This is a genomic window from Erwinia tracheiphila (assembly GCF_021365465.1).
Taxonomy (GTDB): domain Bacteria; phylum Pseudomonadota; class Gammaproteobacteria; order Enterobacterales; family Enterobacteriaceae; genus Erwinia; species Erwinia tracheiphila.
In genome coordinates this window covers 3,627,988-3,743,330 of record NZ_CP089932.1, presented here as the reverse complement: position 1 = coordinate 3,743,330, position 115,343 = coordinate 3,627,988, and the positions used below count along the sequence as shown (strand labels likewise).

At 50.4% G+C, this 115,343-nt stretch carries 107 protein-coding genes, 1 other RNA gene and 14 pseudogenes (1 of these 122 running past the window's edge); 79 read left to right on the top strand and 43 right to left on the bottom strand.

All coding sequences use genetic code 11. The features are described from left to right. Positions 1-645 precede the first annotated feature (645 nt). The 3 genes from LU633_RS19485 (at position 646) to LU633_RS19475 (ending at position 3,216) form a co-directional block, all read left to right on the top strand. Positions 646-786: a hypothetical protein gene (locus LU633_RS19485; protein WP_161796965.1), complete on the top strand. Its 141-nt coding sequence runs from the start codon at positions 646-648 to the stop codon at positions 784-786. Between the two features lie 8 nt (positions 787-794). Next, on the top strand, positions 795-2,009 hold the full coding sequence (locus LU633_RS19480; RefSeq protein ID WP_046371879.1) for an IS91 family transposase: 1,215 nt from the start codon (positions 795-797) through the stop codon (positions 2,007-2,009). A gap of 166 nt (positions 2,010-2,175) precedes the next feature. Further along, entirely contained in the window at positions 2,176-3,216 is a 1,041-nt protein-coding gene (locus tag LU633_RS19475; protein ID WP_046371791.1) for an IS481 family transposase, read from the top strand. Positions 3,217-3,665: 449 nt separating this feature from the next. Here the strand turns inward: LU633_RS19475 and LU633_RS19470 are convergent, their stop codons facing one another. Beyond that, a complete protein-coding gene (locus LU633_RS19470; RefSeq protein WP_157275252.1) occupies positions 3,666-4,859 on the bottom strand; it encodes a hypothetical protein in 1,194 nt (397 codons plus the stop codon). A gap of 1,365 nt (positions 4,860-6,224) precedes the next feature. On the opposite strand from LU633_RS19470, the gene LU633_RS19465 reads away from it, so the two are divergent. The 4 genes and pseudogenes from LU633_RS19465 to LU633_RS19450 form a co-directional block, all read left to right on the top strand. After that, complete coding sequence (locus LU633_RS19465; protein WP_016192024.1) at positions 6,225-6,707, top strand: transglycosylase SLT domain-containing protein; 483 nt, start codon at positions 6,225-6,227, stop codon at positions 6,705-6,707. 877 nt (positions 6,708-7,584) lie between these two features. Continuing rightward, positions 7,585-9,051: a catalase KatB gene (gene katB, locus LU633_RS19460; protein ID WP_198292540.1), complete on the top strand. Its 1,467-nt coding sequence runs from the start codon at positions 7,585-7,587 to the stop codon at positions 9,049-9,051. Positions 9,052-9,112: 61 nt separating this feature from the next. Beyond that, positions 9,113-9,652 carry an ankyrin repeat domain-containing protein gene (locus tag LU633_RS19455; RefSeq protein WP_016192021.1) on the top strand — a complete coding sequence of 180 codons (540 nt, stop codon included), beginning with the start codon at positions 9,113-9,115 and terminating at the stop codon, positions 9,650-9,652. 498 nt (positions 9,653-10,150) lie between these two features. Further along, positions 10,151-10,666: pseudogene (locus LU633_RS19450) on the top strand (2-isopropylmalate synthase); the annotation flags it as partial. A gap of 345 nt (positions 10,667-11,011) precedes the next feature. Here the strand turns inward: LU633_RS19450 and LU633_RS19445 are convergent. The 3 genes from LU633_RS19445 to LU633_RS19435 form a co-directional block, all read right to left on the bottom strand. Next, the gene (locus LU633_RS19445) at positions 11,012-11,755 is read right to left on the bottom strand and encodes an oligogalacturonate-specific porin KdgM family protein (RefSeq protein WP_016192019.1); all 744 of its coding nucleotides are present in this window, start codon (positions 11,753-11,755) and stop codon (positions 11,012-11,014) included. Between the two features lie 217 nt (positions 11,756-11,972). Beyond that, positions 11,973-13,691 carry a polysaccharide lyase family protein gene (locus LU633_RS19440; RefSeq protein ID WP_232426893.1) on the bottom strand — a complete coding sequence of 573 codons (1,719 nt, stop codon included), beginning with the start codon at positions 13,689-13,691 and terminating at the stop codon, positions 11,973-11,975. A gap of 560 nt (positions 13,692-14,251) precedes the next feature. Continuing rightward, a complete protein-coding gene (locus LU633_RS19435; RefSeq protein ID WP_016192017.1) occupies positions 14,252-14,374 on the bottom strand; it encodes an ATP-binding protein in 123 nt (40 codons plus the stop codon). 71 nt (positions 14,375-14,445) lie between these two features. Between LU633_RS19435 and LU633_RS19430 the strand changes: the two genes are divergently transcribed. After that, the gene (locus LU633_RS19430) at positions 14,446-15,768 is read left to right on the top strand and encodes an IS4 family transposase (RefSeq protein ID WP_046371900.1); all 1,323 of its coding nucleotides are present in this window, start codon (positions 14,446-14,448) and stop codon (positions 15,766-15,768) included. A 6-nt stretch (positions 15,769-15,774) separates the two neighbouring features. Here LU633_RS19430 and LU633_RS19425 read toward each other — a convergent pair. Continuing rightward, a pseudogene (locus LU633_RS19425) lies at positions 15,775-16,868 on the bottom strand (IS3 family transposase). Positions 16,869-17,275: 407 nt separating this feature from the next. On the opposite strand from LU633_RS19425, the pseudogene LU633_RS19420 reads away from it, so the two are divergent. The 4 genes and pseudogenes from LU633_RS19420 (at position 17,276) to LU633_RS19405 (ending at position 21,482) form a co-directional block, all read left to right on the top strand. Next, positions 17,276-18,030 (top strand): annotated as a pseudogene (locus LU633_RS19420) (ATP-binding domain-containing protein). Further along, the gene (locus tag LU633_RS19415; protein ID WP_232426892.1) at positions 18,006-19,643 is read left to right on the top strand and encodes a TraI domain-containing protein; all 1,638 of its coding nucleotides are present in this window, start codon (positions 18,006-18,008) and stop codon (positions 19,641-19,643) included. The pseudogene LU633_RS19420 and the gene LU633_RS19415 overlap by 25 nt, the downstream one beginning before the upstream one ends. A 48-nt stretch (positions 19,644-19,691) precedes the next feature. Continuing rightward, a pseudogene (locus LU633_RS19410) lies at positions 19,692-20,701 on the top strand (tyrosine-type recombinase/integrase). Between the two features lie 577 nt (positions 20,702-21,278). Further along, entirely contained in the window at positions 21,279-21,482 is a 204-nt protein-coding gene (locus LU633_RS19405) for a helix-turn-helix transcriptional regulator (RefSeq protein ID WP_016192014.1), read from the top strand. A 149-nt stretch (positions 21,483-21,631) separates the two neighbouring features. Here the strand turns inward: LU633_RS19405 and LU633_RS19400 are convergent, their stop codons facing one another. Beyond that, positions 21,632-21,880, bottom strand: a complete 249-nt coding sequence (locus tag LU633_RS19400) for a hypothetical protein (RefSeq protein WP_016192013.1) — start codon at positions 21,878-21,880, stop codon at positions 21,632-21,634. Next, positions 21,877-22,569 carry a replication initiation protein gene (locus LU633_RS19395; RefSeq protein ID WP_016192012.1) on the bottom strand — a complete coding sequence of 231 codons (693 nt, stop codon included), beginning with the start codon at positions 22,567-22,569 and terminating at the stop codon, positions 21,877-21,879. Before LU633_RS19395 ends, LU633_RS19400 begins: the two co-directional genes overlap by 4 nt. Positions 22,570-23,078: 509 nt before the next feature. Between LU633_RS19395 and LU633_RS19390 the strand changes: the two genes are divergently transcribed. The 12 genes and pseudogenes from LU633_RS19390 to LU633_RS19330 all read left to right on the top strand — a co-directional run bounded on the left by LU633_RS19390 (position 23,079) and on the right by LU633_RS19330 (position 31,590). Then, positions 23,079-23,597 carry a DUF2778 domain-containing protein gene (locus LU633_RS19390; RefSeq protein ID WP_016192010.1) on the top strand — a complete coding sequence of 173 codons (519 nt, stop codon included), beginning with the start codon at positions 23,079-23,081 and terminating at the stop codon, positions 23,595-23,597. A gap of 241 nt (positions 23,598-23,838) precedes the next feature. Beyond that, positions 23,839-24,330, top strand: coding sequence for an Hcp family type VI secretion system effector (locus tag LU633_RS19385; RefSeq protein ID WP_016192008.1), 492 nt, complete (start codon positions 23,839-23,841; stop codon positions 24,328-24,330). Between the two features lie 345 nt (positions 24,331-24,675). Continuing rightward, entirely contained in the window at positions 24,676-24,825 is a 150-nt protein-coding gene (locus LU633_RS19380) for a hypothetical protein (RefSeq protein ID WP_016192007.1), read from the top strand. Between the two features lie 142 nt (positions 24,826-24,967). After that, positions 24,968-25,243, top strand: a complete 276-nt coding sequence (locus LU633_RS19375) for a hypothetical protein (protein WP_016192006.1) — start codon at positions 24,968-24,970, stop codon at positions 25,241-25,243. A gap of 498 nt (positions 25,244-25,741) precedes the next feature. Beyond that, positions 25,742-26,005 (top strand): hypothetical protein, encoded by a 264-nt coding sequence (locus tag LU633_RS19370; RefSeq protein WP_046372289.1) that lies wholly within the window; start codon positions 25,742-25,744, stop codon positions 26,003-26,005. A gap of 31 nt (positions 26,006-26,036) precedes the next feature. Then, positions 26,037-26,734 (top strand): IS1 family transposase gene (locus tag LU633_RS19360; protein ID WP_233481979.1). Its coding sequence is split into 2 segments (ribosomal slippage): positions 26,037-26,286 and positions 26,286-26,734, totalling 699 coding nucleotides; the frame shifts between segments, so codons are not numbered across the junction. A 307-nt stretch (positions 26,735-27,041) separates the two neighbouring features. Continuing rightward, a pseudogene (locus LU633_RS19355) lies at positions 27,042-27,345 on the top strand (integrative conjugative element protein, RAQPRD family). After that, positions 27,336-27,581 carry a TIGR03758 family integrating conjugative element protein gene (locus tag LU633_RS19350; protein WP_040465725.1) on the top strand — a complete coding sequence of 82 codons (246 nt, stop codon included), beginning with the start codon at positions 27,336-27,338 and terminating at the stop codon, positions 27,579-27,581. Before LU633_RS19355 ends, LU633_RS19350 begins: the two are co-directional and overlap by 10 nt. A 144-nt stretch (positions 27,582-27,725) precedes the next feature. Beyond that, positions 27,726-27,986 carry a DUF7446 family protein gene (locus LU633_RS19345; RefSeq protein ID WP_152664198.1) on the top strand — a complete coding sequence of 87 codons (261 nt, stop codon included), beginning with the start codon at positions 27,726-27,728 and terminating at the stop codon, positions 27,984-27,986. Then, positions 27,973-28,377, top strand: a complete 405-nt coding sequence (locus tag LU633_RS19340) for a TIGR03751 family conjugal transfer lipoprotein (protein ID WP_016192002.1) — start codon at positions 27,973-27,975, stop codon at positions 28,375-28,377. Before LU633_RS19345 ends, LU633_RS19340 begins: the two co-directional genes overlap by 14 nt. Then, positions 28,377-31,189: pseudogene (locus LU633_RS19335) on the top strand (conjugative transfer ATPase). Before LU633_RS19340 ends, LU633_RS19335 begins: the two are co-directional and overlap by 1 nt. Then, complete coding sequence (locus LU633_RS19330) at positions 31,186-31,590, top strand: hypothetical protein (protein ID WP_016192058.1); 405 nt, start codon at positions 31,186-31,188, stop codon at positions 31,588-31,590. Before LU633_RS19335 ends, LU633_RS19330 begins: the two are co-directional and overlap by 4 nt. An 84-nt stretch (positions 31,591-31,674) precedes the next feature. Here LU633_RS19330 and LU633_RS19325 read toward each other — a convergent pair whose 3' ends face one another. Continuing rightward, entirely contained in the window at positions 31,675-32,094 is a 420-nt protein-coding gene (locus tag LU633_RS19325; RefSeq protein ID WP_046372037.1) for a hypothetical protein, read from the bottom strand. A gap of 15 nt (positions 32,095-32,109) precedes the next feature. After that, a complete protein-coding gene (locus LU633_RS19320) occupies positions 32,110-32,784 on the bottom strand; it encodes a hypothetical protein (protein WP_233481939.1) in 675 nt (224 codons plus the stop codon). Between the two features lie 110 nt (positions 32,785-32,894). Here LU633_RS19320 and LU633_RS19315 point away from each other — a divergent pair, with 110 nt between their 5' ends. The 8 genes and pseudogenes from LU633_RS19315 (at position 32,895) to LU633_RS19280 (ending at position 40,296) form a co-directional block, all read left to right on the top strand. Beyond that, on the top strand, positions 32,895-33,935 hold the full coding sequence (locus LU633_RS19315; protein ID WP_046372036.1) for an IS481 family transposase: 1,041 nt from the start codon (positions 32,895-32,897) through the stop codon (positions 33,933-33,935). A 337-nt stretch (positions 33,936-34,272) separates the two neighbouring features. Next, positions 34,273-35,124: pseudogene (locus LU633_RS19310) on the top strand (ATP-binding protein); the annotation flags it as partial. Continuing rightward, positions 35,096-35,716 (top strand): hypothetical protein, encoded by a 621-nt coding sequence (locus LU633_RS19305; RefSeq protein ID WP_046372035.1) that lies wholly within the window; start codon positions 35,096-35,098, stop codon positions 35,714-35,716. The pseudogene LU633_RS19310 and the gene LU633_RS19305, both read left to right, overlap by 29 nt. A 170-nt stretch (positions 35,717-35,886) precedes the next feature. After that, positions 35,887-36,291: a TIGR03757 family integrating conjugative element protein gene (locus LU633_RS19300; RefSeq protein WP_016192760.1), complete on the top strand. Its 405-nt coding sequence runs from the start codon at positions 35,887-35,889 to the stop codon at positions 36,289-36,291. Then, complete coding sequence (locus LU633_RS19295) at positions 36,288-37,259, top strand: TIGR03756 family integrating conjugative element protein (protein WP_016192759.1); 972 nt, start codon at positions 36,288-36,290, stop codon at positions 37,257-37,259. Before LU633_RS19300 ends, LU633_RS19295 begins: the two co-directional genes overlap by 4 nt. 11 nt (positions 37,260-37,270) lie before the next feature. Beyond that, positions 37,271-38,689: an integrating conjugative element protein gene (locus tag LU633_RS19290; protein WP_016192758.1), complete on the top strand. Its 1,419-nt coding sequence runs from the start codon at positions 37,271-37,273 to the stop codon at positions 38,687-38,689. 1 nt (position 38,690) lies between these two features. After that, a complete protein-coding gene (locus LU633_RS19285; protein WP_016192757.1) occupies positions 38,691-39,026 on the top strand; it encodes a hypothetical protein in 336 nt (111 codons plus the stop codon). A gap of 10 nt (positions 39,027-39,036) precedes the next feature. Then, on the top strand, positions 39,037-40,296 hold the full coding sequence (locus LU633_RS19280) for a conjugal transfer protein TraG N-terminal domain-containing protein (protein ID WP_046372034.1): 1,260 nt from the start codon (positions 39,037-39,039) through the stop codon (positions 40,294-40,296). A 37-nt stretch (positions 40,297-40,333) separates the two neighbouring features. Here the strand turns inward: LU633_RS19280 and LU633_RS19275 are convergent, their stop codons facing one another. Further along, positions 40,334-40,621 (bottom strand): hypothetical protein, encoded by a 288-nt coding sequence (locus LU633_RS19275; protein WP_016193230.1) that lies wholly within the window; start codon positions 40,619-40,621, stop codon positions 40,334-40,336. 244 nt (positions 40,622-40,865) lie between these two features. Here LU633_RS19275 and LU633_RS19270 point away from each other — a divergent pair, with 244 nt between their 5' ends. The 4 genes and pseudogenes from LU633_RS19270 (at position 40,866) to LU633_RS19255 (ending at position 45,715) form a co-directional block, all read left to right on the top strand. After that, positions 40,866-42,038: a hypothetical protein gene (locus tag LU633_RS19270; RefSeq protein ID WP_232426941.1), complete on the top strand. Its 1,173-nt coding sequence runs from the start codon at positions 40,866-40,868 to the stop codon at positions 42,036-42,038. A gap of 984 nt (positions 42,039-43,022) precedes the next feature. Continuing rightward, positions 43,023-43,933, top strand: a pseudogene (locus LU633_RS19265) (integrase domain-containing protein). Positions 43,934-44,241: 308 nt separating this feature from the next. Next, positions 44,242-44,802 carry a hypothetical protein gene (locus LU633_RS19260; protein WP_016193233.1) on the top strand — a complete coding sequence of 187 codons (561 nt, stop codon included), beginning with the start codon at positions 44,242-44,244 and terminating at the stop codon, positions 44,800-44,802. A 604-nt stretch (positions 44,803-45,406) separates the two neighbouring features. After that, positions 45,407-45,715, top strand: coding sequence for a hypothetical protein (locus LU633_RS19255; protein WP_016193234.1), 309 nt, complete (start codon positions 45,407-45,409; stop codon positions 45,713-45,715). A gap of 110 nt (positions 45,716-45,825) precedes the next feature. On the opposite strand, the gene LU633_RS19250 is transcribed toward LU633_RS19255, so the two are convergent. Both LU633_RS19250 and LU633_RS19245 read right to left on the bottom strand, forming a co-directional pair. Then, on the bottom strand, positions 45,826-46,845 hold the full coding sequence (locus LU633_RS19250; RefSeq protein ID WP_046371854.1) for a phage integrase: 1,020 nt from the start codon (positions 46,843-46,845) through the stop codon (positions 45,826-45,828). 84 nt (positions 46,846-46,929) lie between these two features. Then, positions 46,930-47,211 (bottom strand): helix-turn-helix transcriptional regulator, encoded by a 282-nt coding sequence (locus LU633_RS19245; protein ID WP_046372033.1) that lies wholly within the window; start codon positions 47,209-47,211, stop codon positions 46,930-46,932. A gap of 105 nt (positions 47,212-47,316) precedes the next feature. On the opposite strand from LU633_RS19245, the gene LU633_RS19240 reads away from it, so the two are divergent. The 18 genes and pseudogenes from LU633_RS19240 to LU633_RS19155 all read left to right on the top strand — a co-directional run bounded on the left by LU633_RS19240 (position 47,317) and on the right by LU633_RS19155 (position 57,852). Then, positions 47,317-47,748: a hypothetical protein gene (locus LU633_RS19240; protein ID WP_233481908.1), complete on the top strand. Its 432-nt coding sequence runs from the start codon at positions 47,317-47,319 to the stop codon at positions 47,746-47,748. Positions 47,749-47,979: 231 nt separating this feature from the next. Continuing rightward, positions 47,980-48,162, top strand: a complete 183-nt coding sequence (locus LU633_RS19235) for a hypothetical protein (RefSeq protein ID WP_016193246.1) — start codon at positions 47,980-47,982, stop codon at positions 48,160-48,162. Beyond that, positions 48,131-48,370 (top strand): hypothetical protein, encoded by a 240-nt coding sequence (locus LU633_RS19230; protein WP_016193245.1) that lies wholly within the window; start codon positions 48,131-48,133, stop codon positions 48,368-48,370. Before LU633_RS19235 ends, LU633_RS19230 begins: the two co-directional genes overlap by 32 nt. Before the next feature lie 337 nt (positions 48,371-48,707). Next, positions 48,708-48,944, top strand: coding sequence for a hypothetical protein (locus LU633_RS19225; RefSeq protein WP_040465953.1), 237 nt, complete (start codon positions 48,708-48,710; stop codon positions 48,942-48,944). 169 nt (positions 48,945-49,113) lie between these two features. After that, positions 49,114-49,506, top strand: coding sequence for a hypothetical protein (locus LU633_RS19220; protein WP_040465952.1), 393 nt, complete (start codon positions 49,114-49,116; stop codon positions 49,504-49,506). 81 nt (positions 49,507-49,587) lie between these two features. Further along, complete coding sequence (locus tag LU633_RS19215; RefSeq protein WP_233479716.1) at positions 49,588-50,148, top strand: 3'-5' exonuclease; 561 nt, start codon at positions 49,588-49,590, stop codon at positions 50,146-50,148. Beyond that, positions 50,145-50,987: a DNA adenine methylase gene (locus LU633_RS19210; protein ID WP_016193243.1), complete on the top strand. Its 843-nt coding sequence runs from the start codon at positions 50,145-50,147 to the stop codon at positions 50,985-50,987. Before LU633_RS19215 ends, LU633_RS19210 begins: the two co-directional genes overlap by 4 nt. Further along, on the top strand, positions 50,984-51,190 hold the full coding sequence (locus LU633_RS19205; RefSeq protein ID WP_016193242.1) for a hypothetical protein: 207 nt from the start codon (positions 50,984-50,986) through the stop codon (positions 51,188-51,190). The genes LU633_RS19210 and LU633_RS19205 overlap by 4 nt, the downstream gene beginning before the upstream one ends. Further along, positions 51,187-51,474 (top strand): annotated as a pseudogene (locus LU633_RS19200) (hypothetical protein); the annotation flags it as partial. The gene LU633_RS19205 and the pseudogene LU633_RS19200, both read left to right, overlap by 4 nt. Before the next feature lie 47 nt (positions 51,475-51,521). Next, positions 51,522-51,764 (top strand): derepression protein, encoded by a 243-nt coding sequence (locus LU633_RS19195; protein ID WP_016193223.1) that lies wholly within the window; start codon positions 51,522-51,524, stop codon positions 51,762-51,764. 72 nt (positions 51,765-51,836) lie between these two features. After that, complete coding sequence (locus LU633_RS19190) at positions 51,837-52,220, top strand: hypothetical protein (RefSeq protein WP_046371981.1); 384 nt, start codon at positions 51,837-51,839, stop codon at positions 52,218-52,220. Further along, entirely contained in the window at positions 52,220-54,715 is a 2,496-nt protein-coding gene (locus LU633_RS19185) for a replication endonuclease (RefSeq protein WP_052734703.1), read from the top strand. The genes LU633_RS19190 and LU633_RS19185 overlap by 1 nt, the downstream gene beginning before the upstream one ends. After that, on the top strand, positions 54,681-54,947 hold the full coding sequence (locus tag LU633_RS19180; RefSeq protein WP_046371850.1) for a hypothetical protein: 267 nt from the start codon (positions 54,681-54,683) through the stop codon (positions 54,945-54,947). The genes LU633_RS19185 and LU633_RS19180 overlap by 35 nt, the downstream gene beginning before the upstream one ends. 19 nt (positions 54,948-54,966) lie before the next feature. Continuing rightward, on the top strand, positions 54,967-55,326 hold the full coding sequence (locus tag LU633_RS19175) for a type II toxin-antitoxin system HicB family antitoxin (protein ID WP_046371849.1): 360 nt from the start codon (positions 54,967-54,969) through the stop codon (positions 55,324-55,326). Between the two features lie 249 nt (positions 55,327-55,575). Then, complete coding sequence (locus tag LU633_RS19170; protein ID WP_046371847.1) at positions 55,576-56,271, top strand: DNA methylase; 696 nt, start codon at positions 55,576-55,578, stop codon at positions 56,269-56,271. 66 nt (positions 56,272-56,337) lie between these two features. Further along, entirely contained in the window at positions 56,338-56,559 is a 222-nt protein-coding gene (locus LU633_RS19165; protein ID WP_006117881.1) for a type II toxin-antitoxin system Phd/YefM family antitoxin, read from the top strand. Next, a complete protein-coding gene (locus LU633_RS19160) occupies positions 56,556-56,939 on the top strand; it encodes a type II toxin-antitoxin system death-on-curing family toxin (protein ID WP_046371846.1) in 384 nt (127 codons plus the stop codon). The genes LU633_RS19165 and LU633_RS19160 overlap by 4 nt, the downstream gene beginning before the upstream one ends. A 409-nt stretch (positions 56,940-57,348) precedes the next feature. Continuing rightward, positions 57,349-57,852, top strand: coding sequence for a hypothetical protein (locus tag LU633_RS19155; protein WP_016193219.1), 504 nt, complete (start codon positions 57,349-57,351; stop codon positions 57,850-57,852). Between the two features lie 70 nt (positions 57,853-57,922). Here the strand turns inward: LU633_RS19155 and LU633_RS19150 are convergent, their stop codons facing one another. From LU633_RS19150 to LU633_RS19135, 4 genes and pseudogenes are all read right to left on the bottom strand, one after another. Continuing rightward, positions 57,923-58,981: a phage portal protein gene (locus tag LU633_RS19150; protein WP_046371980.1), complete on the bottom strand. Its 1,059-nt coding sequence runs from the start codon at positions 58,979-58,981 to the stop codon at positions 57,923-57,925. Then, positions 58,981-60,372 (bottom strand): annotated as a pseudogene (locus LU633_RS19145) (terminase large subunit domain-containing protein); the annotation flags it as partial. The pseudogene LU633_RS19145 and the gene LU633_RS19150, both read right to left, overlap by 1 nt. Positions 60,373-60,523: 151 nt before the next feature. Further along, the gene (locus tag LU633_RS19140; RefSeq protein WP_046371879.1) at positions 60,524-61,738 is read right to left on the bottom strand and encodes an IS91 family transposase; all 1,215 of its coding nucleotides are present in this window, start codon (positions 61,736-61,738) and stop codon (positions 60,524-60,526) included. Positions 61,739-61,746: 8 nt separating this feature from the next. Continuing rightward, positions 61,747-61,887, bottom strand: a complete 141-nt coding sequence (locus LU633_RS19135) for a hypothetical protein (RefSeq protein ID WP_161796965.1) — start codon at positions 61,885-61,887, stop codon at positions 61,747-61,749. A 385-nt stretch (positions 61,888-62,272) separates the two neighbouring features. Between LU633_RS19135 and LU633_RS19130 the strand changes: the two genes are divergently transcribed. Together LU633_RS19130 and LU633_RS19125 are read left to right on the top strand one after the other, a co-directional pair. Next, a complete protein-coding gene (locus LU633_RS19130) occupies positions 62,273-62,434 on the top strand; it encodes an MbeD family mobilization/exclusion protein (RefSeq protein WP_071598870.1) in 162 nt (53 codons plus the stop codon). Between the two features lie 220 nt (positions 62,435-62,654). Continuing rightward, a complete protein-coding gene (locus LU633_RS19125) occupies positions 62,655-62,894 on the top strand; it encodes a hypothetical protein (RefSeq protein WP_016190309.1) in 240 nt (79 codons plus the stop codon). Here the strand turns inward: LU633_RS19125 and LU633_RS19120 are convergent, their stop codons facing one another. The 3 genes and pseudogenes from LU633_RS19120 to LU633_RS19105 form a co-directional block, all read right to left on the bottom strand. After that, on the bottom strand, positions 62,895-63,554 hold the full coding sequence (locus LU633_RS19120; protein WP_016190308.1) for a hypothetical protein: 660 nt from the start codon (positions 63,552-63,554) through the stop codon (positions 62,895-62,897). Between the two features lie 802 nt (positions 63,555-64,356). Beyond that, positions 64,357-65,581 (bottom strand): annotated as a pseudogene (locus tag LU633_RS19110) (IS91 family transposase). A gap of 858 nt (positions 65,582-66,439) precedes the next feature. Continuing rightward, positions 66,440-67,143 (bottom strand): annotated as a pseudogene (locus LU633_RS19105) (IS6 family transposase). 696 nt (positions 67,144-67,839) lie between these two features. Between LU633_RS19105 and LU633_RS19100 the strand changes: the two are divergent. Beyond that, entirely contained in the window at positions 67,840-69,984 is a 2,145-nt protein-coding gene (locus tag LU633_RS19100; RefSeq protein WP_016190307.1) for an ornithine decarboxylase, read from the top strand. 34 nt (positions 69,985-70,018) lie between these two features. On the opposite strand, the gene LU633_RS19095 is transcribed toward LU633_RS19100, so the two are convergent. Then, positions 70,019-70,630, bottom strand: a complete 612-nt coding sequence (locus LU633_RS19095) for a TetR/AcrR family transcriptional regulator (RefSeq protein WP_046371979.1) — start codon at positions 70,628-70,630, stop codon at positions 70,019-70,021. A gap of 285 nt (positions 70,631-70,915) precedes the next feature. Between LU633_RS19095 and LU633_RS19090 the strand changes: the two genes are divergently transcribed. After that, positions 70,916-72,136, top strand: coding sequence for a Tm-1-like ATP-binding domain-containing protein (locus tag LU633_RS19090; protein WP_016190305.1), 1,221 nt, complete (start codon positions 70,916-70,918; stop codon positions 72,134-72,136). 2 nt (positions 72,137-72,138) lie between these two features. Beyond that, positions 72,139-72,966 carry a phosphoenolpyruvate hydrolase family protein gene (locus tag LU633_RS19085; RefSeq protein ID WP_016190304.1) on the top strand — a complete coding sequence of 276 codons (828 nt, stop codon included), beginning with the start codon at positions 72,139-72,141 and terminating at the stop codon, positions 72,964-72,966. Positions 72,967-73,033: 67 nt separating this feature from the next. Here the strand turns inward: LU633_RS19085 and mltC are convergent, their stop codons facing one another. The 3 genes from mltC to mutY are packed head-to-tail and all read right to left on the bottom strand — an operon-like array spanning position 73,034 to position 75,529. Beyond that, positions 73,034-74,113 carry a membrane-bound lytic murein transglycosylase MltC gene (gene mltC, locus LU633_RS19080; RefSeq protein ID WP_016190303.1) on the bottom strand — a complete coding sequence of 360 codons (1,080 nt, stop codon included), beginning with the start codon at positions 74,111-74,113 and terminating at the stop codon, positions 73,034-73,036. Positions 74,114-74,164: 51 nt separating this feature from the next. Further along, on the bottom strand, positions 74,165-74,437 hold the full coding sequence (locus tag LU633_RS19075) for an oxidative damage protection protein (protein WP_016190302.1): 273 nt from the start codon (positions 74,435-74,437) through the stop codon (positions 74,165-74,167). 12 nt (positions 74,438-74,449) lie between these two features. Continuing rightward, positions 74,450-75,529, bottom strand: coding sequence for an A/G-specific adenine glycosylase (gene mutY, locus LU633_RS19070; protein ID WP_016190301.1), 1,080 nt, complete (start codon positions 75,527-75,529; stop codon positions 74,450-74,452). Positions 75,530-75,680: 151 nt separating this feature from the next. Between mutY and trmB the strand changes: the two genes are divergently transcribed. The 3 genes from trmB to LU633_RS19055 all read left to right on the top strand — a co-directional run bounded on the left by trmB (position 75,681) and on the right by LU633_RS19055 (position 77,511). Further along, positions 75,681-76,400 carry a tRNA (guanosine(46)-N7)-methyltransferase TrmB gene (gene trmB, locus LU633_RS19065; RefSeq protein WP_016190300.1) on the top strand — a complete coding sequence of 240 codons (720 nt, stop codon included), beginning with the start codon at positions 75,681-75,683 and terminating at the stop codon, positions 76,398-76,400. Beyond that, on the top strand, positions 76,400-76,726 hold the full coding sequence (locus tag LU633_RS19060; protein ID WP_016190299.1) for a YggL family protein: 327 nt from the start codon (positions 76,400-76,402) through the stop codon (positions 76,724-76,726). Before trmB ends, LU633_RS19060 begins: the two co-directional genes overlap by 1 nt. Before the next feature lie 65 nt (positions 76,727-76,791). Next, on the top strand, positions 76,792-77,511 hold the full coding sequence (locus LU633_RS19055) for a YggN family protein (protein WP_016190298.1): 720 nt from the start codon (positions 76,792-76,794) through the stop codon (positions 77,509-77,511). 60 nt (positions 77,512-77,571) lie between these two features. On the opposite strand, the pseudogene LU633_RS19050 reads toward LU633_RS19055, so the two are convergent. The 5 genes and pseudogenes from LU633_RS19050 to LU633_RS19030 all read right to left on the bottom strand — a co-directional run bounded on the left by LU633_RS19050 (position 77,572) and on the right by LU633_RS19030 (position 81,805). Continuing rightward, positions 77,572-78,611 (bottom strand): annotated as a pseudogene (locus LU633_RS19050) (helix-turn-helix domain-containing protein). Between the two features lie 146 nt (positions 78,612-78,757). Continuing rightward, entirely contained in the window at positions 78,758-79,918 is a 1,161-nt protein-coding gene (hemW, locus tag LU633_RS19045) for a radical SAM family heme chaperone HemW (protein WP_016190295.1), read from the bottom strand. Next, positions 79,911-80,507: an XTP/dITP diphosphatase gene (locus LU633_RS19040; RefSeq protein WP_016190294.1), complete on the bottom strand. Its 597-nt coding sequence runs from the start codon at positions 80,505-80,507 to the stop codon at positions 79,911-79,913. Before LU633_RS19040 ends, hemW begins: the two co-directional genes overlap by 8 nt. A 30-nt stretch (positions 80,508-80,537) precedes the next feature. Further along, positions 80,538-81,089 (bottom strand): YggT family protein, encoded by a 552-nt coding sequence (locus LU633_RS19035; RefSeq protein WP_016190293.1) that lies wholly within the window; start codon positions 81,087-81,089, stop codon positions 80,538-80,540. A gap of 8 nt (positions 81,090-81,097) precedes the next feature. Beyond that, positions 81,098-81,805: a YggS family pyridoxal phosphate-dependent enzyme gene (locus LU633_RS19030; RefSeq protein WP_016190292.1), complete on the bottom strand. Its 708-nt coding sequence runs from the start codon at positions 81,803-81,805 to the stop codon at positions 81,098-81,100. Positions 81,806-81,819: 14 nt separating this feature from the next. Here LU633_RS19030 and LU633_RS19025 point away from each other — a divergent pair, with 14 nt between their 5' ends. Beyond that, positions 81,820-82,815, top strand: a complete 996-nt coding sequence (locus LU633_RS19025) for a type IV pilus twitching motility protein PilT (RefSeq protein WP_016190291.1) — start codon at positions 81,820-81,822, stop codon at positions 82,813-82,815. Positions 82,816-82,826: 11 nt separating this feature from the next. Here LU633_RS19025 and ruvX read toward each other — a convergent pair whose 3' ends face one another. The 8 genes from ruvX to metK form a co-directional block, all read right to left on the bottom strand. Further along, positions 82,827-83,249, bottom strand: coding sequence for a Holliday junction resolvase RuvX (gene ruvX, locus LU633_RS19020; RefSeq protein ID WP_016190290.1), 423 nt, complete (start codon positions 83,247-83,249; stop codon positions 82,827-82,829). Further along, complete coding sequence (locus LU633_RS19015) at positions 83,249-83,812, bottom strand: YqgE/AlgH family protein (protein ID WP_016190289.1); 564 nt, start codon at positions 83,810-83,812, stop codon at positions 83,249-83,251. Before LU633_RS19015 ends, ruvX begins: the two co-directional genes overlap by 1 nt. A gap of 93 nt (positions 83,813-83,905) precedes the next feature. After that, positions 83,906-84,850 carry a glutathione synthase gene (gene gshB / locus LU633_RS19010; RefSeq protein WP_016190288.1) on the bottom strand — a complete coding sequence of 315 codons (945 nt, stop codon included), beginning with the start codon at positions 84,848-84,850 and terminating at the stop codon, positions 83,906-83,908. Positions 84,851-84,933: 83 nt separating this feature from the next. After that, positions 84,934-85,665, bottom strand: a complete 732-nt coding sequence (gene rsmE / locus LU633_RS19005; protein ID WP_016190287.1) for a 16S rRNA (uracil(1498)-N(3))-methyltransferase — start codon at positions 85,663-85,665, stop codon at positions 84,934-84,936. 74 nt (positions 85,666-85,739) lie between these two features. Beyond that, positions 85,740-86,453, bottom strand: a complete 714-nt coding sequence (endA, locus tag LU633_RS19000) for a deoxyribonuclease I (protein ID WP_016190286.1) — start codon at positions 86,451-86,453, stop codon at positions 85,740-85,742. A 105-nt stretch (positions 86,454-86,558) separates the two neighbouring features. Next, entirely contained in the window at positions 86,559-87,083 is a 525-nt protein-coding gene (locus tag LU633_RS18995) for a SprT family zinc-dependent metalloprotease (protein ID WP_040465323.1), read from the bottom strand. A 69-nt stretch (positions 87,084-87,152) separates the two neighbouring features. Beyond that, the gene (locus LU633_RS18990) at positions 87,153-88,550 is read right to left on the bottom strand and encodes a sugar porter family MFS transporter (protein WP_016190284.1); all 1,398 of its coding nucleotides are present in this window, start codon (positions 88,548-88,550) and stop codon (positions 87,153-87,155) included. A gap of 415 nt (positions 88,551-88,965) precedes the next feature. Beyond that, a complete protein-coding gene (gene metK / locus LU633_RS18985) occupies positions 88,966-90,117 on the bottom strand; it encodes a methionine adenosyltransferase (RefSeq protein WP_016190283.1) in 1,152 nt (383 codons plus the stop codon). 710 nt (positions 90,118-90,827) lie between these two features. On the opposite strand from metK, the gene speA reads away from it, so the two are divergent. The 3 genes from speA (at position 90,828) to LU633_RS18970 (ending at position 95,437) form a co-directional block, all read left to right on the top strand. Then, positions 90,828-92,804 carry a biosynthetic arginine decarboxylase gene (gene speA, locus LU633_RS18980; RefSeq protein WP_016190282.1) on the top strand — a complete coding sequence of 659 codons (1,977 nt, stop codon included), beginning with the start codon at positions 90,828-90,830 and terminating at the stop codon, positions 92,802-92,804. A gap of 166 nt (positions 92,805-92,970) precedes the next feature. Next, a complete protein-coding gene (speB, locus tag LU633_RS18975; protein WP_016190281.1) occupies positions 92,971-93,906 on the top strand; it encodes an agmatinase in 936 nt (311 codons plus the stop codon). Positions 93,907-94,396: 490 nt separating this feature from the next. Beyond that, positions 94,397-95,437, top strand: a complete 1,041-nt coding sequence (locus tag LU633_RS18970; protein ID WP_046371791.1) for an IS481 family transposase — start codon at positions 94,397-94,399, stop codon at positions 95,435-95,437. A gap of 34 nt (positions 95,438-95,471) precedes the next feature. On the opposite strand, the gene LU633_RS18965 is transcribed toward LU633_RS18970, so the two are convergent. Beyond that, positions 95,472-96,815 (bottom strand): IS4 family transposase, encoded by a 1,344-nt coding sequence (locus tag LU633_RS18965; RefSeq protein ID WP_046371940.1) that lies wholly within the window; start codon positions 96,813-96,815, stop codon positions 95,472-95,474. Between the two features lie 825 nt (positions 96,816-97,640). On the opposite strand from LU633_RS18965, the gene tkt reads away from it, so the two are divergent. After that, the gene (gene tkt / locus LU633_RS18960; protein WP_016190279.1) at positions 97,641-99,632 is read left to right on the top strand and encodes a transketolase; all 1,992 of its coding nucleotides are present in this window, start codon (positions 97,641-97,643) and stop codon (positions 99,630-99,632) included. Between the two features lie 519 nt (positions 99,633-100,151). On the opposite strand, the gene LU633_RS18955 is transcribed toward tkt, so the two are convergent. Then, entirely contained in the window at positions 100,152-100,694 is a 543-nt protein-coding gene (locus tag LU633_RS18955; RefSeq protein WP_157275217.1) for a bactofilin family protein, read from the bottom strand. After that, positions 100,687-100,860, bottom strand: coding sequence for a hypothetical protein (locus tag LU633_RS18950; RefSeq protein WP_157275216.1), 174 nt, complete (start codon positions 100,858-100,860; stop codon positions 100,687-100,689). Before LU633_RS18950 ends, LU633_RS18955 begins: the two co-directional genes overlap by 8 nt. 460 nt (positions 100,861-101,320) lie before the next feature. On the opposite strand from LU633_RS18950, the gene epd reads away from it, so the two are divergent. The 8 genes and pseudogenes from epd (at position 101,321) to LU633_RS18910 (ending at position 109,081) form a co-directional block, all read left to right on the top strand. After that, the gene (gene epd, locus LU633_RS18945) at positions 101,321-102,367 is read left to right on the top strand and encodes an erythrose-4-phosphate dehydrogenase (protein ID WP_016190277.1); all 1,047 of its coding nucleotides are present in this window, start codon (positions 101,321-101,323) and stop codon (positions 102,365-102,367) included. A gap of 22 nt (positions 102,368-102,389) precedes the next feature. After that, entirely contained in the window at positions 102,390-103,550 is a 1,161-nt protein-coding gene (pgk, locus tag LU633_RS18940) for a phosphoglycerate kinase (protein WP_016190276.1), read from the top strand. A gap of 87 nt (positions 103,551-103,637) precedes the next feature. Next, positions 103,638-104,717 (top strand): class II fructose-bisphosphate aldolase, encoded by a 1,080-nt coding sequence (fbaA, locus tag LU633_RS18935; protein WP_016190275.1) that lies wholly within the window; start codon positions 103,638-103,640, stop codon positions 104,715-104,717. Positions 104,718-105,025: 308 nt separating this feature from the next. Next, positions 105,026-105,910, top strand: coding sequence for a small-conductance mechanosensitive channel MscS (mscS, locus tag LU633_RS18930; protein ID WP_016190274.1), 885 nt, complete (start codon positions 105,026-105,028; stop codon positions 105,908-105,910). A gap of 171 nt (positions 105,911-106,081) precedes the next feature. Then, positions 106,082-106,512: pseudogene (tnpA, locus tag LU633_RS18925) on the top strand (IS200/IS605 family transposase). Between the two features lie 191 nt (positions 106,513-106,703). Next, positions 106,704-107,333, top strand: a complete 630-nt coding sequence (locus LU633_RS18920; protein ID WP_016190272.1) for a LysE family transporter — start codon at positions 106,704-106,706, stop codon at positions 107,331-107,333. A gap of 25 nt (positions 107,334-107,358) precedes the next feature. Continuing rightward, positions 107,359-107,964: an MFS transporter gene (locus LU633_RS18915; RefSeq protein ID WP_051124335.1), complete on the top strand. Its 606-nt coding sequence runs from the start codon at positions 107,359-107,361 to the stop codon at positions 107,962-107,964. 391 nt (positions 107,965-108,355) lie between these two features. Then, on the top strand, positions 108,356-109,081 hold the full coding sequence (locus tag LU633_RS18910) for an oxidative stress defense protein (RefSeq protein ID WP_016190270.1): 726 nt from the start codon (positions 108,356-108,358) through the stop codon (positions 109,079-109,081). Between the two features lie 6 nt (positions 109,082-109,087). On the opposite strand, the gene LU633_RS18905 is transcribed toward LU633_RS18910, so the two are convergent. Continuing rightward, on the bottom strand, positions 109,088-109,984 hold the full coding sequence (locus LU633_RS18905) for a LysR family transcriptional regulator ArgP (protein WP_016190269.1): 897 nt from the start codon (positions 109,982-109,984) through the stop codon (positions 109,088-109,090). 195 nt (positions 109,985-110,179) lie between these two features. Here LU633_RS18905 and rpiA point away from each other — a divergent pair, with 195 nt between their 5' ends. After that, positions 110,180-110,839, top strand: coding sequence for a ribose-5-phosphate isomerase RpiA (gene rpiA / locus LU633_RS18900; protein WP_016190268.1), 660 nt, complete (start codon positions 110,180-110,182; stop codon positions 110,837-110,839). A 280-nt stretch (positions 110,840-111,119) separates the two neighbouring features. Then, a complete protein-coding gene (serA, locus tag LU633_RS18895) occupies positions 111,120-112,355 on the top strand; it encodes a phosphoglycerate dehydrogenase (RefSeq protein ID WP_016190267.1) in 1,236 nt (411 codons plus the stop codon). A 209-nt stretch (positions 112,356-112,564) separates the two neighbouring features. On the opposite strand, the gene LU633_RS18890 is transcribed toward serA, so the two are convergent. The 3 genes from LU633_RS18890 to zapA form a co-directional block, all read right to left on the bottom strand. After that, the gene (locus LU633_RS18890) at positions 112,565-113,152 is read right to left on the bottom strand and encodes a 5-formyltetrahydrofolate cyclo-ligase (RefSeq protein ID WP_016190266.1); all 588 of its coding nucleotides are present in this window, start codon (positions 113,150-113,152) and stop codon (positions 112,565-112,567) included. 71 nt (positions 113,153-113,223) lie between these two features. After that, positions 113,224-113,407: non-coding RNA, 6S RNA (gene ssrS, locus LU633_RS18885), on the bottom strand. Positions 113,408-113,447: 40 nt separating this feature from the next. Continuing rightward, on the bottom strand, positions 113,448-113,777 hold the full coding sequence (gene zapA, locus LU633_RS18880) for a cell division protein ZapA (RefSeq protein ID WP_016190264.1): 330 nt from the start codon (positions 113,775-113,777) through the stop codon (positions 113,448-113,450). 169 nt (positions 113,778-113,946) lie between these two features. On the opposite strand from zapA, the gene LU633_RS18875 reads away from it, so the two are divergent. Together LU633_RS18875 and pepP are read left to right on the top strand one after the other, a co-directional pair. After that, positions 113,947-114,525 (top strand): YecA/YgfB family protein, encoded by a 579-nt coding sequence (locus LU633_RS18875; protein ID WP_016190263.1) that lies wholly within the window; start codon positions 113,947-113,949, stop codon positions 114,523-114,525. A 30-nt stretch (positions 114,526-114,555) separates the two neighbouring features. Further along, a protein-coding gene (pepP, locus tag LU633_RS18870; protein ID WP_016190262.1) for a Xaa-Pro aminopeptidase crosses the window boundary here: on the top strand, positions 114,556-115,343 show its 5' portion. 529 nt of this gene lie beyond the right edge of the window; only the first 788 of its 1,317 coding nucleotides appear in the window; the start codon lies at positions 114,556-114,558; the stop codon falls past the right edge of the window.

Below are 115,343 nucleotides of genomic sequence, written 5' to 3'. Positions count from 1 at the left end.
CTTTAACTGTCTTTGGAGGATTTCCCAGACGTGGAATTGCGCAATGGATCCCATATAGACAATCGATGACCTGACCCGATATCGAAAACGCTGGCCACAGTGACTTTTTTGGGAGGGAACTGATTCTTCTCGGTATTGATTACCCTGTCTTATATCCGTGCAGCCTTAAGTCTGCGGCACAATCCGTTCATCGTTACGACTGCACTCAGCCTGCGAAATCGGGATGAGATCATGACCTGGTCCGATATCGATATGAACATAGCGCCCTTACAGGGCGAGCGTCACGGCTCTGCCGTTCCGAGGGTGTTCATGACCGGCTCACAGCTTTATACTCTGCGGTATGTTAATTTCTCAGGAAATCATTCACATTGCCCGTAGCAAAGCCCCCAGAAAGCGTAAACCCACGCCCTCGTCCCGACGCGCTATACCCGGATATCCTAAGCGTTTTCTGGTGTCCATTCCACCCCGGAGCGATTATGACGACCCCGACGAGTTTTTTACGACACTCCGCAGGATGCCATTCGTCACTGTGTCCACCTGGGGCCACAGTTTTTCCTCGATACACACTTCGACCCGCCTCTCGTCTGCATCATCCGCGGCTTTGAGCCGCCTGACTCACCCGACGGCGATGTCGTCCTTGAGTCCATGCCAGCCGATGTGTTTATTATCGCCACAGAATCCGGCATGCTGCCGGTGACCTTCGCTCCCTGGGATAAACACACCGACAACTGGGCCGATGACTGTGACGACTGGCACTATAATACCGGTGCCACTGCAGAGCGATAATCCGCCGCATGTATATCCCGCGCCCGGCAAAACTGCTGTTCACCACTGATGACGCCTGGAACCGGTATATGGATAAACACGGGGACACCCTCAGCCCCTGGACCGTACTCTGCGTCGAGCGCATGCTCGCCTGCGGCACTGCTGCCATGGGGGTGAAGCGATACTGCTGCGCCTCCCCGGACTGCACCCACACCCGCTTCTTCTGCCAGACCTGTAAATCAAAAGGCTGCAGCTCCTGCGGACATAAGGCCACGGAGCAGTGGATTACAGAGCAACAGCAAATTCTGCCCGACTGCGACTGGCAGCATATCACCTTCACCATGCCCCATCTGCTGTGGCCCTTTTTCAACAATAACTGGCCTCTGCTCAATGCCCTGTTCCGCGCAGCCACCCGCGCCATGCTCCGCTGGGCCAGAAAACAGGGTGTGGAAGTCGGTATCTTCTGCGCCCTGCACACCTACGGTCGCCAGCTCAACCAGCATCCCCACATTCATCTCTCCGTCACCCGCGGCGGGCTTGATATTAAACACGGCGTATGGCGCGACCTCTTCTTTAAAAAGCATGCCGTGGAGGAAATCTGGCGCGGAGCCGTCATCCGGCTGCTGCGCCACAGCTATGACCTGATTAACCCCGGCAGGCTGCCGGGGCTGGGGCATATCCACGACAAAAAACAGTGGCTGCGCTATCTGCAGGCGCAGTACGGGCGCCGCTGGAAGGTCCACTTCGCGAAGAAGACCCGGGGGGCCTGGCGGAGCGTCAAATATCTGGGCCGGTACCTGAAACGGCCCCCCGTGTCGGCGGCGAAGCTGAGGCACTACAGCGGCGGCGCGGTGGTGCACCACTATTACGACCACCGTACGCAGCAGTACCGGCAGCAGACGCTGACGCAGGAAGATATGATCGGACGTTATATCAGCCATATCCCGGCGAAGCATTTTAAGATGGTGCGTTATTACGGTTTTTTATCAAACCGTAAACGGGGTAGCCTGCTGCCGAAGGTGTATGAAGCCCTGGAGATGGAAGCGCGGAAAAAACCGGAGAAGCCCGGCTTCGCCGCGCTGATGAAAGAATTTCTGCGCACGGATCCGTACAAATGCATTCTGTGCGGCAACCGACTGCGCTTCAGCAGTGCGCAGGCCGGGAGGCACGCGTCGGAGTTGGTGGCAGAAAGACTGCATAACATCGACCGGAAACGATGGCTTCTGGCACAGACTGCGGGATAAGTGCGTCTGAAAAACAGCTTTCAGGTTAAAAACGCGCCGCAAATGCCATTTTATGACCATAACGTGTATTAGTCGCGACTTGATCTGACACTGGACCTTGAAAGGTTGAGAGTTACCGGTTTTGATATGGGTGTCTAATCCTTAAACAAAACGCGAGGTAACTCTCATGATTCATACTAACAATCCCATCATCAAACACAAAGCCGGCCTGCTCAATCTCGCCGAAGAACTCGGTAACGTATCAAAAGCCTGCAAGATCATGGGCGTGTCACGCGACACGTTTTACCGTTATCAGGAACTGGCTGCTGAAGGCGGCATCGATGCGCTGATTAACCAGAACCGCCGCGTCCCCAACCTGAAGAACCGCGCCGACGAAGCCACTGAACGCGCTGTTGTTGAATATGCCGTTGAGTTCCCGGCCCACGGGCAACACCGGACCAGTAATGAGCTGCGTAAAAAAGGCGTGTTTATCTCCGGTAGCGGCGTGCGCTCCATCTGGCAACGGCACGACCTGGAGAACTTCCGTAAACGCCTGAAGGCACTTGAGGAAAAGGTCGCCAGAGAAGGCATCGTGCTTACCGACGCTCAAATCGCAGCGCTGGAGAAGAAGGCCCACGATGACGAGGCCAGCGGAGAAATCGAAACTGCTCACCCGGGTTATCTCGGGTCGCAGGACACCTTCTACGTGGGCAATCTGAAAGGTGTGGGTCGTATCTACCAGCAGACGTTCGTGGATACGTACTCGAAAGTGGCACACTGCAAGCTGTATACGAGTAAAACGCCGATCACCGCCGCAGACCTGCTCAATGATCGCGTACTGCCGTTCTACGAGGCTCAGGGACTGCCGATGCTGAGGATCCTGACCGACAGGGGAACGGAGTACTGTGGTAAGGTGGAGCAGCATGATTACCAGCTGTATCTGGCCATCAACGATATCGACCATACAAAAACGAAGGCGATGTCTCCGCAGACGAACGGCATCTGCGAGCGCTTCCATAAAACTATTTTGCAGGATTTTTATCAGGTTACGTTCCGTAAGAAGTTATACGAAGACCTGGAGAGCCTGCAAACGGATCTGGACAACGGGTTGTGGCATTACAATAATGAGCGAACTCATCAGGGAAAAATGTGCTGCGGGCGTACGCCAATGGCCACGTTACTTGATGGTAAACGAGTCTGGGCAGAAAAAAATCTGAACCAGATGTAATCTGACAGACACCTGTATAAATAACCGGTAACTGTCAGATCAGGTCTGAGCTAGTACACATAACGTTCCCGATGGCACATCATTACTGCATTACAGACACTGCTGCTCATGGTCAGGAAATTTTTAAAACGATGATTCAGTTTCCTAACCATGGACAATTACATGCCTTCTCGTGGTCTTATCCACGCGTTATTTCTTCCGGGGAATCAGCAATTCTGCTCATGCTGTCCTTAACTCGATATAACCTGATAATAGCGCTGGAAGATTTTGAGAAAAAACGAACGATAGCTGTCTGAAAACTGACAGCACAATATTGTCAACCTGAGGTTAAGGTGAAGCAATATTCAAAATGTTTTTCAAATGAAGGCGCTGCCTTGTGCTTCCTGTTTCGCGCCTCCTGAACCAACTAACAGGCCACTACGGCATGGTAAGCTGAATTATCTGGATTGCTAAACCTCTGTGACAAGGTTGTTCCGTTCATGTCGCTGATTCTCATCCTCTTCTATTCTCCTGAAAGAGAGCAAAGCTATTTCATTCAGACAGTCATTAGCTGTATGTCCTGCTTCTGCAGGTAGAAAACTTTGGCTGACCGCGTGATTAATCTCTGCCTGGGAGGATAATATATTTCGAATAATATCTGGTTTGCTTCCCCCATGTGCTAGTGTCAATGCCTTAATTAAGGCATGTGGTATAGAAAATACTTTATTTTTAAAATTGTAAGTTATCATCTCAGCATGACGAACACATGCATTTGCCTGAATGTTGACACCCTGATGTTGACTATCTTTTAATATTTCAAGATCAGGAAAGTATGTGCTATTATAATCAGCATAGCCAAAAGACAGTCCCATCCAAAGCACGCTTTCCCGGCTGTTGTCTTGGTTTGTCAATCTGGATATTACCTCTGGTAAGCAAAACGTGCCAATCAGTCCCGCAGTTACTATTTTAATCAGATCCGGGTTGGCAGCGAAATTCACACCAACTAACGAAAGACCCTGGGCCGCAGAAATTTTAAAATCAGAACAAGCATCCTTGATAATATTTCTGACCCCTGTCATTTTATCCGTAATGCCTATCTCAAAACCTACTGTCCCCTGGAAACCGGAGTCACCATATGGAAAATCGACTTCAACCCTACCAAGCATCTGTCTCAAATACCCCAGTTCCCGTTTATTCCAGTCAACATTTAAACCTTGTTGATTAGCACACAGTGCATACCCTTTAACGTTCCCTCCACCTAATTCAGATATTGCATGCCCTATCTCAACATAAAGTGGATATAATTCAATGTGATCGGAGGAAATAACAGCTGTTGGCGTAAATTTGTAATAAAATCCGCCAGATTTGTTATACAACTGAGGACCAGCCTGGAGAATAATGTGATTAGGCCCCCAGTCCCTGATAAATTTAGCAACGCCAGCTAATTTATTTTTAAAGCTATTAACAAGGCTTTTATCAGCAACATCCTCATTGAGTACAGAGGATGCATCATTACTGGAGAAAAAAGATAAATCGCGGTCATTTGCATTTCCAACTGATAAAATATTATTTATTAAATTATTTTCCGAGCCTGCTCTGCTCAAAGAGCCAACATCAATAGGTGGCTTGGAAATTTTATTACCTATCGAACTAATATCATTCATATAATTTTCACCTGATATAAATTTAAAACAAGCGGCCAATATAGTCCGTATCTGCGATATAAAAATTGGCAGCTTTTTCCTATTGTGGCGCAGTTCAAAAAAATTGATTCCAATTAGTATACTTAAGATAATACATGCAATGAAACCGTATGTTTCGATAAACACTCTGGATAAAAAAAGGTTCCTTCTTATTAAGGCATTGTTAGTTAAGATACTATTTCAAGAATGTTGAAATTTACCGATTCCTTATCCACGTGGTGCCTCTACTGAATGAAATCTTCCATCAAAATTAGCCTTTACTAAAACCGTCTGAAGGTAAATGGACGACATCTCATATTTCTACTGCACAACAATCACCAATTAGCCAAACTCAATATTTCCTGCTGACAGCGGGGCATACTATAACAGCCGCTCTCTGACTTTTTGTCATCCAGTTAGCAAAAGCGTTGGATCTGAGGAGGTAACTATCAATAAAAGCAGCACGAATATCGCACCCTGACGGTAGCTAAAGCCAGTAGTTCAGCAAAGACAGGAGCATCCTCAGGCAGCCCTTAAGTACTTAAATAAGTCCGTTAAACATGATGCCCTAGTTGTGAAAACAAAACAAATGTAATAGTGAAATTTAAATCATTTTGTCGGGTAAGCAAATTTAACTCTTCTCTTCTGACTGACGATAATTTTCTTTTATCTCGTGAGGCGTTGCCTGTGAAGAAACAACAGAAATCTTTTATCCAGTCGGGTCTTACCATCACTTAACCTGCGCATGCATAAAAAATCATTCTTCCAGTAGTAAAAGCATAGCACGATACCCTTCAGCATCGGAAATAGAACCCGCGCTGTTATTGTGTTCGCCTGAGAGAAAAACCGATCCGACTAATACCATGCATTGCATAATAAGGCTTATTCTGTCCATTTTACTTATAGCGACGTCTGAAATAAACAATTCAATATTATATGAGGCAACTTTAATTATGTTCCAAAACAACCGCTTTGGTTTTATTTGCCTGTGTATTTCTCTCAACGTTACATGCAATTAACTTCATTTATTATTTCACTCAAAAAAACAACATACAAAAAATCAACAACCCAAGCCCAATAAATAGCATTTTATTAAGATGTTTTATTTATGATGCCAGAGAACTACCAAACTTAAAACGAATATCATTGCATTTATTAATGTGTGTAAATACACTGCAGTTTGAACATAAAACAACTTGTAAACCAATACTTCAGCATGATCTCCTTTAAAAAAAGGTAAGTTATTAATCGACAGCCGTTCGAAGTCAGTATTTATCACATCAAGTTAAATAGTTTCGGGTTTTTAATTGAAAGATTAAAAAAGAAATAAATGAAGGCATTTCAGAAATGAAAAGAATTTTTATTATTTTATCATTTATGTTAACCTTTCCCGTTTTTGCAAAAGATTGTTACGAAATGGCGGGAAGAAAATATAATATTGACCCCGATTTGTTGCGTGCCATCTCCTTCAGGGAATCATCCTGGCGGCCACAGGCGATGAATGTTATCAGTGATGAGAAATATGCTGTAGGGTTGATGCAAATTCATTCACAGAACTTTCCTCATCTGGCTAAATTTGGCATTACCCCTGACGATCTCTCTCGCGATCCTTGTCTGAATATCTTCACCGGCACCTATTTTCTGGGGCTGGCTTTCAAACGCTGGGGATATTCATGGCGTGCCGTGGGTGCTTACAATGCCGGATTCCGTGAAACAGAAACACAGGAAAAAAGACGTGTAAAATACGCACTGGAAGTGAGTTCAATCTATGAAAATTTAAAAAGAAACCAAAAACCATCCCCCGCACCATCAATTACAGCGCAACGTTAATTAAAAATATTTACTCTGCATGTTTCAGGCTTCTCATGTGACGCGAAAATTACCTGCTAAACTTCACTAAACCTGAAATATTAGCTAGTAAATAGCGGTTTACTTTTACAGGACAAGGTTTGCTCTTCGTGCCAGCCGTCACGCTGTCTGCTTCGTCCCACCTGATAATCCGTACCGGGTTATTCTGTACATAAACGCAAGGCACAGCGTCTTTGATGATCAGGCAGGCTTAAGCATCCGGTAAGGAACAGGCCTCCACAGATTAACCTTTCGTCCTGTCACAACATCCCCGCGCACGCCACTGAAGTCCGCACCCGCATAAAAGAAGGCTTGTCCCTGCTGGCCGTTTATCACCACTGCATACCGTTACCTTTTCGCACAAAAAGTAACGTTTTGCCTATTGATTCAATAGCTGATACTGGCTCACCGATAAAGGTAATTCCATGTAATATGTGCGCGATTTCAGGCAAATAGCCTGAATCACCCATCGCAGAAAAAGTCAGAGCGGCACCCATCAGCAGTGTAAAAATGGGGAATAAAAAGCCCCGATAAGCATAAATGGTCGAAAGATCATTCACAGCAAAACAATAAGTGCCCTGAACGTGCCCGGTCCTTCCACATCCTGCGCTATGCAGCGATGCGCTTTGCTTTTTTTAGCAGAGGTGCTCGTTTGACGGCAGATAGCCCACTGATGGGCAGCTTTCCTTAGCACCTGCCTGTGTGTCGTAAAAAAGGCTGCTGACAAAAGCAACTCTGCGGAAATGCACTTTACCTGATAACCGATGAGGATAGCATTATGATCAATGACCCTATCGCTGGCGGCTTTAACAACCGAAAAAAACTGCTGATCGTTTTAACCTCGCTGGCCATCAGTCAGATGGCGATGGCAGAAACCTTAACCCGTGATAATGGTGCACCTGTAGGCGACAACCAGAATTCGCAGACCGCTGGTGCTAACGGCCCGGTGCTGTTGCAGGATGTGCAGCTGCTGCAAAAGCTTCAACGTTTCGACCGCGAACGCATTCCTGAGCGTGTAGTGCATGCACGCGGTACCGGTGCACATGGTGAATTCACCGCAACAGCAGATATTTCCGATCTGACCACCGCAAAGGTATTTAGCGTCGGCAGCAAAACCCCGGTGTTTGTCCGTTTTTCCAGCGTGGTACACGGTAACCATTCGCCGGAAACGCTGCGCGATCCACGTGGATTTGCCACCAGATTCTACACCACTGAAGGTAACTGGGACCTGGTTGGCAACAACTTCCCCACTTTCTTCATTCGTGATGCCATCAAGTTCCCGGACATGGTCCATGCCTTCAAACCGGACCCCCGAACTAATCTCGACAATGATTCACGCCGCTTTGACTTCTTTTCCCACCTCCCGGAATCAACCCGCACTCTGACCCTGCTCTACTCCAACGAAGGTACACCGGCCTCCTACCGCAACATGGATGGTAATAGCGTGCACGCATACAAATTTGTTAACAGCAAGGGTGAAGTGCATTACGTCAAGTTCCACTGGAAGACACTGCAAGGCATCAAAAACCTCGATCCAAAGCAGGTTGAGCAGGTGCAGGGCAAAGACTACAGTCACATGACGCATGACCTGGTGACGGCGATCAATCGTGGTGACTACCCGAAATGGGATCTCTACATTCAGGTTCTGAAGCCGGAGGATTTGAAAAAGTTTGATTTTGATCCACTGGATGCCACCAAAATCTGGCCTGGCGTGCCTGAGCGTAAAATCGGTCAGATGGTGTTGAATAAAAACCCGGATAACGTTTTCCAGGAAACCGAACAGGTGGCGATGGCGCCTTCCAATCTGGTACCGGGTATTGAACCCTCAGAAGATAAGCTGCTGCAGGGACGGCTGTTTGCCTATGCAGATACGCAACTCTACCGTATCGGGGCTAATGGCCTGAGTCTGCCGATTAACCGACCGCACAGCCCGGTAAACAACGGTAACCAGGACGGCAGCCTCAACAGTGGTAACACTCAGGACAAAGGGGTGAATTATCAGCCGAGCCGTCTCTGGCCGCGTGAGGAAATGGCTTCCGCTCGCTACAGTCACACCCCGCTGGAAGGCACCACACAGCAAAGTAAGATCCAGCGCGAGCAAAACTTTAAACAAACTGGCGAGCTTTACCGTTCTTACAGTAAAAAAGATCAGGACGATCTAATCAATAGCCTGGGAACCTCGCTGGTCGATACCGATACGGAAAGCAAAAACATCATGCTCTCCTATTTTTACAAGGCCGATAAGGACTACGGCACGCGCCTGACCACCGTGGCAAAAGGGGACCTGGCCACAGTAAAAAAACTGGCGGATAAACTTTCCGACTGATGTAACAGTACGCGCCCGCACCACGGTACGGGCTGCCTGGCATACTGATGAGGAAAAGGCGATGAAAGCGCTTTATTTACTGCTTTACCTGCTGGCCGCACCGGTGCTGGCCGCCGAGTCACCGAACCACGCTGACGAGCAACAGGTCAAACAACAGCTGAATAATTACCTTTGGGGTGCGGCGCGGTCGGGCGATACTGCCATGCTCGAAAGTTTTATTACCGCAAAATACAATCTCAACGTGCAGGATGAACGCGGCTATACCGCCGTTATCCTCGCCGCTTACCATGGTCATCTTGCGGCCTTGGAAAAACTGCTCAGTGCCGGAGCCGACCCCTGTCTGCGTGACAAACACGGCAACACCGCGCTAATGGGTGCCATTTTTAAAGGCGAAGTGAAAATTGCCGGTCGGCTGATCGCCGCCAAATGCAACCCGGACATGCGCAATAATGCCGGGCAAACGGCGGCAATGTATGCCGCGTTATTCCAGCGACAGGCGCTGCTGGAACAGCTGAAGGCGAAAGGTGCCGATATGCAGGCAACTGACGTTAACGGTAATAATATCACATCGCTTACGCGCGGAGAAATTAACGGTCATTAGGCCACAACGACATTTTCACATGCTGCTATATCCAGCGGCATAGCTAATACCCTCGCCTTTCTGTGCACCGGGCCTGACCCGGTGTGCTTTTTCCTAAAGATGCAGCAAGCTGTTTTTCGACACCCTTAAACCCATGCGACACAGAATTGAGCGTCTCCGCTGCATTATTACAGGCTATGTTCAACACGGGCCAGGATCGAAGCATTAACTGCAGCAAAATAACAGCGCAAATGAGTTAATACAGAGGCACGTTAGCCTGTGCAGTAAATACTTTATCGTCATGGTCGACACGGGCTACGTATCTTTTGACCGGGATATAATGCACAGCAGCATATAAATAAAATGAAATTTTAGCAGACGTTATCATAATGTAACGACCAGTCGCCGGGTACAAAATGCCCCTGAACTAAACATGATGGTGCAGCCGCCAGAGCGACAGTCATAAGCTATCAAACAGATTCACCTTTATTACCGTATAAACTTTTCATCCTGAAGGCTGAATCCCTGCGCGGCGCACATCGCGCAACCCTGCATTTATATAATGCAACGGCGCCCTTTTTCAGGAACGTCGTATTCCGGCAAACCCGTGATGAAATCATTCAGCTTGCCGTCAGTGCTACACAACACATCCGACGTTTATGTGACGAAACGCCAGAAACTGACTGGACATTCCAGTATTCGCCGGAAACATTTCGCTTCACCGAACCAGATTTTGCTCCGCAAATCTGTGAGGCTGTAGCCGAAGCTTGGCGGCCCAATGCGTTTCGCCCGATGATTATTAACCTGCCCGCCACAGTGGAGGTTAGCACGCCAAATATTTATGTCGATCAGATTGAATACTTCTGCCGCTATTTTTCGCGGCGCAAGCAGGTTTGTATCAGCGTTCATCCTCACAACGACCGCGGTACAGGCATTGCCTGTGCCGAACTGGCATTGCTGGCGGGCACAGAGCGTGTTGAAGGTTGCCTGTTTGGCAACGGAGAACGTACCAGCAACGCCGATCTGATTACGCTGAAAGGAATAAAAACACGCATCCGCGCGGCTATTTTTAACGCAACAGACAACAGGTGAATATCCTCATGGCGCAAACACGTCGACGGCGGGGCAAAAGGCTTTTAATAAATCACAAGCCGGCTTCAAAGAAGGCAGTTTCAGTATCACCCCACAGGAAAGTGCTACAAACCCAAACAGAAGTCTCTGCTTGCGCTGGCAGATACCCCCTCAAGTACAGCGCGTCAAAACCGAAACCGGTGAATATCTATGCCCACAGGAGCTGGTTTTAATTTAACAGTAAAAATATCGGCCCGTCAGGGCCGATATTTACCAAAAGTAAACACATCAACAAAAAGGCCTGATTAACTAATGAAACGTGTAAGCAAGGCCCGCGCGCAAGCGAAGCTGCCGTTCGCTTGACTTTGATGAGCGATTAATATCACCGAAGCTGATATAGGGGCTCCACTCTTTTTTATCACCCAGAGCATAATTAAACTGTAGCTCCTGCTCGTAATTATATCGTGTATTGGCAAAAAGCATTTCATCGCCTCGCATAACGATGATTTTGTAGGTCGTGGTGAGATCGTCGACTCTGAAACGCAGATAACCATCCACCCGATTTACCGTACGGTGTTTATTGGTGCTACAGTTGGCACACCCGCTCAGATCATGAGCATAATCAGTCAGTTCCAGACGATACAACCCCCCCACAGACCACCTGTTATTTATTTTATACCAGGGTGATACACCGAATTTCCACTCCGTACGGGTCGAATTAAATTCAGGTTGAATGATAGGTGACACCGTCCAGTTGCCAATAATGATTTTTTTACCAAGCGTCATTTCAACCGCATTTAATACCGTGTCATTATAATACTTATTCTTGACATTTTTTCCGCCGGTTTTAAATTTAGTTTCTGCCGCAAAAAAATAATTTGCCGGAAGTTGTGTGCTTAATGTAAGCTTATCGTAATGCGTCATATCACGAGTACGATACTCATGCCGATAATCCATACTGACTTTACGTGATGTATTTCCATCCGCCAGTGCGGGTCCGACAGTAATAACAGGCAAAATAACCCTGACAAAAGCCGAGGCAAGTTTTTTCATATAAAGTCCCTTTTAATGATGTCATCTTCAGCAACAGTCACCGTGGCAGTATGCCTGACGGGATGATGTTGCTAAATCGCTTTATTCCCATAAAGATAATGACATGGTACATAATGCTGCCGCCATTTATCGCAATAACAGCACGTTTTTTCCATTACGCAACCGCGCTTTCTCAACATAGACGCAAGGCAAAGGTTATTTTCTGTTGCGTGATATGTTATTCCGTAAAGGTAATAATATCGTACATCAGGCTGCCGCCGTTTAGCTTCAATGACAGCGTATTCTTTCCGTTACGTAACTGCTCTTTTTCGACAGATATAGTCGCCAGATGGTACTGACCATTGCGCAGTGCACTTCGATATACTGCTTTATCATTCTCGTAAGTCAGCGTTTTTAATTCTGCACCATTTATTTTTACGGTTAACGAAGGCGAACCGCGACCTTTTACCATGCCGCTATTACTGGCGGCGGCCAGGGCAATATTAAGGTGATAAACGGCTTTCTCTGGTGTCAGGTTGAAATTAATATCCCAGTTGCCGGGTTTGGTTTGTGCATAATACCATTCCTGACTGAAATCACTGTGTCCGACATTAAAAACCAGATTCGCCGGAACCTCATGCTGCCAGCGATAATTACGCTGCTCATTACCAAATCTGAATTCTTTTGCCTGTCTATCAGACTGCCCGATTGCCCATATAACTTTTGCTGCGGGCGGCAGGCTGATTTGATCCAGCCACTGCTTTTCGCCAGAAACCGTCATTTTTTTTTCAACCAGTAAGCCGGGCTGCGTGCCGGAATTGGCATAAACAATAAGCTGATAATCGCCGGGAATAACGTGCTCAAACTGGAAATTTCCCTGCTCATCGGAAACCGCAGAAAAGAGATAGCCGCGTGTTTGTAAGTCAAATTGCTCATCAATTGAGGAAGAGAGCACCAACGTAACAGGCTTGTCCGTTTTAACACGACCGCTAACCTGCGTGCGTTCAACAGGATATTGCGCATCATTGAGCCAGCGATAAGGCCAGCTGGCCTTTTCACTATCGGACTGCTGCCGGGCATCCGCCAGCATGTGCGCTTTATCGCCTTCATTCACGTAGAGTAACCACGGGCCATAGAATTTTTTCCATCCCGGCGGGGCGTGCATATCTGGCGTGCCTAAATGTGCACCGGTCAGGTAATTTAAAATAATGGCATCCTGATGCACCATCAGATCCTGCTTGAGTGTATCACCGGAAAAATATTCACCACTGGCATGTATCAGCCATACTCCGCTATTTTTTCCGTAAACGCCCCAGAACGGCGTGGTGCGTTGATAACCGGCAAAATCATATTTTGTCCAGACACTTCCGTCTGGGAGCCGCCAGGTTTCATCCTGAATGGCCGGCATAGCCTCCAGCTCGTGGTAGAGATAAGGTTTACCGTCACGCTCACCATTAAAAATATGGTCCAGATAGCCGGGGTTAAAGCGATAAACATTACGTAACTCACTGACTTTTATATTTTTATCCCCGGTATTTTCTGCAATAACATAGCTATAGATGCCACTGACGCCTTTACGCATAATAAGATGGTACTCCAGCCGCAGCAGGCTGCCGGGATGATTAAACCAGGCAATATGGGCAATATCATCATTTCGCGCGATCACCTCCAGACGTTCTGGAATAAAATCTTTAACGCCATCAGAGTGAAAATCGAGATAACCGCTGCGATTTTTGCTGGGATCGCGTGCCGCACCGGACAGAGAACTCACCAGATTATGACCATTTTTCGTCATCGTATGCATGCTGGCATCATCGTTGAACTCGACGCGCAGTAAACCATTATCCAGCACTGCCCGCATTCCCGATATGTCCAGTTTTACCGGGGGAGAAATAACACCATAGCTGCAGGTTGAAAACAGCATTAAGGCAGCCAGACTGAAACGAACTAACATCATTAAATTCCTTTTAATAAGTAAATATAAAAAGTGAAAAAGTCATTATTCCACCTGATAAATTTAAAATTAGTTTTATGCCTTAACCTGAACCTTTACTTTAATGCCAATATTTACTTGCACCTGGCAATAAAATAAAAAAAATAGCGATCCTTGTCGTATATTGAAACAATAGCTTTCCTTTTGGATAATAAATTGCAGTTGCAACTTATTTGTAAAAAATAAAACAGCACGAGGTCAGGCTACTGGAGAACCTGAGAAAACAATCATCATTCAGCCGACAACAGGTGTAATAGATATCATCCCGGCAATTGCAACAAAGGGAACAACCGCAATAGCGAGAAAACACTCAATTAACAATTAAAGCGTATAGATATTAACAGATGCAATAAAACACATCATATTAAAGCACTAAATAATTTTATAAACGCAACAATAACACATAATAAAAATACCATTCTTACCATTTCTCTGTTCAAAAGCTGCGTATTCCGATGATTCCGGTCAGTGATTCCGACGATTTCGATCGCGCTTCCCGCGCTGGTTATTTCTTCCTTTAGTTTTTAACCCGTCTGATCGGTTTGCGCCAGGTTACGCATTGATTCGCCCCTGAGCTCAACGCGATGTCCGTTGTGCAGTAGCCGGTCCATCAGGGCATCGGCTACCGTCGGGTTAATGCCGATCATTTAAGGATCGGTTGACCGATCCGGTTTATGCGGTAAAAAGGGTTCTATGTTCATCATGGAACCCTTTTTAAATGGAACTTTCCCAGGCCCTCGGCATCATCAATGCCGCCACTCCTGAGCGCGCCCGTAGTCTCGCCGACCTTATTCCTCCCGAGCTTATTCAGCAGGCGCTCACCCTGACCGATACCGTTACTTTGCGTAAACGTAAACTTTCCCTCGAATCCATGATTTGGCTTGTCGTTGGGATGTCCATTTTTTGCGATCGTCCGATGACCGAAATCGTCAATCTGATGGATATTACTGACCGGACCGGAGCTCCTTTTACCGCACGCAGCGCTGTCATTCAGCGCCGTAAGACTCTGGGTGAAAATGCAGTGCGGGAGCTTTTTGATATCACACAGCAGCACTGGAATCAGCAGGCTGCACATCCAAAATGGCACGGTCTGAATCTGTTTGCTGTCGACGGCGTGGTCTGGCGTACCGCCGATACGCCGGAAAACAGAGCCGTCTTCAGTAAACACAGCAGCCAGTACGGCGAAGGCGGCTATCCTCAGGTGCGAATGGTTTGTCTGATGGAGCTGAGCAGCCATCTGATCGCCGCCAGTGCATTCGACAGTGAAAAAGTCAGTGAAATGCGGCTGGCTGAGCACCTGACGGAGAAAACCCCGAATAACAGTATCACCCTGTTCGATAAGGGATTTTATTCGATGGGTCTGCTTCATCACTGGCAGACAGCAGGAGAACACCGTCACTGGTTGTTGCCGTTGAAAAAACACGTACAGTATCAGGTGGTTCGCCGTTTGGGGCGTGGAGATGAACTGATATGCCTGAAAACCAGTCCACGAGCCAGGAAGCAATGGCCAGGGGTCCCGGAAGAAATGGTGGCAAGACTGCTGACCCGCAGGGTAGACGGTAAAGAGAGGCAGGTGCTGACGTCACTGACAGACCCGAATCGCTATCCGGGTAAAGATATCAGCGAGCTATATCGCCACCGCTGGGAAACAGAACTGGGCTACCGGGAAGCAAAGCAGGGTATGCTGGACAGCCGGTGGACATTACGCAGTCGCCTGCCGGAGCTGGTGAGACAGGAGCTATGGGGGGTACTGCTGGCTTATAACCTGGTGCGATATCAGATGGTGCAGATGGCGTTCCATCTGAAAGGAGATTACCTGCCTTACCAGCTGAGCTTCAGTGGAGCGATAAGCGAAATAATCCGGATGCTGATAACCCTGCCCTGGGCTTCGCCGGGAAAAATGCCGGGAGAACTGAGAACCCTGTATGAACAGGCGAAATGGCTTGTGTTACCGGGTAGAAGAGAGCGAAGTTACCCGAGAGAGTTGAGGGTAAAGAGCAGGAAATATCCGGATAAAAAGGTTGCTGGTCACCTTAAGTGACCAGCATTAAGGTCTGAGCTGGCTGTAATATCCTGTTATGTAATTCGTTATCGCTGTGCTGGCTTCGCTAAAATTAGCGTATCCATTATTCAGTATCCACTCCGTTTTCAGGCTCCTGAAGAATCACTCCACTGGACTGTTATCACAACAATTCCCCCGGCGAATCAGGCTTTGTTTTATTGGGTATCGCCACAGTAACGGACTGAATTTCCTGCTGGTATAGTGGCTATCCTGATCTGAGTGATACAGCAAATTAGTGGGGGTTCCTCGCGCTTCCCGGGCCATGGACAGCGCTTTTGCTGCCAGCGCAGAGTCCGGGAAAAATGACATCGCCCAGCCAACCGGTTTACGGGAAAACAAATCAGGCACAACGGCTAAATAAGCCCGGCGTTTCCCTGCCCGGATAAACGTTACGTCGCCCCACCACACCTGATTAGGCTCTGTTACAGCAAACTGCCGCTCCAGATAATTGGGGAGCTCAACGTGTTCCCTGGATGCCTTCTTATATTGGTGACCTGGTTGCTGGCAACTGATGAGATGGCGCTCTTTCATCAGTGTTGTTGCCCGCCAGCGGCTCAGTTTTACGCCTTTGGTGGTAACCATCGCGGCAATATTTCGTGCGCCTGCGAAACCATTACTCCCGCGACAGCTTTCACCTATAAGGCTGAGTCGCGTCACCCGTGCAGAGTCAGGTTTCTCTGGCTGCCGCCAGTATTTATAACTGCTGCGATGAACCCCAAACACATTGCACACAACGGCAACAGGAAACCGCACTCTGAGTTTCTCAATTAATGAGAACTGTTCAGGGAGTCTGACATCAGGAGCGCGGTAGCCTTTTTTAATATATCTCTTTCCATTTCAATGCGTTGAAGTCTTTTCTTAAGTTCGCGTATTTCAATTTTCTCAGGTGTCATGGGTGAAGCTGTAGGGGATTTTCCCGCTCGTTCTTCTTTCAACTGCCGAACCCACTTATCCATCGTGGATTTACCGACATTCATTGCCGTGGCAGCAGCAGCGGCGGTGTCGTTCTGATCAAGAACAAGCCGGGCAGCTTCGCGGCGAAATCCGGGGCTAAAATTGCGTCTGTTACGTCCGGTCATAATGTCACCTGTTTTTAACTATGAGGCGATGATATCACCTCTGTTCAGGTGGACAGGTTTAGTGTGCCACTACTAGTGGTGATATGCGATATCTATTGAGAGGAGAGAGAGAAACAAATCACTACTCATGGATACAAAGTTTACTCGAAACATGAGCAGACTTTGATGGTGTTAGATTTCTTTAAAAAGCTGCGGGAATTTATTATTTGCGTCGCGGCTTTTTCTTAAGTTTTGTGCTTTTTATTGTGGAACCTCTATCTGCAACGAAATAAGGTAGTATCATTACACCATAGCGCTCCTGCCTGAGGGGTTTTTTTTATTTCTGAAAATGGATATCTGGTTTTTTCTCGCCGCAAGCGCCCCCGGGTGACAGTGTGAGTGTTCAACTGTCATTCCCGGAGAACCCAATGAGCTGGAAAACCACACCAGAACAAAACGCCATCATCGAATGGCAGGGCAATCAGCTTGTGGTCAATGCGTTTGCCGGCACTGGTAAAACCACCACACTGGTGCAATTCGCTCAGGTAAACCCGGACAGCAAAATGTTGTACCTTGCCTACAACAGAGCCATCCGCGATGAAGCCGAACAAAAGTTTCCCTTTAATGTTGAGTGCAAAACCTCCCACCAACTGGCCTGGTCGCATTTCGGCCGACATTTCAGGCATCGGTTGACGGCAAATCTGCGTATTACCGATGTGGCCCGGAAGCTAAACACCCGGCACTGGCCGCTGGCGCGCCTGAACGGATGCAGTCTCCCCGTCTCCGTCAGGATTACCGGGACTTTGAGGAGTATTGCGCCATTGCGAAGGCGACGCTGGATGTGGAGATGAATCAGGCCATCCGGTTGCTTGATGAGTATTTCCCGCTGCCGCAAAAGCTGGCCATCATGCGCCGTCAGGTTGTGACGCATGAAAAAGATGCGCATGTCACCGTTTCCACAGCGCACCGCAGTAAGGGACTGGAGTGGGACGTTGTCGTACTGAATGAGGATTTTTGTGATATCACCGATCCGCTGCTCTCTGCCGAAGAGCGACAGGACGAAACAAATCTGCTGTATGTGGCCGTGACCCGCGCCCGTAAGACCCTGGTGTTGAATGAGTTGATGCAGTGTCTGAAGGCTGGTGAAGGGGCAGAAAGATGGCGTACAACCTGCAACGGATGATGTTGAGAACGATGGGGAGACGCGGTTATCCCATGCTGAATAAAATCAAAACGTTATTATCGCGTACGCCAGCTGTCACAGAGCCCTCCGGCAAACACCCTGTTTCGGCGCCGATGGGGTATTTCTCTCCGGTTAAGGCTGAAGAACTGACCATCAGCGCAATACGCCAGGATGCCCTGCAGAAAATCCGGGAAAATAACGCGCTGTCGGGCGAAGTATATCAGCGACTTTATCTGGCTCCAGTGCACCTCCTGCTTGAACGAACCCAGAATGTACCAGCGGCACCTGACGGTCGGTGGGCTTATGCAGGGGGATTTGGTGATTTAAGCCTGCGTTTTACCGCTTATGCTGTCAGGCTTGCCCGGGGGTATATGTTTCCGCCCGGTGCGATGCCGGAAGAACAGGCAGCGCAGGGCGTTATCTGGCAGGCCGTTATTTTCTGGGCTGCGTTGTGTTATCACCTGCCGTTACTGGCCAGTATTGAAGGCGAAACCACCGGCGGCGTCAACTGGCAACCGGGCATATCTGTGCCGGATGCGCCTTATCGCTTCCGGTTTCGTTCTTCTCCCCCGAACGCGCATGATGCTTCTGCTCTGGCGGCGCTGGCCGCCGGTCAGCTGATGCCCACTGACGCGATAAACTGGCTTTCAGGTACCTCCGCAGCGCTGTTTAGTCTTGCCTGCGCATTCTGCAATGGTTTTCCAGATATGTCCCTTATCAGGACGTTGCTCGACCAGGCGGCAGAGAAGGTTGACTCGCCAGTACTCCGGAAGGAGACAGGTGAATGGTCTGTGTCCATTGCACCGCCAGATTCGGTGACGCCGCAGGAAGGCGTGTTGTCTGTTCAGACGGACGATAATTTATCCTTTTTTCCGGTGGAACTGGTCGCTTCGGAGCTGATGACATCACTCAACGATACTGGTGGTGGGGACAGACAGCCACCGCTGAACGGGGTAAGTACAGTGGAGTCGCCGGAAGAGCAGGATAACGGCAGCCCGGGCCAGGGGGATGCCGTTATCCTGCTCAGTCTTTTTTCCGCAGTGGCGGGTGCTGAGGTCAAGGATGACGCCGATGTGAATACGCCTGCCACGGTAGCGCCGGATGAAATGGTGCCCGTCGGGCAAGACGTTCCTGATGAGCCTGTTGAGATGGAAGATGTCCTCCGGCATAACGATATCGGTGCTGACTGTCTGTTGCCTGGTACAGAGGGAGTGCTGGGCTACCCGGTTAATGCCGGTGCTGATGCCCGACTGTCGGGCGAGACGTTTCTCGCCTGGCTGTCTGACGGTATGGTATCCGGCAGGATCACCGTCAATCAGCATGATTCACGGGTACATACTGTTGCCGGTTTTATTTACCTTCTGGTACCGGATATTTTCTTTCTTTTTCTGAAAGATACCGGAAGTGACAGTCACAGGGAGCAGATTCAGACGTCGTTTGAAAAACTCCAGTTACATCGCGTTCGCAAAGGGGAGCGTTTTACCCGGGCGAAACTATACTGCTCAGAAAATAAACAGGGGCGGTTCAGCAGGGTTAATGGTTATCTTATCAAAGTTGCCCGCCTGAAAGGCGTGAGACCTCCGGAGGACAGCAAACTCCTTTTCTTTCCATAATGAAGATACACACAGGGATCTGTTCTGGTTTTTTGGGAGAAGAATAAGATGCGTAATGAAATAACCTGGGATGAACTGCTTGAAGAATACTTTTTTGCTCACCAGCTGAGACCCGCTACCGAATGGAGTTACAACAAGGTGGTCAGAGGGTTCAGGCGTTATTCTGGCGATACCCTGCCAGCGTAAATTACGCACCGTCAGGTGCTGGAGTGGCGGCGTTATCTGCTTCAGGAGAAACAACAATCTGCTCAGACATGGAACAACAAAATTGCACATCTGCGGGCGCTGTATAATTACGGGATGGAACATGAAATCCTTCCCCCGGGGAAAAATCCCTTCAATAAAAGCAATGTTCAGCGGGATACCAGGAAGAAAAAAACGCTGACACGATCACAGCTGATTCGTGTTTATCTGGTCATGCGGCAATTTGAAGAAGCTGAACGGGCAGGGCGCGGTATCAGGGGGGGCGTAATGCGCTCTGGCCGGTGTGGTACTGGCTGACGGTTCTGGATGCGTTCAGGTATACGGGAATGCGGTTAAATCAGCTGCTGCATATCCGGCTGGGTGATATCAATCTCTGCGAGGGATATCTGGATCTCTGCCTGGAGGGCAGTAAGACACACCGTGAATGGCGGGTTCCGATTGTCAGTGCGTTGAAGCCCCGGCTGCATAACCTGATGGAAAAATCAACAGCGCTGGGTGCGGGGAATGAAGATTATCTGTTTGATGTGAACAGAATTTACCTTAACCGTCATGTGGCATGGGATGCAGCTAAGGTCCATCAGAAGATCCGAACATTTTTCCGGTGTCTGTCGAAAGAGTGTGGTTTTACCGTGTCGCCACACCGTTTTCGCTATACGCTGGCGACGGAACTGATGAAATCACCTGAACGAAATCTTCAGCTGGTAAAGGACCTTTTGGGGCACCGGAGCGTCAGTACAATGATGGAGTATGTGGAGCTGAAGATGGATATCGTTGGAAAAACACTCGAAGCTGAACTGTCACTTCACACCGATGTTACAGGTGAAAGAAATTTACACCTGTTGACACAAGCATAGTTGACTGGGATGATTAACGGTGATCGAGAAAGGGGAACCTGCGCCACAGGTTCCCCATCTTGAGGGACAAGTTCTGGATATCAACCAGTGCAAACGCTCTTGAAAACACCGGAGGACATTCCGTATGACCGGACCCTGCATTTTCCGCCCGTTAAGGATCTCATCTCTTAACCAGCGTGCTTTGATGCAAATTAGTGGTGCCGGACTCGGAATCGAACATCATTTTATTCCTATGTTTTAAATGAATAAAAATAACAATATTTCTGTTTTACCAACAAATGGCAATGCAAGTCAATTTAAATCAATAGTTTACTGTAGTGAACGCCAGTGAACATTACTGAACATCAAATCGCATGAGACGTAAAGCTCATGGTCAACATCTTCACATTCGCTACTGTCGGGAAAATAGCACTTTTTGCTAAATATTATAACCAATTGTTTTTAATTAACTTAGTTGTGATTTTAGATGCTACTACCTCAAATATCATGAGAAATCCAGAGATTTTTCGTAAATGTGGTTGATCGGCATAAGCGATATTCGAATAATACATTCCATCAAACGACGATGGAGAAATATATGACGCAGAAGAAAAAACTAATCCGCATTTCTGAAGTAATCGACCGGACTGGCTATGGCCGGACGTGGATTTATAATCTGATTAAAAAAAATAGTTTCCCAATGCCCGTTAGAACCGGTGAAAGAACTATCGCTTTTGTAGAAAGTGAAATCGATGCTTGGATTGATGAAAAAATATTTTCCTCACGTAATCAGGCCGCTTAAACTCTATTATCAGCCATTTACATATAATCTGACGAGATTATTACCCTCTTAAGTATAAAACGTCTCAAAATCTCATACAGAGCGTTTTAGGATTATATATGAAAAACTTACATAATGAAAAATGACAGAAGCCACCAACGTGGCTTTTGTTATTGTTGTAATGATAAATATCTCCTGTAATATGCGACAGCACTGTTTTGTGTTGTGTCCATTTTTTCCGCAACTTCTTTCCATTTCAAACCCGAAGATCTCAAGTTAAAAGCAAGTTTTCTTTTTTCTGCAGCCTCCCTTTCATATTCTTCACGACTAATACCGTAATATTTAATTACTGCCGAACGTGATACTCCCGCCTGTTTTGCTAAGTCTTTAGCTTTTATTTTCTTTCCATTAATAATCATAGTAATATTTCCAGTGCTTTTTCTAATTTAGTTTTTGTGTTCCTCGATTTTTTCGCTCTTGCGGATTGAATCGCGGAAAATATTTCGTGAGAAAAATTTCGCCATGTCCATTTGCAAATACTTTGGCAAACTTGCTTAACTTCATTGTGTGGCAAAGGGTTAACCTGATTACAATGATTGTTCAACATGATAGCCGTTGAAAGCATCTCGTGATAAAAATCATGGTATGTTTTATTCGCTTTGTATTTCAAAACATCTTTGTATGCTATTTTTCTCAGATCTTCAAATAAATTAACATTACGGCCTAATCCATATAACTGATCTATTTTTGAGATTTTTATCTTAACAATATCAGGAACAAAATCAGCTAAATAGCTTAAGTCATATGCTGTGGCATCTGTCCACGTTGTACGCCATTCGTTAGTATTTAATGGGTTCTTCATTAAAATATCAGCATAGGCTTTGTCAGCATTTAACCTTTCTGTAAAACCATACTGAACAATTGATGCCAGCTTTAACGGTTTTATTCTTGCCGAGTCAGTTTTCAGAACTGGACTTTTTAAGGCATAGAGCAAATGCATATGACCATTTTTTGTATTCTTTATTATCGTGTTAGGCTTCGGTAAACCTACAAGATCCCAGACGATTGCGCCATTATCATGGTCTATGTCAAAAACAAAACCATTCACAAACGATCTGTTATTAAACCCTATATATTATTTTTAATAATGCCCTTTCCTTTGGGTTTCTATACACACCATCATTGAATTCATCGCAGCATAATGCGTATTTTTGTATTTGACTTTTATATTTTTCCATATTATATATATTATCTTCAAACAGCATTTTTACCTTCCTTTAGTGCTCCTTTTTGTAATTGTTTGGCGACTATCAAAACAGGAGCTTTATTTTTATATTTATGCCCATTAATAAATCAATAATACATTTAAAGTTTTTGTCAAGTGACTAAAAGCCATATCAGATATTATGTGTTTATTTGGCTTATAAAAACTCTAAGTGAAACTCCATTATATATTTACAGTAGTTAGCTAAGGAGATGGGAATATCATGTGGAAAGGAAATATAAAAACACTGAACCAAAAATGCTTTAAATTAAAAAATGGCTATTTACCCTTGATCGCTCAATAAATCATCTATAGCATAAACATGCATAAAGTGTAAGGACATGAGACTATTTATGGCATTACAAGGGAAGATGATTTTGAACGGCGCTGATTATGCACCGTTCAATCTGTATGGTGTTGGTGTGTTTATGGCTTTTTCTGGTAATGGTATTTACCGGAACAAGGGGGCCAGTGGTGCCATTAAAGGTGATGGCCCATTACCACCGGGTAAATACTGGATTGTTGAGCGTGGTTCTGGAGGATTCTTCTCAAAAAGAAAAGCGGAAATTCAGGACACATGGAACAAAATTCGTCATGGAGCAGCCTTTGGGCGTGATGAATGGTTCGCTTTGTACAAGGATGATTGGGGTATTGATGATGGCACTTGGATAGATGGTGTTTACCGTGGATTATTTAGACTTCATCCGGGAACTGTATCCGAAGGATGTATAACTATTGCTCACAACTCAGATTATGCACTAATTAGAAATGCACTTCTTAATACTGCTCCGATGCAGGTGCCTTGTATGCGTTCCCTTATGGCTAGGGGTTGGGTTGAGGTAGTAGCCAATGGCTCAAACACTTGCCCGTAGGCTCGCAAAAACAATATTTTTTTAATTATTATGTTTGCCGTGGCTCGGATTCTTAGTGATCCTGAGATCTATATTAATCACACCCTTGCAAGTAGATTAGCCCTGCTTATTAGTGGCGATGTAAATGCAGAGTCGATTTATGATGCTTATTTCTATATTGATGTTGCCTCTGTATTAATTATCACTACAGGGATATACATTGTAGTAATGAAACTGATCAATAAAATAAGGAAAAAATAATATGCCGATCCCTCCGTATATGTGGCTTAAAGATGACGGCGGCGCAGATATTAAAGGATCTGTAGATGTTCAAGACCGTGAAGGAAGTGTGGAGATTATAGGATTAAGTCATGGTATTAATTTACCAGTAGATAATGCGAATGGTAAGATTACCGGAACTCGTCAGCATTCATCGATGATGATTGAAAAGGAAGTTGATAGTTCTACCCCCTATCTTTATAAAGCCGCTGCTACAGGTCAAACACTGAAAAGTGCAGAAATCAAGTTCTACCATATTAGTGATGCAGGGCAAGAGGTTTGTTATTATACCGTGCTAATGGAAAATGTAAAAATCACGGGTGTTAACTGCGGTGTGCCTAATGTTAAATTAGCTGGCAATGATAAAATGAATCACATTGAAAGCGTCAGTTTACAGTATGAAAAAATAACTTGGCGAATTGTGGATGGCAACATCCAATATGCTGATGCTTGGAATGAACGAACAACAGGCTAAGAAAATATAGCCAACAACAATAGCAGCAGGATCCTTTCTTTCCTGCTGCTATATAGATAAATGATTATTCATAAAGTATAACTTCTTTCCCTTCCCATCCCTCCTCGTTCAATTGATAAAAATGATCGATTATAACTATTCGATAGCTTTTAACTATCAATAATAAGGAATCGATCGGTTTTATAATTGTTTTGACCGATCGATATTTTATTTATGATGGTTTTAATCTATCGTGTGGTTTTTTTTGATCGGTACAAACGATATGACGCCCCTGAAAAATAAATGAATTCTAGCAGGTGATTACAGGCCAAAATCTGGCCTGCCTATGACCTGTGAGGAAAAGGTATGCGTAAATTTATGGTAGCAGTAGGTCTAACAGCCCTGCTGTCAGGGTGTGGTGATGATGGGGTTTATGGCAACTACGTCAACCAACAGTACGGCATCAAGCTTGATATTCAAAAAGACTCGATCAAGTTCAAAGGTATGAACGTATAGCGTAAAAAGCTGGGATGAGAGTAAGAAACCCGTCTACATTGCCAAGACACAGGTAGAGGGGGTTGGGCCGTGGACTTTTAAAATAGAAAAAGTCAAAGGCGGTGTCGTTTATCTTGGCGCAGTATTTAAAAAGGACTGAGAAATGGGAAACAATATTATTCAGTGCCCTTTTTGCCTAAAAGAAAGCCAAAGGGGTGTTCATGTATGCACCGGATGTCAGGCATCTGTGCTATATGGAACATATCCCGGCTGGTATTCGGCGGTGATCGTTCTGTTAGCTTTTGGTCTGTCAGCGCTGATTGGAATGTCTACAGGTATGGCAGGAGCTACTATTAGCTTACCAATAATAGCTATTGTCGGTTTTGTCGCGGGTAAGGCAATTTTCTCAGACAACATTATCTTCAAAAGAAGAATGTAAAACAATCCTGTCTTTTAGGGTGATGGCTCCCTACGTGAACCATCACCCATAACAAGTTTATTTATTCATTGCGTCATCAAGTAATAAATCGGAACCCACTGGCATAAAAGCTACCAGCGGGACCCCACGATATATTACTTGACGATTTGATCTCCGCTGCGATATTTACGCAGAGCTACTATAAAGACAATATATTATTTACCTTATCTTTTATTTGCATTTTATTCGGCATGCAGTGTATTTATTTATGTAGCCGCTATTGACTAGTTTTTTAGATCGGTTATCTATTTAAATATAAGTGTAGTTCAGCTTTTTTTTTGATTTTCGGAAACTGAGGCAAGGTGTAATAGCGTATCCGCTATTTTACCCAATCCTATCGGATTGCCTTGTCTCGTTTCACTCGCAAGGTTGAAAAAGACCTACCCTTCCGCCTAATCACCCTATCAAGGGTTGGCGGTAAACCATACAGTTTAATATTATATTATAGGAGTGTTTAAAATGAATGATGACTTAGGTTTTATAAATAACATAGATGGTAAAATTTTATTAGAGCATTATCAATATTTAACTAATGCTATATTGGGTGATGAGGATACAAAAAAAGAATTTCTGAAATATGAACATTATGACTTGGATTACTTAAGGTATTATCTTGAAGCAAGTATCTATTTTTTAGGTGAAGCAAGAGATGAAGCAAATAGAGATGTTGAAATAAAAGATTTAAACGAAGCCGTGGAGATGGTCGTGACGCAGACTTGCTGATCACGTATGCTTTGCGCTTTGGATGTAACATATGGCTAAAGTTGATGTCGTCTGCCCTCAGTGCAATGAAACTCATGCTGTACGATGTAACGGACATTCAGCATCCGGTGCCCAACGTTACATCTGCAAGCATTGTTCAAAGACCTTTCAGCTCAATTTTAGCTACTCCGGTGCCAAACCAGACACACACCAGACCATTGTTAATATGGTCATGAATGGTTACGGATGTCGCGATACCGCACGGGCTCTCGGTATCAGCCTCAATACGGTTCTGCGGCACGTAAAAAAATTTCGCCAAAGCAGGTAGCTGAGAATATCGACCCCGAAACGGAGGTTGTTATCTGCTGTGAAGCCGGTGAACAATGGTCTTACGTGCGGTGTAAAAGCAATCCCCGGTGGTTGTTCTATGCTTATGACCGTATCCGCAAACGTGCTCTGGCCCACGTCTTCGGCCCGAGAAATGCCCCGACCCTGCGACGATTGCTGGCCCTGTTAAGCAAATTTAACCTTGCCTTTTATATGACAGATGCGTGGCCGGTTTATAAAGTTCTGTTAAGTGCAACAGGCCACGTGGTGAGCAAGAAATATACCCAACGGACAGAACGACATAATCTTAATCTTCGCACACATATCAAACGACTGACCCGCAGAACAATTTGCTTTTCGAAGTCAGAGGAAATGCACGATAAGATCATCGGTTGGTATCTTACTCTTCATCATTATCAATAAATCTGCGTCACGACCGGTAATTGAATATAAGAATTAGATTTAGGCTATCCATTGAATAGTAGCAGGTTAGTGGAGACATTTTCTTGGAGCATTACATGACATCATTAGTCTAATGCGTCCCAAGAATTCGGGCGTACACTTCTGACACTAAACTGGATAACCGTTTAATTTTGGCTGTATATGCCAACCGCGCCTGATTTACCCATAATACCCGTTTATCTTCATTCCCCCATAAACAATTTCCTGCTGTAACCCCCGGCGCTTTGCGTCACTCTGCCGACCACCAGTTATCCGGGAGAGCCGCAGAATGCGTCATAGTAAATCCCTTATTGCCCTGCTGATGGCCGCGCTGCCAGTTATGCAGTGTCACGCATCGGAAAAAGACGAGCTGGCGCTGGTGATGTGTCAGCTCGATCAGGTCCAGGCGGGGCTCGATCGCGCCCGCGTGGTGGCGAACCAGAATCAGGATGCCCGCTTTTATTTCGACTATCAGCAGGCCACGCATGATATCGCCGCCATGAGGCAGGGTATCGCTACCTATATGGGCGCAGCCAGCTGCACCTTCGTCCGTCTCCGGGCGTTACCGTGCCGAGGAACCGGCATGGCGATGAATGATTCTCAGGTCTCCGGATGGAGTGCAGGCACCGGCAGCGGTCTGACCCCCGCGCAGCTCAATATCCTGATCCTGGGCACCCTGGCCGTAATAATGCTGCTGTTCAGTGCCTGGGCGCTGGTCCACGCCTATCGCGGCCTGCCCACGAAGGCCGTCACGTTCCGGCAGTTCAACGAACTGCTTATCCGCCTCATTGTGCTCTGGCTTCTGACCCTCTTTCTCTTTTTCCACTGATAAGGATACCGCTATGAAACCCTTTTTTCTCAGGCTCCGGCACGCCGTCTGCCAGTACCCAAAACGCCTGCTGCTGACCGGATTGCTGTTCGCCGGACAGGCACTGGCCGGCAGCGGCACAGGCATGGACTGATGAGGACCCCAATGCACAACGATAACCCTGAATACCGCGTCGCTTACACGTCAATCAGTGGCAGACTTTATGCCGGTTTCGTCCGGCGGGATAACGGCAAATGGCAGGGCCAGCCGCATGACGTCACCGACCAGGCGATGCTGGCGGTCGGTCTCAGGCTGTCACGCGAGGGCAATGATATCCTCTTTCCGTTCCCGGACGACCGCTGGCTCAGAATTTCTGCGTTTTATTGTGACGCTGAAGGTGCGGAGGTGTCGGATGAACAGGTATAAACTGCTGGCTACGCTGCTGCTGGCGGTGACGCTCGCCGGGTGCAGCACCTCCAAAGATGAAATGCTGCCGCCGGGCGACAGCAGCATGCTGGATATGTGGAATGACGGCGCGTCGGTCACGCACACCACCACGGAGAGCCGGGCCACGCTGCGCAGGCCCGTTTCCGACGGTGAACGGGTGATTTCGCAGCAGACCCGTGAGAGCTACAGCCGCACCCAGGAAAATGAAATTCAGCAGACTTTTCCCCGGCTGCCTAATCCGGACATGGTGATGTATGTCTATCCGCATCTGGCAGATGGCAGCACCCCGGTGCCCGGCTACAGCACCGTGTTTCCCTTTTACAGCCAGGTGCAGTACGCGCTCCCCGGTGAACGCACGGAGGATCTGTGATGACGTTTTCACTGTTTCGACGCCGCTCACGCTCACAGGATCCGCATCAGCACGGTGACGGGCCGTTTTCGGTGAACGGGCATGAGCCGCTTACCCGTGAAGGGAAGGTGACCCGCGCCGATGAAGCGCGGCTGTACGACACCGCACCCTCAATCATCGATCATATCCCCTGGGGCGAGTATCTGCCGGAACACCAGTGCATTCTGCTGGATGACGGCGTGTCGGTGGGGGCGGTGTATGAAATCACCCCGGTCGGCCGAAGGCCGTCCCGCTTCCAGGCTGGATGAAATCCGCGACGTCATGGAGAATGCCCTCCAGGACAGCCTGCCGGAGCTGGATTCCCACCAGTGGGTGGTTTTTTTGTCAGGATGAGTCCGATCTGACCGCGTACATGGACCGGGTGCGCGGCTACGTTAAACCCCGTGCGCAGGGGACTGCGTTTACCCGCGCCTGGCTAGACGAGCAGGCGCGTCATCTGAAAAACGTCGCCGTTGAGCAGGGACTGTTTCTGGATGATGTCGTCACCGGTGCCCCGTGGCGCGGACAGAACCGCTGCACCCGGATGCTGATTTACCGCTGGGTGGAGACGCCGTACCGTGACCCTCTGGCCCCGGAGGTGCTGCTGAAGCAGGTCTGCGATCGGCTGACCTCGGCGATGAGCGGGGCCGGTATCCGCAGTGAGCGGCAGAACGGTGAACAGATCCACAGCTGGCTGCTGCGCTGGTTTAATCCCTCGCCGACGTGGGTGGATAAAGCGACCCTCTACCGCTGCGCCCGGCACAGCGACGACGCGCCCGGCGAGCTGCCGCTGCTGAATGATTTCAGCGAAAGTCTGTGGTTTACCCGGCCCCGCAGCGATGCGGAAAAAGGGGTGTGGTGGTTTGATGAGGTGGCGCACCGGGCGGTGCCGGTGGCCCGCCTGCGTAATGCCCCGTCCACCGGGCATCTGACCGGCGAGGTCCGGCGTGGCGATAACATCAACGCCATCATGGACCTGCTGCCGGAAGGTACGGTGCTGACCATGACGCTGCTTATTCAGCCGCAGGACAGGCTGGAGGAAAATTTTGCCCGCCTGAGCCGGGATTCAATGGGCGAGAACGTGGGCTCGCTGCGTGCGCGTGAGGACGCGGCCACGGCGCGTACTTACCTCGGCAACAGGTACAAGCTTTACAGGGCAGCGGTGACCCTGCTGATTAAGGCGCGTGATATTGCCACGCTGGACAGGCGCTATCTGGATCTCAGCAGCACGCTGCTGAACTGCGGGCTGGAGCCGGTCAACCCGGAGCATGACGTTGGGCCACTCAGCAGCTATCTACGTGCACTGCCGATGTGTTTTAACCCGGAGAAGGACCGCCATAACTGGTACACGCGCCTGATGTTTGTGCAGCATTTTGCCTGCCTGGCACCGGTTTACGGGCGCGATACCGGGACGGGCAATCCGGGATTCACCTTTTTCAATCGCGGCGGCGGACCGCTCTCCGTTGACCCTCTCAACAAGAACGACAGGACCCAGAACGCCCACAAGCTGCTGTTTGTCCCCACAGGGGCCGGTAAGTCGGCCACGGCGCTGTGTGAGCTGGCGCAGATGATGGCCATCTACCGGCCGTGCATCTTCCTGCTGGAGGCCGGTAACAGCTTCGGACTTTTTGGCGACTACTGTGCCTCGCTGGGCCTGACGGTACACCGGGTGAGCATCAAGCCGGGTAAAGTCATCTCGCTCGCGCCGTTTGCCGACTCGCACCTGCTGATGCGGGCCAGACCAGATGCGCTGATGGTCAGCGAAGAGGATCTGCCAGATATTGACGAGGACGGGGGCGATGACGACGATAAGGATGAAGAACGTGACGTGCCGGGCGAAATGGAAATTGCGGCCCGCCTGATGATAACCGGCGGTGAAGCTGCGGAGGAGGGGAGGATGACCCGCGCCGACCGGGGGATGATCCGTGAGGCGATGATGATTGCTGCCCGTAAGGTGTATGAGGAGAACCGGCAGATGCTGCCGGAAGATTTGATGTTTGCGCTACAGAATATCGCCCGTGATGTCAGCATCGGGGAGGATGGTCGTGAGAAACGGACCGCCGCCCGGCGGGCGCGGGCGGAGGAGATGTCGGAAGCGCTGCGCATGTTTACCGAGGGCTTTGAGGGGGAGCTGTTCAACCGTCCGGGCACGCTGTGGCCGGAATCGGACATGACCATTGTCGACCCGGGTGCGCTGGCCCGCGAAGGCTACGAGGCTCAGATAGCGGTGATTTCTCTGCTCAACACCATCAATAATATCGCTGAACGGGAGCAGTACAGCGATCGCGACACCATCGTGCCCATCGATGAGGCGCATATCGTTACCGCCAGTCCGCTGCTGGGACCGTATTCCACCAAAATTGTAAAGATGTGGCGTAAGCTCGGCGCGTGGCTGTGGCTGTTTACGCAGAACCTGGCCAACTTTCCCGATACGACGAAAAAAATGCTGAACATGGCGGAATGGTGGATCTGCCTGGTGATGCCGCCGGATGAGGTGGAGCAGATTGCCCGTTTTAAAACGCTGACCGACGAGCAGAAAACCATGCTGCTGTCGGCCACCAAACTCCCGAGGAAATATACCGAAGGGGTGATCCTCTCGCGCAAGGTACAGGCATTATTCCGTGCCGTGCCGCCCAGTCTCTGTCTGGCGCTGGGGATGACGGAGAAAGAGGAAAAAGCCGAACGGCGTGACATCATGAACCAGATGCACTGTAGCGAACTGGAGGCGGCGTTCCACGTTGTACGCCGACTGGATGAAAGCCGTGGCCTGCATACTGAACAGAGGACAGCATGAAAAAACTGATTATGGAACCGCCGTCGGTCGTCCCTGACAGGGTGCTGATTGCCACCGTCATCTTTACTGTCCCGCCGCAGGGGCTGGCGTCAGTTGGTGAGTCTGACAGCGTGGCGCTGGGACAACTCCGGGAGGAAATACTCAGGCGACTGGAAAAACCGGTGCTGCTGTCGGCGTACCCACACCGGGTGGGGCGTCGCAGTTGTCTGGCGGTGCATCTGGAAGACAGCAGGGGCAGAACGCCGGATATTCTCATCACCGTCACCGGCAATACGCTGTGGCCGGGAGAAGGCGAGTTCAGGACCGGTATTCGCTGGAATATCTGCGTGCCGGATGCCACCGATATGCAGTGGGTGCTGAAGGAGATTGACCGGGTGGCCTGCGGCGGGGTGTGCAGTTAAGCGGGCCTGTGGGTTATGCGGGCAGCGCGGTTTGCTGGCTGCGTAAGCCTCAGGTTGCGGTTGCGGGCGGTAAAGAGCCCGCGTTCAGTTTGTCAGGATCGATTCAATTCCATTGATCAGCGCCGGAAGATAGGACTGGTCAATGATGATGCCTCCCGTCAGTTTCCAGCTTTCATAGATTTGCGGGGATGCAGTGAAGCTGAACCCCACAGCATCACTTCCACCAATGACATTAAATCCACAGGTGAAGGTACTCATTCTTGGTGAGAAGCTTACAGGCTCAGGTCGTTTGTTTGCGGACAGTGATTGATAAAAGTCCGTCATTATTTTTTTCAGACTTACAAGATCATAGGGTATAAGCTCACACTGACATTGAAGGCTTATGCTGCAACCATTTATCTCCAGCCAGCACATTATCACATCTTCCTGGGGCTCCTCAGGTTCTTCAATTCTTTCGATGAATGAGAGGCGAAAGAGAGTATCTTCATTCTTTATTTCAAACATTTATTGTCCCGTCGCTCAATCGATATGGAAGTGCATAATTGTCCAGTCGCGTTCCCTGACCACGACGTGCAAGGTATACTCTTTGTGGATGTACTCAATCTTGTTACCCACCTGTACCTTGGTCAATCGTGTCATACGGATACGGTAAGTTAAGAGCCCGGCAACTTTTCTTGCATCAGGACTGCGAACCCCATATCTGATTGCTTTTTCCAGTATATGGACAGGAATATATCTGCCAGGGTTACTCATATGTGAAGCCGTTTTGTGAGTAAATTTAAGATTACGCACAGACAGGCCGACTTTAAGGCGGCTACGGAGTATACTCAGAGTTGCTCCACTCAGTACTACACCAACTTTTTTTCCCGCAACAACATCCAGTATTGCCCGTCCGCTGCGCAACAGTCGAAAAACGCCGAATGCCAACAGGCCGATATCTACAGGATCGATAAGGGGTGTTTGCAGCGGGGTTTCTTCAAGCGTGATGAACCGTCCCTCAGAGTCATATACCTGCCATAACCCTGGTGCCTGAGCAAACGTATAGCCAATACAGAGGCCTGTATTATCATCAACAACAGGCTGAGCACCCAATGGAGGATGGTACTGTGGTTTAACAGCATAATACTGGTTGTATGGCAGGGGATTTCTGAAATTAAAATACTGACCTGGTTCATCGGGATTAATATCAATCATACCTAATTTGTATTAGTCGCGACTTGATCTGACAATGGGCCTTGAAAGGTTGAGAGTTACCGGTTTTGATATGGGTGTCGAATCCTTATACAAAACGCGAGGTAACTCTCATGCTTCATACTAACAATCCCATCATCAAACACAAAGCCGGTTTACTCAATCTGGCCGAAGAGCTCGGTAACGTATCAAAAGCCTGTAAGATCATGGGCGTGTCGCGAGACACGTTTTACCGTTATCAGGAACTGGCTGAAGAAGGCGGTATTGATGCGCTGGTTAATCAAAGTCGTAGGGTACCCAACCTGAAGAACCGCGCCGATGAGGCCACGGAACGTGCGGTTGTTGAGTACGCCGTTGAGTTCCCGGCTCATGGTCAGCATCGGACTAGCAATGAACTTCGTAAAAAAGGCATGTTTATCTCCGGCAGCGGCGTGCGCTCCATCTGGCAACGACACGACCTGGAGAACTTCCGTAAACGCCTGAAGGCGCTTGAGGAGAAAGTCGCTAAAGAAGGCATTGTGCTTACCGATGCCCAAATCGCCGCGCTGGAGAAAAAGGCGCACGATGATGAGGCCAGCGGCGAAATCGAGACGGCACATCCGGGTTATCTGGGCTCGCAGGACACCTTCTACGTTGGCAATCTGAAAGGGGTTGGCCGTATCTACCAGCAGACGTTTGTGGATACGTACTCAAAAGTGGCACACTGCAAGCTGTATACAAGTAAAACGCCGATCACCGCCGCCGACCTGCTCAATGATCGCGTATTGCCGTTCTACGAGGCTCAGGGACTGCCGATGCTGAGAATACTGACCGACAGGGGTACGGAGTACTGTGGTAAAGTGGAGCAGCATGATTATCAGCTTTATCTGGCCATCAACGATATCGACCATACGAAAACGAAGGCGATGTCTCCACAGACGAACGGTATCTGCGAGCGCTTCCATAAAACCATTTTGCAGGATTTTTATCAGGTTACGTTCCGCAAGAAGTTATATGGAGACCTGGAAAGCCTGCAGGCAGATCTGGACAACTGGTTGTGGCATTACAATAATGAGCGAACTCATCAGGGTAAAATGTGCTGCGGGCGTACGCCAATGGCAACTTTACTTGATGGTAAACGGGTCTGGGCAGAAAAAAATCTGAACCAGATTTAATCTGACAGACACCTGTATAAATAACCGGTAACTGTCAGATCAGGTCTGAGCTAGTACACCTAATTCCATTTATTACAGTTTCCATTTGCCTTATAGAGAAAGTTCAGACTCTTAACAGTTATTCATTCCTCTGCAACGTTAAGCTTTGAATAGTCTTTTTTCAACTGGCTGTTTAATGAATTTTATTAGCAGCACTTTTTAACGCTCAATCGCCTTCCACCGATTAACGGTCCCACCGTTTTGCAGATTCTTTCATAATTGCGGTCACAGTTTTTTATATAACCGCAAACACATATCCTGAAAATAGCGCCGGAACCCCCCACAACGGAGTCTTTCCATGCGCTGTCCCTTTGAACTTGACCCTCAGATTATCCATCACATCATTTACAGCCAGGCCGGTTCCCTCGGCAAGGCGGTTATCGAACTTATCATGAACAGCGTCGATGCCGGCGCGAAACAGGTGAGCGTTGAGATCACCGCTGAAGGCTTTGTCTGCCGCGACGATGGTCGGGGCTTTGCCTCCCATGAGGATGTGAAACGTTATTTTGGCCGGTTTGGCACGCCACACCAGGAAGGCGATGCCACCTATGGCCGCTTCCGGCTGGGCCGGGGCCAGATTATGGCCCATGCCCGCACGCTTTGGGGTTCAAACCTCTGGCAGATGTCGGTGGACACACGGGAAATGGGCTACCACTACGATCTTGATGAGCTGACGACCGCCGTACCGGGCTGCTCAGTGAGAGGCGAATGGTACGAGCCGCTGAGCAGCCAGGAGCGCCTCTCCTGCCTTCAGGAAATTCGTGACCTGGTGCGTTACACGCCGGTCATCGTCAGCCTGAACGGGGCGGTTATCACCCGTCAGCCGGCGCTGGAAAAATGGGACGCGGAAGACGATGAGGCCTGGTATCGCCTGCGCGAGGAGGGTGCCGTGGCCATCTACAATCAGGGTGTGCTGGTCCGCCACGACCCCGGGCATCAGTGGGGCGTCGGCGGGCTTATCGTCAGCAAAAAGCCCCTCGCGCTTAACGTCTCACGTACTGAAATTCTGCGCAAAAGCTGTCCGGTATGGAAGTCCATCGCGGCCCGGTTTGCTGTGATGGCGGGTGCGTTATCTGACCGAGCGGGCCAGCACCGGTCGGGAGAAGAAAGGTCTGCCCGGCATGATCAGCGACGAGGGTATGGCGAAGGCGCTGAGTGAACCGGACGAACCTGAAGACAGCGTCCGTCTGGCTTTACTCAATGCGAAGCTGACGGGCGCTGATATCGCCGCGCCCGCCGAACCGGACTGGGAACGGGTGGTGAAAGAGGGGATTGAGCGGGCGCTGAAACAACAGACGGAGCAGACACAACAGCGTCAGATCCATGAGAGGGAATGGGAGGCGTACATGTGCGAACTGGATTCACAGGAGCCGGAAATGGCAGAAGCGGGTCCGCCGCCTGATGATGGCGAGATGGACAGGATGGTGGAGGAACAGCGTGCACGCTATCTTACGCTACTCCCCGGCGCGACCGCAGAGCTGCTGACGGATTACGTGGTCTGGTACCTGATCCACAGCACGACCACTGTAGAAGAGGAGCGGGATGCGTGGGCGCGACGGACCTGGCAGCAGAAAGGGCCGTACCGTCCGGCGGCGGAAGCTGAACAGCTTCCGGAACGCTGGAAGCCGCTGGTCCGCGAGGGTGAAACCCGCTGGAGCCTGGAGCGTAACGCGGCGGCGGCCGGGTTTTTTGACGTCGATGACTACCTGCAATGGCGACAGGACGGCGGCACCGTGGCGTGACGGTGCATAAACGCCGTTCTCTCAACCGGCCAGATGAGGCATTTTGCAGGTTCTGTCAACCACACGGTGGTCACGGATTAATCTTCCGATTCCGGCTCAGAGTTAATTGCTGAACCCGTCACCGCCTGAGCGCACCCTGAGCAGAATTCTCACTCAGGGAGCGTTTCACTATGCGGTTATTCCCATGCCTTGCAGCATTATTTTTCTCCACCGGCGTCAGCGCCGGCACGGTGATCTACACCGACAGCGCCCACCCCGTGGCGGCTGACCTGCCTGCCGACTTAACGGTCACCCTGCTCGATGCCCCGGACCACCTTCAGACGCAGCTCTTTGGCCCACTTCCCGCCGACCCGGCGCAGGCTGAACGGCAGGCGAGGGCGGTGGTGGCTTCCCCGGACTTTACACAAAATCAGCAGGCGCTGGCCGGCGCTTATGCCGGCGTGGTTCACGCCTGGTCTCTGGGGCTGGAAAAATATCCGGCTGTGGTCTTCGACGACAGATGGGTGGTGTACGGCACCACCGATGTCACCGTGGCCACGCGGCAGCTGACGGTCTGGCGGGAGAGTCACCCATGAACATGGCCCTTGCCCGCCCGCGCCGTCTGACGCTCGCCGCGCTGTTTGCCTGCACCGGCACGCTGGCCAGCGTCAACACCGCCGGGCTGCTCTCCAGCGCCGTCAGCCCGGACTGCATCAGCTGGCGCATCAGCGGTATCTGCTACTGGCTGTTCTGCACCCCCTTTGGCTGCACGGTCAGAACCTCGGTAAAGGTGACGCATTTTATCCCCGAAGCGGTGGTGTCCGCGTATCTGAGTCCGGGTGCCAGTCCGTGGACGGAGATGTCGCCAGTCAGCAGCACGGCGGACGGCGCGGAAAGTACGCTCGTGGGCGGTGCTGCGGGCGTGGCCACCGGCGGCGGGCGGCAGGAGATGAAGATACCCGGCACGCGTAAGCAGAACCTGCATTTTTACTATGGTGATGCCTGGGGTCATCCGGCGACAAAACTCATCGGCGGTATGGTACCCGGCTACTCGTGCAGCAGCGCGGCCACGCCTTTTATGCCGTACTTTGCCAGCGGCCTTGATGCGCTGACCTGGCGCACCGGCGTACCGGAAGCGCTCTATCCGGAGGCGCTGGTGCCCGGCAGCCGGGAACTGGGCAGCACGTCTGCCGGCAACATGTGGGGCAACGTTTATCCCCGCAGCGGCTTTGTCACCCAGACCGACGGCTACAAAGCCGCCGCCGTGGTGGTGCAGCGTGTTGCCGACATCATCACCCGTCAGGGCCAGCTTCATGTTTACACGCCGCTGACCGGCCAGCGCTCGGCGGGCTACTGGCCACCAGACCCGGTACAGGAAAACACCGGCACGCAAAACCACAAGTGGCAGCGTCTGTCACCGCAGCTCTCTCAGAGCTGTGCGGTCTTCCCGGACGTCGGCGGACAGAACGCTGAAGACGGCAACTACGCCTGGGCGCTCTGGCAGCCTTACAGCTGCTGCAAACGACGCGGCCAGACCTTCCTTTACAGCACCGACTTCTCCTGAGGATACTGATGATGACACGTCACCCTTTACGGCGTTTTTACCCGGCACCTTTCGCCCTGCTTATCCTGCTCTCTCTTCCGGCCATCGCCCTGGACACGTCGCTTTCGTCTGGCGGCGCGGCGGTGAGCGGTGCGGTCAATGATGGTCTGTTCTACTCCATCGGCGGCGGTTCAGTTATTTCCCCGCCGGCCAGCCGCAGCAACATGTCCCGTCTGGGCCTGAACGGCGGCTGGAGCAGTGACCTGATGTGCGGCAACTTCGACCTGAAAACCACCGTCGGCAATCAGCTTAACGGTGTCACCAGCGGTTTTAAGGACCTGATGGGCAACGTCATTCAGGGCGCGACCGGCGCGGTGATGAGTATGCCGGCGATGGCCATTCAGCGCGCCAATCCGGGGCTGTATGAAATGCTGGCCAACGGGGTGCTTCAGGCGGGCCTGAACTTTGACAAGGCGCAGCTCAACTGCCAGAACATGTCGAAAAAGTTGGCTGATTACACGATGGGCAGCAAATGGCAGCAGGCGGCGGTAGCCGAAGAGTACAAGGATATCGTGGCGTCCAGCGCCGGAGACGCCGTCTCCGGCGACCAGAAGCTGAACAAAGCCACCGGTGAGGAGGGTGTCACCTGGGTGGGGGGCCAGAATCGCGGCGGTAAGGGGCAGCAGGCCATCCAGCCAACCCGTGACCTGGCAAAAGCTGGTTTCAACATGATGAACAGCCTGCCGGTCACCAGCGCCAGCAGTGTCGGCACCGACAGCTGCAACGGCACCGTCTGCCAGCGCTGGAAAACCTCCGATGACGCCGCAGCGGCGGTGGTGAAGGTGCTGGGCGACCGCTCGATACGCACCTGCCGGGAAACCAGCGAATGTACCAGTGGCGGAACCGATAACCAGCCGGGCAGTGCAGTGGCCGGCACCGGTTTTTCTCCGGTACTGGAGGATGCGACAAAAACCAACCTGGAGCAGCTCGCTAAGCTGGTCAACGGTCAGCTCCAGCCCACCACGGACAACCTCGCGGGTCTTAAGACCGGCAGTCTGGTGGTGACCCGTGGCGTTATCCAGTCGCTGCGCGACGACCCCGACAAAGCCGCACTGGTTCAGCGACTGGCCGGCGAGCTGGCGATGTCTGATACGGTGGAAACCGCGCTGACCATGCGCCGGATGCTGACCACCGGTGAGTCTGAACCCAATGCCGCCGAACAGCCGGAAGCGATTGCCGAAGGCGACCGCCGCGTGGACGCGCTCGACCGTGAACTGAATGCGTTGCGTAACGAGATGGAGCTGCGTAAATCCATCAGCAGCAACAGCCTGCTGACCACGCTGGCCCGTCAGGGTGCGCGTAATCAGGACAACCAGATGCAGCAGAAAACCGGCAGTCAGGACCAGGGCTTCAGCCAGATGGGCCAGCCGTCATCCTCAGGAGCGAACTGATATGGTGCTGAACCTGAAAGGCCGCGCCGCCCGCGTGGCCCTCCTTATCTTATCCATGCTGCTGCTGATGGCGGGGATGTTTGCGGTGGCGTCGGTGTTTATGGCGTATGACCCGGACGGGCACCTGACGCGCAACTGGCTGCATGACAGCCGTTGGTGGCTGTTCGCCTGGCGGCTGACGTTCTGTACCGGCCTGGCCGCAGTCTGGCTGTGCAGGGTGCGGCCACGGGTGTTACGCCGCTGGCCACAGGTCCGCTCACGCCTGCCGCGCACCGAAGCGCTGGCGGTACTGTTTATTCTGGCCACGGAGTACGTGGCCTGGTCCGGCGCAGCGTGAGGAGACGAGCATGACGGCGAACAGTTTTCTGGAGTATTTTCTCGTCCTCTTTGGCTGGGTGATGAACAATGCCATGTGGAGCATTCTCAGCAGCACCGGCCTTTTTGCGCTGCCGCTGGTGTTTAAGGTGCTGGGCGTCTGGCTGAAGGTGCGGGAAGAGGGCGCGGACGAGGGCAACAAGGGAATACTGGCACTGCCGCGCATCGAGCACGCTATCTACGTCTCCTTTCTGGTGATGCTGTTCTGCTGCATTCCGCTGCTGCCAGTGGATATCAGCACCATAAAATTCGACAGCTCGCGGGCGAAGCAGTGCGGCGTCAGCGTACCCACGCCGCAGAACTCCGGTTACAAGGGACTGGTCAATGATTTTGACGGTCGCACGGCGGAGGTGCCGGTCTGGTGGTACCACGATTACTACACGGCGATGACGCCGCGCAGCCAGTGGCCGTATGACAGCGCCCGCGACAGCGGGTATCCGGATACCGGTCAGGGTGGCTATCCCACCTGCAAAACTTGGTGGTCGGACGGTTCATCCGGACTGCGACAGCGCGTGCTGGCCAGCTTCAGTGAGGACACCCGTAAGGAGATGCAGCGCCAGTTCCCGGGGACGCAGTGGGAAACCCTGGCGTTGCAGTGGCTGGTCAGCCCGCGCAATGCCGGGTTATCCGGCGGTGGCACAACCTATGCGGTGGGCAGCGCCGATAACACCACCGGGGTGGCGGGTAACCTGACGCGTCTGACGTCCACCATCGGTCTGGGGCTGAAGCAGGCGGAGGCACTGCCGGGATTCGATGCGCTGAAGCAGGCGCTGCTGATGATACAGGCGTTGTTACAGATGATGATCATCACCGTTATCCCGGTGCTGATGATGTTCAGCGCTTATGAGCCGAAAACTATCGTGACCATTTCGTTTGCGCTGTTTGCCCTCCAGTTCATCACCTTCTGGTGGGAGCTTGCGGGCTGGCTGGATGACCGGCTGATCACCATTTTGTATGACAATATGGCGGAGCAGGGACTCACCGGCAGCGCTGTCCCTCTGGCTGATTTTGTCAGCTCAACCAATGACGGCTGGATTATGAATCTGGTGCTGGGGATGATGTATGTGGTTTTTCCGGCGTTCTGGATGGGGATGTTGAGTTGGGTCGGTGTCAAAATTGGGGGAGTAATTGATTCAGCAATGGCTTCAGCTTCAAAAATGCCGCAACAAGCTGGTAATGAAGGAGGAAAAGCCGCAATAGATACTGTCAAAAGCGCTGCCACGAAAGTTTAGCAAAACCATTCAAGCCAGCTCGCACTACGAAGCTGGCTTAGTCTTTCTTACCATTCCTATAATACCCATAGCCTTGAGTTCCATGCTTATACCCGTCGGAGTCAAAACCTTCATATACTTCATCGAGTTGATTTTGTTTTTTGTTATCAGGTACGTGGGATGCCATTAAGGCTCCAGCCTTTACAGCCCCTAAAGTGACATCAATGGTACCCAGTAATACATTACGTCCCAACTCTTTAAAATCTGCCTTCTTCATCCGGAATTTACTCTTTTTTCGAGAGCAGATTTCCGCCACATCTTTTGGGTCAAAGCCGTTTCCGCTCATATCGTTACCTTAGAGGTTGTAGGTACGCATTTCTAACAGATATTACTGATGGTTTTCTTATGTATCCAGGTTACTGGAAACCGATGTTATTGGCAAATTTTTGTGCTCTCTTTAGTCGGTGAGGTGCAGGATACAGTTGCTCAGGCTGCTTCGTATGTCAGCCGTAGTGAGAAAAATATTATTTGCAAGATTGTTTAATAAAAATTAAGTTTTTTGCTCTCAGTTTCTTAAACAGGTAAATAATGTGCTTATCAGATTTCTTACTCCTTACCTTCTTTTCTGTTACAGCGCGGCTTACAGCGTACTCCAGACACTCGACGGCATAGGATTAGCCTCAACGATACGATACGAGAACAATGGTGCCAGTCCCTTTGCAACGATGATATTCGCACCTGGCGAACAGGTCAGGATTATGCTGCCAGTGATAATCATAAGTATGGTCGTTATTATCTTTCTTCTTCTCGCCGCTGCATATGTTTTATGGAAAATCACCGGGGTGATTATCTGTGCCATTATTTTGATATTGCCTGGTCTGCTTGCGATATCAGGATATTTTCCGGCTATCAGGTGGCTTCCTTATCGATATAATATTGGCGGGGCTGGAGAGGTGGGTAGTCCGGCAGGTATAAGCTGCCTGGTTATAGCAGGAATAATTACAGGCTGGGCTGTTTTTATATTGATTCAGAAAGCTTTTCGCGCAGGCGAACGTTTCAGAACGGTGTTTGATATTTTTCTTATCCTTACTGCCGCAGCAAACGGAATATTCTGGGTGCATGATAAAGAGATTAGTTCAATTCAGTCTGCTCATCAGGAAACTAGCATGAATATTAATTCATCAAGTGCCTATTTATTAAAACAGGTAGAATACTATGATGAACAGTGTAGAAACGGTGTTGTTAAGAATGTGCTTTCCTGCCAGTGGGCATCTGATATTCAGGGAAAGCTTAATGATTATACTTACCAGCTCCCATCTGTTTTTATGCAATTCACACCTGATACTGTTGTTGGTTTATATAAAACATATAACATGTCAGATTCTCAGGCTGAGAAAATACGCGAGGAGTTAAATGAATATAATCTGCGAATGTGTCCTGAAAAGCAGTTAGGACAGGGCGTTACTCAATTAGCACCACCATCAATGCTCTGTCAGGAAACACCCATTCAGTATTGTGATGCTATCATTGAAAACAAATACAGTCATACTGCTCGGGGAGAAGTGGCAGTAGCGAGTGAATGTGTTTTTTCATCAATGTTAAGGAATAAAAAGATTCTGAATAAGGAGATGAGTGAACTCAGTGAATCATCCAGAAGTAGCAATTTTCGTTGGCTTTGGTTTATTCTTTTCTCCGTTTTTTTGGGCGGAAAAGTTGCCACGCTGATGTATAAAATGCGTGAGTCGTCCACTGTGAAAATATAAATTTAGAGCAAGAAAAATTCCGAATTCTCAGGGATGTTGCTGCTGAGGTAATATCCTTGTTAACTTTACAGTACCCATGATATTTTATTTCATTGACAGATAATTCACATCCCCCCTTGAAAAAGAACACCCGTCCGATCTACTATCACCCCCGATGTACCGTTGCAATACGCAACATGCCAATGTCCCGGCAATCTGAGAGGGACGCCTTCGGGTGATTGCATGCCAAAGTTGTCAGAACCTGAGAGACGACGCCTTCGGGCGGTAAACCCGTCAGCCTTTGAAAATGGGGATCGCCTTAACTGCGATAAAGGATTTAACTTCACTATCAGCCTGCTTTCGCAGCGCTTCCTTACGGACCGTTCAGGTCTGTTTCACTTCATTTTGCCCCGAATACTGACGACTGCATTCGATGCAAACTTTGCGACGTGGGTATGACCATTTGGAACATTTGGGCATCTTCCACGACGGCATTGTAAGCAGAAGAACGCGGCGTCACTTGCGTGCGAACGAAGTGAACACCAAGTGACGCCGCAAAGCGGCATACGTCAACACCACGTAATACGTGCCTTCAAACGCGATTTTAAGGATGGTTTCACGGGAATCACCTAATCGCCTCGTTTAATACGTCTCTATTTTGCGTCCGTTTTCACGGACGTCCGCAAAACGCAAATCTTAACTAATGACTTTTTCAAGTCTTAACTACATGAAATAAGGAGAAAATCGTCCAGGTACTGAGGCGTTCGTCTGATTAAGACGAACGGGGAGCAACAAACCGTCGTACAGAGTGCTAAACGGGCTCCTGCAATAACTCAACTCAGCCTCGCCATGCTACACAGTACCTGACGGCCATGATGGCAAACTAACCGACACGCATGGACGTCTGACCAACGTACTGGTCATGCCAGCCAGTCTTTCTGCCGGGGATTGCTTACCAGTGGTTCGCGTCAGAAAGACTTTGCGTTGATGAGGATAAGAGAGCTTATGAAGCACAAAAGTACGCGATCAAAAATTGAGGGATTCAAAAAAGAGTTTATTTCTTTCGCCAGAAAGGAGCGGGCGGTTATGCCACCATTGCCGACCGGCAGCGTATTGGACGATATTTTCTGGATTACCTGAAAAATTCAGGTATAAAACTTCGCAGCGTGGATGCACTTAAGGTTCGCTATGTTGAGAGTTATATTGATTATCGTAAAAGCCTCAATCTGAGCCACCGCACTCTTCAGAATGAAATGTCGGTATTACGCAGCATTTTCAGCGCTGCCGGAAAACACCGTCTGGCCGACCCGCAAAATGAACGGTTCAGCAATAAAGCGTTGGGTATCTCAGGCGTAAACCGCGACGGAACCAAAACGGCTCTTACACAGGATGATTTTTCGAAAGCCTTTAATGAAATTGAAAAACAGGACCGTGGTGTTGCGGCAACAATGCGGCTTGCCTATACCTTCGGCCTGCGTACAAAAGAAGCCATTGAAGCCTGTAAATCATTATCCACATGGAAACGAGCGGTGGAAAATGGCGATAAATCAATTCGGGTTGTTTTCGGAACTAAAGGTGGGCGACCAAGAGATACCACAATTATCAACCGTGATGAGGCGCTTCGCGCAATTGTTTATGCTGAAAAAGAGGCTAAAGAGCGTAATGGTCGATTTATCGATAAACCCGGCATTCACCAGGCGATCAATCGTTATCGTTATTTCGTCAGAAAGGCAGGGCTGACGGGAGAAAAAGCGCCTCACAGTATGCGCTATAACTTTGCCCGAGAATTATCGGACTACCATAAACGTCAGGGATACAATGAAAAGGAGGTTATGGCGATGATCTCAATGGATTTGGGGCATGGGGATGGACGTGGACGTTACATTAAACAGGTTTATTATCGTAATGATGAGTAGTCATAAAATATGCGTCACTATAATAGTTACCACGACGACACTTTCATCAGGCTTATATAACTCTTAATAGTCTGATATAGTCATTATATGTACCTACTCTAATTTCTTAGGTGGCTAAAGTGATCATAACTGACGTTTTTAAAATATCTGAAACAATCGCATCCCCATTTAACTATATCTTCAAAAGGAAATTATCTCATTACTTATATCAAAAAAGCATTAATGAGATCCTGGAGAGTGTCAATGATGAAAAACTAAGAGGATGGTATAGTCCATGCAATTTGATGGCTGCAAGGGAATTCAGAGGTATGATTAATTCACTTTTTCGACCTGGTGGATATCACTTTTCCACAATGGATATTGCTGTTGCAATCAATATTGCAACAAGCCACTTTTGCGATAATGAATTTAACAAGTATAGCCATGAAATTATCGATTTTTCATATCGCATTTTATCTGAAATAAAGGAGTCCATAATCAAAAGTAAAGTAATGCAAGATTGTTTAGTTGGTTATGGAAACAACGTTGAATTAATCGATGCAGCTTCAGAGCGTACAACAATTGAAAGCCTTTTCATTAATAAGAAGAATTTATTTCAGCATTATTTTTCCACGTTCAATGATGCTAAATATAACCATAGCATTCAAATCTGGCATCAGGGTAACGATAATACGTGGATTGATTGGGCTGAAGAAAATTCTATATGTATAAACATCAATCCATACAAAATTCGCGAAGGATTTTTTTTAGTCGGTTTTGATTATTATTACATTACAAATAATAAAGGATTGCGTTTTGCGAGTAACAAAGATGGGTATGAGTACTTTAATAAATGCTTGAAAAATAGTTCGCGTGTATGGGTACAATAGACAATATACAGTGGGTTGGAAAAAGATAAAATTTCAATTATCAGGATTGAGTAGCTACTTTTGTTGTGGTTGCTTTTTCAAAAGGGAAAAAGTGTCAACCTCCGCTCTTTGCCCAAACCAGATCGTCAGATTTGATTATGTTTTACCTGAAAAATCTGTCAGTTCCGCTCTTAGTTAACAAACTTTAGTTGATATTGAATGATCCACTTTATCTATAACAGGGGCTTGCTGAACGCCTCCGACTGTCGTAGCATAATTCTGCTTACCGTTGTCATCACGACAACTGCCAATGTTCCGGTGATTTGAGAGGAGCGCCTTCGGGTAATCACATGCCAATGCCATCGTAACCTGAGAGATGGCGCTTTCGGGCGGTTTTAAATCTGTTAACCTTTGAAAACAGAGACCCATGCGGGTTAAGGTCCTTTCAACGCATTTCTTCCTTTTTTATTAAACATTCATCCATCCCCGGGATGTTTTTTCCGTGGATCACACGTTTTACCTGCCGTTGTCTGCAAAGACCGGTTGCTTACTCACTCACCCGTGCGGGGATACCTCCCTGCTTCTGCGGTGGGGCGTTCTCCGCATTTCAACTGAGGAGAAAACCATGAGCAGTATAATGCTTTCCATCGTCACCCACGTTGCACGCCGCTTCAGCCGTCTGGCAGAAGCCATGCGCCATCAGCAGGTGGAGTGGTTTACCAATCGTAACGGCCGGTGCAGTTTCCGGGCCGACGTTATCCCTTCAGACGGCAGATTTACCGCCGTGATTTCTCAACGAACGGGTTACAGCTCGCGTGACTGGCAGTACCGGCGGCTGGCCGTTGCCGGCGAGTTCTCGTCTTCCCGAAAAGCATTACGGGCAGGACGGAGAATGGCTCAGCAAATGGCCGGGCTGCGTTACCGCTTCGACTGATAACGCATTAACGTTTTAACACTTCCCGGAGGGACCTTCCCTCCAGGGGTGGGATTAGTAACCCCGTAGCCACCTAAGTGACTACGGTAAATCAATAAGTTATAACCCCATTACCCCCCACTTACCCCCTTTTGACCTGATAACTGTGGTCGCAATGTGGACACTTCAGATAACGGGTTAAAGCTTACCGCATCTGCTAAATAGTCCGGGGAAAAATGTGCATAGGTCATGGTCTGCGATACGTCTGCATGACCAAGTATTCTTTGCAGGGTTATGATGTTCCCGCCCTTCATCATAAAGTGAGTGGCAAAGGTATGCCGTAGTGCATGGGCCGCCTGTCCCTTTGGCAGATTAGGTTTCGCAGCCTTCATCATTTTGCGAAAACGGCTGTAACTGACTTTGAACAACCGCCCTGACTCGTGCGTTTTAACAATATCAGCCACCTCCTGCGAGACTGGAACAACGCGCTTTTTCCCGTTTTTGGTATGAGGAAACATAACGTTGTTGTGGATGATATGTTCTGCCTTGAGTCCGTAAGCCTCCCCCCATCGCGCCCCTGTCGCTAAACAAAGAACGGCTATCCTGTAATAATCACCCTTTACTGAGCCAAGAAGAGTGTTAATCTCGTTCTCAGTAAGGTATGACATTTCGGATTTTACTTCCCGGAGTGGTGCCAGCGTGGCAACATGGTTTTCCCCATAGAACTCATCAATCGCCCCCATTGCTTTAAAAATGCCGCTTAACGCAAACAGATCGTGATTGATAGTCGATGCTTTGATCCCGTTCTCCAGGCGCAAGCACCGATAGTCGATTAAACATCTGGAGTCAATCTGGTACATCATGGGGTCGTTCATGTCCCGACAGATTCCATTGACAGTACTCAGCCTGTACTTTGCATAGGGCAGATTCCGGCCCAGCAACATCCACCAGGTTTCAATGAACTCACTCAGGCGACGCTTATCCGCTGGCCGGTTGAGATAATCATTGTTCTGGTACCTGGCAATGATGCTGCGTTCATAGCAATGTGCATCAGCTTTACGGTCAAACTTTTTACGGATACGCTTTCCATTGCGGCCCCGCGGTCTTACATCCACTTCAAAGCGACCATCTTCGAGTTTCTTAATTGACATAAGATAACCCTCCGATGTACTGCGCAACTCTTACCCTCAGTTCTTCAGCCCAAAGGTAATAAATATCTAGCCAGTTCTCCCTCCTTAACGGGGTGAGGTTGTTTCGTCTTGCATAGAGTGTGCGAGAGCCGGAGCAATTTGCCCCTTCGCAGGATCCGTTTCATCGAACATGAACCAATCACGATACTTTCGAAATTGAGGATGTTTAAATAGCTTCATACCTGCCTCAAATGACATTTTTGCCTTTCCTGATTCATAGTTGTGATAAGTGACATAATTAAGACCAACTAAATCAGCAACTTCTTTCACTTTCATACGCTCAGATTCACGCATTAGCTTGAGTTTTTCACTTTGCATAGTTGACATAAAACTACAGATATCCTATTTTTATACAACATAAATATCAGGAGACATAAAACACCTCCTGTACCCACTTAGCCCCATTGGGGTTCAACTAGGGATTTTAGCACAATGAAAAACATCAGCGAAATTGACACACAATATGCAAGGCAATTCCCTGTTGATACAGGACGTGCATTGCGAGTTTGCAGGATGACCGCAAAGCAGGCCGCGAAGCTGCGGGATATGCCAACAGACGAGCTTGCAAATCAGATTTTTGTTAGTGCGGAGGAGTTCGCTTATGTCACTGGTCGCACCCTTAAATCGGTGCAACACCTTATGGACAGAAATCAGATTCCCGTTCATCGCGAAGGGATGCCAGGTTCAAAGCGCCCTAAGCGCTTCATCATGATGCAGGAATATTTAGACGCTTTGCGCCACTGCCGCGCCATCATCACCGCCGACGAGCGCTATCACATAGATCGCCTCATGCGTGATAAAGCAACCTACCGCCGTAGTTCAATTAAGTCAGGTCGCACGGTAAACGGAAGGTCACCAGCATGAAACATTTAATGGCGCATCCGGATAAGTTTGCGGAAATTATTCCGGGTGTAATTCAGGTCAGCAGGAATATTTATATCTGTTCCGGTTTCACGATCCGAAAATCGCCACGAAATGCACTGAACAATCGCGGCGCTTATTTAATCACAAAGTATGCTGAAAACAGCAATAACTATTATGGGCGTGACTTTTCGCTGTCTGAAGCCCGTAATACCGTGCGCAGGATTATAAAACATGGACGACTCATTTCTTTTTGATGATTTACTACTGGCTTTCTGGCTGCTGGTTTTTTCCTGGGTATTTTTAACATCCGCACAGGCAATAATTCGTGACCATTGCCACCGCGTTAATCTGAAAAATAAATTCAAATCAGGAGGCATGGAAAATGAAAAGCTTCTACGCAGAACAGATAAATAAATTACTTCAGGACTATTATTTTAATTTTGAAAATAATCCCCAAGGGCGCGAATCACATTACGGTGTGTTGGTTAGTGGTCTTCAGCATCTCTACGGCGCGGCCTTTTTCACGAATGACGATGAAGCATTGATCGTGCTTCGTCCATTTGTCAATTCCGTAATGAATGGTGAGGTGCCATCCCCGGCAATAGCGGATATGGCGTCATGAAACGCAAGGAAGCAAAGGCCGCACCGGCATTTATACGTATTTAGACGATGCCATTCCTTTAATAGCCAGAACTAATTGAAGTCGTGGAATGTGTGAAAAAAACAAGAATTTTTAATTACACCCGCAAAGTTGAGGTAGCTATGACTGATAAATCGACGTACCCCGCCTTGCATAACCTAAAAGTCAGCTAATTATCGAAGACCTGCGCCGAAACCCCTCTGAAGGAGGCCAGCAATGAAAAGAAAACTTAAAAACAAGATAAAAGAGGCCGCGAAGTTATGCGGCCTGAGAAAGAGATATTACGACAGCGGATCTGTTGCCGGTTTTATCGTGACTAGTGGCGGGATTTGCCAGTTTCAGAAGCGCCAATAGCGGCCATCTTTTCTACATAGCTCTTCAGAAAAGCAATGGCATCTATGGCTTGTTCTGGAGTGAGACCCGTAAAGAGCTTATCAGCCTGAGGGATGACCTCACCGTCAGGAAGGCGGTAATGAAAACGAAGACATGCCAGGTGATTGGCTATGTAGCACTAAATTTCACCGGGAATGAGGATTGGAACAGTCTCGTTTTGTGACATGAATTCTCCTTGTTGGTGGGTAGTTATGCCGCTCACTTCCTGGTCGAAGGCGGCATAACGAAATTACCACAAAACCATGCGCCGGGAATGGTTAAAACCCGGCACTTATCCGGGGCACTACTTACGAGTTGTGCCCCGGATAAGCAGCAGTGATGGAGGTAAAACCATGCGTACCGGACAGGATAAAACGTTATCGGGCCGTCAGATATTTCTTGAACAGTGCGCCCGTTTGCAGTCGGAGCTTAAGGTCTCCCGCACCTGCAAAACAGCCAATCGTTATGACCTGCTGGGAGAAGACCAGCGTGAGGTTATTTTTATTCTTGCTAACGAAGCTGCTGCGCGGTTTCAGGGATTGCCGCAGCTGACGCGGGAACGCCTGAGAGCAGACTTTGACGATTTGAGTGAGCAGGAACGCGGATCTTTGATGCTGGGCATCAAGCGCCTGGCGGAGCTGGCTGCGGCGTTGCCGTGGGAGTTTCTCGATCATGCTGCGCCGCGCCCTGAAATTCAGGCGTCACGCGGATCACCACCACCCGCACCGGACGGCGCAGCGAATTAACCACTGAATGATTAACCGGCAGTCAGGCGCATCATCGCGCCGGGCTTCCTGCACCCCGAGGAAAGCAAGATGAAACACGTAATGATTGATATTGAAGCCATGGATAACAAGCCAACTGCCGCTATTGCGTCTGTAGCTGCGGCAATCTTTGATCCTATGTCAGGTAAGGTTTTCGCCTCAATGTACCGGGCTATTGCTATTGAAAGCAGTGAAGCATTCGGCGGAACGTTGGGTGCTGAAACAATCAGATGGTGGTTTAAGCAGTCGGGAGAAGTACGAGCGGAGGTAACGAAAGAAGGGGCTGGCTCCCTCCCTGTAGCTCTCAGTGAATTAAATAGGTTTATCCTGAGAAATTGTGATCAGGCGAGCGTGAAAGTCTGGGCGCGCGGTACTGATTACGATATGCCGATTATCTATAACGCAATGCGCGCTGTAGAGTTAAAACCGGTCTGGAATTTCTGGAATGTCCGCGATGTCAGAACGGTTGAAGAGGTTACGCTTACTGTCTGTGGGTATGCCTCAAATCGGCTTGTTGACCCTGAAAAACATAACGCTGCCGCTGATGTGTGGAATCAGATCGCCCAGCTCTCAGACAACCTGAAAAGCCTCGCAGCCAAAGGCGCTACGGGGGCGGCATTATGATCCGCTCCCTTCTCAAATGGCCGGGAGGAAAAACCCGCGTTATACCTGAATTACTGCCATACCTTCCAAAGGCCAATTGCCTCGTTGAGCCTTTTGTGGGCGGCGCGTCAGTGTTCCTCAATACCGATTATCGCCGCTATATCCTCGCCGATATCAACCCGGATCTGATCCGCCTTTATCGCGAGGTTAAGGGTAACCCCGATCTGCTGACTGGTATGGCGCGTCAGCTGTTCGCTGAGGGGAATTCAAAGGAAGCTTATTTGCGCAACCGTCACATATTCAACAGCGTGAAGGGGTTGCCTGATGTTTACAGGGCTGCGCTGTTTCTCTATCTCAATCGACACGGTTACAACGGCGTGGTGCGTTATAACCAGCGTGGTGGCTATAACGTACCCTTTGGTCAGCACAAAACCGCGCCTTACTTCCCGGAAACGGAGATCCGCCAGTTTGCCGAGAAGGCCAACGACACCAAAGCCATTTTCCTGTGCAGCTCGTTTCAAAACACCCTCAAAGTGATGGCTGGAACGGATGAAGCCATCTACTGCGATCCGCCGTACCTGCCTGTCAGCGAAACCGCCAGTTTCACTCAATACCACACCGAGCCATTCACCGGGAAGCACCACCGCCAGTTAGTGGCGGAGCTGCTGGAGGTTAACCGCAAATATGGCGCGCCGGTTGTCATTTCCAACAGTGACACCGAAACCACCCGCGAGATTTACCAGTCGTTCAGGATGCACGAAATCAGCGTGCAGCGTTCCGTCAGCACTGACGCCAGTAACCGCCAGAGGGCCAGAGAGGTGATCGGCACTCTGGGCACCCACGCGGAGAGTCAGGTATGAGTGAATCTCGCAAAGAAATGGTCGCCCGCCATCAGACGTTCATCCCTGATGCGCATGTCCATATCGGCGACTCGATAATCTGTGGCAGTGCCAGAGAGGCATGTGGCATCAAGCCGGGGGCAATCATCCGGGTGCGTCAGATCACTGACGAACAGGATGGGGAGCTTCCATACGTTATCTTTGGCGAACAGGTTGCGGGATGATGACGGGATTCAGTCGAATGCTCCCCCGCAGCAGCGCCCACAAAAAAACCTTGCATATTCTGATTACCGGAGGCTATATTCCCCGTGCAGCCGCAAAATCGGCTGCCGGGTGTGAGAACCCGGTAATTACACTAGCGCACAACCGCGCTAACGCGGTTTTTTTGTGTGCGAAGCACGGCCACATCAGCATTATGGTGGGGCGTGCAGGGCCAGCTTCGGCTGGGCCGGGTTCTAGTGTGACCGGTTTCTCACCCCTGTACGTCTCACCACCCTTAGACGTGAGAATCTTCGGTGGTGAGTTTTTAACTCTTACACTAGAGGATGCTCAACCATGGCAACCCGCAATAGTTCTACCTGCAACAAACCGAGTGCCCGCGACGTCGTTCGCACGCATCAGACCACCGAAATCAACCGAAAACTGCACCGCGCCCGCGCAATGGCGTTTTTCCTGTCCGCTGAAATACTCAGACGGGATTACGACCCGATGCCACTTTATTTGCAATCAGCCCTCAGCTATATCGCCGATGACGTCAGCGATATACAGGCGATCTTCAAAGACTTCACTTCAGCTTAACCCGCCCGCAAACGCGCACCCCGCAGCAATACCGGGGTGCCTGCTCACGCCTGTAAAACGGGAGAATCGCGCATGACCGATTTTTACGCCTTTATTGACTGGTTGTGGGGACGTGATCCACGTCTGGCCGCTCGCACTCAGGATTACCACGACAGCTGGCACAAATTACTGACCCACCATCATGAGAGCCAGCAGGAAACGATCAGCGGACAATGCATTATTGATGGCCGCTACCGGATCATCTCTGAAAAGTACGGACTGGCGCTTTACAGCCTGATGGAACGCAATGAGGGGCCACTGGCCATCTATCATTCACCCGGACCGCTTTTTGCCGATCTCATTGCTCACAGTATCCGGCGATCAGGACACCTGGACGCCGGGGATTTTATCGCCGAGTCCGCACGGTTGCTGAAAGCATGTCAGGTTGCCTGGGCTGAGTTCGGGGGCGGGAAGTAATGAGCGCACCTTACGCCTGGTACTGGAATGCTCCCCGACCGGCACCCGATCCGTCCACCTTCGGCAAAGCCCCCCGGATTACAGAGCTTGCCAGACAAATAGCCTACTACACCCGTAGTGATCAACGGGCCGAGGCGTTGCGCCGGGCAGGGCAGCCCCCCTCAGCCTGTGAGATCATGATTAATCGCGCCCTCGAACGCGATCTTATTCGTGATAAGGAGCTGAAAAGAACCGAAGAAGACAGGCGGGCAGCGAGACGGGACAGGGACAATAATCAGGTGGTTGCGCTTCTGGCAATGCCAGATTATCTGCGCGAACCGCTCATGCAGCGCCTGCGCTTTTTGCGCAAAAAACAACATGACGCGGAACAGGGCGGAAAGAAGGAGCGCCCAGCCAGCGCATTCCTGCACGGCCAGCTTAACCGCATTTTTAAACGCGTGGAACGCATCGATACCCGCTTCAGGACGCCTGCTTATCAGTATGTGACGGCAAAAGAGCGACTGGATGCATTACTCGACCTTCCCCGACTGACCAAACGCGAGATCCAGACAGCTGCAACCCTGACGGCGGGCGCGATAGAAGGTGAGTTTAACCGCCTGTGTGATCTGTACGGCGTTAATTTCTCGCTGAATGACGCCCTTGAGGCTTACCAGAATCTGGCCCGCACGGTATTTAAACTGAACGTCACACCTGCAGGGTGGGAAGCACTCAGAACAGACAACGATCGACGGAGTGAACCAGACCTTGAGCAACTTCCGGGTGCCATAGCCCGCCTGACCTGCGCCAACTGGTGGCAGCGCAAACTCTGGCGACTCCGGCGCATCTGGCGGGAAGAACAGCTCAGGGCTGCCGGGATGGTGTCGAAAACCACATCGGTATACCTCAGTCGGGATGCTCTCACAGAACATCGCGACCAGCGCCGCCGCATGCGCGACTTCCTTAAATCTTACGAACTGGTGAATGAGGATGGTTTCACCATCGATCTGGAAGATGCGTATTACGCCGGTAACAGCAACCCAAAGCACCGCCGTTTTGAAATGATGACCACCATGAAGGGTATGGAAAATATCGCCGAGGCACGCGGCGATGAGGCCGTTTTTCTGACGGTCACCTGCCCTTCGCGCTTCCATGCCACGCTGGAGAGCGGCCCACTCAATCCCAAATGGGACGGTTCAACGGTACGCGACAGCAGCGATTATCTGGTTAACGTATTTTTTGCCGGGGTACGAAAGAAACTTAATCGCAAAAAGCTGCGCTGGTATGGGGTAAGGGTTGCCGAACCGCATCATGACGGTACCGTCCACTGGCACATGATGATTTTTGCGCACCCGAACGAACGCGAGGCCATTGTTGATATTGTGCGCGAATTTGCGATCCGCGAAGACAGGGCGGAGCTGGGCGACGATATTACCCCCCGCTTTGAAAGCGAACTTATCACCAAAGAAAAAGGCACCCCAACAAGCTATATCGCAACCTATATAGGTAAAAACGTTGATGGCGCAGCAGTAGGCGGCATTGACCCAAAAACAGGTCAGCCGCGCGTGGATAATGACAGCGGAAAAAGCATGGCCGATAGCGTGGAGCACGCTATTGGCTGGACGGGTTTACACGGTGTGCGCCAGTTCCAGTTCTTCGGCATTCCCTCCCGCCAGGCTTACCGTGAACTGCGAAGGCTGGCCGTCCAGATGTCGCGCCAGAAGGATGGCCCCGCAGAATTGCCTGACAAGTCAATGGATAACGTACTGGTTGCCGCCGATGCCGGATGCTTTGCCAGCTATATCAACAGTCAGGGCGGCGTGCTGATCCCCCGCAAAGACTATCTGATCCGCACCGCCTACGATGTCGCCGACAAACTCAACGATTACGGCGAAGCCGGAATACAGATTTTCGGTATCTGGGCCCCCGCCCTTGGTGAAGAGTCGCGCGTCTGCACGCACCCCGACAACTGGGTAATGGTCAGAAAAAGAATAAAATCCGCGTCAGAAGAAGCCCTTAAGGGGGTTGACCCTGACCTTCGGGGCGGCCCTGACGCCCCTTGGACTCGTGGCAATAACTGTCCGCCTGAGCAAAATTCAGACAAAAGTACAGATATTGCTACGCAGGAAATTAAGGATTTCGGGCAGATGACACGCCACGAAAGACGGGAATTATTAAAACGCCTGCGCAGTAGCCCACCACCAGGAAGTAAAGAGAGTTCGCCACCAACAAAATACTCGCAACCGGTGCATTCATCCCCTCCACCGCCCCAGCTTGCAGCCAGGGCCAGCAAGGTGCTGGACATTCTGGGAATATATGTAAGTGAACGACTGGTTGAAGCGTTATCGCGGGGTTCGTCTGTACATACTGATAAGACGCGAAAAATGTTTATGGACAGGAACGGCAGCATCAGATTTGTTAATCTGCTCCGCTATTGTAAAAAATGCTCACATGAAGTCAGCAAAAACAATGAGGATACCCCGGATGGATGCCAGAAATGCACAACCATTAAAAACTAAACCACCCGGTTATATTGAGGTGAGCATTGATGATGCGACCGACTACTTTTTGCCCTACGATGATCAGCATGTGATCTTCTCTTTCAGGCAATATATATGCATCAATGGTGCACGATTCAATCCAGGCGAAGTGGTAATACTGATGTGGAAAAATGGCCGGGAAGTAAGGGGGCAATATGCCGGAAGCTGCATTTTACTAAAGGCGCAGTCGTCAGCCTGCGCGAATGGTTAGAAAGCACCGGAGTGAAACCATGACAAAACCAGCCACCCCAAATATGATCGTTATTGCCGGGCAGCCAGCGGTTGTCAGCTACGTGCCGGAAATTAATATGTTTCGCGGGCGCTTTCTGGGGCTGACAGGCTACTGTGACTTTGTTTCTGACAGTATTCAGGGACTGAACAAAGAAGGCGATATTTCGCTTCGTGAGTATCTGGAAGATTGTAGTGCGGAAGGTATAGAACCTTACGCCCGCCAGGAAAAAACCAGGACATTCACGCTTCGCTACCCTGAATCTTTCGGCGAACGCCTGAATCAGGCAGCCGCAGAAAATGAAGTATCGGTGAATGCGTTCATTGTTGAGACGTTAAACGAGCGCATGAAGCATGCCTGACCCCGCAGGGCAGGCATTTATCTCTAAGTTCGGCGGGGCTTAATACCGTGTTTTCATGGCAATCGGTATGGCTGGCGTAATGCGTTACGCCGGAAATAGCGATTCTGCGGGTGCGGGCGGCAAAGAGTCCGCCAGCGCCATAATGTGGCGCTCATTGGGTACCGCACTGTCAGATTTGGCAGTGTCGGCCATACGCATCGAGCACCGTCATTTTTATCGGTGCTGCAGCTGCAATGCGAGGTTTTACGGATGAGTTATTTAGGGAGTAAAGGCGGTAGCGGTGTCTATCAAAAAATCATTGCTGAAATGCCGCCGCATGATACCTACATTGAAACGCACCTGGGCAGTGGTGCGGTAATGTTTCACAAGCCACTTGCAGCCAGGACTATTGGAATTGATGTTGATGAAAATGCTTTTAAATTAACGCGGGATCGCTGGTCAGAGATGGAGGAAACACCGCCCCGGTTGCATCTGTATCACGGTGATGCTGTTGGTTTTCTGAATAGAGAAAACTTTACTCAACATGGCCGCGTGCTGGTTTATTCCGATCCTCCCTATCTGCCAGAAACGCGCACCAGTCGCGCCTGCTACCGTCATGAATATACCGTTGCCGATCATGAGCGCCTATTAGCTTGCCTCATGAGCCTGCCGGAAAACGTCAGCGTGATCCTGTCTGGATACCCGTCGCAGCTTTATGACGAAACGTTGGTGGGCTGGCGTAGCAAAGAATTTCAAGCCATGACGCGCGGCGGCGTGCGAACAGAAAAAATCTGGATGAACTACCCGGAGGGGCGCGCGTATTCCCATGCGTTTGCCGGAAAAGACTACAACGATCGGCACCGTATTAAGCGTAAAGTAGAGCGCTGGCGCGCGAAATATGCAGTTCTTCCGCCCGCTGAACGGCTGGCGATCATGGTAGCGCTTAACGAGGTTGACGCAGGTTAATATCTTTTATCGTTGCCTGTTGTACGTCTATGTTGTACGCTAAAGGTGTACATCAAAGGAGGTTATATGCGAACCTATACCACATCTCAGGCCCGGCAAAATATTGCCGAAGTAATGGAAGCGGCTACGGCTGGTGAGCCTGTAGAAATAACTCGCCGCGATGGCTCTGCCGCTGTGCTTATCAGCCGAGATGATTTCAACGCGTGGCAGGAAGCAAAGCTGGATGCTGAATTTGCCGAAATTATGGGGCGACACGGTCGTACCATTAAGGCGCTGGCCGACAGATGAAATGGATTAGCGCTCAGGAGGTGATAGCGTTTCATGACCGTCTGCTTACAGCTTTGCCGGGCGTTCAGGGAATGCCAGAGCCGGGAAGAGCAGAGGCGATCATTTATCGTGTTCAGAACCAGCTTTACTATGAAGGTGTTGAGGATATTCACGAACTGGCTGCAATGTATCTTGTCGCTATTTCGCGTGGTCATATCTTCAATGACGGCAATAAGCGAACCGCCTTTTTCGTTGCGATGGCTTTTTTAAAGCGCAATGGCATTGATATCCGTGACGAAGGTGATGAACTGGAAGAACTGACGGTATCCGCAGCGATGGGGGCAGTAAGCAGCGATGATATTGCTGCTGTTTTGCGCCGATTATCCATCAATCCCCACTAATCTGAGAAGCTGCCTTTTGAGGCGGCTTTTCTTCTTTCCTGGCCTTCATTCTCTGTTGCACAATAGTGCACAAATTTGCACAATTTTTTTGACGCTGTTTATACCCTTTCCGCCCTGTGGCGGCGCGGTCTGGCCCCGGATCGGCAAATGCACAAAAAACGAAGCAAATGTCGCGCGCAGGTGACGGGGGAACAGCCCACACGACGGAGGGTCGGGAGGTGATGCCTTTAATTGGCATTCTCCGGCCTTTTTCGCCTTCTCAGCGCGTTTTCTCGCCTCCGGTATCAGGCACCGGGCGGTCATGCGGGTATTGAAAAATCTGACGGTGAGCACTGAAATTCGCATTGCTCATCATCGGATGAGTCAGCACAATAGCGGTGAGTACAACCAGAAAGAAAAGAGGTGAGCAATGAGCCACTTCCGTGATTTATGCCGTCTCAATGAGACGGTCGAAGAAAGGCGAGCCGATGCCGCAAGAATACTGAGGAATGAGGCGATAAGGCTGATCGAATACTATGAGGAATGGCTGGGCCTGCCTGCCCGTCATTGGGTGGACAGTGCCGGGGATCTCCACCCCTATGTTGAGACCGGTCTGCCATGCAACGAACCAGAAGGTTTTTCTGCGCTCTCCGTTCGACAGATTGGCGTCACCCCTGACGGAGCAATTCGCATGGCAGTAAGAACGTGGGTCGAAAACGAACCATCAGGTCTGCATGTCAGTGTGGTTCTGAACCTTCAGCTCGCTTCTGTGGGTGATAACCGCGTCAGTATTGACGTCCAGGTCGAACAGGACAGACCTGTCAGGGTGCTTATCGGTAAATCTGATGAGAACGTCTGGGAGGATGTGGTGGAAAGCATAAAGCGACACATCGGGAGCGCACTAAAAAAACGTTACCCTCCTGCATACCTCTGATCGGCGATCCCGTGCGGGCATAACGCTTTTATGCTCCGCACGGGAAGGGCAGGCGAAGTGCGGCAGTGAGTCACTTCTGCTCAAGTAGCGCGTAAGGATTGAAGCGGATCACGTCCTGGCCGAGCCAGTCGTTGACATGCTTCAGTGCTTCCATAACCGGCATCAGTTCATTGATGGCAAAGACGCGCGCGGCTTTTTCAACGTCGCCAAACGATCCTTTCTCACCAGGCATGGCACCCATCAGTTGCGGCGGCACGCGGTGGGCGGCGTGAATATCGTCACGCGTAACAGATTTGATATTCAGAAACTCATCTTTTGCAGAGATCTGACTGAACGGTATCAGCTGCACACCATCCTTACCACCGCCCGGTGCATTGATCAGCACGTTTTTGAATGCGCCTTTTCCTCTGGCCTCTGACAGGGTTTTTTGCACCACCTTTATGCTTTCCTGGTCAACCTGCGTCGCGCCGACGTAGAGTATGCAGCCAGCATGTGAGCCATTATCGTAATAGAGTTTGCGGAACTTATCGGCGGAGTGTGACAGGCTGGCGGAGAGCAGTGCACCCATATATTCCGGCATTCCGTAGATCTCCTGGTGAATATCAGGATTCATTACGTGGCAGACCTCACCCGCTTTAAACATGTACTCATCCTTCCACTGACGGATAAACCAGTACGTGTCCAGATCGCTGCCGCGACGTGTGTATTTCGCAGGAACATGGCGCAACGTCAGCGGCCCATTCAGGCGATTACGGCGGCACTCCAGATAGCAGTTGCCAAAGACAAACCAGTCAAGCACGAAGGCGGAGAATGCCTGACGGTTCAGCAGCGGATGGGGAATATAGCAGCCGGTCAGCGCATTGCGTTTGAAGTAAAGCGCTGACTGATGCCATGACGCCTGACCGAAAGAACGGGCCAGCCCGTACCAGTCAACCGGCGTCTCAAACCAGCGGCCATTATCGGCGCAATACATATTATCCAGCAGATCATAACCGTCCGTTACCGGGTACGGGCCGTCGAATGTGAAGGCGCTGAGCGACGGATCGCCTCTGAGCGCGTCAGAGATATCAGGCTGTCCGGCACTGCCACTACTGGCAGTGTGTTTGTTTTTGTAGGTGCGCTTCTTCATCAGAACTCCATAGCAAACCCGCCGTTGCCACTCTCCTGGCCCAGCGGTTCGTTAATAATGGCGAGCATGTTCGCCCAGGCTAAATCACCGTGGCTGACGCCGCGTGACCGATCGGTGTCATAGGTGATGAATCCGCCCGGCGTCTTTACCTTGCGAACCGAGTTAAAGGCGTTGATCAGGGCGCGCTCGCTGCGGTCATACTCCCAGCGCCCGGCGCGGATTAGCTGTAGCATTTTCAGCACCAGGGTGCGCTTTGACGTCATTGACATGGTCCAGGGCATCGCCATCGGGAAAAACTTCTTCACTATCTGATACACGGCTTCACCGTTACCGCCCGTCACGTCGATGCCGACATGCTGAACGTTGTATTTGAAGGTGAAGTTTTCGATAACTTTCGCCTGCTCTTCAAACTCAAAGCCGCGCACCTGTTCCGTTTCCACCGTGCGGAATCTGCCGCCCGGCACCAGCGGCGGCACCACAACACAAATCGCACCGCTGTCACCATTGCCGCTGCTGCCGTTGGCGTCATAGCCAATCCATACCGGGCGATTCCCCATCGGCCTGGACGCAAAGGGTTTCCAGTCCGGCCATTCGTCGTAACCATCTGCCCCGCAACCAATCAGGGCGTTAAGATTGAAGGCTGACTCGCCATCGCGAACAAACTCGCACATGTACAGGTTGCGGAATTCATCCTCGCTGTTTTCATCCTGGATTTCTTCAAGATTGGTATATTCCCAGCCCTGATCGATAATGTCTTTCAATGTGACTATCTGTCGCCAGGTTTTATCCGGGCATAACAGCCCGCTGTTCAGCGTTTTCCAGCCCACATCAAACGCTTTGCGCTGCACCTTCGGGCGTTTCTCATTCCAGCGGTCACCCGTCCAGAACGGGTAAGCCTCATGCGTTTCACTTGATGGTGTTGAAAAATAGGTGCGCGTCAGCCCTTTCATCGTTGCCATAGCGCCCGCCACTTTACGCAACTTTGTGAAGTGGCTGACCCAGAAAAACTCATCGAAATACAGGTTGCCGGTGTAAGACTGCGCTGTTGCCGCCGATGTACCGAGAAAATGCAGCTCTGCACCGTTACTCAGTACGATTTTGTCACCACCCTTCAGCTCAACGTCCACCTCGCCCGCCACCTTCTGGATGAAGCCTCTGAACTGGTGCGCCTGACGGCGGGATGCCGACAGAAATATCTGGTTACGCTGGTACGAATATTCCACATCATCCCGCAGGGCGCGCAACAGTGCCTCGCGGGCAAAATACCAGGTCGCGCCGCACTGACGGGTTTTCAGTAGCATGCGGTTGCGCTGGTCCTGCTGTTCCTGCCATTTGCGCTGGTGCTGCGCCAGTGATGCCGTTATTTTCTCCCGCAGTGCGACGATCTGTTCATGGTTAGGAAACTGAATCATCGTTTTAAAAATTTCCTGACCATGAGCAGCAGTGTCTGTAATGCAGTAATGATGTGCCATCGGGAACGTTATGGTCATAAAATGGCATTTGCGGCGCGTTTTTAACCTGAAAGCTGTTTTTCAGACGCACTTATCCCGCAGTCTGTGCCAGAAGCCATCGTTTCCGGTCGATGTTATGCAGTCTTTCTGCCACCAACTCCGACGCGTGCCTCCCGGCCTGCGCACTGCTGAAGCGCAGTCGGTTGCCGCACAGAATGCATTTGTACGGATCCGTGCGCAGAAATTCTTTCATCAGCGCGGCGAAGCCGGGCTTCTCCGGTTTTTTCCGCGCTTCCATCTCCAGGGCTTCATACACCTTCGGCAGCAGGCTACCCCGTTTACGGTTTGATAAAAAACCGTAATAACGCACCATCTTAAAATGCTTCGCCGGGATATGGCTGATATAACGTCCGATCATATCTTCCTGCGTCAGCGTCTGCTGCCGGTACTGCTGCGTACGGTGGTCGTAATAGTGGTGCACCACCGCGCCGCCGCTGTAGTGCCTCAGCTTCGCCGCCGACACGGGGGGCCGTTTCAGGTACCGGCCCAGATATTTGACGCTCCGCCAGGCCCCCCGGGTCTTCTTCGCGAAGTGGACCTTCCAGCGGCGCCCGTACTGCGCCTGCAGATAGCGCAGCCACTGTTTTTTGTCGTGGATATGCCCCAGCCCCGGCAGCCTGCCGGGGTTAATCAGGTCATAGCTGTGGCGCAGCAGCCGGATGACGGCTCCGCGCCAGATTTCCTCCACGGCATGCTTTTTAAAGAAGAGGTCGCGCCATACGCCGTGTTTAATATCAAGCCCGCCGCGGGTGACGGAGAGATGAATGTGGGGATGCTGGTTGAGCTGGCGACCGTAGGTGTGCAGGGCGCAGAAGATACCGACTTCCACACCCTGTTTTCTGGCCCAGCGGAGCATGGCGCGGGTGGCTGCGCGGAACAGGGCATTGAGCAGAGGCCAGTTATTGTTGAAAAAGGGCCACAGCAGATGGGGCATGGTGAAGGTGATATGCTGCCAGTCGCAGTCGGGCAGAATTTGCTGTTGCTCTGTAATCCACTGCTCCGTGGCCTTATGTCCGCAGGAGCTGCAGCCTTTTGATTTACAGGTCTGGCAGAAGAAGCGGGTGTGGGTGCAGTCCGGGGAGGCGCAGCAGTATCGCTTCACCCCCATGGCAGCAGTGCCGCAGGCGAGCATGCGCTCGACGCAGAGTACGGTCCAGGGGCTGAGGGTGTCCCCGTGTTTATCCATATACCGGTTCCAGGCGTCATCAGTGGTGAACAGCAGTTTTGCCGGGCGCGGGATATACATGCGGCGGATTATCGCTCTGCAGTGGCACCGGTATTATAGTGCCAGTCGTCACAGTCATCGGCCCAGTTGTCGGTGTGTTTATCCCAGGGAGCGAAGGTCACCGGCAGCATGCCGGATTCTGTGGCGATAATAAACACATCGGCTGGCATGGACTCAAGGACGACATCGCCGTCGGGTGAGTCAGGCGGCTCAAAGCCGCGGATGATGCAGACGAGAGGCGGGTCGAAGTGTGTATCGAGGAAAAACTGTGGCCCCAGGTGGACACAGTGACGAATGGCATCCTGCGGAGTGTCGTAAAAAACTCGTCGGGGTCGTCATAATCGCTCCGGGGCGGAATGGACACCAGAAAACGCTTAGGATATCCGGGTATAGCGCGTCGGGACGAGGGCGTGGGTTTACGCTTTCTGGGGGCTTTGCTACGGGCCATGTGAATGATTTCCTGAGAAATTAACATACCGCAGAGTATAAAGCTGTGAGCCGGTCATGAACACCCTCGGAACGGCAGAGCCGTGACGCTCGCCCTGTAAGGGCGCTATGTTCAAAAGGCTGGACGAGTGGGAGAACGCCTTCACGGAATGGCGGACGATGTCTGGTCTTATGCAACGGGAGAACGCGGCGCTGAACGAGCGCGTCACGTGCTTGAGCAGGCAGGTGCAGAGTTTGAGCGAGCAGCTTCGCCGCTTATCGACAGGCTGAACGTCATCGAGCAGCGGCGGGAGCATGAACGTGCGGTTCAGAACCAGAAAACGCTGGAGCTGGAACGCTCACAGCGACAGATAACTTATGACGGTCCTTCGCTGGGATAAATATTATCCATCAGGGATATAATTAACGTGGCTGGGGTGGAATAAAATGCGTATAGTAATCTGCGATCACTGTGCATTATCTGGTTTTAATTTATGAGAGATGGAATTGTATGGATTTTAACTTTAAAAAAATAGCTTATTTATTAATGAGTGTAGTGTCTGTGTTTTTGTTTTTGTTTTTGATGTTTGCAGTTTATTCATTCATAGAAAAACTTGTTTATATTAAATCACTTGGTGGTCTATCTGCGTTGAATTACCCTGAGGTTACCGGGCATCTTGTTATTATGTTTTTTGGGTTGGGTTGCCTTTATTTTTCCATCAAAGCAACCCGAAAAATAAAAAGCGACTGATTATTTCTTGCTTAATTCATTGGATAGTTTTAGCAAAATCTCGTCCCATGAGGCGGGATTCCTTCTTTTCAGGCTAATGGCATCTAGGAATGGTCCTGCATAGGCTTCAACAAGGAAGTAGAACAAGTCAAGATCTCCGGCTGTTCTGAGATCGTTGTATACTTGGTAGTTAACCACACTCAGCCTTTCCGACGTGTAAATCGCCCTAGATACAGAGCCACCTATTGAGTATATTGTAGTTATTATTAACCCGGCAGACATCTTTCCTATGAATTTCTGAGAAAATATAGATGCTAAATCATTTATCAATGTTGCATTTATGAACATTTTTCCTGTTGTCTTTGCTAATTTGTCCTCAATGTCGTTCGCTTTATTGTTTTTTACTTCATTAGTAAATCTATTTAGCACAAGGTTTATTATTTTGCTTAGGTCTTGATCATGCAACCCTCTTTTTAGTCTATGTAGCAGTCTGTAAGTGTCAGTTTGGTTTCTATATCTGTTTTCAGTGTCAATGAAATTTATAGCAAGAGCAGCCATGTCATTTGTGAAATCTAAAACGACCTCACCAATTTTTTGTGTGTAACGGATGTAAACTGATTTCCTTTTTCTTCGCTGCAATACTTCTAATATTCTATTTGCAATATTTTCTGCTTCTGACATGGTATATTTCCTTATATTGAATTAAATAGCCTTTCTATTTGTCAGTTGGATAACTTTATCAGGTTGATTAACCTCTTCATGATACTCAGGAATAAGAGGTGATTGAAGGGGCATTCAATTTGAGTTGGATGTTTGAAAGGGTCTTCTTGATATCATTTTGTTTCGAGCGTAATCTCCAGCGCTGTAAACAAAAAAACCACCGCTACCAACGGTGGTTCGTTTGCCGGGTTTCAGAGCTACCAACTCTAAAATCCGAAGGTAACTGGCTTTAGTGGAGCGCAGATACCAAATACTGTCCTTTCAGTGTAGCCGCAGTTAGGCCGCCACTTCAAGCCTCAGAATATCTAAATCCACTAATTCCCAGTTACCAATGGCTGCTGCCAGTGGCGTTTTTGCGTGTCCGACCGGGTTGGACTCAAGGGTTAGTTACCGGAAGGGGCGCAGCAGTCGGGCTGAATGGGGGGCTTGCACACAGCCCAGCCTGGAGCGAACTGCCTAAACGGAACCGAGAGTCAGGCGTGGTATGAGAAAACGCGGCCTTTAACAGCGGATAGACACCGGTAAACCGCAGGGCGGGAATGTGGAGGCGCAGGAGGGAGCCGCCGGGTGGAAATATCCGGCATCTTTAAGCCACATCGGGTTTCGCCTTCCGCTGGCTTGATGGTTAGGAGATTGAATCGCTTCTTTTGATATCGCCTGACCATGAAAAATGACACTGTCTATTCCATTGCTGCTGCTGATCTGTGTGGGTCTTGATATAAAAATGCCATCTTCGCTGTATTTTCAACCTGAAACCCATTTTTCAGGCGCACCGATCCAGTTCCGGCATCCGCAGCCATCGTTTTTTCGCCATCTGATGCAGCCTGTCAGAGAGCATTTTTGTGGCGTGTTCACCCGCCACGGCTCCGGAAAAATGCAACCGGCCTTTACAGAGGATGCACTGATACGGATCTGTGCCCGGGAAGCCTTTCATCAGTACCGCGAACCCGGGGCGTTTAGGTTTTTCCCGTACCGTCATCTCCAGCGCTTCGTAAACCTTCGGCAGCAGCGTGCCCCGCTTTCGGTTGGCCAGAAAGCCGGAGTAGCGCACCATCTTTAAAATGCCGCGCCGGAATGTGGCTGATATAGCGCCCGATCATCTCTTCCTGACTCAGCGTCTGGCGTTTATGTTTTCCCGTGCGGTGATCGAGGTAGTGGTGGACTACCGCGCCTCCGCCGTAGTGTCGCAGACGGGAAGCCGACACCGGCGGGCGCTTCAGGTAGCGGCCGAGGTATTTCACGCTGTGCCAGGCTCCCCGGGTCTTCTTCGCGAAGTGCACCTTCCAGTGTCGGCCATATTGTGCCTTCAGGTAACGCCGCCACTGGCGCTCATCGCGGATGTGGCCCAGACCCGGCAGCATGCCGGGCATGATCCGGGCGTAGCTGTCGCGCAGCAGTCGGATAACAGCACCACGCCAGATTTCCTCAACGGCCTTCTTTTTAAAGAAGAGGCTGCGCCAGACGCGGTGCTTAACGTCGAGACCGCCCCGCGTGACGGAGACGTGGATATGCGGATGCTGATTGAGCTGGCGACCATAGGAGTGCAGGGCGCAGAATATGCCGACCTCAATGCCTTGTGTACGTGCCCACTTCAGCATGGCGCGGGTGGCGCAGCGGAACAGGTCGTTGAGCAGCGGCCAGTTATAGTTAAAGAACGGCCAGAGCAGGTGTGGCATAGTAAAAGTGATGTGTTGCCATTCGCAGTCGGGCAGAATGTGCTGCTGCTCAGCAATCCACTGCCCAGTGGACTTCATGCCGCAGGCGCTGCATGCCTTTGACTTGCAGCTCTGGCAGAAGAAGCGGGAGTGGGTACAGCCCGGCGAGGCACAGCAGTAGCGGCGAACGCCCATTGCGCAGGTTCCACAGGCGAGCATGCGCTCAACACAGAGGCGGTTCCACTGGCTGACGCTGTCACCGTGCTTCCCGAGGTAGTAGTTCCAGCCGTCATCGACGGTGAACAGGAGTTTGGCGGGACGCGGGATATACATGATGCTGAGTATAAAGCGGTGCTCCGGCCATGCAAAGCATCGGAACGGCGAAGCCGTGACGCTCGCCCTGTAAGGGCGCTACGTTCATTCGTAATCGCCTCGAATAGGTATTATGTTCACTCAATATCTCCTGTTATCATGCGCGTATCATCCATAAAGTGAGCGGTCAGGCACTTAATCCGCGTTGCTCGACACCTGTTAATTATTAACCGTCTATAGATTAATCATTGACCTACCATGGAGTATCTGGGCAGTTCAAATTTCAGTCAGCCTGGCTATTGGTATTTAAGGGCTTCTTATGGGCCTCTTTTGGCTTCTTGGCAGGTCAGCACGTTTCTGCTGACCTCGCAGCAGCAAGTCTGTACCGCTTTTTGAGTAGAAATAGATGCCCAATTAGACATTTTCTGCTTTACGTTGACGTTCGGATTTTGTCATATCCTGCTGAGGAGCGCTATCAGTTCGAGCGTTTGCTAACTTTAAGGATGAAAGGTCTACGAACCTGTTCATCAGTTGACATAACTACCATTTGCTCTGAAAATAAACAGGCTTACCCGTTGCTTCATGCAACCAGCTAATGCTCCGGCAGTCTGAGAGGAGCGCCTTCGGGTGACTGCCAGCCAACGTTTTACCGGTCTGAGAGAAACACCTTCGGGTGACCGGAAAATCCTCGCAGCCTGAGAGAGGATACCTTCGGGTGGTAAATCCGTTTAACCTCTGGAAACGGATATCACTGAATAGTGATTGAGGTCATTTCAACTTATCAGACAGTCAGAATGTTGTTTTTTCTGACTCCCCGACGGGAAACGCGGCACTGTTGCAAATTTCTTGATGCTGTACCTTTTGTATTACAGAAATGCCTTAAATTTCAAAAACCCTGCTCACCAGACGCATCTCGCCCAGAGGATGGCCGTAGTAAAAGTTTTCCGCCTGTCCTTTACGCAATGCCCGCATGACTTCAATCCCCCTGATGGTGGCATATGCCGTTTTCATGGATTTAAATCCCAGCGTGGCACCGATTATCCGTTTCAGTTTGCCGTGATCGCATTCAATGACGTTATTCCGGTATTTAATCTGCCGGTGTTCAACATCAGGCGGACACCGGCCTTCCCGCTTCAGTAACGCCAGGGCGCGACTATAGGTGGGGGTTTTATCGGTGTTGATGAGGCGGGGGATCTGCCAGCCTTTCACGTTGTTCAGAATCTTTCCCAGAAACCGGTATGCCGCTTTGCTGTTACGGCGCGGGGAAAGATAAAAATCGATGGTGCGGCCTTTGCTGTCAACAGCACGGTACAGTATGCCCATCGGCCGTTAACTCTGATATACGTTTCATCAAGATGCCAGGAGCAGAACCCTGAAGGGTTACGCCAGTACCAGCGCAGCCGCTTTTCCATTTCAGGCGCATAACGCTGAACCCAGCGGTAAATCGTGGAGTGATCAACGTTGACACCGCGCTCGGCCAGCATTTCCTGCAGCTCACGATAGCTGATGCCGTATTTACAGTACCAGCGCACTGCCCACAGGATGATGTCACGCTGAAAATGCCGGCCTTTGAATGGATTCATGTGCTGCTCCGTCAGCAAAAGGTGACGATGAGTTTATCACCTCCAGATTTTTGCAACAGTGCCTTTTCAATCCCCTGCTCTACCGACTGAGCTATCCGGGCAACGGGGCGCTTTAAACCTCACTGAGCCAAAGGCGTCAACGGCTTATTGTGAAATTCAGAACAATTGCACTCTTTTCCTGCAGTCGTAATGGAAAACGCCAGTTTTTGCGCCTTTAATCTACGGCGTTGCTCCCCTCAGCTTCGGTTAGCATGGCCCATGCGAGACTTTTATATCACATCATCTTAATTTCACTTTACTATCAGACTGACTCCTGAACTTCCTTGAACCCAAAAAAGAAAAGTGCCATGATTGCGAACTTTCTAACGGTCGCCGTTATGCTTTCAATCTGAGGTCGTTGTTATGCATCCTGTCGCTTTGCCAGACTGCAAGCGCATAACCAGCGTTCAGCAGTGCCCATCTTACTCTCATACTCTGTTGAAAAAAATTGCTCACCATAAGTGAAGTCTCAATGGGCTTAAACTTATAGACATCAGTAAAAACAGGATAACCTGATTTTACTGATGTCTATTGGTGTTGGCTGAACACGATTCTCCTGAAACCATCCTGACACTCTTCGCCGGGCGAAGTCTTCTGACTTTGCCTGTTGCTGTGCCACAGGCACTCACTCTTCCTTGACGGCTGAGGATTTGCGTTATGACACTACTTAAAATTGCAGCCAGCACCACTGTGGCTATTCATCTGCAGACTGGCCGTGAGGTTGTTACGCTGGAAAAAACCGATTTTACTGATATCGCGGCGGTGGTTCTCTCCGTGGCGGATTCGCGAAGCGGAATGTTGGCACTGCTGCGCCACACTGGTTTTAATCTGCCGGTTTTTATTTCTCTGGACTCTCCCGATCAGGCAAAAGATTTGCCTGAGGTGAGCGGTATGCTGACTGGGGCGGCAGATGACGCGATTCGCCTGGAAGCGGCGGCTTCAGAGTATCAGGCTGGTCTGTTACCGCCGTTTTTTAATATGTTGACTAAATATGTGGCGATGGATAATAGCACTTTCGCCTGCCCTGGTCACCAGGGCGGCGCATTTTTTAAGAAGCATCCGGCGGGTCGCCAGTTTTACGATTTTTTTGGTGAGAATATTTTCCGTGCTGATATGTGTAATGCCGACGTCAGGCTGGGTGATTTATTGATCCATGAAGGCTCTGCCAAGGATGCGCAAAAATATGCGGCAAAAGTGTTTAACGCCGATAAAACTTATTTCGTTTTAAATGGAACATCCAGCGCAAACAAGGTTGTCACGAATGCATTGCTGACGCGTGGTGACCTGGTATTGTTTGACCGTAATAATCACAAATCTAACCATCATGGAGCGCTGATTCAGGCGGGTGCCACGCCGGTTTATCTGGAAACAGCGCGTAATCCTTACGGCTTCATTGGCGGTATTGATGCGCACTGCTTTGATGAAACTTACATACGTGAACTGATTCAGCAGGTTGCTCCCGAGCGTGCCGGAGATGCCCGGCCTTTCCGGCTGGCGGTTATCCAACTGGGCACCTACGATGGCACGGTTTATAACGCCCGCAAGGTTCTTGACAGCATCGGCCATCTTTGTGACTACATTCTGTTTGATTCTGCGTGGGTAGGCTACGAGCAGTTTATTCCGGTGATGCAGGCTGGATCGCCGCTGTTGCTGGAACTGAATGAAAACGATCCTGGTATTTTTGTTACTCAGTCCGTGCACAAACAGCAAGCTGGTTTTTCCCAGACTTCGCAGATTCACAAAAAAGATAACCATATTCGCAGGCAACAGCGTTTTTGCAGTCACAAGCGTCTTAACAACGCGTTTATGTTGCATGCGTCAACCAGTCCATTTTATCCGCTGTTCGCCGCGCTGGATGTCAATGCCAGAATGCACAAAGGTAAGACCGGCCGCCGTTTGTGGCATGAGTGCGTGACGCTTGGCATCGCCACGCGTAAAGCAATTATGGAAAAGTGTGTGATGATCAAACCTTTTATTCCTGACAGCGTCGATGGCAGAAGCTGGCTGGAGACGCCAACAGAGGAGATTGCCGCCGATCCGCGCTATTTCAGTTTTGAACCGGATGCTGCATGGCACGGATTTTCTGGTTATCAGAAGGATCAGTACCTGATTGATCCCTGCAAGCTGTTGCTTACCACGCCGGGTATTAACGTTGTCAGCGGCCAATATGCTGATTTTGGCGTCCCGGCGACAATTCTGGCTAACTATCTGCGTGAGAATGGCGTGGTGCCAGAAAAATGCGATCTTAACTCGATTTTATTTCTGCTCACCCCTGCTGAGAGCAGTGAGAAAATGGTCCACCTGGTGGCGAAGTTGGCACAGTTTGAACAGCATCTGAAAGAGGATGCACTGCTCAGTGACGTGCTACCAACTATTTATCGCAAAAATGCCGCGCGTTATGTCGGATACACCCTGCGCCGCCTTTGCCTGGAGATGCATCAACTTTACGTCAGTCATGATGTGAAGGGGCTGCAAAAGGCGATGTTCCGTCAGCAAAGCTTGCCGAGAGTGATGATGAATCCGCAGGATGCCAATATGGCATTTATTCGTGGCAACGTTGAACTGGTGCCGATCGCCAAAGCAGCAGGACGTATTGCTGCTGAAGGTGCCTTACCTTATCCACCGGGGGTACTTTGTGTGGTTCCCGGTGAAGAATGGGGCGGAGCGGTGCAGCGCTATTTCCTGGCACTGGAAGAGGGGCTTAACCTGCTGCCCGGTTTTTCCCCGGAATTGCAGGGTGTGTATGCAGAGGAAGACGCCGAAGGCATCAAGCATCTGTTTGGCTATATGATTAACCAATAATCCCTTTTGGGACGCGCTGCTGGCGTCCCTCTGGTTACTCCGTGACCTTTTCCCGGCAGTCTTCCTGAGCCTGACGTATGATCGCTTTGGCGATCCATTTACCAATTTCCTGTAGCCGATCATTATCTGAGCCCCAGATATCTTTCATCACCAGAAAAATTTCCGAGCCGTACACCAATGAAAGTGCCTGAATAACTCGCTCTACCATTTCAGGTGGCAATTCATCCTTCAGCGGTTCGACCACCTGTTGCAGTAACGCTTTCCTGTTACCTCTCACCAGCCGTTCTTTTTCTGACTGGGTGGCAGATTGCGATTGCGTCCACTGGGTCAGTGAGAGGTGCAGTGCAGCACGCAGCGTACCTTCGTGCGCCAGCATTCTTGGGAAAGCAAAGCTGAGTAGCTCATCAATGCGGTCTGAAACGTCCTCGCGGGTAGGACGCCAGCTTTTGATTGGACTGATCGTCTCAGTCACAATGGCTGACACCAGCGCACTTTGGGTGGGGAAATAACGATAAGCTGTGGCGCGTGAGAGTTGAGCCTCGGCGGCAACTTCAGTAATAGATGGGAACGCGCCGCTGTCGAACATTCTCATTGCAGTTACTATCAATAAGCGACGTGTTTTTGCGCGTGTGGCGGTTAACGGCATAGCCTCAGCCGAATCCCTTTGCTTCACAATGACCTCATTAAACAGTGAATTTGTTATTAGTCAACATAGCCGGATGATAGCATTTACTTTCTTCACTTCGGCACGTCATGGTATTTTCTCAAATATCCCTTTGAGACACACATTCCATTCAATTGATTTATCATTGATGGAGGTGATACTGTTATTTCTTAACGCTGGATTTCAAGCTGTCCTGACGTTATTTGCATCTTTATCGTGTTTTAATCAAGTCTTTATTACGTCTGATAACAGGGTGTTGTTACGACTATGACCATCAATACCGACTATATCTATGCTGTTGCGACCGCGGATACTAAAGAAAATGAACTGTTTTATGTCCGTGAATGTATCGCAAAAACAGGTGCTGAAGTTCTGACAGTAGACCTGTCAACTCAATTAGTTAGCACGACTTCTCCGGCGGATTTTCCACCAGAACTTATTGCTGATTTTCACCCGGAAGGCCGTGGTGCAGTTTTTTGCGGCGACAGGGAAAAAGCAACTGGTGCTATGGCACTGGCATTTAAGATTTTCCTTAGCAGACGGGCCGACCTGGTCGGTGTGATCGGGCTGGGGGGATCCTGTGGAACGGCTTTGATCACACCTGCAATGCAGGCACTGCCTGTTGGCATTCCTAAAGTCATGGTTTCCACCATGACGTCGGGGGATGTATCAGCCTATGTGGGTGCCAGTGATATCAACATGCTTTATTCCGTGACCGATATGTCCGGCCTGAACCGTATTTCACGGCAGGTGCTGGGTAACGCGGCAAACCAGATTGCCGGTGCCGTGCTGTTCGGCGTCGAAAGTGATGATGAGGAAAAGCCAGCGCTTGGTCTGACCATGTTTGGTGTTACCACACCCTGCATTCAGATGGTCAGCGAAAAGCTGCAGAAAGAATACGACTGTGTGGTGTTCCACGCCACCGGCAGCGGTGGACGGGCGATGGAGAAGCTGGTGGACAGCCGGATGCTCGGCGGCCTGCTGGATCTTACTACGACAGAAGTGTGCGATCTGCTGTTTGGTGGCGTTCTGGCCTGTGATGAGACCCGATTTGATGCCATTGCCCGCAGTAAAATCCCCTGCGTTATCTCCTGTGGTGCGCTGGATATGGTGAATTTTGCGCACCCTGAAAGCGTGCCGGAAAAGTATGTCGGGAGGCTTTTTTACCACCACAATGCTCAGGTGACGCTGATGCGCACCACGCCGGAAGAGAACCGGACCATGGCAAAATGGATAGCGGATAAGCTAAATCGCTGCGAAGGGGATATCGTCTTTCTTGTTCCTGAAGGCGGTTTTTCTGCACTGGATGCACCCGGGCAACCCTTCTGGTCGCCAGAGGCCGACGAGGCATTTATTACCACCCTCGAAGCGTATTTACATTCAGGCTCCCGGCGTAAAATCGTGCGTGTTCCTTACCACATTAATTCATCTGAGTTTGCTCAGGCAGCGGAGCGTCAGTTTCGCCAGCTTGCAGAGAAGGAGTTCTGAATATGTTTTTTCCCCGTCAGCAAATACTGACAAAATTCAGGGAGATGATCGCCCGTGATGAGCCTGTTATTGGTGGTGGCGCAGGGACTGGTCTCTCAGCTAAATGCCAGGAAGCGGGGGATGTCGATCTGATCGTCATTTACAATTCAGGACGCTACCGGATGGCAGGGCGAGGGTCGTTGGCCGGATTGCTGGCTTACGGCAACGCCAACGATATTGTGGTAGAGATGGCGAAAGAGGTACTGCCAGTAGTGAAGAATACACCTGTGCTGGCAGGGGTCAATGGTACCGATCCTTTCTGTCACTTCGATACGTTCCTTGACGATCTCAAAGCCATGGGCTTTTCTGGCGTGCAGAATTTTCCCACGGTGGGCCTGATTGACGGCAATTTTCGCGCCAATCTGGAAGAGACCGGCATGGGATATGGGCTGGAAGTTGAGATGATCCGTCTGGCCGCTGAAAAAGATTTGCTGACCACGCCCTATGTGTTCAGTGCCGCAGATGCTGTCGCGATGACGCAGGCCGGGGCGGATATTATTGTGTCCCATATGGGACTGACCACGGGCGGCAGTATCGGCGCAGAAACTGCGCTTAATTTGTCGGACTGCGTGTCGCTTATTAACCAGTGGGCAGAGGCGGCAAAAGAAGTGCGCAAGGATGTCATTGTGCTTTGCCACGGCGGGCCGATTTCCAGCCCGGAAGATGTACAGTATATCTTCGATGCCTGCCCACAGTGCGATGGTTTTTACGGTGCAAGCTCGATGGAACGTTTGCCTACCGAAGTTGCACTAACTAAAACAATAAGGCAGTTTAAAAGAATAAAACGCTAATACTGACCCATACCAGAGGAAGATGTAACCTTCCGGCGGATCGTACGATCCGCCTTTTTTACTCAGATTAATAGCGATGGTAGCCTTTTTGAGCGCTGCTTACCTTATACAGGTAACGGCGTGACTCGGCTGAAGGATGATTGCTGATCAGCGTTTGATATACCTCGACAGGCGATAAGTTATTGATGGCGGAAAACGCACGGTTTTTATCGCTGGAGAAGACCCTCAGCACGCTGCCCGCACCGCCATTATAGGCCGTAATCACAGCGTAGCGGCGGGATGTTGGGTTAGCGATACCTGACAGATAATTGTCCTGCAACAGCGAGAGATACGCCGTACCGGCATCAATGTTGTTTTGCGGGTCGAGCAGGTAGCTACGGCTGGGTTTGCCCCATTTTCCTTTCATTCTAAAGACGTCCACCCCGGCAGTGTGCTGCACCACCTGCATCAGTCCTAAAGCATCGGCATGGCTGACCGCATAAGGATTGAAGCTGGATTCAATTTGCATAATCGCAAGGATCAGCGACTGGTCGACGCCATATTTCGCTGCGGCTTCCCGCACCATCGGCAGATATTTATGCGCACGCTTGTCGAGGTGGTTTGGCACCATAGGAATGGTTACCGACCAGATCACATGCAGACCGGAATTCCGGCGCTGTAATTTATTCTGAATCAGATAATCCGCAAAGCTGGCGGCGCGCCCCTGCCAGCGGATTGCCTGGCCGGTATTGTCCAGCACCTGGCCATAAAGTAAGGGCTCTTTACCGATTTCAATATCGTTGGCATCGGAATAGAGATCGACATTACTGGGATCGTCGCCAATTAACAGCGTGGTAATGATTGCCTGGCGTAGGCTTGCAGCCGGGTCGGTACCCGCAATAGTCTCAATGGTGATGGTACCAGCATCAAAGTTGATGTGGCTGCGTGTGTAATATTGATTGCTGTACTTAACATAATCTTTCGGGCCGGCAATCAATACTTCGTTAATACCCCAGATATTTTCAATATTGTGGGCAAACTGCCCCATCAGAATGTCAAATCCGTTGGTGTCTTTAACCCATTCCTCGTGAAAAACAGGTTTTTTATTGCCGGAACAGGAGATCAATAACGGTGCGATGACCAGTAAACTAATCAGTTTTTTATTCATTGTATGGTGCTTTGCCTAAATTAAGGGGGCCTCCCCGATGAGGCCGGACGACTATTCTTCTGGCGGGGTATAACCTTCGATATGAACATCATGGCCTTCGAAGAGGAATTTCATCATCTCCTGTTCCAGCTGTTTACGATCTTCCGGGTTCATCATGCTGAGTTTTTTTTCGTTTATCAGCATAGTCTGTTTACTCATCCACTGTGCCCAGGCTTCTTTAGAAATTTCTTTATAAATACGTTTACCCAGTTCGCCCGGATACAACTGAAAATCCTGTCCTTGCGCTTCACATTGCAGGAAGGTACAAAAAATGGTTCTGCTCATTATTTTTCCTCTTTATTCTGTCGAATGCAGGTCCAGCGCACTTTGTTGCGGTTGCGCCAGCTGTTTGAGCAGGCGTTCCACAGGGGCTGCAAGCCCGACGGCGGGTGGCTGCGCTAAGTTATACCAGAGACCGGCACCTTCATCCATTGCCGCTCCGGTTACCGTCAGGCACAATTGCACAGGAACAATGTCCAGATGAAAATGGCTGAAAGTGTGACGAAACGAAATTCCCTGTTGCAGGCGACCGCTGTCAATACGTCGCTCGTTGAGCCAGGCCACAACTTCTGGCTGGCTGGCAAACTGCGGAAAGCAAAACAAACCGCCCCACAGACCGACGGGAGGGCGCTGTTCCAGCCAGACGCTGTTGCCGTGCTGCAGCATGAGCATCCAGCCGGTGCGTTCCGGCAGGGTTTGCTTTGGTTTTTTTCCGGGATAATCTGCCCAGCTGCCGTTGGCATAAGCGATGCAGACTGAGCTTAATGGGCAAATATCACATTTGGGCCTGGTCCGGGTACACACCATGGCACCAAGATCCATCATAGCCTGATTAAACTGGCTTACCCTGTCCGCTGGCGTGACCTGTTCGCTGATTTGCCACAGACGTTTTTCCACCTCTTTACGGCCCGGCCAGCCGCCGATGGTATAACAGCGGGCCAGCACGCGCTTCACATTGCCGTCGAGAATAGGGAAGTGTTGTCCCAGCGATAAAGAGAGGATAGCACCGGCAGTAGAGCGTCCCACTCCCGGTAAATCAGCCACTTCATCATAGGTTTGCGGAAAAGTGCCGCCGTGCTTTTCCGCAACCCTGACCGCGGCTTTGTGCAGGTTGCGCGCACGCGCATAATAGCCAAGCCCGGTCCACAGATATAGCACTTCGTCCAGCGGTGCCGCCGCCAGATCGGTAATAGAAGGAAAGCGGGACATAAACCGTTCGAAATAGGGTTTTACCGTCGCTACCTGAGTCTGTTGCAGCATCACTTCAGAAAGCCAGACTTTATAAGGCGTTTTTTCCTGCTGCCAGGGCAGATTTTTGCGACCAAAGCGCTGATACCAGTCAAGAACCTGGCTTGCAAACTGCTGCGCCTGCATCATTTCAGATTAGATCCCGAATAATTAAAAATCAGACTGGGATTCCAGCACAGAGCAACGAAGCTGTAAACCGGAAGTTTCCGGGGGTTGCTTAACCGCCGTAACCTTGCATAATGCCCGTTTTCTAAAGAGTGCTGACCAACAGGCTATAAACATGAAGAATGATGTCGTTTCACCGGAGTTTGACGAAAACGGTCGCCCACTGCGCCGCATTCGCAGCTTTGTTCGCCGCCAGGGTCGTCTTACTAAAGGCCAACAGCATGCACTGGACCATTTCTGGCCAGAGAAAGGCGTGGAATATCAGCCAGAGCCTGTTGATCTGCAGACGCTTTTTGGACGATATGCGCCGGTTGTGCTGGAAATCGGCTTTGGTATGGGCGCTTCACTGGTGAGCATGGCGTCTGCCAACCCGCAGCAGAACTTCCTTGGTATTGAAGTGCATTCACCTGGCGTGGGGGCCTGTCTTAGCGCGGTGAACGAGGCAGGCGTGGAGAATCTGCGCGTGATGTGTCACGATGCCGTTGATGTGCTTAACCATATGATCCCGGATAATGCGTTGCGAATGGTGCAGCTGTTTTTCCCGGACCCGTGGCACAAAGCGCGTCACAACAAACGACGGATTGTTCAGGTACCTTTTGCCGAACTGGTTTTGCGTAAGCTGAAGCTGGGTGGGGTTTTCCATATGGCCACTGACTGGCAGGCCTACGCTGAACATATGCTGACGGTAATGAACAGTATTACGGGATACAAAAATCAGTCGGCAACGCAGGATTATGTACCACGTCCTGACTCACGACCGCTGACAAAATTCGAACAACGCGGCCAGCGTCTTGGTCACGGAGTCTGGGATCTGATGTTTGAGAGGATAAAATAATGGCTACCCAACGCAGTCGTCGTTTGCGCAAAAAAATGCACATTGCTGAATTCCAGGAACTCGGTTTTTCCATTGGTTTTTCTTTCCCGGAAGGAACCAGCGAAGAGACTATTGATGCAACGCTCGATGCGCTGATTACTGAAGTCATCGATCCAAATGGCCTTGCTTTTGATGGCAGCGGCTATTTGCAATGGGAAGGGCTGATTTGCCTGCAAGAAACCGGAAAATGTACCGAAGAGCACCGTGAGACCGTGCGCAAGTGGCTTGAGAATCGCAAACTAAACGCTGTGCAGGTTACCGAACTTTTTGACGTCTGGTGGGACTAATCAAACAGAACGGGTGTCCTTCAGGGCCACGCAAGCGTGGCCCTTTTACTATCAGGAGAAGCAAAATGCATAAAGTGATGATGGTTGGCGCATTATTACTGGCGGCAGGTTCGGCTCAGGCGGATTATCAGTGCAGTGTGAAGCCACAGGATGATGTCGCGATTTCGCCACAACATGTACAGGTGGTGGGTGCCAGCGGTAATCTGCTTATCACGCCAGCGGGCGACGTGCAGCGCAACGGACAGCCGGTCACCACAGACGGCACCACTCGCCAGAAAGCGATCGATTATCAGGCGGCGCTACGGCGTGATTTGCCCTGGATTGATCAGAGGGTTGGTCAGCAGCTGGAAAGAGGACGCATTGCGCTGGATAAAGTCATTGTGGAAAAGCTCGGCGAGCAGAGCAATGTCCGCCAACGGCTGACGAAGCTGGACAGCCAGTTAAAACAGCAAATGAACCGTATTATTGAACATCGTAGCGATGGGTTAACTTTCCACCATCAGGCGATAGTTCAGGTCCGCCAGGATGGTGAGAAGCTGGTGAAAAGTACGATGGGCGGCGTGGTGCAGGACAGCCTTAACGAAATGAGCAACAAACAGGCAGGAAGCGGTGGTAATCCTCTTCAGGCACTGTTGGGCAATCTGGGAGGGCTGCAACAGTCGCTTCAGGCTGAATGGAGCAATCAGGAGCAAGATTTTCAGAACTTTGGCCACGAAGTTTGTCACCGCGTGACCAGTCTGGAGAAGCAACGTCATACGCTGTTAAGCGCGCTGCAGCAGAAATAACCTGTATTATCTCAGACCTGATCTGACAGTTACTGGTTATTTATACAGGTGTCTGTCGGATTACATCCGGTTCAACTCCTTTTCTGCCCGGACACGTTTTCCATCAGGTAACCTGGCCACTGGCGTTCGCCCGCCGCACATTTTCCCCTGATGAGCCTGCTCATTATTGTCATGCCACAACCCGTTGTCCGGATCCGTTTGCAGGCTCTCCCGCTCCCCATATGACTTCTTGCGGAACGTGACCTGATAAAAATCCTGCAAAATCGTTTTATGGAAGCGCTCACTGATGCCGTTGGTCTGTGGGGACATCGCCTTCGTTTTTGTATGGTCGATATCGTTGATGGCCAGATAAAGCTGGTAATCATGCGGCTCCACCTTACCACAGTACTCCGTTCCCCTGTCGGTCAGTCTTCTCAGCACCGGCAGCCCCTGAGCCTCACAGAACGGCAGTACCCGATCATTTAGCAGGTCGGCGGCAGTGATCGGTGTTTTACTCGTATACCGCTTGCAGTGTGCCACTTTCGGGTACGTATCCACGAACGTCTGCAGGCAGATACGGCCCACACCGTTCAGATTGCCAGCACAGAAGGTGTCCTGCGACCCGGGATAGCCCGGGTGAGCGGTCTCGATTTCCCCGCTGGCCTCATCATCATGCGCCTTTTTCTCCAGCGCGGCGATTGGGGCACCGGTAAGCACGATGGCTTCTCTGGCGAGCTTTTCCTCAGGCGCCTTCAGGCGTTTACGGAAGTTCTCCAGATCGTGTCGTTGCCAGATGGCGTGCACGCCGCTGCTGGAGGTAAACACGCCTTTTTTACGCAGCTCATCACTGGTCCGGTGCTGCCCGGGGGCCGGGAACTCAACGGCATACTCAACAACCGCGCGTTCAGTGGCTTCGTCGGCGCGGTTCGTCAGGTTTGGACCCCGGCGGTTCTGGTTAACCAGCGCGTCAATGCCGCCTTCTTCGTCAGCTCCTGGTAGCGGTAGAAGGTGTCGCGTGACACGCCCGTGCTCTTGCAGGCTGTTGAGACGTTACCGGGTTATTCGGCGAGATTGAGCAGGCCGGTTTTGTGTTTGATGATGGGATTGTGAGTATGGAGCATGAGGGTGACCTCGCGTTTTGTATAAAAATTCGACACCCATATCAGAACCGGTAACCCCCAACCTTGCAGGGTCCGGTGTCAGATCACGTCGCGACTAATACAGATAACGCACTGTCTGACGCGCCCGTAAGGCAGTCAGAAGTGGGCTACGCTTTTTGCCTCTGTGGTTCTTCGTCTGCCAGAAACAGTTCCAGCAAGGAATTGAGAAACAGTTTTCCTTTCTCCGTTACCTGCCAGTGCAGCGCCGTTTCCGTGAGATAACCGTTGTCGATTGCTTCATTAAGCTTTGGCCGAATAATGTTTTCCGCTAACCCGGTGTAGCGGACGAATTCTTCACGCGGCGCGGCTTCCAGCAGGCGAAACCGATTCATAAAAAACTCAAACGGCTTTTCGCTGTCCGCCACTGTGTACTGGCGATCCTGATAATTTCCACTCATAAAACCGCGCGGGTGCCGGGTTTTGACGGTGCGCACAATGCGGCCATCCGGCTGCGTCAGCTTACCGTGAGCGCCGCAGCCGATACCCAAATAATCCCCGAAGCGCCAGTAGTTCAGATTGTGTTCGCAGCGCAGGCCCGGTTTGGCATAGGCGGAGGTTTCATATTGCTGATAGCCTGCCGCCGTCAGCAGCTGGTGGCCGCGTTCAAAGATCTCCCACAGGGCGTCATCATCCGGTAGAACCGGCGGACGAGAAGCAAACAGTGTGTTTGGCTCAATGGTGAGCTGGTACCAGGAAAGGTGTGGTGGATTGAGGGCAATCGCCTGATGCAGATCGTCCAGCGCTTCTTCACAGGACTGGTCGGGCAATCCATGCATCAGGTCTAGATTAAAGCTTCGTAACCCCAGCCTGCTGGCCAGTTCTGCCGCCTGTTTCGCTTCCGATGGGCCATGAATACGGCCCAGGCGCTCCAGCTTCTTTTGACTAAAGCTTTGCACCCCGATGGAAATACGGTTGACGCCAGTGCTCTGATAGCCGCTGAACCGGTCCGCTTCAACCGTGCCGGGATTGGCTTCCATGGTGATTTCCGCTCCAGGTGATAACGGCAGGCGCGAGCGTACGCCATCAAGCAGCATCTGCATCGCTTCACTGGTTAACAGGCTGGGCGTGCCGCCACCGATGAAAAGGGTACTTACCTTGCGGTCAGATGTAAGCGGCAGATCGTTCTCAAGATCGGCCAGCAGATGGCGTACGTATTCCTCGTGCGGCACCTCACCCTTCAGCGCATGGGAGTTGAAATCGCAGTAAGGGCACTTTTGCACGCACCAGGGAATATGAATATAGAGACTGAGTGGTGGCAGGCTATGCATGGTTACGCATTGCATCCAGCAGCAGGGTCAGCGCTTTACCGCGATGGGAAACCGCAAGTTTTTCATCTTTGCTCAACGTGGCGGCGGTTTTGACCAGTTCGGGTACGAAAAAAATGGGATCGTAGCCAAAACCCCCTTCACCTGAGGCGCTGCGGGCGATCTCGCCCTGCCAGCATCCGTGAAAAACCAGCGGCGTTGGGTCTTCGGCATGACGCAAAAAAACCAGAACGCAATGAAACTGCGCCTGGCGCTTGCCGTCAGGAACGGTTTGCAGGGCGTTAAGCAGTTTTTCAATATTCTGCTGGTCAGTGGCATCCTCACCGGCATAGTGCGCAGAGTAAATACCCGGTGCGCCACCGAGCGCATCCACCGCCAGGCCAGAATCATCGGCAATTGCCGCCAGACCAGTTACCGCTGACGCATGACGTGCTTTAAGGATCGCATTTTCGATAAAAGTCAGGCCGGTTTCTTCGGCGGATTGCACGCCGAGTTCACTTTGCGCAACAATCTCCATGCCGAAATCGGTCAGCAAATCGGCCAGTTCACGAACTTTGCCAGCGTTACCGGTGGCGAGTACAACTTTTTGCATATCAGGTCCGGTCTGTTATGGAGTGGTTAATCAAAGCTGTGACCAGCCGGGAATGAAATCCATCCCCAGGTAGTTGAGCATATACAGGATAAGGATCACCGCCATCGCGGAGAAATCAATACCACCCATCGCAGGAATAATACGACGAATGGGTGACATCAGCGGTTCGGTGAGCTGGAGCAAAACATAGTCAACCGGGTTGCGGCCCTGGCTTACCCAGCTCAACAGTGAGCGAATAAGAATGGCCCAGAACACCAGTACGCCCGCTGCTTTCAACAATGAAAACAGACCGAAGTACAGAAAAATTGGGTCGAAAATCATCACCTGGCTTTGAAGGGCGAACATCACCGTAAACAACAGTACACTCAGCACGTAAGCAAGCAATAAAGAGGCGGTATCCAGCGGTCCGATGGAAGGAATAACGCGGCGTAATGGCTTCACCACTGGCTGCGTTACTTTGACCACAAACTGCGAAAATGGATTATAGAAATCGCATCTTGCCCACTGCATCCAGATGCGTAACAGCAGCACTTTGACGTACAGGTTAATTATCGTTGAAACAAGAAAAGTCAACGTCAGCATGGGGTTCCTCAATGATTGTTGTGAGTGGTGCCATAATCACGCGCACCAAAAATAGCGGTGCCAATACGCACCATCGTACTGCCTGCTGCAATGGCAGCTTCCATGTCATCGCTCATTCCCAGGGAAAGTGTATCAGCGGACGAATACACTTTCTTCAGTTCACTAAAGGCATCGGCCATCTGCTGGCATACTGCCAGTTGCCTCTGATAATCCGTTTCCGCTGCGGGGATAGCCATCAAACCACGCAGGGTTAAACGGGGTAGCAGGGCTATTTCCCGTGCCAGTGCTGGCAGCGCCTCCAGCATAATGCCAGATTTACTCTGTTCGTCACTGATGTTGACCTGAATCAGCACGTTAAGCGGCGGTACATCTTCGGGTCGCTGCTCGTTAAGCCGGGTGGCGATTTTCAGTCGGTCAACGGTGTGGCACCAGTCAAAATGGCCGGCAACAAGACGACTTTTGTTGGATTGCAGTGGACCAATAAAGTGCCAGACCAGCGATCCGTCGCCAAACCGGGTGATTTTATCAACACCTTCCTGTACGTAGTTTTCACCGAAATACTTCTGTCCGGCAAGTGCAGCTTCTGCGATGGCGTCCGCAGGTTTTGTTTTGCTTACTGCAAGCAACGTAATTTCTTGCGGATCGCGGCCGCAGCGTCTGGCTGCCGCAATGATTCGCTGGCGAACTTGCTGTAGGTTGTGCTCAATCGAAGTCATAGTCAGGATAAATTATGCATATCGAGGACATAGTGGCCCTTAGTGTAAAGCATAAGGCAGGGGATCTGCACCTGTGTAGTGGTTATCCGCCATTCTGGCGGCGTGATGGACGGTTGCAAAAAATAGCCGATGCGCCCCCGGTCAGCAATGAGGTGTTACACGCTGCGGCACAGGAATGGCTCGACGGTGCGCAACAGGTGCATTTTGAGCAGGCCGGACAGATTGATTTTGCGCTGACATTTTCAGATGGCGTGCGTGTACGTGCAAACCTCTTTCGCCAGCGGCAGGGCCTTTCGCTGGCGCTGCGCATTATTAACGGCCATATTTCTGGTACAGAGCAGCTTGAGCTACCCCAGGTCACCCGGGATCTGCTCCAGCTGCATGATGGTCTGGTGCTGGTGACAGGCGCAACCGGTAGCGGTAAATCCACAACGTTGGCAGCGCTGACCGGCGAAATTAACCAACACCAGGCGCGGCATATTCTGACGTTGGAAGATCCCATTGAATTTATCCACCATAGTGCGCGCTCGCTGGTTCAGCAGCGTGAAATCGGCACGCACTGTGTCTCATTCAGTGAGGGGCTGCGGGCGGCATTGCGTGAAGATCCGGATGTCATCCTGCTGGGAGAACTGCGCGACAAAGGGACTATTCAGCTGGCGCTGACTGCGGCAGAAACCGGGCATCTTGTGCTGGCTACCCTGCATACCCGTGGAGCCGTGCAGGCGGTGGACAGGCTGGTCGACGTGTTTCCCGGCGCGGAAAAAGACCTGATACGTACGCAGCTGGCAGGAAGCCTGAAGGTGGTGATTGCTCAGAAGCTGGTTCCGGCAGTGAAGTCGGGCAGGGTTGCGCTGTTTGAGGTGCTGGTGAGTACGACCGCCGTGGCCAATCTGATCCGTGAAGGTAAAACGCACCAGCTGCCCGCTGTGCTGGAAACCGGCGTAGCGCACGGGATGCAATCTTTCAGGCAAAGCCTTGCGGCAAGACGGCAGGCAGGGCAGGTAGAATAAAATCGCACTGCCTACTGCCAGGCATTTTCAAACCAGCTTTCAAGAATGATCACCGCTGAGAGCGAATCCACGCTGCCTTTATTCAGCGCCCGAAAACCACCGCGGGAGAACAGGTCGGCACGGGCTTCTACCGTGCTCAGGCGTTCATCATGCAGGTCGACCTGCACCCCGAAGCGACCGTGCAGTCGATTAGCAAATTTACGCGCCCGTGCGGTCAACTGTTGTTCAGTGCCGTCCATATTAAGCGGCAGACCAACTACCACGCGGCACGGCTGCCACTCTTTCAGCAAGGCCCCAATTTTATTCCAGTCTGGTGTCCCGTCCTGTGCTTTAATCGCTGCAAGAGGGCGCGCCGTGCCCGTCAGCTGCTGGCCTACCGCTATGCCAATACTTTTGGTACCGAAGTCAAAGGCCAACAGGGTCATGTGGCTCATCAGGCATGCCCCGCATCGCTGGTGATATTGTGAATATCCACGCCGATGCTCCTGGCCGCCTCGCGCCAGCGTTCGGCTATCGGGGTTTTGAAAAGAATGTTGCTGTTGGCCGGGGTGGTAAGCCAGGCGTTTTCTAACAGCTCATTTTCCAGCTGATTTTTCTCCCACGCACAATAGCCCAGCGCAACCAGTACGCTACTGGGTTGACCTGGCGTACCCAGCGTTTCCAGCACGTCGCGCGAGGTGGTAATGACCGTGTTGTCTGACACCCGAATGCTCGAAGAAAAAGTGCTTTGTGCCGAATGTAAAATAAAACCGCGATCTTCGGCCAGCGGGCCACCAGCAAAAACTGGCTTGTCCAGTTTTTTTTCGGGATCGCGCGGAGTAGGCATAATCTTTAACTTTTTCAGGATGCCATCTACCGTCAGATTTTCCATGGGCTTATTCACAATAAGTCCCATCGCACCGTCATCATTATGCTCACAGATATAAACTACCGAGCGTTTAAACAACGGGTCCTGTAGTGTTGGCATGGCAATCAAAAAATGATGCTGTAAATTCATATCAGGATTCTGTATCCGGGTTAACCGCGCAGCTTCAGACGGTGAGTTTTGTCCATAGAGTGAAAGAAGGGTCGGGAGGCCCCATTCATTGCCTCAGGCGAGGTGTTTTTCAATCGCATCCATCAGCATGCCGGTAATTGAAACCGGGAAAGCGGCTTCGATCTCACGTATGCAGGTTGGGCTGGTTACATTAATTTCAGTCAGTCTGTCGCCGATAATATCCAGGCCAACGAAAATAAGCCCTTTCGCTTTCAACGCCGGGCCGACGCGGCGGGCTATTTCCCAGTCGCTGTCGCTAAGTGGCCGGGCTTCTCCGCGGCCACCTGCCGCCAGATTTCCCCTGGTTTCTCCTGATTTGGGAATGCGTGCCAGGCAGTAAGGTACGGGTTCGCCATCAACCACCAGCACGCGCTTGTCGCCGTCTTTGATCGCAGGCAAATAGTTTTGTGCCATACAGTAAAAATGGCCATGTTTGGTCAGCGTTTCGATAATGACCGACAGGTTGGGATCGTCTTTGCCAATGCGAAAAATGGATGCTCCGCCCATACCATCCAGTGGTTTCAGAATGATATCGCCGTGTTCCTGCCAGAATGCGCGTATTTGCTCGGCGCTACGGGTCACCAGGGTATCCGGGGTCAGGTCGGCAAACCAGGCGGTGAACAGCTTTTCATTACAATCACGCAGGCTTTGTGGCTTATTAACAATCAGTGTGCCTTTTTCCTCTGCGCGCTCAAGGATATAGGTGGCATAGATAAATTCAGTGTCAAACGGCGGATCTTTTCGCATCAGCACCACGTTAAGGTCTGCCAGCGCAATATCCTGGGCGCTGCCGAATTCAAACCACTTCTCATGATTTTGCACAACGCTCAACAGACGGGTATGCGCACGTGCTTCTCCAGCACGCAGATAGAGGTCCTGCATCTCCATATAATGGATTTCATAACCACGCCGTTGTGCCTCCAGCAGCATGGCGAAACTGGAATCCTTTTTAATGTTTATCGCGTTAATCGGGTCCATCACAATGCCAAGCTTGATCATTCTTCTTCTCCATTACGCTGTTTGAAATGCCCGTAGCGTCGGCATTTGTGTTGTTGACACCATCGGCAAAGATACGCCGCGGCTTAACCCAGGTCACCAAAACGCACTTGTAATGCGGTAATGGCGGTGAGGGCAGTGGTTTCGGTACGCAACACGCGCGGGCCAAGTAAAATATCGGTAAAACCATAACGGGCTGTCATGCCAATTTCATCGGCGCTGAGTCCACCTTCAGGGCCAATCAATAATCGCACGCGCGACACCGGTTGAGGCAGTGTATTAATGCTCTGGCTTGCCCTTGGATGAAGATTTAACTTCAGGCCACACTCTTCTTCTGCACTCCAGGCCTCCAGCGTCATTGCGGTACGTATCTGCGGTACGCTGTTGCGGCCGCATTGCTCACAGGCGGCAATAACGATTTTCTGCCACTGCTGGATTTTTTTTGCCAGACGTTCTGCATCCAGCTTTACGCCACAGCGCTCGGAAAACAAGGGCGTAATGGCATTTACCCCCAGTTCGACCGCTTTCTGGATAGTGAATTCCATTTTCTCACCACACGACATAACCTGACCTAAATGAAGATTAAGCGGCGATTCCCGGTTATCTGTACGGCTGTCTGTTATGACAACGCGCACGTTTTTTTTGTTCACCTGCATAATTTCGGCGGAAAAAGTCAGATTACTGCCATTGAACAATTCGAGTGTCTGTCCGTTGCTCATGCGCAGTACTCGGCCAACGTGGTTAGCTGCGTCTTCGCTCAGTTCGATTTCATCACCCACCTTCAGTGGCTCGGGGTGAAAGATGCGGGGTATACGCATGCGGATCCTGATAAAAGTAGCGGATGCGCCCGGTAGCGCAGCCAAAAAGTGGTAACCAGTTTAGGACAGTGACTTTACCGCTGGCAAGCTTGCTGTATATGGGGATTGTGATTGCCCTGAACCTGAGCGATACGCTTATCGCGTTCGCACTCCCACGGCGTCACCGGATACTGTTTTCCCCATGCCGTCATGAGTTGTGTCTGCTTTTGCGACATGCTTATTTGATAACGGTCACGCATGTAAAACCAGGTGCGGGCGATAGGGCCTCTGGCGCGGACTGGTGGCTCTGCCAGCTTATTTTTGAAATCGATCTTCATTTCACACTGCCCATACTGATTCTCACCGCCACGCCACTGGCTGTACATAAAGTTGCCGCGATCGCCGTTAACCTCGCCAATAGCAGGCTGAAGATTATGTAAATCGGATTCTATCTGACGATAGCTGGCGTCTTTAGCACAGGCTTTTCTGCCACCCTGTTGCCAGCACTGGCGCTGATGACCGAAAGTCCAGGCAGGAACAACGTGCTCCCACTCAATGCGCTGTGCCCGGACGCTATTTTTTCGTATCTGGTAACCACAGGAGGCCAGGTCCGGAATGCCCTTTTTGCCCTGCCAGGTGATTTTGCAGCCGCAATAGAATGAACCAGGTGCATCGGCATTGATTTCAGCAGCGTACTCTTTCGCCTGGGCGAAACTGTTCTGATGGAAGTTGCCAGACGTGAGGGCGTGAGAAAACGCAGCGGGTAACAGCAAAGTAAGTGTAAGCAGGCTGGGAATTTTACGAAACATAATCTATTTATCGGTCATTTATGCAGGGCGCGAGAGTAACAGATGTTGGCAAAGAGCGGAAATCTGCCGCGGTAAATCAGCGATCGCAAGCACTCTTTTTAACGGTCACAGAGTGTTTTCTGCAGGTGAAAACATGTCGGGACAAAGTGGCCCCCCGCAGCGGACACAGCGATATTCGCTCTCGCCGCGCTGCACGCGATTGTGTCGTCTGACGGTCAGCTTATGTTGCTGGCAGTTGCAGCGGTAGGGAAAGGTGCGGCTGCGTACCGATGCCACCTCAAACTGATGGGTTCGCTTTGCTGAAACATTCAGTACGCTTTCCATCATCCATTTCCATTCTTTTCCATGGGGAGCGACGCGGCCAAAATGTTTCCACACCAGCAGGTGTGCCAGCTCATGAGGTACCACGTCATCAATAAATGCCTGTTCATTTTCCAGCAGCAGGACCGGGTTGAGGCGAATCTCCCACTGCTGTAGCCAGGCGCTGCCCGCAGTGGTGCCACGCTGCTGATAGACCAGCGTCGGTTCGGGGTAGTTGCGTGCGAGGCGTTGGTTTGCCTGCTGCAGTTTTTCACGCAGTGAGCGCATCACCGCCTGCTGCAAGGCTATCGGGAGTCGAAGGGGTTTCATAACGCTGAGAATACGATGCCAATGAGGTGAATACAATGAGACAGGCCGGATTTCCCCGGCCTGTGAAGATCAGTCGCGCTGACCAATATCGCGTAGTTTTTTGCCGCTCAAAAGGTTACGTTCAATGTGCTCCAGAGAAACATTTTTGGTTTCCGGGATCAAAGAAACTGTCAGAACGATAAAGAACAGGTTCAGCGCTGCATAAACCCAGAAGGTATTCGCGTTGCCCAGTGAATTCAGCATGGTCAGGAAGGTTGCACCGACGATCATATTGGCAATCCAGTTGGTCGCGGTGGATAGGGTGATACCAAAATCACGCCCTTTCAACGGCTGAATTTCAGAACAAAGTACCCAGATTAGCGGGCCTGCACTCATGGCAAAGCCAACGATAAACATCAGCAGCATGGCGATGGCAAAATATTGCGTCCCGGTAGAATGAATGCCTACGTGCAACATTGTACCGAGGATGCCCATGCCCAGTGCCATCACAAGGAAGCCCAGAATAAGTGTGGGTTTGCGGCCCCAGCGATCTACCAGGCCAATCGCGATAAAGGTGGCCAGCACATTGATCAAACCAACAATGACGGTGCCCCACATCTGTTCTGTGGTGTTGGTGAAGCCTGCGATTTCGAAAATTTTTGGTGCGTAATACATGATTACGTTCATGCCGGTAAACTGTTGCATGACCTGTAACAGAATGCCGAGATACACCGCACGACGGAAGTTGCTGTTATTTTTAAACAGGCTCCAGCCGAACTGTTTGATTTTCAGGCTTTCGCGAATTTCATCCAGCTCACGTTTGGCCTGTTCGCTGGTATCGCGCAGACGATCGAGCACGCGCTGGGCGCTACGGAAATCGCCTTTTGCTGCCAGCCAGCGGGGGCTGTTTGGCAGGAAGAAAACACCCACTAACAGGAGGGCGGCTGGGATAGTAATTACGCCCAGCATCCAGCGCCACTCTCCGCTGAAGCTAAAGGCGGTATCCGACAGATAAGCGCCCAGAATACCGATGGTGATCATGAGTTGGTAGAGAGAGATCATGCTGCCACGAATTTTCTCCGGTGCAATTTCTGAAAGATAGAGCGGTGCGGTGTAGGAGGCGACACCGACGGCCAGTCCAAGCAGAACGCGTGCCATGATCAGCATGTCCGGGTTGGTGGCCAGAGCTGACCACAGGGAGCCGATAACAAACAGGACTGCGCCAATCATCAGGCTCTTTTTGCGCCCGAGACGTGAAGAGAGCCAGCCGCTACCGATTGCTCCGATCGCTGCGCCAGACATCATTGAGCTGACAATCCATTCCTGCTGATGTGCGCTAACGTTGAAGTCTTTCGCAATAAAGGGCAATGCCCCCGCAATGACGCCGATATCAAGTCCAAATAACAGACCGGCCAGTGCGGCAAGGAAGCAGACGAAGAAGGTCATCGCCTTGTTCGATGTTCTGCTTGATGTCTTATTAACAGGCATAAAGCCTCCATATGAGTGGTACTGCTTATTGTTGTTATGAATGTTAGAAAACCCCGGCAGGTAAGACTGTGTTCATGATCACAACATTGTAATCGTTTACACGTGCGTTCTTTCGTAAAAAGGGAATTTTCATACGCGCTTGCGCTTTATAACCATCTTGTCATAGCACTAAATAGCTTCTCTTGCTTATCCGTTCGTCCTCTATCAGACAGCGCTGAAAATAGTGCATTCTGAGCATAGCTGTTAAGACTAAACATTCTTAATTATCTGAGAAACAGACTGTTTATCACTGTAATCGTTAACACCATTTGGTTTTTGCAAGTGTCAAACAGGGCGGGGCTGTGCGCTTTGTCAGCGCTGGCAGGCAGTAAAAAGGGCACCGCCTGGGCACCCTTAAGATATAAGAGATGGCTAATTACAGGCCGGCAGCCTCACGTAGCTGTGCTGCCTTATCCGTTTTTTCCCAGGGGAAGTGTTCACGACCAAAGTGACCATAGGCCGCGGTTTCACGGTAGATGGGGTGCAGCAGGTCAAGCATTTGAATCAAACCATACGGGCGTAAATCAAAAAACTCACGAACCAGCAGCGTGAGCTGTTCGGTGGGGACTTTTTCGGTACCGAACGTTTCCACCATGATAGAGGTCGGTTCAGCTACGCCAATCGCGTAAGACACCTGAATTTCACAGCGGTCTGCCAGGCCAGCAGCCACAATGTTTTTCGCTACGTAGCGCGCAGCATAAGCGGCGGAGCGGTCCACTTTAGACGGATCTTTACCAGAGAAAGCGCCGCCACCGTGGCGTGCCATACCGCCGTAAGTATCCACAATGATTTTACGACCGGTCAGACCGCAATCCCCCATTGGACCACCAATAACAAAACGGCCTGTTGGGTTGATGTGGTATTTGGTGCTTTCAGTGATCCACTCTGCTGGCAGAACAGGTTTAATGATCTCTTCCATCACTGCTTCCTGCAGATCTTTTTGTGAGATCTCTTCAGCATGCTGGGTTGAGAGCACAACGGCATCAATGCCCACAATTTTGCCATCATCGTACTGGAAGGTGATTTGGCTTTTCGCGTCGGGACGCAGCCACGACAGGGTTTTGTTTTTACGCACCTCGGACTGGCGCTGTACCAGACGGTGCGCGTAGGTTACGGGCGCTGGCATCAGCACGTCGGTTTCATTGGTGGCATAGCCAAACATCAGGCCCTGGTCACCCGCACCCTGTTCCAGAGGGTCGGCGCGATCAACACCCTGATTAATGTCCGGAGACTGCTTACCGATAGCATTCAGCACGGCGCAAGAGTTGGCATCAAAGCCCATATCGGAATGAACATACCCGATTTCACGCACAGTATTGCGGGTGATTTCTTCGATATCGACCCAGGCGCTAGTGGTAATTTCACCACCGACCAGCACCATGCCTGTTTTAACATATGTTTCACAAGCAACACGTGCTTTAGGATCCTGCTCAAGAATGGCATCGAGCACGGCATCGGAAATCTGGTCAGCGATTTTATCGGGATGTCCTTCTGAGACGGACTCGGAAGTAAACAAGTGTTTGGCCATTTATTCTTTACCTTACTGAAACGGGTTGAAATCTACAGCGTAGCGCCTGAACAGAAACCAGCGGCCTCTGAGCGCCCCTTCAGGCAAAGCCATGAGCAGTACATAACTTAAGACGCCTGGAAGTTAACCAGTATAGACGGATCAACATCTGGATGGCCATTCTAGGTTACTCGCTGGACGTATTGCCAGTTTTTTTATCTTGAGAAAACCCGGTCAGAAATGAAAGTGACAAATTTTATCGCTGACAGGGCCATGATAAACGCGTGAATACTGCTGCATTGTGCTTTATGGCGCTCCTGTGTGACATGCTAACCGGGATGCTTTTCTGGCTTTCCAATTCTAGCCTGGTTTTTTCCTGTCTGGTTTCACCAACCCGGTAGTAACAGGTGCATTAACTCACTGTGCGATGCGTCCCTGTTCCCCGGTCACTGCCAGATTATTCCGGGTGAATGCAGCTGTCCGGGTTCATTTATCTGACACCGTTGCACAATAACATCAGTATCAGCATGCGCATTTTTCTTTCCGGTGCTGGAAGGGCGCTCGTTTCTCTGTGCGATTGGTATCAGGCTTTTAATGATATACTTTCGCTGCTATCGGGTAGCATGCTTCAGCGTTTTATACTGAGATTTACCCTTCCGGCCGGGTTGTTGTTGCAGTTTTTCCCTGCAATAGTAGTTCACTGTTTCATATCATTGAATTTGAGGCTCGCGATGTCTGACGATATCAAGACAACCAAAAGTTCGTCAGCAGGCGAACAAAGAGAACCCCGCTCAATGCAGGAAATGGCCATGAGTGATCGGGATGCCAGTAAAATGCTGCGCACTTACAACATTGCGTGGTGGGGGAACAACTATTACGACGTCAATGAGCTGGGGCATATCAGCGTTTGCCCCGATCCTGACGTGCCGGAAGCTCGCGTTGATTTGGCCAAACTGGTCAAAGAGCGTGAAGCAGAAGGACAGCGACTGCCTGCATTGTTTTGCTTTCCGCAAATCTTACAGCACCGCCTGCGTTCAATTAACGCAGCGTTTAAAAGGGCGCGCGAGTCCTACGGTTATCGCGGTGATTACTTTCTGGTTTATCCGATAAAGGTGAATCAGCACAAGCGTGTGATTGAGTCCCTGATTAATTCAGGTGAGCCGCTGGGTCTGGAAGCAGGTTCGAAGGCTGAATTGATGGCGGTGCTGGCACATGCGGGTATGACTCGCTCAGTGATCGTCTGTAACGGCTATAAGGATCGCGAATATATTCGCCTGGCGCTTATTGGCGAGAAGATTGGCCACAAGGTCTATCTGGTGCTGGAAAAAATGACCGAAGTGAAGCTGGTGCTGGAGGAAGCAGAGCGTCTTAATGTCGTTCCGCGTCTTGGCATCCGTGCGCGTCTGGCTTCACAGGGTTCCGGCAAGTGGCAGTCCAGCGGCGGTGAAAAATCGAAATTTGGTCTTTCGGCTTCGCAGGTGTTGCAGCTGGTGGATATTATGCGAAGTGCCGGGCGTCTGGAAAGCCTGCAATTACTGCATTTCCATCTTGGTTCGCAGATGGCCAACATCCGTGATATCGCCACTGGCGTGCGTGAGTCAGCGCGTTTTTATGTGGAACTGGCAAAACTCGGCGTCAATATTCAATGCTTTGACGTGGGCGGGGGCCTCGGCGTGGATTACGAAGGAACGCGTTCACAGTCAGACTGCTCGGTAAACTACGGCCTGAACGAATACGCTAACAATGTTATCTGGGCCATTGGCCACGCCTGCGACGAACACAACTTGCCGCATCCGACGGTGATTACCGAGTCCGGACGCGCGGTGACCGCACACCATACCGTGCTGGTTTCCAATATTATTGGGGTCGAACGTAATGAATTCAGCACGCCCGTTGCGCCATCTGACGACTCGCCCCGCCCGATTATCAGTATGTGGGATACCTGGCAGGAGATGCATGAACCGAATAATCGGCGTTCACTGCGCGAATGGCTGCATGACAGTCAGATGGACCTGTTTGATATTCACACCGGATATTCACAGGGAACCTACAATTTAACGCAGCGTGCCTGGGCGGAGCAGCTTTACCTGAGCATTTGCCATTATATCCAACAGCATCTCGACCCGAGCAACCGCGCCCACCGACCAATCATTGACGAATTGCAGGAACGTATGGCGGATAAAATTTACGTCAATTTCTCGCTTTTTCAGTCGATGCCCGATGCGTGGGGCATCGACCAGCTGTTCCCGGTTCTGCCGCTGGAAGGCCTGAATAAGTCACCCGAGCGCCGCGCAGTGCTGCTTGATATTACCTGTGATTCTGATGGCACCATCGATCATTACGTCGATGGGGATGGGATTGCCACCACCATGCCAATGCCGCAATACGATGTGGATAATCCCCCGATGCTGGGTTTCTTTATGGTGGGCGCTTACCAGGAAATCCTCGGCAACATGCATAATTTGTTTGGTGATACCGAAGCGGTGGATGTGTTTGCGTTTGCTGATGGTAGCGTGGAAGTCCAGCTTTCCGACGAGGGTGATACCGTGGCGGATATGCTGGAGTATGTTCAGCTGGACCCGAAAGAACTGCTTACCCATTTTCGTAATCAGATCAAACGAAGTGAACTTGACGAAGAGTTGCGTGCACAGTTTGTGGCTGAGTTTGAGTCTGGCCTTTACGGTTACACCTATCTGGAAGATGAATAGTGGTCTTCGCTGCCAGCTGCTGATTTCCGGTATCCACCGGCGCTGAAAAGATGAAATGATGTTGAGAAAATAATCCAATCCCTTCCTCGTCGGGCTAAACGACGCGGCAGGGATTTTTTTAACGATGCAGCCGGTTGCTCTGGCTGTGAGCAAATGAGGCGTTGTTATGAATAATACTCTGGGTAACCAGTATGATAACTCATTGGTTTCTAATGCTTTTGGTTTTATGCGTTTCCCTGTTAATTTTCAACCCTGGGACAGCGACGCGGAATGGGTGATCACTGGCGTCCCTTTTGATGCGGCAACGTCAGGCCGTCCCGGAAGCCGCATGGGGCCTGGCACCATTCGTCAGATCTCCACCAATCTTGCGTGGGAAGGCTGCCGCTGGCCGTGGAATTTTGACTTGCGTCAGCGCCTGAAGGTGGTTGACTGTGGCGATTTGGTCTATGCCTTTGGCGACTCGCAGGACATGAGTGATAAATTGCAGGCGCACGCAGAAAAGCTTCTGCAAAACGGTAAGCGCATGCTGACCTTTGGTGGCGATCATTATGTCACGCTGCCTTTGCTGCGCGCCCACGCAAAACATTTTGGAAAAATGGCGCTGGTGCATTTTGATGCACACACGGATACCTATTCTAACGGACCAACGTTTGACCACGGCACCATGTTCTGGACCGCGCCGAAAGAGGGGCTGATTTCGCCAGAGCATTCGGTGCAGATTGGTATCCGTACTGAATTTGATCCAACTCTCGGTTTTAATGTGCTGGATGCAGCGCAGGTTAACGACCGTCGCGTTGATGATGTGATCGCCGAAGTGAAAAAAACCGTAGGCTCTCTGCCGGTATACCTGACTTTTGATATCGACTGTCTCGATCCGGCGCATGCGCCAGGTACCGGTACGCCAGTGATTGGCGGCTTGACCACGGACAGGGCCACCAAACTTCTGCGGGGGCTGCAAGGACTGAATATTGTTGGTATGGACCTGGTGGAGGTGGCTCCGGGTTACGACCAGTCCGACTTGACATCGCTGTCGGCAGCCACGCTGGCGCTGGATATGCTGCATGTTCAGGCAGCGAACAAAGACGCGGGGCAGGCTGGCTAAAGGTGTGGTTATCCGTACCGGGCGTGTGACAAGGATAAAGGCTGGCAAATATGCTGCTGGCCTTCGTCTTTGTCAGTCTTTCAACGCCGCTTTCCAGCTGCAGAGGACCGATCACACACTTTCCTACACGCTAAAGGCGAGTCATCTGCCTGCTGTTGGGAGAGTGGGGCGTTAATCAGTTTTTTGCCCTGTTTGTACGGCAGTAAAGCGGGCTGCTCTTGCCTTCTTTTTTCAAATCACAGGCGCAGGCATGTCTTTGCTTGTGGCAGAACGGTGCGTTAATCCATTTTCACCTTTATGGACTGGCGCGCCTTATGCCGCACGGCAAGGAGACTGCCGGGCGTACGATAATATATAAGCCCTCTGCACTAATGCTGGTCACTTAAGGTGTATTAGTCGCGACTTGATCTGACACTGGACCTTGAAAGGTTGAGAGTTACCGGTTTTGATATGGGTGTCTAATCCTTAAACAAAACGCGAGGTAACTCTCATGATTCATACTAACAATCCCATCATCAAACACAAAGCCGGCCTGCTCAATCTCGCCGAAGAACTCGGTAACGTATCAAAAGCCTGCAAGATCATGGGCGTGTCACGCGACACGTTTTACCGTTATCAGGAACTGGCTGCTGAAGGCGGCATCGATGCGCTGATTAACCAGAACCGCCGCGTCCCCAACCTGAAGAACCGCGCCGACGAAGCCACTGAACGCGCTGTTGTTGAATATGCCGTTGAGTTCCCGGCCCACGGGCAACACCGGACCAGTAATGAGCTGCGTAAAAAAGGCGTGTTTATCTCCGGTAGCGGCGTGCGCTCCATCTGGCAACGGCACGACCTGGAGAACTTCCGTAAACGCCTGAAGGCACTTGAGGAAAAGGTCGCCAGAGAAGGCATCGTGCTTACCGACGCTCAAATCGCAGCGCTGGAGAAGAAGGCCCACGATGACGAGGCCAGCGGAGAAATCGAAACTGCTCACCCGGGTTATCTCGGGTCGCAGGACACCTTCTACGTGGGCAATCTGAAAGGTGTGGGTCGTATCTACCAGCAGACGTTCGTGGATACGTACTCGAAAGTGGCACACTGCAAGCTGTATACGAGTAAAACGCCGATCACCGCCGCAGACCTGCTCAATGATCGCGTACTGCCGTTCTACGAGGCTCAGGGACTGCCGATGCTGAGGATCCTGACCGACAGGGGAACGGAGTACTGTGGTAAGGTGGAGCAGCATGATTACCAGCTGTATCTGGCCATCAACGATATCGACCATACAAAAACGAAGGCGATGTCTCCGCAGACGAACGGCATCTGCGAGCGCTTCCATAAAACTATTTTGCAGGATTTTTATCAGGTTACGTTCCGTAAGAAGTTATACGAAGACCTGGAGAGCCTGCAAACGGATCTGGACAACGGGTTGTGGCATTACAATAATGAGCGAACTCATCAGGGAAAAATGTGCTGCGGGCGTACGCCAATGGCCACGTTACTTGATGGTAAACGAGTCTGGGCAGAAAAAAATCTGAACCAGATGTAATCTGACAGACACCTGTATAAATAACCGGTAACTGTCAGATCAGGTCTGAGCTAGTACACTTAAGGTGACCAGCAACCTTTTTATCCGGATATTTCCTGCTCTTTACCCTCAACTCTCTCGGGTAACTTCGCTCTCTTCTACCCGGTAACACAAGCCATTTCGCCTGTTCATACAGGGTTCTCAGTTCTCCCGGCATTTTTCCCGGCGAAGCCCAGGGCAGGGTTATCAGCATCCGGATTATTTCGCTTATCGCTCCACTGAAGCTCAGCTGGTAAGGCAGGTAATCTCCTTTCAGATGGAACGCCATCTGCACCATCTGATATCGCACCAGGTTATAAGCCAGCAGTACCCCCCATAGCTCCTGTCTCACCAGCTCCGGCAGGCGACTGCGTAATGTCCACCGGCTGTCCAGCATACCCTGCTTTGCTTCCCGGTAGCCCAGTTCTATTTCCCAGCGGTGGCGATATAGCTCGCTGATATCTTTACCCGGATAGCGATTCGGGTCTGTCAGTGACGTCAGCACCTGCCTCTCTTTACCGTCTACCCTGCGGGTCAGCAGTCTTGCCACCATTTCTTCCGGGACCCCTGGCCATTGCTTCCTGGCTCGTGGACTGGTTTTCAGGCATATCAGTTCATCTCCACGCCCCAAACGGCGAACCACCTGATACTGTACGTGTTTTTTCAACGGCAACAACCAGTGACGGTGTTCTCCTGCTGTCTGCCAGTGATGAAGCAGACCCATCGAATAAAATCCCTTATCGAACAGGGTGATACTGTTATTCGGGGTTTTCTCCGTCAGGTGCTCAGCCAGCCGCATTTCACTGACTTTTTCACTGTCGAATGCACTGGCGGCGATCAGATGGCTGCTCAGCTCCATCAGACAAACCATTCGCACCTGAGGATAGCCGCCTTCGCCGTACTGGCTGCTGTGTTTACTGAAGACGGCTCTGTTTTCCGGCGTATCGGCGGTACGCCAGACCACGCCGTCGACAGCAAACAGATTCAGACCGTGCCATTTTGGATGTGCAGCCTGCTGATTCCAGTGCTGCTGTGTGATATCAAAAAGCTCCCGCACTGCATTTTCACCCAGAGTCTTACGGCGCTGAATGACAGCGCTGCGTGCGGTAAAAGGAGCTCCGGTCCGGTCAGTAATATCCATCAGATTGACGATTTCGGTCATCGGACGATCGCAAAAAATGGACATCCCAACGACAAGCCAAATCATGGATTCGAGGGAAAGTTTACGTTTACGCAAAGTAACGGTATCGGTCAGGGTGAGCGCCTGCTGAATAAGCTCGGGAGGAATAAGGTCGGCGAGACTACGGGCGCGCTCAGGAGTGGCGGCATTGATGATGCCGAGGGCCTGGGAAAGTTCCATTTAAAAAGGGTTCCATGATGAACATAGAACCCTTTTTACCGCATAAACCGGATCGGTCAACCGATCCTTAAATGATCGGCATTAGCCCTCTGCACTGGTGAGATGTGTGCTTCGGCACGCCTTTAACGTTATGATTCGCCATCAGGTTCAGCATCTGAATAACTGCGTCTGATAGCGCTACACTTGCCATTTATTGACATGTGACAGCTACGCAACAGCGCCACTTAGCGGAGGTAACAGCATCAATCCCTTTTCCCGCAGAGACTGGCAAACAGTATAACACTATTCCGCACAGCTATTTAGCTGTAGGTGGTTGAGCTATCAGGGTAAATCTGTCAGTTGGCAGGTGCATTGCTACTTGTGTTGCCTGACGCGGCGGGATTGGCTGGTCTGAGTGCTGCTGGCAGGCGTTATCAGCGCCTGGCTGCTCGGTTTTGTCACCTGTTGGTCAGCGGCTGTCGGCCCCGGGGCCATATTGTCCTGGAATGGTGCTGTTAATCATTTAACAGACGACTAGTACCCTCGCGAATGCCCACAGGGGCATGACTTAATTAACTTCATCCTGTCCACTCTTCAGGTAACAAAAACAGATATCTGGTCTGCCAGACAATGAGAAAAATAGCCTGCTGCCGGCGTGTTCCCTGCCGATGTGTAGTCTTTGTGTCTGAAAGTTGCAATCACAGTTCTGCTTTTTTGCAGCTGACGCCATGTACAGGCCACCTGTTTTTCATGTACATTGAGGGTCGACTTTTTCACCATTTCCTTTTAAATTATTGATTAATAATGCTTATAAGGTGAGGTGTACAACCCGACCTGGAGTAGAACATGTCTTCTCGTAAAGAGCTTGCGAATGCTATTCGTGCTTTAAGTATGGATGCGGTACAGAAAGCGAAATCAGGCCACCCGGGTGCGCCGATGGGAATGGCGGATATTGCTGAAGTATTATGGCGTGATTTCCTGAACCACAACCCGACCAACCCGCTATGGGCCGATCGTGACCGTTTTGTACTCTCTAACGGCCACGGTTCCATGCTGATTTACAGCCTGCTACATCTCAGTGGTTACGATCTGCCAGTTGCTGAACTGGCTAATTTCCGCCAGCTGCATTCTAAAACTCCAGGTCACCCGGAATACGGCTACACTGCTGGCGTGGAAACCACTACCGGCCCGCTGGGCCAGGGGATTGCCAACGCCGTAGGAATGGCTATTGCAGAGCGCACTCTTGCTGCACAGTTCAATCGCCCCGAACATGAGATTGTCGACCATCATACCTATGTGTTTATGGGTGACGGCTGCATGATGGAAGGCATCTCCCATGAGGTTTGCTCACTGGCGGGAACGTTGAAGCTGGGTAAACTGGTTGCTTTTTACGACGATAACGGCATTTCGATTGACGGCCACATTGAAGGCTGGTTTACCGATGATACGGCACAGCGCTTTGAATCATACGGCTGGCATGTTGTACGCGGCGTGGATGGTCACGACGCCGCGTCAATCAAAAAAGCGATTGAAGAAGCGCAGGCGGTGGGCGACAAGCCTTCACTGCTGATGTGTAAAACTGTGATTGGTTTTGGTTCACCCAATAAAGCCGGTAGCCATGATTCGCACGGTGCGCCACTGGGCGATGATGAAATTGTGCTAACGCGTAAGCAGCTGGGCTGGAGCTCTGCTCCGTTTGAGATCCCGCAGGACATTTATGCTCAGTGGGATGCAAAAGAAGCCGGTCAGGCAAAAGAAGCGGCATGGAACGAAAAATTCGCTGCTTATCAGCGTGCTTTCCCGGCACTGGCCGCTGAATTCAAACGCCGTATGAGCGGTGAATTGCCTGAGAACTGGCAGTCTGAATCACAGAAATTTATTGAACAGTTACAGGCAACGCCAGCGAGCATTGCCAGCCGTAAAGCCTCGCAGAATACGCTGGAAGCCTTTGGCAAATTACTGCCAGAGTATCTGGGCGGTTCTGCTGACCTCGCACCAAGCAACCTGACAATGTGGTCTGGCTGTAAAGCCATTAACGAAGACGCGGCGGGTAATTATATCCATTATGGCGTGCGCGAATTTGGCATGACCGCTATCGCAAACGGTATTACGCTGCACGGTGGTTTCCTGCCTTATACCGCGACGTTTCTGATGTTTGTGGAGTACGCCCGAAACGCTGTCCGTATGGCGGCGCTGATGAAAATTCGTCAGCTGATGGTTTACACCCACGATTCTATCGGCCTGGGCGAAGATGGTCCGACGCACCAGCCGGTTGAACAGTTAGCCAGTCTGCGCGTGACGCCAAATATGAGCGTGTGGCGTCCCTGCGATCAGGTTGAATCGGCTGTTGCATGGAAATACGCCATCGAGCGTCAGGATGGGCCTACCGCACTGATCTTTTCCAGACAGAACCTTGCGCAGCAGTTCCGTACCTCAGAGCAGCTGGCGAATGTGGCCCGTGGTGCTTATGTGCTGAAGGACTGTGACGGACAGCCGGAGCTGATCCTGATTGCCACCGGCTCTGAAGTTGAACTGGCCGTAAGCGCTTATGAGCGCCTGAGCGCGGAAGGTCGTCAGGTTCGTGTGGTTTCTATGCCATCTACCGATGCGTTTGATAAGCAGGACCTGGTCTATCGTGAATCTGTACTGCCGAAAGCGGTCAGCGCCCGCGTCGCTATCGAAGCAGGCATTGCTGATTACTGGTACAAATATACCGGACTGAATGGGGTAATTGTGGGCATGACCACATTTGGCGAATCTGCGCCTGCCGATCAGCTGTTCAAGGTATTTGGTTTCACGGTGGATAACGTGGTCGCTAAGGCAAAAGAGCTGCTGTAATTAACAGGCTCGCCTGCTTCAGTAGGCGAACTTGTTTATTGCGTATTGATAATTCCGTCCTGTTAGCATAATTATTAACAGGTTGTGATTCCGCCTGATCGCATGTGGATGTGAACCTGCTGGCTCAGGCGGAGGTTTTTTTCAGTACGCCCCTGTCCACGGTATTAGAGTGGTCTTCTGTGAGGACCCTTTTTACCGCTGATTTAAAACCATGTTCTGTGGATGAAGTTCTTAACTCTGAATAACTGTTCTGAATACCACTACACCTGGTCGGGTTGGTTATAAATCAATCAGTTTAATCAGGTGAATGTAAGGCCCTGGTATGCCTGCATTCCATAACAGTTATGATCAACGGCTGACGTGATAAGGCCTGATACAAAGTGAAGCACAATTGGGAATGTCTGTTCAGGTGATGGCCTTTTTTTCAGCACATCTGGGCAGAGCGAAACTTCTTTTTAAAGGTATATGGCTGCGCCCCGTGGGAAGCAAACAAAGCCCACCCAAACATTTCTTTTTGCTTTACGACTGTTCCTCTCGCCAATATAAATCCGAACGCAGCGATAATATGGCATCGGCCCCCTCCGTGGAGGTATCTGTGTTTTTTATTGACTGCTCATAAGGTTTCGAATAACCATGGAAACGACCATCAGGGTGCACCGAAAGGGATTCGCATTCTATCGTGCCGTTCAGACGGCCCAGCGCATTGATTGCCAGCGTCTGGCTCCGGCAAAGACCTTTAAGCTCCCCGCTGACATCAATTCGCTCTGCATAAACTTCGCCATCCACCCGACCATTTTTTTGTACGAAGACGGTTTTTTCACAGTTGATGATGCCGTTTATTGAACCATTAATATGAATATCTCCCGCTGCATTGATGTCGCCTTTAATGGTGCATGTTTCAGGAATGGTTGTACTGTCAGATACATCATGTGGAGGAACAACCAGTGTCGGCTCAATTCCGTCGTGACAGGTCAGGTCACTCTCCGTTAGTGAGTAAGCCTCTGGCTCAACAGCGCGTGACGCTTGCGCTTCACAGATAATTTTATTTTTGCGTTTAAACATGGTCAGCCCCTTTTTGCATAATAGATTTCTGAACACCCATCCGCTGATAATGCTTGCTGTCAGCCAGACCAGCAGCCCTGAGTTCTGGCGTAGCAGAGCCAGCGATCTTTCCCATCCCACGCAGAAGAAAACCAATATTACTGACCAGAGTAACCAGATAAGCCATAGCAGGTTGATGCTCATAATTTGGTACGAGTTATCCAGATATGGGAGGGAGGGCGCAGCAGTCAGAATAACTTTCCTGGTGTCTGGCGCTGGTGTTGACATGTCCGTGCTCCTTCCCTGAAGCGATTGCCAGATGCATGATTTCTGCTGTTGTGTTTGTGTGTAACAGCCAGCTTCTTGCGTAAGTGACTTTACGCTTAATTAAAAAGAGAACGGTCTGATTTTGAGCTGTCTACTTTCTAAATGTGATCCTTGTCAGACTTTCAGCTTATTGATGGAGGATACGCATTCCAATTATTCCTCGTTATCATTATTGTAACTGAATCGTTTCAGTTTTGGTTTTCCCCGATAAATGTCTGGCCAGCTTCGGCGATAGCTAAACACGAATTTTCTGTACAAACGTGGAGACTTGGCTCAGGCTAATGCACCAGTTTTACACTGAATTCTGATGCAGGAGTGATATGACGGTTCGCATTGCCATCAACGGCTTTGGCCGCATTGGACGTAACGTTGTTCGGGCGCTTTATGAATCCGGTCGCCATGGTGAAATTACCGTTGTTGCCATCAACGAATTGGCTGAAGCCGCCGGTATGGCACATCTACTGAAATATGATACCAGTCATGGTCGTTTTGCCTGGGATGTTCGCCAACAGCGCGATTCACTGTGGATTGGCGACCATTGCATCCGCCTGCTTCATCGGGCCGATATCCGCGATTTGCCATGGTGCGAGATGGATGTGGATGTGGTCCTTGACTGTACGGGCGTGTATGGCAGTCGTGCAGATGGGGAAGCGCATCTGGCCGCGGGCGCAAAAAAAGTGCTCTTTTCACACCCAGGTGATAATAATCTCGATGCCACTGTGGTCTATGGCGTCAATGAAAAAGCATTAAAAGCCAGCGATTTGATTGTTTCCAATGCGTCCTGCACCACTAACTGTATTATTCCCGTGATCAAACTGTTGGATGATGCTTTTGGTATTGAGTCTGGTACTGTCACCACCATTCATTCTGCGATGCACGATCAGCAAGTGATAGACGCCTATCATACTGATCTGCGCCGAACCCGTGCGGCCAGCCAGTCTATTATTCCTGTGGATACTCGTCTGGCTGCGGGCATTTCGCGCATTTTCCCTAAATTCAGCGACTGCTTTGAAGCCATTGCAGTACGTGTTCCCACCATAAACGTCACGGCGATTGACCTGAGCGTCACCGTTCGTTCCGCGGTCACTGCCTGTGAGGTCAATGTGCTGCTGCTTGATGCCGCAGAGAAAGCATTTAATGGTATAGTTGACTATACGGAATTACCGTTAGTCTCCATAGATTTTAACCACGATCCGCACAGTGCCATTGTGGACGGCACTCAGACGCGGGTCAGCGGTCAGCACCTGATCAAAACGCTGGTCTGGTGCGACAATGAATGGGGCTTTGCTAACCGGATGCTGGATACCACGTTAGCCATGGCCGCCAGGGGCTTCAGCCAGAGCGCGGATTGCGCTTTTAAAATTTAGAGAATCAACGAGAGGACTCACCATGTCTGTAATTAAGATGACCGATCTGGATCTTGCTGGGAAACGTGTACTGATTCGCTCCGATTTGAACGTGCCGGTGAAAGAAGGGGTCGTTACGTCCGATGCGCGTATCCGTGCCTCACTGCCCACCATTGAAGCCGCGCTGAAACAGGGTGCGAAAGTGATGGTAACCTCTCACCTGGGGCGTCCGACCGAAGGTAAATATAACGAAGAGTTTTCCTTACTCCCTGTTGTTAACTATCTGAAAAGTAAATTTTCTTCTCCGGTTCGTCTGTCCAAAGATTATCTTGATGGTGTGGATGTTGCGGCTGGTGAGCTGGTGGTTCTTGAAAACGTTCGTTTTAATAAAGGCGAGAAGAAAGACGATGAAACGCTCGCAAAAAAATATGCTGCACTCTGTGATATTTATGTAATGGATGCCTTTGGTACCGCGCACCGCGCACAGGCGTCCACACACGGCGTCGGCAAATTTGCCTCTGTTGCCTGCGCTGGCCCGCTTTTGGCTGCCGAACTGGATGCGCTGGGCAAAGTGCTGAAAAGCCCTGCCCGCCCCATGGTGGCCGTTGTCGGTGGTTCGAAAGTTTCGACCAAGTTCGACGTGTTGAATTCACTGGTGAAAATCGCCGATACCGTCATTGTGGGTGGCGGCATTGCTAACACCTTTGTGGCCATTGACAACAATGTAGGTAAATCACTTTACGAACCTGATTTCGTCGAGTCGGCGAAAAAACTGCGTGATGAATTTAAAATTCCTGTGCCGACCGACTCTCGCGTAGGAACGGAATTCTCCGAAACTGCGCCAGCTACCGTTAAAAAAGTGTCTGAAGTCAGCGACAACGAAGAGATCATGGACTTTGGTGATGACACCGCTCATGCAATGGCTAAATTGCTGAAAGGAGCTAAAACTATTCTGTGGAACGGCCCGGTAGGCGTCTTTGAATTCCCTAATTTCCGTAAAGGAACCGAAATCGTGGCGAAAGCCATTGCAGAGAGTGACGCATTTTCTATCGCAGGCGGTGGCGATACGCTGGCGGCTATCGATCTGTTCGGTATTGAAGATAAGATTTCTTACATCTCTACCGGCGGCGGTGCTTTCCTTGAGTTTGTTGAAGGTAAAAAACTGCCCGCAGTTGCGATGCTCGAAGAGCGCGCTAAACAATAATTTTCTGGCGGAGAGTGCAGTTCCCGCCTTAAAAGTTTTCTTTAATGACCAAATCCATTACTACGACCGATGAAGCAGGACAAAAACATGTCTAAAATTTTTGATTTCGTAAAACCAGGCGTTGTCACCGGTGACGACGTGCAGAAAATTTTTAAAGTTGCAAAAGAAAATAAATTTGCGCTTCCCGCCGTTAACTGCGTGGGTACTGACTCTATTAATGCCGTTTTGGAAACTGCTGCGAAAGTTAAGGCACCGGTCATCATCCAGTTTTCTAACGGCGGTGCTGGATTTATTGCAGGTAAAGGCATCAAGTCTGACAGGCCCCAGGCTGCTGCAATTCTTGGTGCAATTTCTGGTGCTCATCACGTGCACCAGATGGCAGAGCACTACGGTGTGCCGGTCATTCTGCATACTGACCACTGTGCCAAAAAATTGCTGCCGTGGATCGATGGATTGCTGGATGCAGGTGAAGCGCACTTTGCGAAAACTGGCAAGCCACTTTTTTCTTCCCATATGATTGATTTGTCAGAAGAATCTTTGGAAGAAAACATTGAAATTAGCAGCAAGTATCTAGCCCGCATGGCTAAAATCGATATGACGCTGGAAATTGAACTGGGTTGCACTGGCGGTGAAGAAGATGGGGTTGATAACAGCCACATGGATGCTTCTGCCTTGTACACTCAGCCAGAAGATGTTGATTATGCTTATGAAAAGCTGAATGCGATCAGCCCACGTTTCACTATTGCGGCTTCGTTCGGTAACGTACACGGCGTTTACAAGCCGGGTAACGTGAAGCTGACGCCAACCATTTTGCGTGACTCTCAGGAGTATGTGAGCAAGAAACACAACCTGCCTCATAACTCACTGGATTTCGTTTTCCACGGCGGCTCCGGTTCGTCTGCTGCAGAAATCGAAGAATCCATCAGCTATGGTGTCATCAAGATGAATATCGATACCGATACCCAGTGGGCAACCTGGGACGGTATCCTGCAGTACTACAGAAAGAATGAAGGCTACCTGCAGGGCCAGTTAGGAAATCCTGAAGGTGCAGATAAGCCGAATAAAAAGTATTACGATCCACGCGTATGGCTGCGTTCCGCTCAGACTTCAATGATTACCCGTCTGGAGCAGGCATTTAAAGAACTGAACGCTGTCGACGTTCTGTAAGCTTTATTTGCACCATCTTCAAGGCTCCTTCGGGGCCTTTTTTTGTCCTGAAAGCATTATAAAAAGAGCGTGAATGCAGCGCTTACTTTTCAGGGTAGGTTAGCAGGAGGCACTTCATGCTATCTGCTTGCATCGCGTCGGTTTAACCAGCACACGGATTTTCATGGCTCTGTTAAGTAACAACTTATTAATTTCACAGGCCATTTGGCAGTACTCACTATTTTTGGTTACGATTAAGGTTTGGGATGTCAGCCAGGCTGGCAAAGAATAACTGGTCACGAACCATCGTTAATAACAGGATAATTAATATGGAAGATCTTAACGTAGTCGACAGCATTAACCACGCAGGAAGTTGGTTGGTGCGCAACCAGGCGCTGCTTCTGAGCTATGCCGTCAATATTGTGGCGGCCATCGCGATTCTCATTGTCGGGATGATTATGGCACGCCTGATTTCTAATACATTGAATAAATTGCTGGTTGCGCGGCACATCGATGCCACGGTGGTTGACTTTCTTTCTGCGCTCGTACGTTATGGACTGATTGCTTTTACCTTTATTGCTGCGCTTGGTCGGATTGGTGTTCAGACAGCGTCGGTTATCGCGGTACTGGGTGCGGCGGGTCTGGCTGTGGGTTTAGCGTTACAGGGGTCCCTTTCTAACCTGGCGGCAGGTGTGCTGCTGGTGATGTTCCGGCCTTTCCGCACAGGTGACTTTATTGACATTGGCGTGATGGGTACGGTGACGAGCGTGCAAATTTTCTCAACTACCCTGAAGTCATCCGATGGTAAGATCGTTGTGGTTCCAAACGGAAAAATAATTGCCGGGAATATTGTCAACTATTCACGTGAACCCGTGCGGCGTAACGAATTTATTATCGGTGTGTCTTACGATGCCGATGTGGATAACGTCATCAAATTATTTCAGGAGGTGGTTGATGCGGAACCACGCGTACTGCAAGACAGGGGGGTACAGATCGGTTTGAACGAATTAGCTGCGTCTTCAATGAATTTTGTCGTGCGTTGTTGGAGTAATGCTGGTGACTTACAAAATGTTTACTGGGACCTGATGAAAAATTTCAAACGTGCGCTGGATGCGAACGATATCGGTATACCTTATCCACAAATGGATGTTCATCTGCATCAGGATAAATCGTCGACGTCGGCTGAGAAGAATCGGCCCATATCGCTCAGTTAAATTGCACGGTAACTAAATTAATCACTTAAAGGTGGCCGTTGGCCCCCTTTTTTTATCCCTGCATGAACACCACCTCCTGTGGAGGTGGTCAGCAATAAGCTGGCTCTGCCAGTCATGCTACTCATGGGAAAATCCGAATCTGTTATCCCCATAACTGCCAGGGATTTAACCATGAGCAGATTCCAGAAAGCATCTCATTTGCTCTGGTGTTGTCAATATCATATCGTATGGACACCCAGGTACCGGTTTCGCATCCTCAGGAACAATGTTGGTAAAGAGGTCTGTAAGCCGATAAGGATCTCAGGTGAGCAGCCCGGGATAGAAGTAGTGGAGCTGAATGTCCAGAAAGACCATGTCCGTTTGCGGGTAAAAGTGCCTCCACGGCTTTCGATTTCCCATGTAACAGGCGACTTAAAGGGTAAAACAGCCCTTCGATTGTTCAGTAAATTTCCCTGCCTGCGTAAGAACAAGCAGTGGGGAATGATTTTTGGGCAAGAGGTTATTGTGTCGATACCGTAGGTACAAACGAAGAAATGATAAGAAAGTACGTGAAGTATCAGGAAAAACATGAAGTTGAAGATAGCCAGCTTCCACTGAAATAAGTGTGAAGGGAAGGCTCTCTGAGTCTGGACTTAGTGCGCCCCTGTGGGGCGAAATCAATGGCACCTGCTATGCAGGTGGTTTTTTACGCTTTTGTATTGGTTTTTTTGACGCGTATTAATTATTTTTAATTTTAACTAATAATATGGTTTCTCTACACTCAGCACACATTATTAAGCAAAGGAATATCGGAATGTGGGCTGTGTATTTGCAGGGAATGATATTAAGTGCCGCGCTAATCTTGCCACTGGGGCCGCAGAATGTATTTGTAATGAATCAGGGCATACGACGAGAACATCACCTGATGACAGCCAGCCTGTGCGGGCTGAGTGACATTATATTGATGTGTTGCGGAATCTTTGGCGGGGGTCCCTTGTTAATAAAATCCACTCTCGTACTGAAGTTGGTCACGCTGATGGGCATCCTTTTTCTGTTCTGGTATGGCTGGCAGAATTTCCGTGCTGCGTTGAACGGCGGAGATAAATTTACCCCAATTCAGCTCACGCGGAACGGTCGCGTGCAGATTATTGCCGCTCTGATGGCCGTAACCTGGCTCAATCCACATGTCTGGCTCAATCCACATGTCTGGATCGATACTTTCGTGGTGCTGGGCAGTGCAGGTGGACAGCTGCCTGAAACGATGCGGACCTGGTTTGCATTTGGTGCAGCCAGCGCTTCGCTGCTGTGTTTTTTTAGCCTTGCACTGCTGGCTACCCGGCTTTCCTCTTGGATAAAGGCGGCGCGTGTTCAGTGTGCCATTCATTTTCTTGTCGCCGCCATGATGTGGTGGATTGCTGCAAAACTGGCGCTGGGTTATTTATAAAGGGTGTTCGGGGTCCGAATATAGCGTGATTATTGCCTTAAAATGCGCTTGTGATACTCATCGTAATGGGATTAAACCGTTTTTTAAATTCGTCCGTCTTCCCCGGCAAATCTGGTCTGCCGCAGCGGCATTCAAAAGTTGGCAATTTTATGTCATTGCTGCCGCTTACACCTCTTTTCTGCTTTGTGACATCACGGTCAATAGTTTTGCCGTTGCTCAAATCCACGAGCAGGGTTATTCAACTACGCTTGCTGGCAGTCTGCTAAGTATTCAGGCTCTGATTAATGCATTTTCATGCGTTGTGGGCGGTATTTTGGGGGAGTTTATTCACTTGAAAAAACGCCTGATCATTAGTCTATCCTTAATTATTGTGGGCATGATTGCGATAAGTCAGGCTAATTCGGTATTGATATTGTTTTTATTTACACTGGGTATTGGTGCAGGTAGTGGCATGATATTTCTGGCAAGTGGCGTGCTGCTGACGGATTATTTTGGCCGACAGCCTTATCTGGAGTTGTTCTCCGTAATGAACCTTATTTCCACCGTTGCCTGTTTTGGGCCGTTGCTGGCTGGAATAATCAAAGATATTAGCGGTAGTTTTACCACTGCTTTTATGCTTGTGTTCCATTAGTCATTCTTCTGCTGGCCATTGTGATGAAAAGACCTCAGCAGATGAACAGCCCGCATACAAGGGTAATATCTGAATAAGCATCCTTGCCGTTAAAAGATCGCCAGCACCTGAGAGAACAGAACATGTCTGGATGGATGTGAAATATTGAGTTCGGCTCATTTTTACCTGTTGCCAGTGGTTTTGGTGCTATTTAAAGAATACTCCGACAGTGCCCAGTGCCGGTCGGTGGCAGGAGTATCTTGATAAGGAACTAACAGCAGCAATCACGGTCGTATCGTGGCGCTTATCAGCGTTCAATCCTGTGTCTGCTTCGCTTAGGTGTAACTCTTTGCCTGTACAGGGCAACACAGACTCATCTTCTAATACCAATAACGCTCCATGGAGGCACATCGTGAAACTGATCAATCTGGCGTTGATTGTTGCAATTGGATTCGCCACCTTGCCTGCCGCTACCCTGGCGGATGAACTGCCAAATGGCCCACACGTTGTAACTTCTGGCCAGGCCAGTGTCGAAGCAACGCCGGATATTGCCACATTGACGATTGAAGTGAATGTTTCAGCAGGTGAGGCCGTTGAAGCTAAGAAACAGGCTGACGCCCGTGTTGCTCAATATTTTGATTTTCTCTCAAAAAACGGCATTGAGAAAAAGGACATCGCAGCTGCCAATCTGCGAACGCAGCCAGAATACGATTATCTGAAAGATGGTAAGGCGCAACTCAAAAGCTATCGTGCCATACGCCAGGTACAGATTACTTTGCGACAGCTCGATAAGCTGAATGGATTGCTCGATGGTGCACTGAAGTCGGGGTTGAATGAAATTCGCTCGGTTGAACTGGCCGTGGCCGAGCCAGAAAATTACCGTAATCAGGCTCGCCAGGCAGCGATCAATAATGCTATTCAGCAAGCAGCAGAGCTGGCAAAAGGTTTCAATGCGAAACTGGGATCGGTGTGGAGTATTCGCTATCGCGTTGCAAACTATCAGCCAATGCCGATTACCCGCATGTATAAAACAGCAGACGCCGCGCCCATGATGTCTGCCGCGCAGACTTATGAGCAGCGGAGTATTCATTTTGATGATCGGGTTGATGTTGTCTTTGAACTGCAGCGCAATCAGTAAGCGTGCTCACAGAGCCTGACGTAGTACCCGGTGGCCGTAGGCAATCAGTGCATCGGTCACCTTACGCATCAGGCGGCTTTCAGGTGTAAAGCGGTGCCAGTAAAGCATCCTGCGCTGAAAAAGTCCCGGGGTCAGGTCGATCAGTTCGCCTTCAGCCAGTTCACGTTCAATTTGCAGGTGGGGGATCATACAGCAGGTTGTTCCCTGCCGGGCCAGTTGTACAAAGGCTTCTGAAGAGTTGACGATATGGCAGGGTACGCTACCGGGAGATAAGTCGAAATTTTGCTGTAAAAAAGCCTGGTGCATATCATCGAGATGGTCAAAAGCCACCGCCGGTGCTTTCAGCAACGCTGAACGCGTTACGCCGTTTTGGAAATAGCGAGCGGCAAACTCTTTAGAACCGACAAACAGATAATCCAGTGCACCCAACTGGTCAACCAGACAACTGGGCAAAGGTTGCGGCTGGATACTGACGGCTCCCACCACTTCACCTCGTCTCAGCCTTTCCTGAGTACGGCTTTCGTCTTCAACCTGTAAGTTCAGACGTACTGGCGAGTCACTCAGTACCGTTTTTAGTGCAGGAAGTAACCATGTCGCCAGACTGTCGGCATTCACCGCGATAGAAAGCAGCAGCGGAGTAGTCCCGCCATTTTCATCGCCCAGCCATTCCTCTTCAAGCAGTTCAACCTGGTGCAGTAAGGCCAGCAGCTTTTGCCCCTGTTCTGTCGGGCGTGGTGGAACGGTACGCACCAGCAAGGGCTGACCGAACATATTCTCCAGCTGCTTGATACGCTGAGAAACGGCTGACTGGGTAATACAGAGTTTTTGTGCTGCACGTTCAAAACCACGCTCACGTACCACTGCATCCAGCGCCTGAAGCGTTCGATAATCCGGGCGTTTCATTGATTCATTCAACTCTCATTCAGGTGTGGAAAGAGCACTATGCCATAAATTTGTCATGTTGCGCTGTAGAACATGAACATTATCAATGTGCAGCGTTGTGGGCTGGTCAGCAAAGTGTCAAGAAATGCTGCATAGCAGAGACCGGGTTGTTTTATACTGTCGCCTTACTCTAAGCGCAAGGATTGTAAAATTATCATGACGCAGGATGAACTAAAAAAGGCGGTCGGCTGGTCGGCACTGGACTACGTTAAACCTGGCACGGTGGTCGGGGTGGGAACAGGTTCTACGGCGGCGCACTTTATTGATGCGCTGGGTTCCGTTAAACACCAGATTGACGGTGCTGTTTCAAGCTCAGAAGCCTCTACGCTCAAGTTAAAGAGCCTCGGTATCGCCGTTTTTGATTTTAATGAGGTTGATTCACTGTCGGTTTATGTGGATGGCGCCGACGAAATCAACGGTCAGATGCAAATGATCAAAGGTGGAGGGGCTGCACTCACACGCGAAAAAATTATTGCCGCAGTAGCGGATAAATTCATTTGTATTGCAGACCAGTCAAAGCAGGTTGATGTACTGGGAAAATTTCCACTGCCAGTTGAAGTGATCCCGATGGCCCGCAGTTATATTGCGCGCGAGCTGGTAAAACTGGGTGGACTGCCCGAATATCGCCAACATGTTGTGACCGACAACGGGAATATCATCCTTGACGTTCATAATCTGCACATTCTCAATGCGATTGAACTGGAAACCGCAATCAATGCGTTGCCCGGTGTCGTGACGGTCGGTTTATTTGCAGCGCGGCCCGCAGATGTTGCACTCATCGGCACAGCTAATGGCGTAAAAACGATTGTAAAATGATCGTGTAGTGGTGGTTGCTCCAGGTGATTTTGGTAAAAAAACATCTTTTATTTTTTTTATCAAAATTTAGTGATTTATGTCCAAAAATTGAGTCTTGCAGGGGAATGGTGCTAACAAGGGCATCACGCCCCTGATTATTTGTTGATTTGTGTCGCTCTGCGCGAGGCATCTGCTGGCGGGTGAGTAATCGTTTTTATTGCCGTGTGCGCAGATTTTGATATTTTGGCATAAGGCTTAATGCTATCAGCCACATTTGAAGTTTGCTAAATAGGATCGGGAAATGGCAAAAGTATCACTGGAGAAAGACAGAATTAAATTCCTGCTGGTGGAAGGCGTGCATCAGAGTGCTGTAGATATACTGCGTTCATCCGGTTACACCAACATTGAATTTCATAAGGGTGCGCTGGATAGCGAACAATTAAAAGAATCGATCCGCGACGCTCACTTTATCGGTATTCGTTCACGAACCCACCTCACCGAAGAGATTTTTGCCGCAGCGGAAAAACTGGTTGCGGTGGGCTGTTTTTGCATTGGAACCAATCAGGTCGATCTTATTGCGGCTGAAAAACGTGGTGTTCCGGTCTTCAATGCTCCTTTCTCCAATACGCGATCCGTAGCTGAACTGGTCATTGGTGAGCTGTTATTGATGCTACGTGGGGTACCGGCAGCTAACGCTAAGGCACACCGTGGTGTCTGGCATAAACTGGCTGTTGGCTCTTATGAAGCGCGAGGTAAGAAGCTCGGCATTATTGGTTACGGGCATATCGGCATGCAGTTGGGTGTGCTGGCAGAGAGCCTGGGCATGCATGTTTTCTTCTATGATATCGAAAACAAATTGCCGTTGGGTAATGCGACGCAAATTACACAACTCTCCGCGCTGTTGAACATGAGCGATGTTGTCAGCCTGCACGTACCGGAAACTCAGTCGACGCAAAATATGATTGGCCCGCAGGAGCTGGCAATGATGAAGCCAGGCGCATTGTTGATCAATGCTTCTCGTGGCACGGTGGTTGATATTCCTGCACTGTGTAAAGTCCTGGCAGATAAACATCTTGCCGGGGCGGCAATTGATGTCTTCCCACAAGAACCAGCGACCAATAGCGATCCCTTTATTTCTCCGCTTTGTGAGTTCGATAACGTGATCCTGACGCCGCATATTGGTGGCTCAACCCAGGAAGCGCAAGAGAATATCGGCATTGAAGTGGCTGGCAAGCTGGCGAAATATTCCGATAACGGCTCGACGCTGTCAGCCGTTAATTTCCCGGAGGTTTCCCTGCCAATGCATGGCGAACAGAGTCGTCTGCTGCATATTCACGAGAATCGCCCGGGTATTCTGACGGCAATTAACACTATTTTTGCTGAACAGGAAATTAATATTGCCGCGCAATATCTGCAAACGTCGCCATCAATGGGCTATGTGGTCATCGATATCGACGCGTCTCAGGATATTGCCAACACAGCATTACAGCTGATGAAAGCGATCCCAGGTACCATCCGGGCACGATTACTGTTCTGAGCAATATGGCGCAAGCATATCAAAGGGCATACTGTGGTATGCCCTTTTTTGCAGAATAAAAAATAATATATGCGTCTGATCAGGAGTCGATCAGCCGGGGGAGCGGGTTTATGTAAGGGGTAACGGCTGGTTTGGCAGCCCGTTGAGTGCCATTGTGAGAAATCACACTTGCATCGATCACGACGACTCAGGCTTATTTGCTGTTGGTTTCACCACAGCCAGACCTTTGAGGGCGTGATGATGGCCGGCAAAGGGATATCCCAGCTTGCTATTGGCAGAGACGCAACCTGCTGACAATCATGGGCCAGGCCAACTGGCAGAAACCCATGCTGCCGCCAGTTCTGCAACGTTCTGTCGTAAAATCCACCACCCATACCCAGCCGTTGTCCCTGCGCGTCAAATGCCACCAGAGGCACGATAAGCACATCCAACTCACTGAGAGTAACCATATAACGAATATCCAGCGGGGGCTCGGGGATGCGCAGGCGGTTCATCGTTAGCGGTGTGAAGGATTGATAGCGAAGAAAGAGCAGCTGTCCTTTTGCAAAAGGGTGAAGCACCGGAAGGTAAACTTCTTTTCGCTGTTGCCACAGTTGTGAAATGAGCGGAGTGGTATCCAGCTCGCCATCGAAAGAAAGAAACAGCGCAATTCTTTTGGCCTCAAAAACAGACGCAAAACCCAGCGCCTGCTGTGTGGCCCGCTGTGCAGCCTGTTGCTGTTGCGTTGATGTGAGTGCCTGACGTTGTTGACGAATGTAGCGACGGATATCCTGACGGTCAGATAAGACGGGAGGCATTAGATTCACCGTGCTGGGGAAGGCTGTGAAAGAAGATGCTGCCTGAATGTTACAAACATAAGGCCAAAATGAGAATCTCCGAGATGCCGCCGCAGGCTGTAACCCTTGAACCCTTGGTTCAAGGTGAGTATGCCGTCGCAACCATCAGGCTTCCCGGACGGGCCGGGCATGCACACAGGTCACAGAGTGACACACTCTGTTGGTATGAAATATCGGCTCAGGGGGCTGACCCGCTTGCAAACATCTCAGAGAAAATTTACATCGTCGTTACTTTATCATAATAAACACAGATGTGTTATTCAAATCGCGGTCCGTCACGTTCTGTAATGCGACCCTGTTCAAGCAAGGCTTGTTCAATGGTCTGTTGCAACATACGGATACGCTGTTCCATGTTACTGGCATAATCGCGGGTTTTTGTTTTTTCCTGCGCCAGCTCATGGCAAATATTCAGAGCAGCGATAAAAACCAGCTGCTCGGTATTGGTGACTCTGGTGCGAACTTTTAAATCTTGCAACCGCTTATTAAGGTCCTCGGCAGCCATGTTCAGCGCATCTTGCTGTTCAGGCGGGCAATTTACCCTTAAGGAACGGCCAAAAATTTGAATATCTACGGGCTGAACAGACATGAAACCATCCTGACTGATTATTTCGCCGTTAATCTCTCTTGCCACTCAATGGGTTGGGAGGAGCAAAACTATAACTACCCCATTGAGAAGAAACAACCCCTTTATGGAATCGTTGCTGCACCTGGTGGTAGCATAACAGGAACTCCACCAGCCAACGACGACCAAACGTATGTCACTATCAAACACTATGTCGGGCTATAATGCACTGGCTTCAGCACTAACGCAGCAGGGTGTGGCAATGACGCCAGCGGAAATGCATGGGCTTATTAGCGGGCTTTTATGCGGCGGCAACAGGGACAGTAGCTGGCAAATGTTGGTTTACGATCTGACTAACGAAGGAATGGCTTTCTCGCAGGCGCTTATTCAATCTTTGCAGCAGCTGCATCAGGCCATTGGGGACAGCTTAGAAGACGAAGGATTTCTGTTTCAGCTCTATTTGCCTGAGGATGACGATATCAGCGTATTTGACCGTGCTGATGCCCTTGCAGGCTGGGTTAATCATTTTTTATTGGGGCTTGGCGTATCGCAACCTAAACTGGGTCAGATAAAAGGTGAAACGGGCGAGGCCATTGACGACCTGCGAACGATTGCACAGCTTGGTTATGATGAAAATGAAGATCAGGATGAGCTTGAGCAGTCGCTGGAAGAAGTCGTTGAATATGTGCGGGTTGCCGCGCTGCTTTGCCACGATACCTTTACCCGAACCCTCTCAGCGCAAGCGGGAGTGAAAAAAAACACCCTGCATTAAGCGGTGGCTGTTCGCACTCAGGAGAAATTGATGACACAACAAGAGATTGTGCGCCGCCGTAAGGCGCTTCTGGCGAAAATGACACCGGCCAGCGCAGCGGTGATTTTTGCCGCGCCGGAAGCGACGCGAAGCAATGACAGTGAATACCCTTATCGTCAGAACAGCGATTTTTGGTATTTCACTGGCTTTAACGAGCCTGAAGCGGTGCTGGTGTTGATCAAAAGCAGTAAAAATCACCATCATAGTGTGCTGTTTAACCGGGTTCGCGACTTGACCGCAGAAATCTGGTTTGGTCGTCGGCTGGGGCAGGAAGCCGCGCTGGAGAAGCTGTCGGTCGATCGTGCGCTTCCCTTCGATGATATCAGTGAACAGCTGCCTCAACTTCTCAATGGGCTGGATGTAATTTATCATGCGCAGGGGCTTTATTCCCAGGCGGACAGTCTGGTATTTAGCGCACTGGATACGCTGCGCAAGGGCGCGCGTCAGAATCTCACTGCACCAGCCACGCTCACCGACTGGCGTCCGTGGGTGTATGAAATGCGCCTGTTTAAATCTCCTGAAGAACAGGCCCTTCTTCGGGAAGCTGGGCGTATCAGCGCACTGGCACACACTCGCGCCATGAAAGCGTGCCGTCCGGGTATGTACGAATATCAGCTCGAAGGTGAAATTCATTACGAATTTAACCAGCACGGCGCCCGATTTGCTTCCTATAACACTATCGTTGGTTCGGGTGAAAACGGTTGTATCCTGCATTACACCGAAAATGAATGTCGGCTGCGGGATGGCGATCTGGTGCTGGTTGATGCAGGCTGTGAATT

Coding starts and splice junctions, on each gene's coding strand:
- LU633_RS19340 (WP_016192002.1), top strand. CDS start 27,973: ATGAACAGGTATAAACTGCTGGCTACGCTGCTGCTGGCGGTGACGCTC.
- tkt (WP_016190279.1), top strand. CDS start 97,641: ATGTCTTCTCGTAAAGAGCTTGCGAATGCTATTCGTGCTTTAAGTATG.
- LU633_RS19325 (WP_046372037.1), bottom strand. CDS start 32,094: ATGTTTGAAATAAAGAATGAAGATACTCTCTTTCGCCTCTCATTCATC.
- LU633_RS19090 (WP_016190305.1), top strand. CDS start 70,916: ATGACCATCAATACCGACTATATCTATGCTGTTGCGACCGCGGATACT.
- LU633_RS19300 (WP_016192760.1), top strand. CDS start 35,887: ATGCGGTTATTCCCATGCCTTGCAGCATTATTTTTCTCCACCGGCGTC.
- LU633_RS19405 (WP_016192014.1), top strand. CDS start 21,279: ATGACGCAGAAGAAAAAACTAATCCGCATTTCTGAAGTAATCGACCGG.
- LU633_RS19035 (WP_016190293.1), bottom strand. CDS start 81,089: ATGCTGACGTTGACTTTTCTTGTTTCAACGATAATTAACCTGTACGTC.
- LU633_RS18955 (WP_157275217.1), bottom strand. CDS start 100,694: ATGTTTAAACGCAAAAATAAAATTATCTGTGAAGCGCAAGCGTCACGC.
- LU633_RS19125 (WP_016190309.1), top strand. CDS start 62,655: ATGGATTTTAACTTTAAAAAAATAGCTTATTTATTAATGAGTGTAGTG.
- LU633_RS19055 (WP_016190298.1), top strand. CDS start 76,792: ATGCATAAAGTGATGATGGTTGGCGCATTATTACTGGCGGCAGGTTCG.
- fbaA (WP_016190275.1), top strand. CDS start 103,638: ATGTCTAAAATTTTTGATTTCGTAAAACCAGGCGTTGTCACCGGTGAC.
- LU633_RS19445 (WP_016192019.1), bottom strand. CDS start 11,755: ATGAAAAAACTTGCCTCGGCTTTTGTCAGGGTTATTTTGCCTGTTATT.
- LU633_RS19430 (WP_046371900.1), top strand. CDS start 14,446: ATGGAACTTTCCCAGGCCCTCGGCATCATCAATGCCGCCACTCCTGAG.
- LU633_RS19215 (WP_233479716.1), top strand. CDS start 49,588: ATGATTGATATTGAAGCCATGGATAACAAGCCAACTGCCGCTATTGCG.
- LU633_RS19470 (WP_157275252.1), bottom strand. CDS start 4,859: ATGAATGATATTAGTTCGATAGGTAATAAAATTTCCAAGCCACCTATT.
- LU633_RS19400 (WP_016192013.1), bottom strand. CDS start 21,880: ATGATTATTAATGGAAAGAAAATAAAAGCTAAAGACTTAGCAAAACAG.
- speB (WP_016190281.1), top strand. CDS start 92,971: ATGAATAATACTCTGGGTAACCAGTATGATAACTCATTGGTTTCTAAT.
- metK (WP_016190283.1), bottom strand. CDS start 90,117: ATGGCCAAACACTTGTTTACTTCCGAGTCCGTCTCAGAAGGACATCCC.
- LU633_RS19230 (WP_016193245.1), top strand. CDS start 48,131: ATGAAAAGCTTCTACGCAGAACAGATAAATAAATTACTTCAGGACTAT.
- gshB (WP_016190288.1), bottom strand. CDS start 84,850: ATGATCAAGCTTGGCATTGTGATGGACCCGATTAACGCGATAAACATT.
- LU633_RS19415 (WP_232426892.1), top strand. CDS start 18,006: ATGGCGTACAACCTGCAACGGATGATGTTGAGAACGATGGGGAGACGC.
- LU633_RS19175 (WP_046371849.1), top strand. CDS start 54,967: ATGACAAAACCAGCCACCCCAAATATGATCGTTATTGCCGGGCAGCCA.
- LU633_RS19255 (WP_016193234.1), top strand. CDS start 45,407: ATGAGCAGTATAATGCTTTCCATCGTCACCCACGTTGCACGCCGCTTC.
- LU633_RS19345 (WP_152664198.1), top strand. CDS start 27,726: ATGCACAACGATAACCCTGAATACCGCGTCGCTTACACGTCAATCAGT.
- LU633_RS19165 (WP_006117881.1), top strand. CDS start 56,338: ATGCGAACCTATACCACATCTCAGGCCCGGCAAAATATTGCCGAAGTA.
- LU633_RS19380 (WP_016192007.1), top strand. CDS start 24,676: ATGCGTAAATTTATGGTAGCAGTAGGTCTAACAGCCCTGCTGTCAGGG.
- LU633_RS19060 (WP_016190299.1), top strand. CDS start 76,400: ATGGCTACCCAACGCAGTCGTCGTTTGCGCAAAAAAATGCACATTGCT.
- LU633_RS19435 (WP_016192017.1), bottom strand. CDS start 14,374: ATGATCGGCATTAACCCGACGGTAGCCGATGCCCTGATGGACCGGCTA.
- LU633_RS19135 (WP_161796965.1), bottom strand. CDS start 61,887: ATGCCAGCCGATGTGTTTATTATCGCCACAGAATCCGGCATGCTGCCG.
- LU633_RS19190 (WP_046371981.1), top strand. CDS start 51,837: ATGACCGATTTTTACGCCTTTATTGACTGGTTGTGGGGACGTGATCCA.
- speA (WP_016190282.1), top strand. CDS start 90,828: ATGTCTGACGATATCAAGACAACCAAAAGTTCGTCAGCAGGCGAACAA.
- LU633_RS19240 (WP_233481908.1), top strand. CDS start 47,317: ATGAAAAACATCAGCGAAATTGACACACAATATGCAAGGCAATTCCCT.
- LU633_RS19180 (WP_046371850.1), top strand. CDS start 54,681: ATGGATGCCAGAAATGCACAACCATTAAAAACTAAACCACCCGGTTAT.
- LU633_RS19480 (WP_046371879.1), top strand. CDS start 795: ATGTATATCCCGCGCCCGGCAAAACTGCTGTTCACCACTGATGACGCC.
- LU633_RS19250 (WP_046371854.1), bottom strand. CDS start 46,845: ATGTCAATTAAGAAACTCGAAGATGGTCGCTTTGAAGTGGATGTAAGA.
- LU633_RS19160 (WP_046371846.1), top strand. CDS start 56,556: ATGAAATGGATTAGCGCTCAGGAGGTGATAGCGTTTCATGACCGTCTG.
- LU633_RS19195 (WP_016193223.1), top strand. CDS start 51,522: ATGGCAACCCGCAATAGTTCTACCTGCAACAAACCGAGTGCCCGCGAC.
- katB (WP_198292540.1), top strand. CDS start 7,585: ATGGCGATGGCAGAAACCTTAACCCGTGATAATGGTGCACCTGTAGGC.
- LU633_RS18970 (WP_046371791.1), top strand. CDS start 94,397: ATGATTCATACTAACAATCCCATCATCAAACACAAAGCCGGCCTGCTC.
- LU633_RS19170 (WP_046371847.1), top strand. CDS start 55,576: ATGAGTTATTTAGGGAGTAAAGGCGGTAGCGGTGTCTATCAAAAAATC.
- LU633_RS19275 (WP_016193230.1), bottom strand. CDS start 40,621: ATGAGCGGAAACGGCTTTGACCCAAAAGATGTGGCGGAAATCTGCTCT.
- ruvX (WP_016190290.1), bottom strand. CDS start 83,249: ATGAGCCACATGACCCTGTTGGCCTTTGACTTCGGTACCAAAAGTATT.
- LU633_RS19155 (WP_016193219.1), top strand. CDS start 57,349: ATGAGCCACTTCCGTGATTTATGCCGTCTCAATGAGACGGTCGAAGAA.
- LU633_RS19085 (WP_016190304.1), top strand. CDS start 72,139: ATGTTTTTTCCCCGTCAGCAAATACTGACAAAATTCAGGGAGATGATC.
- serA (WP_016190267.1), top strand. CDS start 111,120: ATGGCAAAAGTATCACTGGAGAAAGACAGAATTAAATTCCTGCTGGTG.
- LU633_RS19350 (WP_040465725.1), top strand. CDS start 27,336: ATGGCGATGAATGATTCTCAGGTCTCCGGATGGAGTGCAGGCACCGGC.
- LU633_RS19150 (WP_046371980.1), bottom strand. CDS start 58,981: ATGAAGAAGCGCACCTACAAAAACAAACACACTGCCAGTAGTGGCAGT.
- LU633_RS19285 (WP_016192757.1), top strand. CDS start 38,691: ATGGTGCTGAACCTGAAAGGCCGCGCCGCCCGCGTGGCCCTCCTTATC.
- LU633_RS19245 (WP_046372033.1), bottom strand. CDS start 47,211: ATGTCAACTATGCAAAGTGAAAAACTCAAGCTAATGCGTGAATCTGAG.
- LU633_RS18905 (WP_016190269.1), bottom strand. CDS start 109,984: ATGAAACGCCCGGATTATCGAACGCTTCAGGCGCTGGATGCAGTGGTA.
- LU633_RS19315 (WP_046372036.1), top strand. CDS start 32,895: ATGCTTCATACTAACAATCCCATCATCAAACACAAAGCCGGTTTACTC.
- rsmE (WP_016190287.1), bottom strand. CDS start 85,665: ATGCGTATACCCCGCATCTTTCACCCCGAGCCACTGAAGGTGGGTGAT.
- LU633_RS19485 (WP_161796965.1), top strand. CDS start 646: ATGCCAGCCGATGTGTTTATTATCGCCACAGAATCCGGCATGCTGCCG.
- LU633_RS19320 (WP_233481939.1), bottom strand. CDS start 32,784: ATGATTGATATTAATCCCGATGAACCAGGTCAGTATTTTAATTTCAGA.
- LU633_RS19455 (WP_016192021.1), top strand. CDS start 9,113: ATGAAAGCGCTTTATTTACTGCTTTACCTGCTGGCCGCACCGGTGCTG.
- hemW (WP_016190295.1), bottom strand. CDS start 79,918: ATGCATAGCCTGCCACCACTCAGTCTCTATATTCATATTCCCTGGTGC.
- LU633_RS19220 (WP_040465952.1), top strand. CDS start 49,114: ATGCGTACCGGACAGGATAAAACGTTATCGGGCCGTCAGATATTTCTT.
- LU633_RS18950 (WP_157275216.1), bottom strand. CDS start 100,860: ATGGCTTATCTGGTTACTCTGGTCAGTAATATTGGTTTTCTTCTGCGT.
- LU633_RS19185 (WP_052734703.1), top strand. CDS start 52,220: ATGAGCGCACCTTACGCCTGGTACTGGAATGCTCCCCGACCGGCACCC.
- rpiA (WP_016190268.1), top strand. CDS start 110,180: ATGACGCAGGATGAACTAAAAAAGGCGGTCGGCTGGTCGGCACTGGAC.
- LU633_RS19370 (WP_046372289.1), top strand. CDS start 25,742: ATGAATGATGACTTAGGTTTTATAAATAACATAGATGGTAAAATTTTA.
- LU633_RS18920 (WP_016190272.1), top strand. CDS start 106,704: ATGTGGGCTGTGTATTTGCAGGGAATGATATTAAGTGCCGCGCTAATC.
- endA (WP_016190286.1), bottom strand. CDS start 86,453: ATGTTTCGTAAAATTCCCAGCCTGCTTACACTTACTTTGCTGTTACCC.
- LU633_RS19290 (WP_016192758.1), top strand. CDS start 37,271: ATGACACGTCACCCTTTACGGCGTTTTTACCCGGCACCTTTCGCCCTG.
- LU633_RS19095 (WP_046371979.1), bottom strand. CDS start 70,630: ATGCCGTTAACCGCCACACGCGCAAAAACACGTCGCTTATTGATAGTA.
- zapA (WP_016190264.1), bottom strand. CDS start 113,777: ATGTCTGTTCAGCCCGTAGATATTCAAATTTTTGGCCGTTCCTTAAGG.
- LU633_RS19385 (WP_016192008.1), top strand. CDS start 23,839: ATGCCGATCCCTCCGTATATGTGGCTTAAAGATGACGGCGGCGCAGAT.
- LU633_RS18875 (WP_016190263.1), top strand. CDS start 113,947: ATGTCACTATCAAACACTATGTCGGGCTATAATGCACTGGCTTCAGCA.
- LU633_RS19210 (WP_016193243.1), top strand. CDS start 50,145: ATGATCCGCTCCCTTCTCAAATGGCCGGGAGGAAAAACCCGCGTTATA.
- LU633_RS19140 (WP_046371879.1), bottom strand. CDS start 61,738: ATGTATATCCCGCGCCCGGCAAAACTGCTGTTCACCACTGATGACGCC.
- LU633_RS19305 (WP_046372035.1), top strand. CDS start 35,096: ATGATCAGCGACGAGGGTATGGCGAAGGCGCTGAGTGAACCGGACGAA.
- LU633_RS19375 (WP_016192006.1), top strand. CDS start 24,968: ATGGGAAACAATATTATTCAGTGCCCTTTTTGCCTAAAAGAAAGCCAA.
- pgk (WP_016190276.1), top strand. CDS start 102,390: ATGTCTGTAATTAAGATGACCGATCTGGATCTTGCTGGGAAACGTGTA.
- LU633_RS19260 (WP_016193233.1), top strand. CDS start 44,242: ATGATTAATTCACTTTTTCGACCTGGTGGATATCACTTTTCCACAATG.
- epd (WP_016190277.1), top strand. CDS start 101,321: ATGACGGTTCGCATTGCCATCAACGGCTTTGGCCGCATTGGACGTAAC.
- LU633_RS19330 (WP_016192058.1), top strand. CDS start 31,186: ATGAAAAAACTGATTATGGAACCGCCGTCGGTCGTCCCTGACAGGGTG.
- LU633_RS19465 (WP_016192024.1), top strand. CDS start 6,225: ATGAAAAGAATTTTTATTATTTTATCATTTATGTTAACCTTTCCCGTT.
- LU633_RS19205 (WP_016193242.1), top strand. CDS start 50,984: ATGAGTGAATCTCGCAAAGAAATGGTCGCCCGCCATCAGACGTTCATC.
- LU633_RS19130 (WP_071598870.1), top strand. CDS start 62,273: ATGTTCAAAAGGCTGGACGAGTGGGAGAACGCCTTCACGGAATGGCGG.
- LU633_RS19475 (WP_046371791.1), top strand. CDS start 2,176: ATGATTCATACTAACAATCCCATCATCAAACACAAAGCCGGCCTGCTC.
- LU633_RS19100 (WP_016190307.1), top strand. CDS start 67,840: ATGACACTACTTAAAATTGCAGCCAGCACCACTGTGGCTATTCATCTG.
- LU633_RS18965 (WP_046371940.1), bottom strand. CDS start 96,815: ATGGAACTTTCCCAGGCCCTCGGCATCATCAATGCCGCCACTCCTGAG.
- LU633_RS19040 (WP_016190294.1), bottom strand. CDS start 80,507: ATGCAAAAAGTTGTACTCGCCACCGGTAACGCTGGCAAAGTTCGTGAA.
- LU633_RS19280 (WP_046372034.1), top strand. CDS start 39,037: ATGACGGCGAACAGTTTTCTGGAGTATTTTCTCGTCCTCTTTGGCTGG.
- mltC (WP_016190303.1), bottom strand. CDS start 74,113: ATGAATAAAAAACTGATTAGTTTACTGGTCATCGCACCGTTATTGATC.
- LU633_RS19030 (WP_016190292.1), bottom strand. CDS start 81,805: ATGACTTCGATTGAGCACAACCTACAGCAAGTTCGCCAGCGAATCATT.
- LU633_RS19295 (WP_016192759.1), top strand. CDS start 36,288: ATGAACATGGCCCTTGCCCGCCCGCGCCGTCTGACGCTCGCCGCGCTG.
- trmB (WP_016190300.1), top strand. CDS start 75,681: ATGAAGAATGATGTCGTTTCACCGGAGTTTGACGAAAACGGTCGCCCA.
- LU633_RS19390 (WP_016192010.1), top strand. CDS start 23,079: ATGGCATTACAAGGGAAGATGATTTTGAACGGCGCTGATTATGCACCG.
- LU633_RS19015 (WP_016190289.1), bottom strand. CDS start 83,812: ATGAATTTACAGCATCATTTTTTGATTGCCATGCCAACACTACAGGAC.
- LU633_RS19120 (WP_016190308.1), bottom strand. CDS start 63,554: ATGTCAGAAGCAGAAAATATTGCAAATAGAATATTAGAAGTATTGCAG.
- LU633_RS18990 (WP_016190284.1), bottom strand. CDS start 88,550: ATGCCTGTTAATAAGACATCAAGCAGAACATCGAACAAGGCGATGACC.
- LU633_RS18890 (WP_016190266.1), bottom strand. CDS start 113,152: ATGCCTCCCGTCTTATCTGACCGTCAGGATATCCGTCGCTACATTCGT.
- LU633_RS19235 (WP_016193246.1), top strand. CDS start 47,980: ATGGACGACTCATTTCTTTTTGATGATTTACTACTGGCTTTCTGGCTG.
- LU633_RS19440 (WP_232426893.1), bottom strand. CDS start 13,691: ATGATGTTAGTTCGTTTCAGTCTGGCTGCCTTAATGCTGTTTTCAACC.
- LU633_RS19075 (WP_016190302.1), bottom strand. CDS start 74,437: ATGAGCAGAACCATTTTTTGTACCTTCCTGCAATGTGAAGCGCAAGGA.
- mscS (WP_016190274.1), top strand. CDS start 105,026: ATGGAAGATCTTAACGTAGTCGACAGCATTAACCACGCAGGAAGTTGG.
- mutY (WP_016190301.1), bottom strand. CDS start 75,529: ATGATGCAGGCGCAGCAGTTTGCAAGCCAGGTTCTTGACTGGTATCAG.
- LU633_RS19025 (WP_016190291.1), top strand. CDS start 81,820: ATGCATATCGAGGACATAGTGGCCCTTAGTGTAAAGCATAAGGCAGGG.
- LU633_RS18995 (WP_040465323.1), bottom strand. CDS start 87,083: ATGAAACCCCTTCGACTCCCGATAGCCTTGCAGCAGGCGGTGATGCGC.